Consider the following 115,343-nt stretch of genomic DNA (forward strand, 5'->3'; position numbering starts at 1 on the left):
CAATATCCTGCTCAAGGATCATATCAAGCTGTTTGACGACAACGTCATCGCTCCCTTCATCCGGGCCATGTACCGCTCTGCCTGTGGAGCGCATTCTTTACAGCAAGGAAGAGGCCCAGCGGCATCAGCAGGAAATGCAGATGGCCAGTGCCCAGGCCAACGTGCAGGCCCTCACGCAGGAACTGCAGAAACAAGGCCTGCCGCCGCAGGAGATACAGCGCCAAATGCTCATGCTGCTGGCCCAGCTGGGGAAACAGACGGGCCTGCCGGCCCCCGGCCTGTCCCGTCAGGAGGTGCAGGCGTTTATGGCCGGGTTTGCGAGGCGCCTGCCCCGCCCTCTTCGCCCCACGTGATGACGGGTTTGCGCTTGTGGGCAACGCAGTCGGCCAGGTAGGCATTGATCAGCGTCTGGTACGGCATGCTGGTTTCTTCAGACAGCTTCTTGAAGTAGTCCACAGTGCTCGTATCCAGGCGGATGGTGACCGTGGTCTTCTGCTGCCGGACATAGGGGTTCTTGATCCCTTCCGAAAAATCGTATTCGTCGCGCATGGCTATTTTCTGCTTGCGTAGGTGGCGGATTCTCGTGCCGTGGCCTTGCGGGCCGAGATAATCCTGATCTGTTCGTCATTTTCGCGGTAGCAGTGGCAGACAACAAGAATGCGCAGCTGGCTGCTCAGGCCAAGCAGCAGAAAGCGGTCCTCGTCTTCCGAGTGGTCCGGGTCGTAGATGCGCAGCGCGTCCACGTCCTGGAACACGGTCTGCGCCTCCTCGAACGAGACGCCGTGCTTGCGCCGGTTGATGGTGGCTTTTTGCGGATCCCAGACAACATCCATGGCATTTCCTTGGTATACCTTTTCTGTATGTACAAGGTAAATTATTGTCAATATCGACAGCCTATGGCCTTGTCACTTTGTCTGCTGATTTATAAAAAATTTTAATAAGTTCAATGAGAAAAGACTTGCCACCCCGTCGGGAAAGAGTGAACACACAACCAAGCCAGATGGCGAATTTCTCAATATTCCAAGAGGTTTTAAAATACTGTATCGCCTGAATCAGTGGTACGGTTTCTGGGGAACCATGGGCGACAAGGCCGAAACCCTGCCCGCATCGTGGCGGCCACGGGCTGCGAAGAGGACGAGGTGCGAGACGTTCTGGATAGCCGCCACTTTGCCGACACCGTCCGTTCCTATCAGGAACGCGACCATGCGCTCCATGAGGCCGTGACCGAGGGCATTGCCGAATGGCGCGGCTACCGTGTGGGCAAGGCTACCCGCCGGGGGTACGACATGCCCGAAGGGGCCGACTACCTCACCGGCATGGTGCTGGCTGGAGTTTGCTAAGTCTTCTTCAATGAAAAATTCGGCAGGATGGGTAATGCCTGCCGGGCCTACAGGTGTGATCCCAGTGGTCACGGAGGTTTTCTGCCATACAAAAGTCCCACCGGCTTTGCCGGTGGGTTCCTTTTTTATGGCGCATGAAACGGACGGCTTCTGCCCTTAGCGGAATGTTGCGGGACGGGTGAAGGCCCAGTCGTGCTGGCGGACTGCCGCATGGCAGTCGATGCATTCTTTTTCAAAGGAGGCGTCCTTGCCATAGGGCGTGCGGTCCGTGCCGACCCAGCGCGCCCAGCCCCAGCCGGTTCCGTTGGCAGCGAATTTCTTGCTGTCCTTGAACATGAATTCGGCGTTGAGGAGCTTGTGGGGGACCACAGCGGCAGGCCAGTCTTCTTCAGTGGTTTCTGACCAGGCGACCTTGGCAAGGATGGCGCCGTCAGGCCAGGGGGAGGTCTGGCCGCTGCGGGCCGCCTGGACGGCAATGTCATTGCCAAGAATAACGCGCATGCTTTCCCGATCCAGGCGGTGCGAAATGGAGATCACGGCCCAGTTTTCAAATCCTTCCGGGATGGCAAGACCATTGGGGGCGGGGGGCGTCGTGCTCTCCCCTGCCATGGTCGGAGCCGCACACAGACACAGCACGCACAGCGTGGACAAGAGGGAAACAAATTTCATGACAATCCTCCGTGACGTGGCGCTCATGCGCTGACCGGGCCTGTCCCGCAGGGCATGTCGCCAATTATTGATAATAAGAATTGTTATCTAAATATTTTTGCATGTCAAGTTACTTTTGTCACAAGAAGTCTGAAGCACTGACGAGGCTGGCCCGGTGCCGCATACGGGGACTGACCACGGAAAACCATGCGGCGAACGCGGCTGCGGTCCGGAATACTGCCCGAGAATGCCTTGGTGCGGTCGATTTGCGGTCGATGTGCGCTGAAAACGATCTTCATATTGCGGCCGGCGGACGCCCACAGCCAGCAATCGTTACAGCAACGGTGCTGATCGCCGGATTACCGGCGCGGGACAGTGGACGCCGGCAGGAATCCGGCATACGGCATGTCCGCTATGGCCTCGTTGCATCTGGATATTCGCGGTGCATGAGCACAAGCGGCAGCAGGCCGTCACCGGCGTCGCGTCGGCTGTAAGGACTTCTGTCGGATTCAGGCTTGAAAGTGTGGATGGCCTGCCGCAGGGGGAGAGGTGCCAAGCCGTCCGGCGGGGAGGACGGCTCGCCGCCATGAAGGGCGTGTCAGGTGTCATGTGGTCTGTCCTTGCTGTCTGCCACAGTGCTGCGAACACAGGCACGCGTGCCTGGTGAGGGACTTGCCGCTGGTCCCCGTCGTATAGTGCTGCCGGCTGCGTCGGGGGGGACAGGCATTCCCGCGTCATTGCGCAAAGGTCAGACGATGGCGATGGGCGGTAGCTGCAACGACAGTCAGGGGGACGCCGCAGGGCAGCGCGGCACGGCGGCCCTCCCCTGTGCTGCCTCTGCTCTGTCGGTACGGCATTAGTGGTGGATGCGGCACAGGTATCAGGCCGCTGTCTGCTCAGCGCTGGGGGGGCGGGATTTGTTGCTGTCCGCTTACGGCGGAAATGTGGTGCAGCCTGAGCCGGGGGGGCGTACCTGGGGGCGCGACAGAGCCGTTCGGGAGGACTGGCTGGTGTGCGTTTGTGGCGTTTTATGCGCCGGAGGGTTTCTGCGGAAAGCGCCTGCCATGGCACCACCGGCCATTCGCTGTCCTGTTCCTCAGGACTGGTTGGTTGCCTTGTTCACATCAGCGAGTATTGGCACTCCGGCTTTGCGGAACAGCTCGAAACGGTAGGTTTGGCGGGCGTCAGGATACTTGACCTTGTCCACTAGGGAAAAGAACATGCCCCGCGGGCGGGCAAAGAGGCGGCCTTCGCCGTAGAGCGCCCGGTAAATGACCAGGTTTTCTCCGGTTTCGGTATGTTCGGCAATGCCAACGATTTGATAGAGATAGGTTGTGCCAGGATTTTTCAGGGTATGCCGCTTGAAGTGCTGGACAATATCGCCGGGCTGGAAGGTACGCTCCTGCATGGGGCTTCTCCATGAAAGCGGTTTTGTGCCGTTGTGCTGGCTGATCCGGGCGGCGCTGCGGGGAGGCCGGGCTTTGCCCGGTCCTGCGCATGCGCCACGGTGCTCTGTAAAAAACGCCTTGCCGGGCCGTACCACGGTAGCGCGCAGTGTCGCCTTACAGGTAGTGCTTCATAAGGAAGGCCACAGCGCCAAGGAAGAGCGCAGTCAGCAGAACCGCATAGGCCCGGCGCACGCGCAGGGAGAGTACGCCGCCCAGCATGGCCGTGGCATACATCATGGGCCAGGTGATGACGAGCAGAAGCGGGCCGCGCCGGTGCGAATCCAGCCCTTCAAAGACAACGGCCAGCGCCACGAAGGACACCATGTACAGGGCCAGTTGCAGGATGGCCCGCAGAAGCGCCCCCAGCAGCAGCGCACTGCCCGGGGAAAGCCCCTTGCCGGTCAGGCAGTACTGCTCCACCGGCGGCATGAGGCCATTGAGAAAGACGCGCTCGCTCCGCTCCAGCAGGGCCGCGCCATAGGCGGCCAGAACTGCCAGCAGAATGGGCAGCAGCAGCGGCCCGGGCGCTGACCAGCCGTACAGGCGCGCCAGGGGAAAGAGCAGCAGATAGCTCAGGGTGCCCTGTGGCGGCACGACAGTACCCAGCGGGACAACATCCAGCCACAGCAGCTCCAGGGTTATGCCCAGGGGCAGGGCCAGCAGCCAGTCATCCGTCAGCAGGCCAACAATCAGGGCAACGCACAGGGGTCTGTCGAGCAGGCGGCTTACCAGCGTGGCGCGAAAGGTTCCCAGCAGGACAAAAAAAAAGCGTAGGGAAGCCCGGTCAGGGCTGTCTCATAAAAGCTGTTCAACGGCATCTCGGATTTTTTCGGAAGGAACACAGCGAAAATCCAGCTGCACCTCGCGTTTCTGGATGGCACGCAGGTCTTCACTGTCCTGTTCGGAAACAGCAACGTGCGGCAAGAGCTGCTTTTTGCCGGGGGCGTAGTGCAGGTTGCCGATATTGAGTGTTTTCATGTTGACGCCGGCATCACTGGCACAGCGGGCATCATGGCAGTCTTCAAAGAGAACCAGGGCACTGTCCCCGCACAGTCCCAGCACCCGGGGCAGGTCCTGCACGGTGACGAAATGGGTTTCCACCGTTTCCGGCACAGCCAGCAGGGTTATCTGCTGACGCAGCAGGTCCTCCGCCATGGCATCGTTGGCTACCACAAGGTGGCGGGCGGCAACATAGGGCAGCCAGCCCTCGATGACCTGCCCGTGCACAAGCCTGTTGTCAACGCGAAACCACGCCATGTCAGGCTCCAGGCTTTTCCGGCTTTTCACGGGTCTTGCTGCGCAGCATCTTGCCGGCCACCACGATGCCGCGGGTGCCTGCGTCGCCTGCCAGTTCGGCAAGCTCGGCCAGGGGCTTTTCGCGGCAGCTGAACACCTTGAGCAGCATGGGCAGATTGACGCCGGTGACCACTTCCACATTATGGCTGCCCAGCAGGGACAGGGCCAGATTGGTGGGGGTTCCGCCGAACATGTCCGTAAGAATGATGACGCCAGCTCCCTTGTCCAGGCGCTGGGCGGCATCATCCAGGCGGCGCACGGTTTCGGGCACTTCCTGGGCAACATCCACGCTGATGGAGGTACAGTCACTGAGCGTGCCGAGGATGAATTCCGCGGTCCGCAGCATGGCAGAGCCATAATCCGCATGTGCCACGACAATGATGCCGACGTGAACCGGCCTGCTCTGATCTTCTGTCATGATGACCTCGCACGTTATCCAGGGAAAAAGGATAAGAAAATAGTGCCAGCTTTTCTAGCCGAATTCAAGATGACGGTGCTCCACGGAGGTGGCATAGTCCGCCTGGCGCAGGGCCTGGGTCAGTTCTTCGGCCACAGCCACAGAGCGGTGCCGTCCGCCGGTACAGCCAATGGCAATGGCCACCCGGTAGCGCCCTTCTGCTTCCATGAGCGGCAGCATGTAGAATAGCAGGTCCTGCAGTTTCTGCAGGAATTCGCGGGCACCCGGCGAGTTCAGCACATAGTCCGACACGGCCTTGTCCAGCCCGCTCAGGGGGCGCAGCTGCGGATCAAAATAGGGATTGGGCAGGAATCGCATGTCAAAGACCATGTCCGATTCGCGGGGCACCCCGTATTTGTAGCCGAAAGACAGCACATTGACTCGTATGGCCCGCAGCTTTTCCCGGGACCGCCAGCGTTTTTGAATGGCCCGCCTGAGGTCATGGATGGAAAAGCGCGTGGTGTCCACCACCAGGTCCGCCGTTTCCCGCAGCGGCAGCAGTCGCTCCCTTTCCGTGCGCAGGGCCTCTTCCAGGCCTAGCCCTTCGCGCTCCAGCGGATGGGGACGCCGGGTGGTGGCATAGCGGCGCATGAGTTCCTGGGGGGTGGCTTCCAGAAAGAGCAGCATGGGCCGCACGCCGGCCTCGGCCATGCTGGTCAGAGCCAGATTGGTTTCTTCCACAAAGTTGCTCTGGCGGATGTCCATCCCCAGAGCCATGCCGCGGTAGCGGCTCATGGAGGGGCGGGACATCATGCCCGCCATATCGGGGGCCAGGCTGGCCGGCAGGCCGTCCACCGTAAAATAGCCAAGGTCTTCAAATACTTTCAGAGCCGTGCTTTTGCCTGCGCCGGAAAGGCCGGTCACAATGCAGACCTGGGAAGGCAGGCCGGCGGCAAGGCTGTGAGGGCGGGAAGGAGATGCTGCGGTCATGGCTGGGAAAAAAGGCCCCCTTGCGGGGGCCCTGGAGGTTAGAGAACCGGGTCGATGAGCGCAAAGCCGCTGGTCTTGCGCCGGTAGACCACGTTGACGCGGCTGCTTTCGGCGCTGATGAAGACCAGGAAGTCCCCGCCCACATTTTCCAGCTGCATGATGGCTTCATCCAGGTGCAGCGGCTTGGCGGCGAAGCGGTCCGTGCCCACCACGTCGGGCTGCTCTTCTTCACTTTCCAGGTTATAGGTGAAAACGTCCACATCCACATTGCGGGCCTGGCGGCGCTGTTCCTTGACACGCGAGACCTGCTTCTTGATCTGCGCCTCGATCTTGTCCGTGACCAGGTCAATGGCGGCATACATGTCAGAGGTCTGCTCCGAGGCGTTGATGTGCAGCCCTTCGCCCGTAACGGTCACTTCGCAGCGATGACGGAACTTGTCGACGGTAAGCACCACATCCACTTCCAGGCCGGCAGCCTTGCCAAAGAAGCGCCCCAGCTTTTCCATGCGGCGGCGGGCATACTTCTTGAGATGGTCGGACGCATCGAAATTCTTGAAAGCAAAAGAAATGTTCATGGAGCCTCCCGAGTGTTCACTGGGGTTAGAAATGTTCCCTTCGCTTGGAGGAGGAGGGAATATCCAGAGCCGTTCTGTACTTGGCAACAGTGCGGCGCGCAATGTTAACCTTAAAGTGTTCCTTTAACATTTCCCCCAGGCGTTCATCGCTGAGGGGGGCGTGGGGGTCCTCTTCGGCAATGAATTTCTTGAGCAGCGCCTTGACGCTTTCCGAACCGACCTGGCTGCCGTCATCCAGTTCCAGCGCACTGTTAAAGAAAAACTTTAACTCAAAGATACCGTGGGGGGTGGCCACATATTTGTTGGTGGTGATGCGGCTGACCGTGGATTCGTGCACGCCGATATCGTCGGCAATATCCTTGAGGATCAGCGGAGCCAGGTGTGTTACCCCCTTTTCAAAGAACGGGCGCTGATGACGGACAATGCTTTCCATGACCTTGTAGAGGGTCCGCTGGCGCTGGTACAGGCTGTTGATGAGCCAGATGGCCCCGCGCTTTTTTTCGTTGCAGTAGTCCTTCTGGGCGCTGTTTTCACAGTCCAGCGCCCACTGCCCCATATCCGAAAGTTGCAGCTGCGGCAGGCCGTCATCATTGAGCACAATGACGAAATCATCGCCTGCCTTGTACACGAAAACATCCGGGCTTACATAGGTCGGCTCGCCACCGCCGAAGCTGGCGCCGGGCATGGGGTCCAGGCTCTGGATGATGTCCAGGTATTCGCCCAGCTCCTCCTTGCTCAGCTTGAACTTGCGCAGCAGGGGCTTGTAGCGCTTGGCTTCCAGGTCTTCAAGGTGGCATTCGATGAGTTCCCGCAGGATGGGGTCCCGGTCGTAATTGAGATTGCGTATCTGGATGAGCAGGCATTCCCGCGCATCCCTGGCGGCCACGCCCACGGGGTCAAAAAGCTGTATGCGCTCCAGAACGGTCTGCACCTCGGCCGGTTCCACATGGCATTGGCTGGCAATTTCCTCAAGACTGGCCTGGAGATAGCCGGAAGAGGAAAGATTGCCGATGATTTCTTCGCCGATTTCCTTCTGGCGCTCGTCAAGGGTGGACAGACGCAGCTGCCACATGAGGTGGCTTTCAAGGGATGGCTTGACGGAATAACGGGCTTCCAGGGGAGTCATCTCCTCCGGCGTTTCGTAATCCCGGGGCTGAACAAGGCGTGGGCTACTGGAAAATTCCCCAAGGTAGTCTTCCCAGTCGGCATTCCGGGAAAGATCCGTATCATAGGCCACATCGTCGTCATGTGGCTTGCGGTCGTCCGGCGGTTCCTGCGTTTCCGTGGCCAGATGATTGTCCCGTTCTTCCAGAAAAGGATTTTCCAGCAGCTCCTGCTGCACCGTCTCCAGCAGTTCCACCCGGGAAAGTTGCAGAAGACGGATGGCCTGCTGCAACTGGGGCGTCATGACCAGTTGTTGCAGCGTCTTGAGCTGTTGTTGCAGTTCTATAGCCATAACTATCGAGAAACCTTTTAAATTTTTAGCCTGCCATCCTTCACAAATACCATGCCACAAGCACAGAAAACTTGCAAGCATGCGGAAAAGATGGTCTGACACAAAAGGAAATCCGTGTCGTTTTCCTCGAGCGCGCCCTTCCAGACAGCATGCTGCCGCAAAAAACGGGGACCCGGTGCGCCTGCCGCCCGGCGCGGGTACCGGGGCAGCTGCGGGCTTTTGCGGCAGCCTCCCCCTGCCGCCAGGACGGCCTGACGCAGGAAAATCCGCTTCCGGCTTGGGCAGAAGCGGATTTTCCTACAGAAGCGGGCAGCCAATGAGGCTGCCCCGCTGGTCAATAAAAGGCGAATGTGCCGTCCGTGCTGCGGCAGGCCGGGGCCGTCAGATACAGGTGGTCATCGGCCTTGTTCCAGTCCACATGCAGCGAGCTGCCGCCCTGCAGCTCCATTTCCACACTGCGATCCGTGCGCTGGCAGAGGATGCAGGCCACGGCACTGACGCAGGCGCCTCCGTCGCGTACGCGGATGGAATCGCCCTGCTTCCATGCGCAGAGCCGCACACGGGAGGACGAGAGCACTTCCACAAATTCCAGGACCACGCCCCGGGGGAAGAGGCCCAGTTCACCGATGCGCGCGGCAATGGCCGGGCAGTCGGTCTGTGCCAGATCAGGGGTCAGGATAATGCCGTGTGCCACCCCGTCGATGCCCACAGCGGTCAGGCTGTAGGTGATGCCCCCGACACTCAGGGGATAGTCGATGAGACGGCTGCCTTCCACCCCGCGGGGAAGCACAACGGGAATCTGGGCCGCCGACAGCACGGGTACTTCCCTGTCCACCATGATGGCCGACACATCGCCGCCTTCGAGCAGGATGCGCACCACCTTGATGCCCGCGGACGTTTCCACCCGGATGACCTCGCGGCGGCAGATGTCCTTTTCAAAAACATAGGAGCCTACGGCGCGCAGGGCATTGCCGTAGCGGTCGGTTTCGCTGCCATCGGCATTGTAGAGGCACATGCGCACGTCCGCCTTGTTGGAGGGCATGACCAGCGCTACCCCGTCGGCACCAATGCCGCAGTAGGGATTGCAGATGCGGCGGGCAAATTCGCTGCCGTCATGCACATGCTCCTGGAAACCGTTGACGCAGATAAAGGCGTTGCCGAAGCTCCGCATTTTCGTAAAGGCAATGATGTTTGTCATATTCATCTCTCGTTGCCGGAAGCCGGCAAGGGGTTTGGCGTATGGCGGCAAGGGACGGCCGGAAGGGGCTGCGCCGGCCCTGGTCTGTCAGGCCAGGCCGGGGCGCATTGGCCCTTCTCGACCACGTATAGCAAAAAACGGGCCTGGGGAAAAGGGCACACTGCCCTGCCGGGCGTCATTCCCTGCCCTGCCGGCACGAAAAAGCCGGAAGCAGAGCAACGCATCTTCCCCCCCGGGATAACATCGCTCTGCTTCCAGCAATTCCTGTCAAGCCGGCGTCGGCTTGTATATGGCACTGGCTGATTTGCGGGATCCCCGTAAGGATTCCAAAAACAAACAGCATTTCAATATGTTAAATTGACAAACTCTGCAAGTTTTTTTTGCCCTCCGCCTATGCCCGCCCGGGAGTGCTTCCGGGCGTCTGCGGGACAGGCGCGTCATGCCGTAGCCGGGGCCTGCTGCCGGGCTTAGCCCTTGGGGGCTGCCGGCGAGGACGTACCGGCGGGCAGCGGGCTGCCGGGGCGCAGCATGTGTTCCGGTGCCAGCAGATTTTCGAGCTGTTCGCGGCTGAGCAGGTTTCGTTCCAGGACCACATCAAAAAGCGAACGGCCGGATTGCAGGGCTTCCTTGGCAATGGAGGCCGAGGTTTCATAGCCCAGATAGGGATTGAGGGCGGTCACAATGCCGATGGAATGATAGACCAGATCCCGGCAGCGGGCTTCATTGGCCGTGATGCCGCGTATGCAGTAGTCCACCAGGCTGCGGCAACCGGCGCCCAGGCGCTTCATGCCCGAGAAGAGGGAATAGGCAATGACCGGCTCCATGACATTGAGTTCCAGCTGTCCCGCCTCGGCAGCCATGGTGATGGTGACATCCTTGCCGATGATGTCAAAGCATATCTGGTTCATGACTTCAGGCATGACGGGATTCACCTTGCCGGGCATGATGGAGGAACCGGGCTGGCGTGGCGGCAGATTGATTTCGTTGAGGCCGCAGCGCGGACCGGACGAGAGCAGGCGCAGGTCATTGCACATTTTGGAGATTTTGGTGGCACAGCGCTTGAGCACGCCCGAAAGCTGCACATAGGCGCCGGTATCGGAAGTGGCCTCCACCATATTGTCCGCCATTTCCACGGGTACGCCGGAAACTTCGCGCAGCTTGCGGGTGACCAGTTCGGCATAGCCGGCCGGGCTGTTGATGCCCGTGCCGATGGCCGTGGCGCCCATATTGATTTCGGCAATAAGATTGCGGGCTTCGCCCACGCGCATCATGTCTTCGCTCAGGGTATGGGCATAGGCGGCAAATTCCATGCCCAGAGTCATGGGCACGGCATCCTGCAACTGCGTCCGGCCCATTTTGATGATATGGGCAAACTCCCTGCCCTTTTCTTCCAGGGCTTCCCGCAGATAGTCCATATCGCCGATGAGCTGGGTCAGCTTGGCGTAGAGGGCAATGCGTATGGCCGTGGGGTAGGCGTCGTTGGTGGACTGGGAGCAGTTCACATCATTGTTGGGGTGACAGTACTGATACTCGCCCTTCTGGTGCCCCATGATTTCCAGGGCGCGGTTGGCAATGACTTCATTGGCGTTCATATTGCATGAGGTCCCTGCCCCGCCCTGGAAGACATCCAGCGGAAACTGGTCGTCAAATTTGCCGGCCACAATTTCGTCGCAGGCCTGGCAGATGGCCCTGCACTTGTCCTGCGACAGGACGCCAAGTTCGCCATTGGCCAGGGCCGCCGCCTTCTTGACGCAGGCCATGCCCTGAATGAATTTGGTCAGCGTGGAAATGGGAATGCCGGAAATACGGAAGTTTTCCAGCGCACGGCAGGTCTGGATGCCGTAGTAGATGTGGGCCGGGATTTCCATTTCGCCGAGAAAGTCGTGCTCCGTACGGGTTGCGTTCATTGCTGCGTCTCCAGACGGGAACGGGCTGCATCCTTCCGGCATGCAGCCCGCTGGGGTTACAGGATATACTGGCTCAGGTCCTCGTCATCGCGCACATCTTCCAGATGCTGGACAACATAGTCGCGGTTGACCATGATCTGCGCACCGGGCATGTCCGGCGCATCAAAGGAAATTTCCGCCAGAATCTTTTCCATGATGGTATAGAGGCGTCGCGCCCCGATATTTTCCGTGCGTCCGTTGATGATTTCGGCAAAGGAGGCAATCTCTTCCAGGCCGTCATCGGAAAAGCTCAGCTTCACCTGTTCCGTGCCCAGCAGCGCCTCGTACTGCCTGGTCAGGGCATTGTCCGGCTCCTTGAGAATGCGCAGGAATTCTTCCTTGCCCAGGGGTTGCAGCTCCACACGCAGCGGAAAACGCCCCTGCAGCTCGGGTATCATGTCCGACGGCTTGCTGAAGTGAAAGGCTCCGGCCGCAATGAAGAGGATGTGATCCGTGCGCACCATGCCATATTTGGTATTGACGGCACTGCCTTCCACAATGGGCAGCAGGTCGCGCTGCACGCCCTCGCGGGAAATGTCGGAGCTGCGGTTGCTGCCGGTGCTGGCAATCTTGTCAATTTCGTCAATGAAGATGATGCCCATCTGCTCCACGCGTTCGCGGGCGCGGTCGGCCAGCGCCTCCTGATCCACAAGTTTGCCCGACTCCTCCTGCACCAGCACGTTGAAGGCTTCGCGCACCTTCATCTTGCGGCGACGCTGACGGGGAGGAAAGGCCTTGCCGAACATGTCCTTCACCTGGCTGCCCATTTGCTCCATGCCGGGTATGGCAAAGATGTCGATGCCGCTGCCGCCCTGCTCCACCACATCCAGTTCCACTTCCCGGTCGTCCATGAAGCCCAGACGGAACTGCTGTCGCAGCTTTTCGCGTGTGGACTGGCGTTCTTCCCCGCCGAAGGAATTGGGCAGCAGCAGGTCCAGCAGGCGGGATTCCGCGGCGGCCTCCGCCGCCTGACGCACGCGGGCATTTTCCTCGTCACGCACCAGCTTGATGCCGATTTCCATGAGGTCCCGCACCATGGATTCCACGTCACGCCCCACATAGCCCACTTCCGTAAACTTGGTGGCTTCCACCTTGATGAAGGGGGCGCCGCTGAGCCGGGCCAGACGGCGGGCAATTTCGGTCTTGCCCACGCCGGTAGGCCCCATCATGATGATATTCTTGGGCGCAATCTCGTCGCGCAGTTCGGCGGGAAGGTGCTGGCGGCGCCAGCGGTTGCGCACGGCCACAGCCACCATGCGCTTGGCCTGTTCCTGACCCACCACATATTTGTCCAGTTCGGCCACGATTTCACGCGGTGTCAAAGCGCTCATATGTTCTCCTTGCTCTGCCCTTCCGGAGGGCATGTCAGCAAAGTATAGTCACTCGAAAGCGGACTGGCAATGCCGCCCGGCAGCGCAGCATAAAAAAGGGCCGGCAGAGCCGGCCCGTGCATGGCAAGAGGGGGTCAGGCGGCCGCCGCCGGGCGGGGACCGTCCGGCATAGTCTTCTGCAGGATATAGACCAGCACCATGAGCCCCAGACCGATGGCATCCGTGATGATGCCGGGGGTAATGAGGGTGATGGCGCCGGCCAGCAGCAGGAGGCGTTCCCAGATGTGCAGGTTGCGCAGCCAGAAGCCCACACTGGCAAAGGAAAGGGATACGATGCCCAGAATGGCCGTGACCACATAGCTGGCCACTTCCGTTCCGGTGGCATTAATCATGAGCAGACCGGGATTGTAGCAGAAGATGTACGGAATGAGGAAGCCTGCCAGTGCCAGCTTGACGGCCATGAAGCCCGTGGCATTGGGTTCTGCCCGGGCAATGCCGGCCGCGGCATAGGCGGCCAGGGCCACGGGGGGCGTCAGGTCGGCCAGAATGCCGAAGTACATGATGAAAAGATGCGCTGCCAGCGCGGGCACGCCAAAGTGCATGATGGCCGGGGCGGCAATGGTGGCCAGCACAATGTACTTGGCCGTGGTGGGCAGCCCCATGCCCAGCACGATGGACGCCAGCATGGTCAGCACCAGGGTCAGGGCAAAGCTGTCGCCGGAGACCACCAGAATGGCCTGTGCCAGCTTGAGGCCCAGGCCGGTCAGGGTCACCACCCCGATGACAAAGCCCGTGCAGGCGCAGGCCGCGGCCACACCCAGGGCCAGGCGGCCACCGTTTTCCATGGCGCTCAACACGTCCTTCACGTTCATGACGTTGGTGCGCCACAGTTCCTTTTCCACGCGCTGGCCGGCATAGCTGGCGCCATTGATGGCCTTCCAGTTATTGGCAATCCACGAGATGATGACCGTGGCCAGGATGCAGTAGTAGGCGGACTTGAGGGGGGTGTAGCCTTCTATCAGCAGATAGATGAGCACAATGATGGGCAGCAGCAGGTAGCCCCCCTGCCGCAGCACCACCCAGACCCGGGGCAGGCGCTCCTTGGGAATGCCCTTGAGTCCCATGCGCTTGGCTTCCATGTGCACCATGAGGCCCACGGCCAGATAGTAGAGCAGGGCCGGAATAAGGGCTGCCTTGGCGATTTCCACATAGCCGATGCCGAGGAACTGGGCCATGATGAAGGCGGCGGCCCCCATGATGGGCGGCATGATCTGTCCGCCGGTGGACGAGGCCGCTTCCACGGCGCCGGCAAAGGAGCCGCGGTAGCCTACGCTTTTCATGAGCGGGATAGTAAAGGTCCCGGTGGACACGGTATTGGCCACGGACGAGCCGGAAATGGTGCCGAAGAAGCCGCTGGCCAGCACGGCCACCTTGGCCGGGCCGCCTACGTAGCGGCCGGCAGCGGCCAGGGCGAGGTCAATGAAGAACTTGCCCAGCCCCGTGCTGTGCAGGAAGGCGCCGAACAGGATGAAAAGAAAGACAAAGGAGGCGGATACGCCCAGCGGCGTGCCGAACAGCCCCTCTGTGGTCAGATACATGTGCGAGACGATGCGCTGCACGCTGAAGCCGCGATGTCCCAGCATCCCGGGAATGAGATTGCCGAACTTGGCGTAGAGCAGAAAGACAATGGCTACCAGGGTGATGGGCAGCCCCACGATGCGGCGCGTTGCCTCAAGCACCAGGACAATGGCGGCGCAGCCGAAGATGAAGTCCAGCTCCGTGGCCGGGCCGGCATCCAGCACGATCACGTCGTAATTCCAGACGATGTAGGCGCACACAAGGGCGCCGGCCATGGCCAGGATAACGTCGTACCAGGCCAGTTTGTTGATTTTGGAGGCACGGGCCGGATACAGCAGATAGACCAGCGTCAGCACAAAGCCCAGATGGACGGCACGCTGTATCTGCGGCGGAAAGGCCCCCATGGCCGCCGTATACAGATGAAAGGCCGAAAAGGCGATGCAGAGGAAGCGGACAAGAATGTCCATCCCGCCCTTGAACGTGCGGTACACGGATTCCTTGTCGTACTTGGCGACGATTTCGGAAACATCCATGGTTTCCTGGCTGCGGGCCACGGCAACGTGGTCCACGTCATCCGTCTCTTTTTCCAGGGCAAAGCCCCCGGCTCCCTCTTTGTCGATAACCTTCATGCGTTCTTCATGACTCATCTGGACTTCCTACCTCCCACGAAAGACATGTGCACAAACGCGCACGCCCCGCACGGGGCGGGGCAGTTGTATCAGGCCTATGGGCACTCTTCAATAGAAAAGGTCAGTGCAGAACCCGGCGGCGCAATTTTCCGCAGGGGGATTTCCCGGCAGCTGCCGTCCGGCTGGGGCAGCAGAAGCGTATGCTGCGCAATGCGCCCCACGCGCAGGTCAAAGCGCGGCAGGCGCCGGTGAAAGCCGCTGATGACGATATGGCCCTTTTCGGTATACATGCGCTGCCCCTCCTGCGGCATGTGCGGCAGGCCGGCACCGAAGTCCTGATAGATGGTCTTTTCCAGATAGATGCAGCCGTCCGTGACCGAAAACCAGTCTTCCACAGGGCTGCGGGCCACGGAATGGAGATAGCGGATGCCGAAACACCGGCCCTCGGCCACAGGAAAGGCGGCAAGCGCGCTGCCGTCCTTGTCGGCCAGCCGCAGGCACAGCGTGCCCTGCCCCGCGGGGGCCGCGGCAGAGGGCACGGCCTGAAGGATGCCCGCCAGCAGCAGGCAGCACAGAAGAACCTTTTTCAGACCGTGCCATGCACGCATGCCGTTCTCCTTTCCCCTGACTTACTGGGGCAGCTTGATGCCCTTTTCCGCAAAGTATCTGGCAGCGCCGGGATGGAAGGGAATGGTGATGCCGTCAGCCGCATGTGCCACGGAAATTTCCGTTCCCTTGTTGTGGGCCTTGGCCACATCGTCAAGATTTTCATACAGGGCCTTGGTCATGGCATACACGTCATCATCGGACATGTTCTTGTTCACAATCAGAATGCACTGCACGGACAGGGTGGGCACGGGCTTGTCCTGTCCCTTGTAGGTGCCGGCCGGGATGGCATCCTTGACGAGGAAGGGGAACTTGCCCACCAGTTCGTCCACCTTTGCGCCTTCCACAGGAATGAACTGCACGCTCTGGGCCGTGGTGATGTCCTGAATGGCCGGGTTGGGGGTGCCGATGGTGAAGACAAAGCCGTCAAGCTGACGGTCCTTGAACTGGTCGGCGGTTTCGCCATAGGGCAGGAAGATGGGTTCCACATTCTTGTAGTCCAGGCCGAAGTACTGGAATATCTGGCGGCAGTTCACTTCATTGCCGCTGCCGCGGGCGCCCACGGAAACCTTCTTGCCCTTGAAGTCTTCCAGCTTCTTCACGCCGCTGTCGGTGCTGGCCACCACGTGCAGATATTCGGGATACAGACGGCCCATGGCCATCACATCGGTCATCTTGTTGTCGGGCCGGAAGGGGGGCGTGCCCTTGTAGGCGGCGTCGGCCACATCGTTCTGCACCATGGCAAAGTCCACGTCATTGGCCTGCACCAGGCGCATGTTTTCGCCGGAGGCCCCTGTGGCCTGCGCCGTCACCGAGAATTTGCCGTCACTCTTGGTGCTGATCACCTGGGCGATGGCCCCGCCCAGCGGAAAGTAGACGCCGGACGTGCCGCCGGTGGCCAGGGTCAGGCGCTTGCCGTCGGCAAGGGCGGCGGAGGCGGCCCCCAGCAGCAGACCGCAGGCCAGGAAGAGACTCATGATTTTTTTCATAACCGAGGACTCCTGAAGCGTTGAGGGTGAGTGGGTGCGGAAGCCCGTCTGCTTCCGGCATACGTAACATGGTCTCTAGCGCAGAACATGCTGAAGTGCAACGCACAGGATGGCCGCTTTTCCTCATGCAGTGCAAGAGCAGCCTGCGCCATTTGACATCCGCTATACCTTGGCCTAAAAATTGAAAAGAAGGTATAGCTCCGGCGACGGCTACGGCCGCCCTCTTGTTTCTTCTTCCAGCAAGGAGTGTCATCCATGCCGCGTCGTTTCTTCAGCCTGCTGCTCGTGCTCGTTTTTGCCGTTACGGTGCTTCCGGGCTGCCAGAGCAAGTATGGCGCCCAGAAAACCACTGTCAATTATTATCCCCAGTGCTATACGCCTGTGGCGCAGCTGCGCAAGGATGAAAACAGCGTGGCCCGGAGCACGGCCACCGGCGCTGCCGGGGGTGCCCTGCTGGGCGCGCTCATCGGCGGCCTGGCCACGGGCAAGGTGGAAGGTGCCCTGGCCGGTGCCGTGGCCGGTGGCGCTGCCGGTGCCGTGGGCGGGAATGTGTACGGCAAGTCGCAGGCCCGCCAGCGCGATGCCCAGTATGTGCGCGCCTATGTGCAGCAGCTGGGCAGCGAGGCTGCCGCCATGGATCGTGCCACGGCAGCGGCCACCGTGGCCATGAAGTGCTATGACAAGGAATTCAAGCTGGCCTCGCAGCAGTTCCGGGCCGGGCAGATCACCCGGGTGGAGTATGAGGCCCGCTACAAGGAAATCCGTTCCGGCCTGGAGGAAACCTCCTTCATTCTCAAGAGCACCATGGATACCATGCGCCAGCGCGATGCCGAATACCAGCGCACGCTGGCCGGTGAATTCAGCAATGCCCAGCCCAGAAAGGCACAGGCGACGCCCGTGGCCCGGCAGTCTTCCACCTGGAAGGCCTCTCGCCAGAAGATGGAAGACACCAACAGCCAGCTGGAAGGACGGCTGGTGGCCTATGAAAAGGTTTTTCAGGCCGACACCATCTGACGCGTTCCGGCCCCCGCAGCCCCTGCGGACGTTCTTCGCCTGTCCATGGCCTGAGGTGAACCCAGCATGAACAACCGTATCGCCACATCACAGCGACGGCAGATGCGTGCGCTGGCCGTGCAGGGCATTTTTGCCACAGACTGCCATGCCCAGCTGCACGAGCTGCTGCTGCGGCATCTGGGGCCTGCCCATGCCAGTCTGCTGGCCGAGCCGCAGCACGACGCCGCCACAGGCAGCATCGACTGGTATGCCGACTGTCCGGGAACGGCTGTGCCCTGCCGTGATCTTCCCCCCGACGAGGCAGCGGCCGTCAAGGCCCGTGCCGCAAGCCTTGCCGCCGATATCGGCAGCCTGGCCCGCCGCCTGGCCGACAGGCAGCAGGACGCGCATGCCCTGTCCGGCGGCCTGCTGGCCCTGACGTGCCTGCATCATGATGCGGATGATTTGTATGCCGTCAACGGACAGCCGGTACTCATCAACTGGGGCTTTGCCCCCGGAGGCGCCGGGGCCGAGCCGCAGGACCTTGCCCGCCTGGGCACGACTGCGCCAGCTCCGGCCGTGGTGCCCGTAACGCCGGCGCCTCCCCTGCCCCCGCAACGTGCGGGCTGCGCGGGCTGGCTGCTGCCCCTGCTGCTTTTGCTGCTTCTGCTCTGGCTGCTGCTGTCGGCTCTGGGCTGGCTGCCCCTGTGGCTGCCGGCCTCCTGCGTGCCGCAGCCGGATCGAAGCGCCCTGCAGGCAGAGCAGGAACGTGCCGGCCGCCTGGAAAGCGAGCTGGACAGCCTGCTGCGGCAGCTGCGGGAAAAGGCGGAGCTGTGCCGTCCTGCGCCGCCGCCTGCCCCTGACCCTGCGCCAGCGCCGGAGCCGCCGGCGGAACAGCCGCGGGCCGATGTGGTGGAACCCTTCTTTGGCGAAACGCCTGTGGAGCCTGATCCTGTTCCCGCGCCCAAACCGCAGCCTGCACCTGCGCCGAGCGTTCAGCAGCCCAAGCCGGCACCGAAGCCTGCCCCCCGGCCTGCGCCGCGCAAGGGCGAGGAAATGCAGATTCCCAAGGATGCCGCCCAAAAGAAGGATCTGAGTTTTCTGGAAGGCTGCTGGGTCAGCGAGACGGGACTGTTCTCACATCCGGCCAACAAGCCCGTCATCGCCGAATACTGCTTTGACAAGAACGGGCGTGGCCGCCGCTTTGTTCGCGAAGAGGGCGGGCGCGTCTGCAGCGGTCCGTCGCAGGCGCGCTTCACCAATGGCCAGTTGCAGTTTGATGCCGGGCCGGCCACCTGCCCGCGCGGAGGCCGCTTTGTCCCGCAACGGGTTGATTGCCGGGGTTCCCAGGACCGCACCCAGTGCAGGGGCCAGGAGCTGGACGGCAAGAAGAGTACCTGGAAGGCGCGCTTCCGGCGCAAGTAGCTGCCGCTGCGGGACGGGAGGCCCCTCTCGCTGCATGGCATGACGCGCCCCTGCCCGGCGCAGAAGGAGAGCAGAACATGACACAGAATCCGCAACCCGCCGATGCCGGAACCCCTGCCGATCCCTCCCGGGAGTCCACCGGGCAGGCATCCTCCGGGCAAAACACTGCCGCACCGGCAGCACAGGCGCCCCCCCTGCCCGTGTACAAGCGCCCTCTGTTCTGGAGCCTGCTGCTTCTGCTGCTTCTGCTGGCCCTGCTCGGCTGGCTCATCCATACGCAGATGGAAAAGGCACGGGAACGCGAGCAGGCGTACCAGGCCGAGCTGGATGCGGCCAAACAGCAGAACGCGGCCCGAGAAGCCTATCTGCAACAGCTGCGGGACCTGCTGCGGCAGGAACCGTGCGTCATCAAGGAACGTCTGGCCGTGCTGCCGCCGCCTCCGCCGGGGCTGAGCCTGCCTGATCCTCTGCTGCCCGGCACCGCCGGGGAGCAGCAGACGCCGCGCCCGCAGGCGGATGCACCCTCTCAGGAGCTTCCTGCCGCCTCTTCCCCTGATACGTCTGGTCCGGCGGTGCCGCCCGCTTCCGTGGCGCAGCTGCTGGAACAGGGCACGGTGCTGGTCCTGGCCATGCAGGGGCAGGGTCTGTCGCAGGGATCCGGCTTCTTCATTTCCCGGCAGCATGTGCTGACCAATGGGCACGTGGTGGGCGATGCCCGGGAGGCTGTCATCATCAACAAGGCGACGGCCAAGGTGGTCAGGGCCGCCATCCGGCATCGCGTGCAGAATGGCAGTCAGGATTTTGCCGTGCTGGAGCTGGCTGCTCCGGCCCCCATCACGCCGCTGCCCCTCTGCTTTTCCGTGCAGCGCACCGAAAAGGTAAGCGCCTGGGGTTTTCCCGGCGCCGTCACCCATGACGATCCCCAGTTCCGGGCGCTGCTGGAAGGCAATGCCTCCGCGGTTCCCGAAGTGGTCTACAGCGAGGGGGCCGTCAATGTGGTGCAGCAGCACAACCCGCCGCTCATCATCCATTCGGCCACGGTTTCCCAGGGCAGCAGCGGCGGTCCCCTGGTCAATGCCGCCGGCCAGGTGGTGGGGATCAATACCTTTATCAAGCTGGACGATGTGTCCTACCGCCAGTCAAGCATTGCCGTGGTCAGCACGGAGATAGCCCGGGTGCTGAAGCAGTGGGGCATTGCCTACGTGACCGCCACGAACACGCCGCCGGCCGCAGGAAGCGATGCTGCGGCAGAGAGCGCCCGGCCCGCCACCGCTCCGGCGCCGGAGGGGGCGCCTGCGGCGCCCGCTTCCGGCCTGTCCGAAGGATAGTCATGGCTGCCGCCCCTACCCTGCTCACCTCCTCGCCCCTGGCCGGCATGCAGCGTCTGGCCGTGCGCGGCATTTTTGTGGCGGATTGTCATGAGCAGCTGCGCGGCATCATCCTGCGCGGGCTGGGACCGCAGCAGGCCGCCCTGTTGGCGGAGCCGGCATGTGATCCCGTGTCCCGGCGGGTGGACTGGTACACGTCCCGCACGGGGCAGGCCGTTCCCCTTGCCGCCCTGCCGGAGGAGGAAGCCCGCGCTCTGCGGGAAAAGACGGCCCGCTATGTGGCGGAAATTCACAGCCTGGCCCGTCAGGAAGCGGCCCATGCCGCTGGTGGCGGCTCCCTTTCTGCCGACCTACTGTCGCTGGCGGTGAGCCAGACGGATGACGGCAATCTGTGGAGCGTGGGTGGCGAACCGGTACTGGTGAACTGGGGCTATGCCGCCGGCATGGACGGGGTTCTGCCACAGGACCTTGCCCGCCTGGGCACGACTGCGCCAGCTCCGGCCGTGGTGCCCGTAACGCCGGCGCCTCCCCTGCCCCCGCAACGTGCGGGCTGCGCGGGCTGGCTGCTGCCCCTGCTGCTTTTGCTGCTTCTGCTCTGGCTGCTGCTGTCGGCTCTGGGCTGGCTGCCCCTGTGGCTGCCGGCCTCCTGCGTGCCGCAGCCGGATCGAAGCGCCCTGCAGGCAGAGCAGGAACGTGCCGGCCGCCTGGAAAGCGAGCTGGACAGCCTGCTGCGGCAGCTGCGGGAAAAGGCGGAGCTGTGCCGTCCTGCGCCGCCGCCTGCCCCTGACCCTGCGCCAGCGCCGGAGCCGCCGGCGGAACAGCCGCGGGCCGATGTGGTGGAACCCTTCTTTGGCGAAACGCCTGTGGAGCCTGATCCCGTCCCCGCGCCCAAACCGAAACCCGCACCTGCGCCGAGCGTCCAGCCCAAGCCGGCACCGAAGCCTGCCCCCCGGCCTGCGCCGCGCAAGGGCGAGGCCATGCAGATTCCCAAGGATGCTGCCCAAAAGAAGGACCTGAGCTTTTTGGAAGGCTGTTGGTCCAGTGAAACCGGTCTCACCAGCTCCCGGACCGGTGGCCCCGTGGTGGTGGAATACTGCTTTGACAAGAACGGTAACGGCTCCCGCTTTGAGCGTGAAGAAGGCGGCGATGTCTGCCGTGGGCCGGGCAAGGCCCGCTTCAAGGGCAATCGGCTGTATATGGAATCGGAATATGCCCGTTGTCCCGGCGGACGGAACTATGTGCCGCACTGGATCGAATGTACCGGAACGGGCAATTCCACCCTGTGCAACGGGCGTGAAGGAGACCCCAAGAGGACGCGCTGGAAGGCTCGTTTCACACGCAAGTAGACGGCCGTAGCGGCGCCTGCCCTTCCCGATGGGGCAGTATGCCGCAGGCGGGCAGCACGGCACGGAAGACGGCCGGGTGCCGTTGGGCATGCGGCCATGCGTGCGCTGGGGGTACGGCGTGCTTGACGGCTGGGGCAAAAAGGCGTCACTTCCTCTGCTGACGACCGGCCTTTTCCGCCGCGGGCAGGCGCAGAACAACCGGCGGACGGCATCCGACAGACCGTGCCCGGTCTGCGCATGCGGGGCTGTCTGTTCCGGCACGCTGTCTGCGCACGCTGCTGACACAGTGCCCCCGGCCCGTTTCCGGCAGGGGCCATGCCGCTGCTCCGGGTACTGCCGGCAGGAGTTCTTCATCGAGAAACAGAGGATAGCAATGGAATCCCTTCCCCACTACCTTTCCCCCATCAGTCTGATTCCCGGCGGCTGCCCGCAGTTTCTGGACCTGAGCCTGCCGGTGGAAACCCTCAGGAAACTGCGCCGGCATTTTCGTGAGGAACGCAAGACCGCCACCGAAGAAGCGGGCCGCTACAAGCACTATCTGCGCTGTGTGGTGGAAAGCGGCGATGGCTATGTGGATCAGCTCACTGCCCAGCCCTGCGCCCCGGACTACGACATGACCGCCGAGCGCTGCCTGGAGGTCTGGGACGGTCAGTGGCTGCCCGTGCCCTTTCTGCGTACCCTGGACCAGCTTTGGCCCGACGGCAGCAAGCGCTTTGAATACGGTCCTTCCAACTGGGCCAGGGCCTATGTGACGCGCCGGGAAACGGCACCGGATCAGGTGCGCGTGGTCATCATCTTTGACACCCAGGTGGAGGATCGCCCTGCCGAAGGCGAGCGCTACTTTGCGCTTTCGCCGCAGGATGTGGCCGCGCACGGGCATTTTATGCTTGCCCACCATGTGCGTGACAATTCCTGGTTTCTCAATGAACCCTGGGTGGACGAGTGGCTGTCAGGCATTTACGGCGCCTATCGCCAGGCCCGGTACCGCGGGCATGGCTCGTGGCTGGATGACAGCCCCTACGTGCTGGAGCATCTGGCCTCGTACATGACCTGGCTGGATATTGTGCGCGAGGCCCTGCACGATCTGGCAGTGCAGGTCATCAATCCCGAACGGGACATCCCGGTGGATGTGGACTTCATTCTGGATATCGGCAATTCCCGTACCACGGGCATTCTGGTGGAAACCCTGCCGCAGCGCCCCACCAATCTCAATGACAGCTATCTGCTGGAGCTGCGTGATCTGGATGCCCCCCAGCATGTCTATGCCGAACCCTTTGAAACCCGTGTGGAATTTGTGGATGCCCAGTTCGGCAATGATGCCCTGAGCCGCCGTTCCGGCCGCCAGACGCCGGCCTTTGCCTGGCCTTCCTGCGTGCGCATCGGGCCGGAAGCCGCCCGCCTGGCCACACAGGCCGTCTGCGCCGAAGGCTGCACGGGCATGTCCAGTCCCAAGCGCTATCTGTGGGACGAGCGGGCCTGGCAACAGACCTGGCGCTTCAATACTGGCGGCAAGAGCGAACCCATGGTCAGCCGGGGGCTGTTTGCGCGCCAGCTCAACCCGGAGGGCACGCCCCTTGCCTGCTTTGACGACCCGCTGTTCAAGCTCAGCCCTGCCCTGAAAAAGCAGCAGCCGGAACCCATTTTCGAGTCGTTGTTCACGCGCTCCTCGCTCATGATGTTCATGATGGGCGAAATCCTCACCCAGGCGCTCATCACCATCAATTCGCCGGCCATCCGCGCCCGGCGCGAGCTGCCCAATGTGCCGCGCCGCCTGCGCCGCCTCATCTTCACGGTGCCCACGGCCATGCCCGTGGCCGAAAAGCGCATTTTCCGCCGCTGGGTGCTCTGGGCCGTGCGCGTTATCTGGGAAGGGCTGGGCTGGGAACGCTGGTATCAGCCCGGCAACCTCAAGGCGGTTCCTGCCAGCCGGGATTACCGCACCAGCCCGCAGGTGCGCTGCGACTGGGATGAGGCCAGCTGCTCGCAGCTTGTCTATCTGTACAACGAGCTGGCCGTCAAACAGCATGGTGACGCGCATCACCTTTTCCGCCTGCTGGGCAAGCCGCGCGCCATCTGCCAGAACCGGCCCTGCGTGCGCGTGGCCTCCATTGACATCGGCGGAGGCACCACGGACCTTTCCATCACCACCTATGAGCTGGCCAGCAGCGAGGGCGAGACCGCCCGCATTGTCCCCCACACGGCCTTTCGCGACGGCTTCAACGTAGCCGGGGACGAAGTGCTGCGGGAGGTGGTGGCCAATCATGTCATTCCTGCCATCAGCGATGCCCTGGTGCGCCAGGGGCTGCCGGAGCCGCGCCCGCTCATTGCCCAGCTTTTCGGACGGGATGCCATCGGCATTTCCCAGGAAGACCGCAATACGCGCATCCGGCTTGTCCGCCAGATTGCCGTGCCGGTGGCGCTGGGGCTGCTGGCCTCCTGCGAGTCCATCCACGAGCGCGATGTGGTGCACACCTGCACCCTGCGCGACTTTTTCCTGCATGCACCGCAGCCGGCCGGGGCGGTGGATGCGCGGTCCGCTGACGGGCCGGGCGAGGAGGAACGCTTTGTGCCCGCCTTCCGGGCGCCCTGTCCCCAGCCGGCCATTCTGGAGGCGGTGGCCCGCCTGGTGCGTCAGGCGGCCCCGCAGGTGGACCGGTTCGATCTGCTGGATGTGCCCATCACCATCCGTCCCTCGGCCGTGGACCATACCATCCGCTCCACCCTCGGCCCCGTTCTTTCGGCCCTGTGCGAGCTGGTGCACCTGTATGACTGCGACGTGCTCCTGCTGACGGGGCGGCCCAGCGCCTGGAACGGTGTGGTCTCGCAGGTGCTGGCCAAGCTGCCCGTGCCGCCGGATCGCATTCTGCCCATGCGTCAGTATCACGTGGGCAGCTGGTATCCCTTTGCCGATGCCCTGGGCCGCATTGTTGATCCCAAGACCACCGTAGTTGTGGGGGCCATTCTCTGCGCGCTGGCCGAGGGTCATCTGGAAGGCTTTTCCTTTGACTCCGGCGCCCTGCGCCTTACCTCCACGGCACGCTATATCGGCGAACTGGACATCAATAGCAAGCTCTCTGTCCCCAAGGTCTGGTTCAAGGTGGACGTGAACAGCCGGGAAGAGGTGGAGCGCACGCACCGCGTTTCCTTCAACGGTCCCCTGACCATTGGCTACCGGCAGCTGGCGGTGGAGCGCTGGCCCACCACACGCTACCATCTGCTGACCTTTGCCACCGAGGCAGCCCGCAATGCCGCGTCGGGCAAGCTGCCCTATACGGTGGAGCTGCGCCTGTTCGTGGCCGGCCAGTGGGACGACGACCCGCGCCCCGAAGACAGGGACAGACGCACCGAAGGGGAATTTGCCATTGACAGCGTGACCAATGCCCGGGGCGAAAGCGTCAATGTGCGCGACCTGGAAGTCCGCCTGCAAACCCTGCCGCTGGACGAGGGCTACTGGCTCGATACGGGAACGGTCATAGGCTAGCGGCAGGAAGGGACGCATGCACAGGCCGGGGCACACTCCCCGGCGGGCGCGGCCTGCGCCGAAGCCGCCGCGCCACAGCCATTTGTGAGGAAGATATGCAAGAGCAAGATAGGGAACTGGCCCAGCGCTGTCACAGCCTGGCCGAGCAGTGCCGCAGGGCCAGCGGCTGGATTGCCGACAATGCGGAACTGGTGGGCAGCGAAGGCGCCAGCCTGCAACGGGACATGCGCCATGCGGCCCGCTTTTTCGGCAAGTGCGAGGAAGCCGCCCGGCGCAAGATGTGCGCCGGTGTCTTCGGTCCCAGTCAGTCGGGCAAGTCCTACCTCATATCGGCCCTGGCCAGCGATGCCTCCGGCAGGCTGATGGCGGATTTTTGCGGCAAGGAATGCGATTTCATCACGGAAATCAATCCCGAGGGCGGCAAGGAATCCACCGGTCTGGTCACCCGCTTCACCACCACCCGCCCGGAAGGTTCTGACGCCGGCCACCCCATCCGCCTGCGTCTGCTGACGGAAATGGACGTGGTGCGCGTGCTGGCCAATACCTATTATGCGGACTGCGAGCACAAGGAAGCGCCGGAAATGGAGCCGCTGCTGGCAACGCTGGATGCGCTGGCCGCCCTGCCCCCGGACAGCCAGGCCGGCGGCGTGAGCAGCGACGATGTGGAAGAGCTGCGCGACTACATCAACAAGAACTTCATCTCCCGGCCGCGTGTGCAGATGCTGCAAAAGGGCTACTGGCTCCGGGCCATGGAGCTGGCCCCGCGTCTGAACCTGGAAAACCGGGCCACGCTGTTCAGCCTCATCTGGAACAGCGTGCCGCAGTTCCATCAGCTCTACCTCACGCTGTGCGGAGCGCTTCAGGCCCTGGGCAATCCGACCGAGGCCGACTGCCCGCTGGATGCCCTTATTCCGCGGGCGTCCAGCATCATTGATGTGGCCGTCCTGCAGGGCCTTGCCGGTCAGGACAGCGGGGATCATCTGAATATCCGCGGCGCCGGCGGCCGTACGGCGGACCTGTCGCGGGCCGTGGTGGCCGCGCTGACGGCCGAAATCAGCATCTATATGCGCGAAAAGCCGGATGTGCTTTTTGACTATACGGACCTGCTGGACTTTCCCGGCTATCGCTCCCGCCTCAAGCTGGAAGATCTGCGTCATGAACTGGAGCGCCAGGGCACGCTGGAAAATCTCTTTTTGCGCGGCAAGGTGGCCTATCTTTTCGAGCGCTACTGCGAAGAGCGCGAGCTGACCAGCATGCTGCTCTGCATTGGTCCCAGCAATCAGGAAGTGCAGGACCTGCCGCGGGCCGTCTATGAATGGATATGCTCCACGCATGGCGAAAATCCCGAACACCGCGCGGGCAAGGCCCCGTCCCTCTTCTTCATCCTGTCCAAGATGGACATGGAATTTGAAGAGAAGGCCGGCACCCCCTCGGTGGAAAAGCGCTGGACCACCCGCCTGCAATCCTCCCTGCTGGACTTCTTCGGCAAGCAGCATGACTGGCCCACCAACTGGGACGGCAGCCATCCCTTCAATAATGTTTTTCTGCTGCGCAACCCCAATTTCCGCTGCAAGGCCATTTTCAATTTTGACGCCGACGGACACGAAACGGAAGTGCGCCCCGAACAGCGCGCCTATGTGGAAGAAGTGCACCAGGCTTTTCTCCATTCGGAGCTGGTGCAGCGGCATGTGGCCCATCCCGAGGTGGTATGGAACGCGGCCATGCGGCTCAATGATGGCGGCGTGGGGCTGCTGCGCGAAAGCCTGCGCCCGCTGTGCAATCCCGAACTCAAGCGGCAGCAGATCGAAGTGGTGCTGGCCGAGAAGCGGGAACAGGTGCTGACACGTCTGGAACCCTTTTATCAGAGTGATGACAGGGAAGAGCTGCGCCGGCAGAAGGAACTGCTGTCGCGTCAGCTGGTCATGCTGGTGGGCAAGGTGACCAGCCGGCATCTTTTCGGAGAGCTGCTGCGCTGTTTGCAGGTTACGGATTATGACCTCTATGATCTCTGGCTGCGCGAACGCAGGGCTGCCGGCGATGCACCGTCTGCGCCTGTGCCCCTGAGCACATCGGATGATGTCTCGGTGGATGACATCTTTTCCGACATCTTCGGTGACAGCGCCGACAAGCCGGCCGTTCCTGCCGCCCAGACAGGTGGGGAAACGGTGCAGCGCGATGCCGCCGGCAGCCTTGCCGACATGGTGTTTGACTACTGGATAGAGCGCCTGCACAACGTATCGGACAGTCCCGAGGCCCGCAGCCGTTTCGGGCTGCCGCCGCGAGAATTCGGCCAGCTTGTGAGCGAGTTGCTGCTGGCCGCTCAGCGTACCGGCATGCGCAAGCGCCTGGAAGAACAGCTGCGCCAATGCGGCGCCTATGCCAATATGGCCCGCGAGCGGCTCATCTGGCGGCAGGTCAGCCTGGCCGCGGACAGCATTAATGCCTTTGTGGACTGGCTGGGCTTTGATCCCCGCAGCCATGATGCGCGCGCGCGGACCATTCTCATGGGCGGCAAGAGCTGCGAGCTGTTCACCCCTCCGGCCGAACCGCCGGACGAACCCATCATCGGCGAGCAGGAAGCGCCCTATGACCGGCAGTGGTATACCGACTGGATGCGTGCCCTGGCCTGGTCCGTCATGGCCAATGTGGATTTTGACGGCAAGCAGGTGCGCGACCCCGAACAAAATAACCGCCTGCGCGACATTCTTGCCGCATTTCGGGCGTAGTATGCGAGGAACGTCATGAAGGCCATCATCTCTTCCGACCCGCAGCGCGGTGCCGGGCATGCCCTGGTGCGGCTGGAAGGCTGCCCTGCCGTTGCCAGTACGGCGTTCAGTCTGCGTCGCGGCAGCGACATGAAATTTCTTTCGGCCGGCGGCTGGCAGGAAAGCGAAATGCTCCTGGCGCCCGATGGCAGCGACGTGCGCGACGGGCAGGTTTGTCTGCATATCGGGCCGGCTGTGGTGGATCAGCTGGATCCCCTGGCTGCCTATCTCCTGACAGTGGACGGCCGGCGCTTTGGTGTGGAAATGATGCCGCTGGAATACAGCAGCCTGGGCGGTCAGGCCGGGACCATGCCCGTATCCTGCCAGGTTGCCCCGGCGCAGGCAGAGGCGTCGTCCGGCGTACAGATGGCCTCCCCCGCAGAAGAAACCTCTGCACAGCAGGCCGAAGCCATCCCGCCGCAGGAAGAGCCGCAGCCTGAACCGCTGGAGCACTCCTCGCAGGAAGGCTTGCCCACTCTGCCCTTAGAGAAAACGCCGGAGCGGCGGCGTGCCGTCTGGCCTGTGGTGCTGGGCGTGCTTGTGGTGCTGGGCCTTGTGGCCGCAGCCGCGTATTTTTTCCTGGCCAATGACACGGAGGAAACGCCCCCCCTGCCCGCCGCGGAAGCCGCTGCGCCGGCTGCGCCCCAGGCGCCCGCCGGCAAGGACGCCCCTTCCGCCAGTGACGCGGATTCCCCGGCAGCGGCAGAACAGCCGGCCGAAGCGCCTGCCGGCAGCCTGTCGCCCATACAGCAGGCCAGGCAGCATTTGCGCGGTGAGGCGGATCCCGCGGCAAGCGTAGCGCTGGCCAAGCCCCTGCGCGTGCCCGGTGTGCAGCCGGAGGATGCCGATGCCGCCTTCCTGCTGCTGGAGGACGCAGCCCAGAAGGGCAATGCGGAAGCCATGTATCTGGCCGGCCAGTTCTACGATCCGGCCTGCACCCTGCCGCGCGGCAGCATTCCCACGGACATGGCCATGGCCAGAAAGCTGTACGAAGGCGCCCGCGCCGGCGGCATTGCCGAGGCCGGGGCAGCGCTGGCTACCCTGCGCCAGCATGTGGAGGCCGAGGCGGCAAAGGGCAATGCGGAGGCCAGGCGGCTTCTGCAGGACTGGAAGTAGGAGGATTGCCATGAAAAAGCATCTTTTCCTGTGTGTGCTCTGCCTGCTGGGGGCCGCTCTGCTCTGGGTGGCCCGGCCCGTGGCCGCCGGGGCGGCTCCTCTGCTGCAGGAAGGCAAGAAGAGCCTCTATCAGCGTGTCATCAGTCATCCCGGCGCCAAACTGGTGGCAGAGCCGGCCTCCGCGCAGGTGGTCAAGGAAACGGTGGTGCCGTTTACCGTTTTCTATGTCTACGCGCGCAGTAATGGCTGGGTGCAGGTGGGGGTGGGAACCAGCGAGCCGCAGGGCTGGCTGGAGGAAAGCAGGACCACGGCCTGGAATCAGGCCCTGACCCTGCTCTTCACGCCGCGTACCAGCCGTGACCCCGTGCTCTTCTTCAAGACGGACAAGGCCCTTTCCGCGCTCTGTTCGGCCAGCGACATGAGTGAGCAGGTCAAGAATCTGGTGCGGCAGGCCATGTCCGGCAGCATTCCTGCCGATTCTCCCCTGCTGGCCTGCGAATGCGACGAAAGCGAGGCCGCTGTTTCCGCCAGGCGTTTCTACATCATGCCCATTCTGGGCATGAGCGACCCCTTTGATGATGTGAAATTCCTCAATGTGGCCTCCATTGACCCCGGAACCGCCGGGAAAAAGGCTCCTGTGGGGCCACCTAAGACCGGCATTGCCCTGGTTATGGATACCTCCATTTCCATGAAGCCCTATATTGATCAGAGCCGCGATGTGGTGCGCCGCATCTACGATCAGCTGGAAAAGCAGAAAATGACCGACAACGTGGGCTTTGCCGTGGTGGCCTTTCGCAGCAGCACGGCGGCCACGCCCGGGCTGGGCTACACCAGCACGGTGGTCAGCGACTTTGCCACGGCAAAGGATCGCAAGGCCCTGGAAGACCGCCTGGCCGAAGTGCAGGAAGCCACCGTTTCCAGCCATGATTTCAATGAGGATTCCCTGGCGGGCATCTACAGCGCCGTGGAAAAGCTCAACTGGGCGGACTATTCTTCACGCCTGATTCTGCTCATCACGGATGCCGGGCCGCTGCGCAGTGATGACCGCTATGCGTCTGTCACCATGGGGCCGGTGGAAATGAATGACCTGGCCCGGCAGAAGGGCATCTGGATTACGGCCCTGCATATCAAGAGTCCCGGCGGTGCGCGTAACCATGCCTACGCGGAGCAGAGCTATCGCAGCCTCAGCCGCCTGTCCGGCAACAAGAGCAATTATCTGGCCATCAAGGCGCCGGATGCCGCCACAGGCGCCCGGCAGTTCGGCAGCGTGGCGGCCACGCTGGCTGAAGGCATGGTGGCCATGGTCAAGAGTACGGCCGAGGGCAAGACCATGACCCGCCCCCGGGACGAGGCCGCCCCGTCACAGAATCCGGCCGATCAGGCCCGCCAGATGGCGGCAGCGCTGGGTTATGCCATGCAGCTGCAATATCTTGGCGAAAGCATGCAGAAGCGTGCCCCCACGGTGGTGAACTCCTGGATTGCCGACATGGACCTCAATCGCCTGGCTTCGGCCGGGGAACAGGTGCCCACGGTGGAGGTGGCCGTACTGCTTACCAAGAATCAGCTCAATGACCTGAGCACCCAGCTCAAGATCATCATCGACAATGCGGAACGCACCAAGAAGACCGATTCCCGGGACTTCTTCCAGGGCATTCTTTCCGCCTCGGCACAGATGGCCAGGGACCCCAATATGCCTACCCAGGGCAAGAACCTGGCCCAGCTGGGCATCCTGTCCGAATTTCTGGATGGCCTGCCCTACAAGAGCGACATCATGCTGCTGCGTGAGGAGGACTGGTACCGCATGAGCATCGGCGAGCAGACGGCCTTCATCAACCGGCTCAAGTCCCGTCTGGCCCGTTACGAGGAATACGACAGGGATCGCGCCAACTGGGAAAGTTTCGGGCAGGCCAATGCCGGCGACTGGGTGTACCGCGTTCCCCTGAACATGCTGCCCTGATCTCCCGTCAAGCCTATTGTCATGAGCGGGGCGGAGGCCCGCTGCCTGCAGCCGCTGCTTCCGCCCCGCTGCTGTCTTCCGGCACGGACCGTGCCGGGCGTCCCTTAGCCAGAGGCCCGCGTCATACGCGGCCTTCAGGAACAACATGGCCGATACCCTGCTCTATTCCTTGCGCAATGTGGAAAAGGTCCGCCCCGGCAACGACGGCTTCCGGCTTGTGCTGGAAGCCCTGGATGTGGCGCGGGGGGACCTGCTGGCCCTGGTCGGTCCCAGCGGCTGCGGCAAAAGCACGGCCCTGGACCTGCTGGCCGGCATCCTGCGTCCCGACAGCGGCGATCGTTTTCTCTTCCGGCCGCAGGCCGGAGGAAGTCTTTTCAACATCTTGCAGCTGTGGCGCGAACGTCGCACGGATCTGCTGGCCGATCTGCGTCTGCATCACCTGGGCTATGTGCTCCAGGTGGGGGGGCTTCTGCCCTTTCTGACAGCCAGGGACAATATCCTGCTGCCCTGCCAGGCGCTGGGCGATGTGGCCTCCTTTCTGCCCCGCATACGGGATGTGGTGGAGCGTCTGGGCATCGGCCGTCTGCTGCGGCAGTGTCCGGCCACCCTTTCCGTGGGAGAACGGCAGCGGGTGGCCATTGCCCGCGCCCTGGCCAATGGCCCTTCCATCCTGCTGGCCGATGAACCCACGGCGGCGCTGGACCCCCGTCATGCCCGGCTGGTGCTGCATCTCATGGCCGATCTGGCCCGGCAGCAGGGCGTCACGGTCATCATGGTCACCCATGCGCAGGACATGGCGCTGGAGGCCGGCTTCCGGCTGGTCCCGGTTTGTCCGGAAGATGCGCCTGCGTCCGGGGCGGCCGCCTGTTCGCGCATCCTGCATCGCAGGGAGGTGGCCTGATGCGTCTTGCCTTGCAAATTATACGGCTGGCCCTTGGCGACTACCTGCATGAACGCCTGCTTTCCCTGTGTGCCGTGCTGGCGCTGGCCGCTGTGCTGACGCCGCTGCTGATCCTTTTCGGGGTCAAGTACGGGGTTGTCAGCACCCTGACGGAGCGTTTGGAACGGGCGCCGCAGACCCTGGAAATTTCGCCCGTGGGCAGCGGGCACTACACCCGGGACTATCTGGAGCAGCTTTCCCGCCATCCGGCCGTGGCCTTTGTGCTGCCGCGCACCCGTGCCATTGCCGCCACCCTTGATCTGGTGACGGAAGGCGGGCAGCGCTGCACCGTATCCCTGGAGCCGACGGCCGCCGGAGACCCCCTGCTGTTGCGCTATGGCGTGCCTGTGCCCGCCCTGGCCATGGACAGCGGACAGACCTCGGTGGCCGGGGCGCACGTGCTGTGGAGCGGCTGTGTGCTTTCCGCTCCGGTGGCGGAGCGGCTGGGCGTTGCCGTAGGGGATACGCTGGACGGTCGTGTGGAGCGGCGGTTTGCCGGCAGCGTGCAGCGGGCGCATCTTCCCCTGCGTGTTGTTGGCATACTGCCTGTGGCAGCGGAACAGCGCCCCCTGGCCTATGCCCCCCTGCCGCTGGTGGAGGGGGCGGAGGATTTTCGTGACGGCCGTGCGGTTCCCCTGCTGGGCGATGAACGCGGCTGGACCGGCGAGGACCGCCCGGAGGCGCCGCGTACCTACGCCGGCTTCCGCCTCTATGCCCGGACGCTGGAGGATGTCATGCGGCTGCGCGATGCCTTTGCGGCACAGCATATTGACGTGTATACCCAGGCCGAGAGCATCGAACAGATACAGAGCCTTTCCTTTTCGCTGAATCTGATTTTTACCCTCATCGGCAGCGCGGCGGCCGTGGGCTTTCTGGCGTCTACCACCAGCAGCATGCTGGCGGCTGTCAAACGCAAGGAACGCCTGCTGGGCCTGCTGCGCCTCACCGGCTTCAGCACCGGTTCCCTGCTGCTCTTTCCCCTGACCCAGAGCCTGGCAACGGCGCTGCTGGGTACGGCGGTTGCCTGCGGACTGTATGCGGCAACGGCCCGGGGCATTGACGTCCTGTTCGCCTCATCGCTGGCCGGAATGGAGAGTATCTGCCGCCTGCTGCCCGAACACTATGCCCTGGCTCTGGGCCTGGTCTGCGCCCTGTCCCTGGTGGCCGCCCTGGGGCCGGCCCTGCGGGCCAGTCGCATCGAACCTTCGGAGGTTATCCGTGAAATCTGAGTTTTTTCGCCCCATGGCCTCTCTTTGGCTGGCCGGGCTTGCCCTGCTGCTGAGCCTGTATGCCCTGCCCGGCGATGCCCAGGCTGCCCTTGTGCCCAAGGACAGTGTTTCCCTGGAAGCCGCCACCAATCCCCATCCAGACGCTGACGACATCATTCTGCCCATGCCTGGCGGAGTGACCATGGCCTTCAAGCTGGTGGCTGTCCTGGCCAGGGGGCTGCTCTGGGACATGCCCATGCGTCCCGGCCGCGATGACAGCAGCAATATGGAACGCGCCTTCTACGACCGGCGCTACAATGCGGCCCTGTCCGGTCCCTTTTCCAGCGAAGACCTGCCTGCTGCCTGGAAAAATCGTATGCCCAAGGGCAATCACTACTTTTATCTTGTGGCCAAATACGAAGTTTCGCAGTTGCAGTATCGTGCTGTCATGGATGATACGCCGCCGGATACCGCGCATCTGCGCAAGGATGACGCTCGCCCCGTGACCGACATCAGCTGGTATGACGCCGTGGCCTTTACGCAGCGCTATACGGACTGGCTGCTCAAGAATGCGCCCGACAGCCTGCCACACTTCAGCAATGACAACAAAAACGTGGGCTTTGTGCGTCTGCCCACGGAAACGGAATGGGAATACGCGGCCCGCGGGGGGCAGATGGCCGGTGCGCAGCAGCTCAGTCAGGAGGATTTTTTCCCTCTCCCGGCCGGTGCGTCCTATGCCGACTATGCTGTCTACCGGCCAGAAGGCGCCAGCCGCATCGAGGAACGCGCCGCCCGCATCGGTTCCCGCAAGCCCAATCCGCTGGGCCTGTATGATACGGCAGGCAATGTGGCGGAAATGGTGCTGGATGCGTTCCGCTTTTCCATTGCCGGCCGTCTGCACGGCTCAGCTGGCGGCTTTGTGCGCAAGGGCGGATCCTATCTGTCCGGCGAGGCGGAAATCATGCCAGGGCGTCGGGAGGAATATCCCTTCTTCATGCAGGACGGGCCTGCGCATGCGCGGGACCTGGGGTTTCGGCCCGTCATTTCCGGCATCAATACGCCGGGCGGGCACCGTCCTGATACCCTGCTGGCTGAATGGCAGAAAGCCGGCGAAGGTGTCCGCCAGGACCAGAAGGCCGGCCGTAACCCCCTGGAGGAGCTGGATAGCATGCTGGCCCAGGCGCCCAATGACGGCGTCAGGAAAAATCTGCTGGCCCTGCGTGATACCATCAAGGAAAACAATATCATGCAGGAGCGCCAGAAGCAGCTTGAGGCCCTTTCGCTGCTGCGCTCTGGTCTGTATATCATCGAAACCATCCGGAATTATTCCAGCCGCCAGAAGTCCATGGAAAATCAGCTGCCCCTCATGCGGGATGACCTCAAGAAGGCCACCGGCAAGGTCAGGACACGCCTGCAGGACCTGATCAACAAGACCAGCAATGCCCGCGACGAATACGGCGTGGCCATTGAGCGCTCGCTTTCCTTCTATCACAGCAAGCTGGAAGAGGCTGCGGATATTGACCCTGCCCTGTTTGACGAATGCATGCAGCAGCTGGGCAAGGACTTTGTGGGCAATGACATTTTCAATGCCAATATGCGCCGCAACATGGCCATCTTCACCAGTCAGACCCGGAAAGTGCGTGAAGGCAAGGCCGTCAACCGGCGTCGCCTGCTGCAGCAGATACTTGCCAAGTAAGTCTGCACAGGGCATAGAAAATACAACGCAAACCCGGGGATTTTCCCGCACGCTGCCACGGCAGAACCGCTCTGGCAGAAAGAAAGGAGAACGGTATGAGCAAGACATTGCGTGTCGGCTGGATTGGAACGGGCGTCATGGGGCATTCCATGGCCGGGCATATTCTCGCGGCGGGATTTCCGCTGACGGTCTACAGCCGCACGCGGTCCAAGGCCGAGGCGCTGCTGCATGCCGGTGCCCGCTGGGCTGACAGCCCGCTGGAGGTGGCCCGGCATGCCGATGTGGTCTTTTCCATCGTGGGCTATCCCGCTGATGTGGAAGACGTGATGCTGGGAGAACAGGGCGCTCTGGCCGGCCTGGCCGAGGGGGGGATTCTCTGCGACATGACCACATCCAGCCCGGCGCTTGCCCGGCGCATGGCGGAAGAGGCTGCCCGCAAGGGATGCTTTGCCCTGGATGCCCCTGTCACCGGCGGCGACATCGGCGCACGCGAAGCCCGTCTGTCCATCTTTGTGGGGGGGGATGCCGCTGCCTTTGAACGCATTCGCCCCTGCCTTTCCGTTATGGGAACGTCTCTCATGCACTGCGGCGAGGCCGGCAAGGGACAACAGGCCAAGCTGGCTAATCAGATTGCCGTGGCCGGGGTCATGTTCAGCGTCTGCGAATCTCTCCTCTATGCCCGTGAAGCCGGTCTGGCGGTGGACCAATGGCTGGAGCTGGTGGTTCCGGGCGCTGCCGGCAGCACGGCCATGAATACCCTGGGACGCCGTATCCTCACGGAGGATTTTGCGCCTGGCTTCTTTGTGGACCATTTTGTGAAGGACCTTGGCCTCTGCCTTGAGGAATGCCGCCGCATGGGGCTTGTTCTGCCCGGAACAGAGCGTGCCGAGGAATGCTACCGCCTGCTCCAGGCCCAGGGGTGCGGCAAGCTGGGCACCCAGAGCCTTATCTGCCTGCTGGCAAAAATGAGTGGCAAAGCCTGCTGACGCGGCGGCGTGTAACGCCGCTTATGGCTGATGAGGAATTTTTTCTGTCTCTACGGATTTTCTGTTGACACGGCGCGAGGTTTCCCGTAGATATCTCTTCGTCGAGCTGAGCGTCCCCATCGTCTAGCCGGCCCAGGACAACGGCCTTTCACGCCGTCGACAGGGGTTCAAATCCCCTTGGGGACGCCAAAAGAAATCAAGCCCTTGCGAGAAATCGTGAGGGCTTTTTCGTTATGGGGCAAATCTGCCCCACCAGATGCCCCACAGATTTTGGTGTGAGCTGTCAATAAGTTTGCGGCGCTATTGGCAGCAATTTGCGCGCGTATTGGCAGCAGAAAAGCGAAAGTCAAGGCGGGATTTCTCCCGCCTTTTTTCGTTAGTCCGGTTGCCGTTTGAATAAGTTTGCGGCGCTATTGGCAGCAATTTGCGCGTGTATTAGCAGCAGAAAAGTGAAAATCAAGGCGGGATTTCTCCCGTCTTTTTAAGTCCGACTGTCGTTTGGAGTATGCAGAATCGGCATGCGCAGGCGCGTGATCCAGTCCGTTTTCAGGAAGCGGATGGCCACAATGGTGGCTAAGCCAATTTTTAGGTGTTGCGGCAGATGGTCAGAGAGCCACCTTCCTCCAGCAGCATGTCGCGGGCGTCCACATCGCATCCTTGTCTGGAATGCTTCACCGGTCGAAATGCAGAGCCACACCGTACCTAGTGGGGCCGCCGGGGTCGCAGGGCGTTAGTACAGCTTGCTCCACCCTCCGCATCCATGCGGAAGCGAAAGGCCTGCATCAAGGAACTTTCTTTGAGTATGTTGGTCTCCTTGGGGGGGGCGGCCCTGAAAAAAGCAAGTCCCCGCGTCGCTACTCTGGGGCGACACGGGGTTGCAAAAACGGTTGAAGGTGTTCAGCGGTTCAGCGTAGCAAAGGCGTTTTTCGCGCGTCTATGGGCAGTTTATCAGGGAAACTGTCGCAAAAAAGGCGGCCCGAAGGCCGCCCTGCCGGTATGCCGTGCGGTGCTCCCGCTACTTTTTTTCGGCCCAAATGGTGTACACGCCGTCAATGATCACGGCCGTGAACTGGTATCCTTGGGCTGTGAATACGCATTTTTGGCCATCACGTAATGCCGTATTTTCAAAACTGATTGTTTTTTGAAATTGCTGTACCATATTTTTATCCCGGTCAAACTTCGGGATGCACAGTCCAGCCGCTGTCAGTGCGCTGGACGATATATCATTGATGTATTGTGCCAGTCGTCCTTCTTTGCTGGAAATGCGCTCATCACCTTTGACAAAAAACTGTATCTTGGTAATTTTTTCAGATTCGTATTCATATTCTGCAACAAACGTTACGGTTTTGCTAAGTGTAAACATTGTGGAGGTAGGCTTCTGTTCGACAATATGCGGGAGCCAGTCTCCCAGGTTAAGCCTATTATGGTAGTCAAGTGTGTCTTCAATATTGTCCATGGTCAGGCCGTTGATTTGCCCAGCAGCAAAGGCTGTCACTGTCCAGCACATTACCAGGGACAGGGTCAGGAAAAATTTTTTCATATTCTCCTCCAGAAAGTTTCAGGTGAGGCTAGCGAAAATCGGCAAAAAAGAACGTCCTGCAGTGCGCGGGACGCTTGTGCAGGTTACAGCAGGTCTTCCTCTGATGCGATGCTTCCCTTCCCGGCGGCGGCTTTTTGAAAGTAATCCGCACGTTCCGACAGGGCGCTGACGGTTAGCCAGCAGGGCCGGTTTGCAATTGGTCACATAAGGCGGCATTGCAGCGGCGTGCCTGGCCAATACGCCGGGCCAGGTCCTCCAGCAGGGCCTGCCTCAGTTTCCGTGCGCCACGGGCAGGCGCAGGGGCAAGCCGCCGAAGTCCTCCACCAGTTTCAGGAAGGCCGGCAGGCCGATGAGGCGCACAAGGCGCGCACGGTGCGGACAGCCTGGTTTCGTCCAGATGCCGCAGGGACGCCAGACCGTTTTCCGAAGCGCGCATAGTGGCAAAATAGTCCGCCATGCGCAAGGGCTATCAGGCATGATTTTCCTCCTTCTTTTCCCGTTCCTGCTGGCGCACCAGGGTATCACACAGGCTGTCACTGGGCGCGGCTGGCTGTGCGCAGGCAGGCGAGAGGTCTGGCGGCAGATGATGGCATAGGCATGGGGTAGAGACCGCTCCAGCGCAGTACACATGACCAAGATTTTGGCATGCAAGGGGCAGTTTCCGCGGGACGTTGCGCGGGCGGGGCCAGCCCTTTCAGCTGGGGCACTGCAGCGGGCAGCACATACTGCCCGGCAAGGTCTTCCCGAATAGTGCCAATCCGGCATATCTGCTGGACATCCGCGATCAGCAGCGCAACACTTTCTGCATTATTGTCCAGGTTCTCTGGAGTGATCGGGAAGACTGATAGAAAGCTGTTTGTCAGCTGCCAATAAACACGTAGAAAACGCGCGAACGTGCATCATTTTTGCATACGTTCGCGCGTTTTCGTTTTGGTAGTCTTTGCGCAAAAAATTCCTTTATCTTCGCTGTGTTACGTCAAAGTGTAGGCCCAGCTTCCCGCTGTAAATAGTAACGCTCCCCTTGTAGTGCCTCCTGCAAGCGCAGCAGGTGCCGTCGGTTGGCGATGTTCCAAACTAGAGCCAGCGCCAGCCCACCACCCGCGCAGACGGCAAGCAGAACGGTTCCCAGGCGCAGGTCTTCGCCCGCCACGCCACTGCCCTGCCGGACTGGCGATCGGCCTGATGGTGGCAGACCGGATTTGAGGATGGTGTGCACTTGCCGTGGTGGCCGTCCTGTAGAGGCGGCCTTCACGTTGGCAAACGGGCAAGGAAGGGGACAGCATAGACATGCCTCTGCTCTTATGCAGCTTTTCGCATGTCAGGAAATGCTGGCAATACTGGAAAAAATATCTATCTATTTGAATTTATTAATAAATATTTTTTATAAATATGTTGCTATGGCAATAAAAAATTATTATTTATATAAAAAAATAAATATTTAATGCAAACCTACAGCATTGTCCAAATCAGGAGGAATGTATGTCGTGCCAATCTCCTTCCGTCCAAGCTGTCATGCAGAAGACAGCAAAGGCCAAAAGTCAAATCGACGAACTCGAAAATCTTGTAAAAAAACAAGATAAGGCTCACAAGAAATTTTTTTCAGATACGATAAATTCTCATCTTTCCGAAGCAAAAATAAATGATTCGCGGGAAATATATTATGGTTTTGATATAAAAACAGAGTATACGAGTGAGTTTAGCCTTGATAAAATAGCTAGCGTCGTTACTTCTGTAATCAAGGCTGCTGGCAAGGCGATGGATCCTAATGTGAAGCAGCCAGCCACAAGTCCCGATGCCATCGCCGCGTATGTTGACGTTGTTAATGCCGTGGCAGAAGCCGCAAAATCATCTTCTACCGCTGCCGGGTCCTTGTCTTTTTCCATGAACCGGATGAGCCCAGGTTTGTATGGCTTCCTTTACGCATCATCTATGAGCATCAAGAGTGATGATACTTTTGGATCTGAGGCCGTAACAAGTACAATAATATATTATAAATTCATTGAAAGCATAGATGATATTAAAAATGAAGCAAAATATGGCGCGGCACTTATTGACTATAAAAATCTAATGAATATGAAAACGATTCAGGCTGCGCTGACAGATGATCTTGCAGCCGGGAAAATCGATATTGATACATGGACGAAAAAAGATGCTTCATTTGAAAAAGCTATTAAAACAATCGAAGATAGACTTAAAAATGCCGGATGGTATACCGTATCCCTGTATATGACCTCAGGAAATGCCATTGCTACTATGCCCATCGATATTGATGAAAAATCAATATCCGCCCGAAATAAAGAAATCGCCTTGTCTGCCGTACAGCTTCTTTCCCAAAAAGGAAGCCTTTATGAACCTGTAATTCATGTGACAACACGTCGTATAGAGAACGGCTATTTTTAATGGGAGATTGCAGATGTCGCAGATTAACGAGTTGATATCTTTCGATGTAAATAAGCTCTATGAGCATTGGGATCCACATCAAAAACAAGAAAATATATCTTCTGATAAAGTCGCATTCTATAGACATAAAATAGCACATGGAGAAACCCTTAAGCCGATCATTATCGACGGGTTATCTGACGAAACGGATCAAAATGGGATACCTTACATCAGGACTGCAGATGGAAGGCATAGGCTAACAGCATGCCATGAAATGGGCGTGAAGAGTATACAGGCTTTACGTACACCAGTATCTGTCGAGGCCAGCCATCTGCTGGAAATAGTCAATTGACACGACTGATAAAGCCGTTTCTATTAAGGATGGCAGAATAACGGTGCCCTTGCAGGAAGGATATTCCTACAAGGGCACTATGACAAAACTAGTCTCGGCACAGTTCGTTGCTGGCGGCAAGTATTAACAGCCAGGTCCGTTATCTCTTTTTCCCCTTGTCCAGGGACGGCCTGAAAATTGTCCTGCCCGAGCAAACGTGGCACATGGAAAAGCGCTCGCTACATCACCCTTTACCCGCAACGGGGCACTGCGTTTTGCAGCGTGAAGACGACGCATTCCCGGTTTGCAACGAGACTATTCTGCAAGTCGGAATCCTTCAGCTGGATGCGCTGGAACCTTTGCGCGTTCTGTCAATGCGGCATTGTATGATCCGGCCTTTGTTCTAGCTATCAGAAAAAGTGGGACGCAACGAGAGAATCCGGTCGGGAAACTTTTTTATGGGACAAAGCCTTCGCTGGAAGAAAAAGTCTACGCAGACGCTTTTGTGCAGTTTTTTCAGCTTCGGAACACCGCACCACGTGCACAATCCAATGCCTCCAATGGGTATTCCTTCGAAGCATTTGACGCGTCACTCGACACTCGGAGTGCTTAGCTCACCGGGCGGATGCAACCGCCGCTGCCGTTTTTTTTTCGCAGCTGCGTGCTCCGGCCTTGTCCAGCGGTACAGTTGCCATGCTGTATCCCAGAACCACGCAGTGCTCGTACAAGCTGAGGCATTCCGTTATGCCTTACCTCCCGAACCGGCCGGCAGTTGAGCCTCGTGCAGATTTTCTCCTTGTCGCACCGATACGGCACGGATTTCGTTTTCTCTTTCGGGCGTTTGAGCTGCCACACGTTGAGGATGTGCGCCAGCGCTCGGTTCATGGTCTCGCAGTCCCGGTAGTGGCTGGTTTATGGTGGGGGGGATCTGGTCTCGCTGGCGTATCGCATGGTATGTTCATTAGTTGCTGCCACCTTACCGACAACTCCGGCAGTTTTTACCGGCAGTGCCATGGCGCGGTATGGATTCGTATACAGATGCGGTATCGGGAAGCACACCACGCATACCACGCCATGAAAAAAACAATAATCTGTGCCGCACTCAGAAAGATTGGCTGGTAATACCTGGAAAAATGAATGTCTCCACTATGAAAATACCACAATATCCACTGCAGAAGTCTTGAAAAATCCCCGGGAGAAAGGTACATTGCCTTATCAGGATACGGACAAAGCTGTTCGTAACGGAAACAGATACCCGTGATGCAGAGGGCATATCTGCGCAAAAAAGGATGGTGCCACTGCCCCTGTGGAATTTGTGAGGCGGGAGAAATGCCCTGCTGCCATGGGGGCTGCCGCATGACATCGTCTCGAAAACGGCTATTTTATCAAGGAGGCGCAATGATGTCTCAAGCTCAAGCAACGATAACCCTAGACATGCAAAAATTTTATGCGCATTGGGATCCGCAGCAGAAAGAAACCGTGAATCGTGACAAAGTCGATAAATACAAGCTCTATATCGATGCCGGAAAGAGCCTTGATCCCATTGTTATTGATGGTGTCGCTGACGCATATATCAAAATTGCGGATGGGCAACACAGATTGCAGGCTTCGTATGAAAAAGGGAAAAAATATGTTGTTGCGCTCGATACCCCTGGGGCGCGCGAAGCCAAAAAACTTCTGGAAAATCTTGCCTGACATGCCGGCCGACGCTCGAGGCCGTAGCGGCATCCTGTGGGGAGTACGGCGCGCTGTTTCTGCTGGTCAGAAACAGCAACCAGCAGGCAACAGCCGCTGAACTTCCCTGGCCGTCGTGGTCCTCTTTGCGGCTTGGGCAGATGCTTTCTCCGGCGGCGGGTGCGTGCAGGGCCTGCCGCCATTTTCTTTCCGTGTCTGGGCGATGCCATGGAGACGCAGAAGTCCTCTGTACCAAGGGGAGCCGGTATCCTCCTTCGAAAAGTCTGCTCACCCAGGGCAGAAAGGAAGCCGCCAGGGCCTTGTTTCATCCGGTAAAGGGTGGAGCACCTGGGCGAACGCCTCCCCTTCCCTGCTTGATGGGGATATAGTCCATAGCGGGTACGCGCCTCTGCGTTACTGACGATATCAACCACGGGAGAAGACATATCCGGGCAGAGTCGCGTCCATCTGCTGGCAGAATGCCGGGACGGAGCATTGTCACTCCCGCATGCGACAGTTTCCCATCCGCATGGAAAGACAATGCAGCAGACAGCCCTGCCCGCGTGGCCTGTGGCACGGGTGGCAAAAAACGGGCGCGGCTGCACGGTCGGGAACATCCCCCGCCCCTACAGCCTCCACAAACAGATGCGCAAGGGCCGTCCGTTTCCCGACGGAAGCAGCGTGCGGGCAGCCAGGCGAAAGCAGTCAACGCTAAGCGGTTTGCACGGACAGGGCGACAGCGCAGACCGCATGTGATTGTGACACCTTTCCCTGTGCCAGCATATAAATGGCCTGAAAGCGTTCTCGCCCTCAGGCCATTGCGTGACGTGCCGTTACTTCAGATAGGTTCGGAAAAAGGTTTCCATGGTATCCCAGGGAATGATGTCCATCCTGTCATACAGGTCCACATGGCTTGCACCGGGAATAATCAGCAACTGCTTGTTGTCGCCGGTCAGTTTTTTGAAGGCATCCTCGCTGAAATAGCGGGAATGCGCCTTTTCGCCGTGAATGACCAGGACCGCATGGCGTATTTCGGACGAATACTGCAACAGGGGCATGGTCATGAACGACAGGGCCGATGTGGTGTTCCAGCCCGTGCCGCTGTTGAGGCAGCGGGGATGATAGCCGCGCGCCGTCTTGTAATAGGCATAATAATCCTTCACAAACTGCGGCTCATTGCCGGTGAGGGTATCCGGCAGGCCACCGGCAGATGCAATGCTGCCGGAGCGCGCATCCTTTGTGCGCTGTTCGTTCAACTGCGTGCGCAATGCATAACGCGCATCGGCATCCATGGCATCAAAGTAGCCATTGGCAATAACACGGCTCATATCATACATGGTGGATGTGACCGTTGCCTTGATGCGCGTGTCCATGGCGGCCGCATTGAGGCCCATGCCGCCGAAGCCGCAAATGCCGATGATGCCGATGCGCTCTGCGTCCACATCGCTGCGGGTGGTCAGATAATCCACCGCTGCGCAAAAATCTTCCGTATTGATGTCCGGCGATGCCACATGGCGCGGCTCTCCGCCGCTTTCCCCGGTGAATGACGGGTCAAAGGCCAGGGTTACAAAGCCCCGTTCGGCCATGGTCTGGGCATACAGGCCGGAGGCCTGTTCCTTGACAGCACCAAAGGGGCCGCTGACGGCAATGGCCGCCATTCTGCCCGTAGCCTGCACGGGAATATAAAGATCAGCCGCCAGCGTAATGCCATAGCGGTTCCGAAACGTTACCTTCTCATGCGTGACGCGGCTGCTCTGCGGGAAGGTCTTGTCCCATTTCTGTTCAAGATTCATGGTACTATCCTCCTTGGCTGGAGTGTTCTGGGAGGGACCGGCCACAGCCGGCCGGACCTGAACGGACAGGGCAAGCACACTGCCCAGCACCATGCCGAGCAGCCATTGCCAGCGAATACCTGTCTTCTGCATGTACACCTCCGTGATTGTCTGGCAGGAACGGAACCCGCCGGGGGGGGCCTCACCGTGTGCCCAGCATAGACGCCTGAACAGACAGAGCAAATACTTATTGTGCATGCGCTACCATAGCTTTTTTGCATGGTACGACCCCCTGTCCGGCCGGCACCGTGCCCATCCCATAACGCCTGCGCTACCCGCATTGCGGGCTGCGACCAAAGCGGCTATGCTTTGGGTATATGCCTGCCGACTGTCCAGGCGCGCTGCCGGGCCTCCGGCACGGTGTTACGCATTGTCCGCTTGTCCACCACGCGGAGGCGACGGCAGTCCCTGTGCCCGATCCGCTGGCATGGCAGGATAAAGACAACGCTGTTCTGGCACTCTTCTTGCTGATTCCCTGACAGATACCGTCGCGTATGCCAAAAATATTGGCACATTGCCCATGGCGCAGCACATCATAGTCCCGTGCGCACACGCGGGGCAGCCATCCGACAGGCCCCAAAGGAGGATACCGTGATAAGCCGCGAAACCGCCAATGCCCTTCTGGAAGAATTTGCCCGCCAGGAAGAGCTGGAAACGCTTCAGCTTGATGACGATAATACCTGCCTGCTGATTTCAGCAGATGACCATGTGGTGCATCTTCGTTTTGACGAGGCGGAGGGAACCTTTATCGCCTTTGGCAGCATGGGCATGCTGAGCGATGACGGCGAAGTGGCGCAGCGCGAAATGCGGGCGCTGCTGACGGCCAATCTCATGTGGCAGGAAACCATGGGGGCCACCATAACCCTTGCCCCGGAAAGCAATACGGTGCTGTTGCAGCAGATGTGGCTGCCGGAACAGGCCAGCATGGAAAAATTTACGGCCTTTTTGCAGTCCTTTGCCCTGCTGCTTGCCTTCTGGGAAAAACGCTTCCTCACCCTGGGCGAAGAGCTGATGGCAAATGAACAGCCGTTTTATATCACCTTTTAGGAGGGAAGACCTATGCCTGCCATCGTTTCCACGTCATCCCTCAGATCCTTGGCCTTTGTCCGGGATGGCTTTGTGCGTGTTGACCAGCAAAGCGGCACACTCACTGCATCGGGCACCCGGGCGCACTTCTGGCAGCTCCGGCAGCGCCACATGGAAAACGAGGCCAGCAGTAAGGCCGCCAGAATCATCCGTGACAGCGTATGCGCCCATTGCGGCAAGGCCCTGGGCACCAGGCTCTTCAACCAGTATCTCGGCAGCAAAAGCCTGAAGGGCCGGGCCTTTACCGGCGGGCAGGTGGCCAATCTCCTGCGGGCTGCCACAGAAAGGAACCTTGACCTGCTTGTGAGCCGGCATGTGGACAGCGTTGTCGCCAACGGCGCCTTGCGCCAGGAAATCCTGGCGGAACTGGGGCACATCCAGGGCCGGCCGGAGGATTTCATCAATCTGGTGGGGCGAAGCATAGACCTGCTGGAAGGGGATTTCTTCGGGCGGCAGAGCCATGCGGATGCTGCGGAAGAACACATCCTGGTTCACAATGAACTTTCGCGCATGCGCCTTGACCTCATGGCAACCACAGGAACGGACAATCTGCGGGCCTGCGTAGAGGACCTCATGGCGCAGCTGCGCAACATGGTCAGCGTGCTGGCTGTGCAGCAGACCAACAATCCCTTTACCGGCCAGAACGTGAGCATGGCCTTTACCCAGATGTATGAAGCCTATGAACAGGTCATCACGCAGCATCAGCAGGACACTACCCGCGCCCGGCAGCAGGTGACGGATGCGGCATCGCCGCAGGCCCGGCTGCTGGGGGAGAGAAGCGCGGCCCTTGCCGCGCTGCTGGCAAGCGTGCAGGCCGCCAAGGCCAGCCCCCCGGAAATGCAGGGCGTGGGAGCTGGCGACCAGGTTGCGCCCCAGCTGCTGGAACAATTTGTGAAACTGCCCGAAACGCTTGGCCGGAAGCTGCATGACATTCTGCCCGATCTCAAGGCCGGAGAGCTGGCCAAGGCCATCAAGGCCGCCTATGTGCAGGTGCTCAACAGGGGAAACTGGCCAGTCATTGACCGGACCATACAGTATTTTGGCAGTCATGGCGAAAGCGTCATCGCCCGTTCCATCATCACGCCCGCCCGGCATATTGGGAGTATTGGCCCGTCCATGGCGGCAGACGGCATCAATGGCGTGTCCTGCGAAGACCGGGGGCAGCAGCGCCATGCCCTCAATCTTGCCTGCACCTCCCTGGACGTGATGGGGCAGCCACTGTTCTGCGGCATCCGCCACGGCATCAACAGCGCCTATACGATAAAGGACCCTGCGGCGCGCCTGGCGGCCAATGCCGCCCGGGCCAGGGAAATCTTTACCGCAGCCCTGCAAAGCTCGCCGGAGCGGCTGCGTGCCGCCGAACAGGCTGGTCCCGACGATGTCATCGAACTGCCGCTGCTTTCCACCAGTCTGATCACGCCGGACAAACTGCGTGAAGTGGGGGGGCGACATTCGGAACGCACCTATCTTGCCGAGCAATGCGCTTCCTGGAAGGATGCCTGCACGCCTGCCGGCACCTGTCAGGTGGATATTGTCACCAGCAACGGCACCACCAAGACCGTTACCGTGCATCCCACGGTGCTTACCTTCAATTTCGGGGTCAATGCCGGGGCACAGCATTCCCTCATGCAGCTGGGCTGGCACGCCTCGCAGCGCTATAACGAAGAGGCCATGCGCCAGCTGTTCGGCCCCGACGACAGGAGCGGTCTGGTGGGAAATTTTCTGGCACAGCCTGCCATCAGCCAGCAGGTCAGGGATACGGTGAGTACCCTGCGTGACCAGATTCTGGATCTCTGGCATCACGGCACATACCGGCAGTCCGGTCAGGACCCCTACCGCCTGCCTGCCCGTCTGGCCATGCTGGGGCACTTCATGGGCATGATGCCCCTGTTCAACTGCAAGAGCGGCAAGGACCGCACCGGCCAGATGGACGTGGCCTGCAAGACGCTGGCCCTGCAGATGCACGAAAGCGGCGGCGCCGTGCCGGCCCTGGACGCCGACCGTAGCCGCGTGGATCAGCAGATTTTTCATCAGGTGGCCATCAATAGCGGCAACCTTGAAATGCAGCGCCTGAATACCGGCCTGGCCGGTTTCAAGACCTCCCATGTGGCCGGGCTGGATGCCCTCTTTTCTCCGGAAGCACGCGACATGCACCGGGGCCTCAGTCATTATGTGAAGGTCTGAAACAGCAAAAACAGGCGTGTCCGGGCCGGCGCATGCCGCGTAGGCACCGGCTGGCCCGGGCACACCTGTGATGGAGAGATCGCCATGCCTGTTCAGGCATCTGCCGTGTCTGCCCGTCATGCCCTCTGGCGGCGCTGCCTGCATCTGTGTGCCGGCGCGCTGGCCGGCGTTCTGCTTGTGGCCCTGCCTGTGCAGGGGCAGGACCAGCCGCGGCAGGAAGGGACCGGTCTGGAGCTGCGGATTCTGCACGTCAATGATACGCACGCCCATCTGGCAGGGACGGACAGCCGCATGAATGCCTGCCTTGATGCCACAGGCTGTCGTGGCGGCCTGGGCCGCATTGCCGCGGCCATCAGGACGGCTCGGCAGCGTCAGGACAATGTGCTTGCCCTGGATGCCGGAGACCAGTTTCAGGGGACGCTGTTCTACAGCGTCGGCAAATGGCCCGTCATTGCCGCAGTGGATCGTCTGCTGCCCTATGATGCCATGACCCTGGGCAATCATGAATTTGACGAGGGCTGTGCCGCGCTGGCCCAATTTCTGCGGGCACAGCCCCTTACCGTGCTGGCTGCCAATCTGGTGCCGGCACAGGGCTGTCCGCTTGCCGGCAGCCGCATTCTCCCCTTCTGCGTGCGGCGTGTACGCGGCATCAGGGTGGGCATCATCGGGCTGGCCAATGATACGGTGCGGGAACAGGCCGCCGCCTGCCCGCAGACCCGCTTTCTCCCTGCGGTGGAAGCGCTGCGCCGCTGCGTAACCACGCTGCGGGCACAGGGCATCCGGCATATTCTGGTGCTGAGTCATCTGGGACTGGAACGGGACAGGGAACTGGCGCGCAGCGTGGTCGGTGTGGATGTGGTGGTGGGAGGACACAGCCATGCCGTGCTTGGTCCCGGGGCGGAAGACGGACCGTATCCCGTTGTGGAACATGCCCTGGACGGCGCGCCGGTGCTGGTGGTTACCGCAGGCCGGGCAGCCCGCTACCTGGGGGACCTGACTCTTGTCTTTGATGCGGCGGGGGTTCCCGTGGCCTGGACCGGCGGACTTCGAGAGCTGGCACCCGCCCTGCCCCGGGATGTGCAGGTGGAACGGCTGGTGCGTGGCCAGGCCCGCGAGCTGCACCGCTATCGTACCCAGCGGGTGGGACAGCACAGTATTGTCATGGCGGATGGCATGGAAGCCTGCCGCAGGGGCGACTGCTTCAGCGGTCTGCTGACGGCGGATGCCTTTCTGGCATATGGCCGGTCTCTGGGGACCACCCTGGCTCTGGTCAATGGCGGCAGCCTGCGTGCCGCCCTGCCGCCCGGCATGCTTTCGCAGGGGGACCTGCTGGCCCTGCATCCCTTTGCGGGGCAGGTGCATGTCCGGGAATATACGGGCAGCACGCTTTGGGAGGCGCTGGAACATGCCGTTTCCGGTCCCGGCGGAAAGGGGCCGCAGCTGCTCCAGGTAGCGGGCATGCGCTACCGGGCGGATGTCAGCCGCCCTGCGGGACAGCGCCTGCTCGCCGTGGAGCTGGTGAATGCCCGTGGCGAGTCTCGGCCGCTGGACCCTGCGGCCCGCTACCGCGTGGTGCTCACACGTTTTCTGGCCAATGGCGGCGATGGCTTTTTCATGCTGCGTCAGGGCCGCCTGCTGGCTGTCTGCCCCCTGCGTGACCGGGACCTGCTGGAGCGTTACCTTGCCCGCCATTCCCCATTGCAGACGATAAGCACCGGACGTATCCTGCTGGAGGGCATGACGAATCAGGCGGCACCGTAAACGCCCGACCGGGCATGGGCCTGCCCTGTCTGCCCGGGCCTGTGCCATGGTCCGTCTGTTGTGATCGTCTGCCACAGAACGCCGCCCGCCCCTTGCGTGCCCGGCGCGTCTCCCTCAGGAAGCCCGCATGATCGCACAGCCCGACACCATGCCCACACTGGCCCCGCTCATCATTTCCGCCAGCCGGGCCACGGACATTCCCGCCTTTCACGGCACATGGTTCATGGCGCGCTTGCGGGCAGGCTTCTGCCGCTGGCGCAATCCCTTCAACCCCCGCCAGCAACGCCGCATTTCCTTTGAGCGGACCCGCCTTTTTGTGTTCTGGAGCAAGAACCCCGCCCCCTTTCAGCCGCATTTTGCGGAAATTTCGGCCGCGGGACGGCAATTCTACGTCCAGTATACCCTCAATGACTACGAGAAGGAGGGGCTGGAACCCCACCTGCCCGCCCTGCACCGCCGTCTGGACGACTTCCGGCGTCTGGCGGAGCACATTGGCCCGCAGCGCGTCATCTGGCGTGTTGATCCTCTCATTGTGGGAGGCGGCCTGACGCCGGAATGCCTTCTGGACCGGCTGGACCGCCTGGGGCGGGTGCTTTCCCCCTGGACGGAAAAGCTCGTCTTCAGCTTTGTGGACATGTACCGCAAGACAACCGTGGGCCTGCATCGCCTGAATCCTGCCTACCGCGCCCCCACGGAAGCGGAAATGCGGCATCTGGCCGCCGGCATTGCTCACCTGAACAACGGCTGGCCGCACCGGCTGGCGCTGGCCACCTGTGCCGAAGCCCTTGATCTGCGGGACATGGGTATCCACAAAAACGCCTGCATTGATGCCGACCTTATCCGCCGTCTCTGCCCGCAGGATGCCCTCATCCAGCAGGAACTGTCGCCATGCAGGCAGGCAAGCCTGCTGCCCGGCATGGTTCCCGCCCCTGCTCCCCGCCGGGACAGCGGACAGCGCCAGGCCTGCGGCTGCTTTCCCAGCAAGGATATCGGCGCTTACGGAACCTGCCCGCACGGTTGTGTCTATTGCTACGCCAATCCTTCACCATCCGTGGTGCGGCAGGCCATGCAGCGCTGCCGCCATCACCCCGAGACCCGGGAATTCCTGGACTGAACCGGCCGGAAGCGGCGGCAGTATGCGCCCCTCTGGCCGGTTACTCGTGCCAAACCCCTTGCGCTGCCAGGGCGCAGCGTCAGGGGCAGGATGTCGCAGGCATATATTCGCGGCGGGTTGCTTTGTGGCATGCGACGCGATGCCGGAAAAATGGGGAAGCTGTCTGGCACCCCACGGCTGCTTCCGGCAAACGCACCGCACAGCAAACGGCAGCCTTGACGCAGGCGAGATAGCGGGCGTGGGCTTAGGAGCGTGGCGTAGGCGCAGGCGGCAGCGTCCGCTTGTCGTCTGCCGGCAGGCTGCATTTCCAGTAGGCCAGAACTCGGCGCACAAATTCCTGTGTTTCGGCAAAGGGAGGAATGCCTCCGTAGCGTTCCACGCTTTCCGGACCGGCATTATAGGCCGCCAGGGCCAGCTCCACATTGCCGAAGCGCTGGAGCTGGTGCATGAGATACTCGGAACCGGCATAGACATTGGCGCGGGGATCAAAGGGATCGATGAGGCCCAGCTCCTCCTGCGTGCCGGGCATGATCTGCATGGCGCCCTGGGCACCGGCGGGAGACTGGGCTTCATGATTGAAGGAGGATTCTGCCCGGATGACTGCCAGAACCAGCGCCGCGTCCAGGCCGAAGATTTCCTCGGCCTCGCGGGCCAGCGTGCGCCATTCCTCCGGCGCCGGAGCGGCATTGACCTCCTGGGCGGCACGCACGGCGGCAAAGGCCGAGGCCCGCGTGTCTGAAACCGTCGCAGGGGCGCTGTCCGGTGTTACTTCCGGGGCTGCGGCCCCTGCCTCGACGATACGCCGCGGCCGGCCAGGAGCGCCGTGCGGCAGCGAGGCAACCCGCACCATGCGGGGCAGCACTTCCCGCTCCTCATATTCATGGGAAAGAATGCCCGTTCCGGGCACAAGAACTGCCGGCGGCGGGGGTGGCAGGGGCGTTCTGGCCTTTGGCGAACGCCCGCCACAGCCGGCGCACAAAAGCAGCGCCCCCAGCAGCATGACCGGCAGCCAGCCGCGGCGACACCTGCGGGCCGGGTCCGCACGAGTCAGCATGCGGCAGGGGCAAGGCTGAAGTAGAGTTCTATGGTATTGGTGCCGTCCTCGCCGCTGTAGCAGTGGTGGGCGGAAACGTTCTTGACCAGATGTACCCCCAGCCCGCCGATGGGGCGTTCGTCCACGCCCAGCGAGGTATCGGGTGCGGAGGATTCCACAAAGGGATCAAAGGGCCTGCCCCAGTCCCGGATCCAGACGCAGAGAAAGGGGGCGCTGTCCATGCTTACCCGGCGAAAGCCCAGCTCCAGCTGTCCCCAGTGATCGTCTTCCCCGCTCTGGGGCAGACGTTCTCCGGCGTAGGCATAGTTGACCACATTGACCAGCAGTTCTTCCACGGCCAGTTCCACAAAGCCGAGAATACTCTGGTAATCGCCGGCAAGATGGCTGCGTAAAAAATCCATGGCCGGTGCACAGCTCGAAAGATGGGCGGGCAGAAGAATCCGGGCCACAGGGCACCTCCTTGCGGTCTCAGCCGGCCAGGGCCGCCAGGGCCTCCTGCCGGCTGCCGCAGACAGTCAGTATGGCATTGAAACCGGAAATGCGGAACACCTCCGCCGTCATGGGCAGCAGGGAGCAGAAGGCGACCTTGCCGGACACGGACTTGAGGGCCTTCACAAGGCCCAGTATGCCCCGCAGGCCGGCGGAACTGATGTATTCCAGCCGGGCCATGTCAATGAGCAGGCGTGTCTTTCCCTCTGCCAGCAGGGCGCGCGTGGCATTTTCAAACTCTGCTGTGGTTGTGGCATCCATGCGCCCTGCCAGTTCCACGATGGTGGTACCGTCCTGTTCCGTTATGCTGACTTCCATAGAACCTCCGGGGCCGTTACTGATAGCTGAGCAGCAGCCCCTGACTGATTTTCAGCCAGCCGTCCAGCGTCACGAAAAGCAGCAGCTTGAACGGCAGCGAAATGGTCATGGGTGATACCATCATCATGCCCATGGCCAGCAGAATGTTGGAAATGATAAGGTCTATGGCCACGAAAGGCAAATACAGCAGAAAGCCCACCTGAAAGGCCTTGGTCAGCTCCGTGATGGTAAAGGCCGGGATGAGAATGAACATATTGTCGCGCGTGATGCTCTGGCGCTGGTGCTCTGGCCAGATGCGCTGCGCCGTGCCCATGAATTCCTGCAGAATAGCCGGACTGGTGTTTTTTTCCAAAAACTGGCGCAGGGGGGGCGATACGGCCTGCACGGCCTGAATCAGCTCCGTTGGCGCAGGATTGGCGCTGAAGCGCTGCTGTTCCAGCAGGGCCTTGGTATCCATGGCCACGGGCGCCATGATGAAGATGGTCAGGATGATGGCCAGCCCGTTCATGACCATGGCCGGCGGCACCTGCTGCACGCCAAGGGCGTTGCGCACCAGACTGGTGACCACCACAATCTTGACGTAGGAGGTGACCAGCATGAGCAGAAAGGGCGCCAGCCCCAGCAGGGCCAGACCGGCAATGAGATAGAGGGGATTAATCCCGGCCAGTTCCATCCCCGTCCTCCTGCGGCTCCTGTGCCGGAGCATCCGCCGGCTGCTGTGCGGGGGCCGTCTCCGGCGTGTCCGTCGCTTCCGCTGCGGGCGCCGCTCCCGGCTCCCCTGCTCCGTCGGGCTGCATGCGGGTGATCTGCACGCCGGGCATGCCGCCCACATCCACCAGACGCCCCCGGGCCAGCACACGGTCGCCCACGCGAATGTCCACCAGCGGCGACGACGCACTGCCGCCCAGGGCAAAGGTATAGCCCGGCGTCAGGGCTGCCAGTTCATCCAGGCGCAGGTGCAGGCTGCCCAGTTCAAAGACGACGGGCAGTTCCAGGCTGCCGATGGCTGTGGTGTCCCACAGCGGGGCAGCTGCGGCGTCCTGTGCCGTCGTTTCCGGAACCGGAGGCGTTGTCTGTTCATCGCTCATGGTTTCCTCGCTTTCTCGTTGGGCATGCGCTTCGCCGTCCTGGCCGGCATCCGGCCCCAGAATGGTCAGCAGACCGTCCTCCCGACGGCAGACCACGGCCCTGCCCCCGGGCAGCCGCAGGCGCGGCGTTTCCCCTGCCCAGGTTTCCGGCAGCAGGACATCCCCCACGCCCAGATCTGCCGCTTCCGCCACGCTGAGGCGCATGCTGCCCGCTTCCAGCCGGCAGGCAACTTTTTCAGCAGGGCGCGGCGGCACGGTATGCAGGGGCAGCTGTTCCAGCTGTTCCAGCAGCATGCGCGCTGCGGCATCATCAGCCCAGGAGAGGCGCAGGAAAATGGTCTCCCCCTGGGGCAGACGCAGCACAAAGGGCAGCGCACCCTGCCAGGCAATGTCTGCCGACGGCGCTGCCGTGCAGCGGACCTCACAGCCCAGCAGGGCTTCCAGCTGCGCCAGTGCCGGCGTCAGCAGCCGTTCCAGCACGGCAAGGCACAGTTCCTGCGGCAGAAAGACAAAGTCCTGCGCATTCACGGGACGGGCACAGCGCCAGGCGTCCAGTTCCGGGCGCAGGGCAAGGGCCTCCAGCGACGACCAGTCCAGACGCCACAGGGCCTCGCCGCTGCGCAGAAACAGGCTGGCCGCCGGCGCAGCGGGCGCTTCATGCGTCTGCGCGGCTGCCACGCCATTGAGGGACAGCTGGCAGACGGGCGGCGTTTCCGTACCGGCATCCAGCAGCACCTGGCAGGGCAGTGCCCGGCTGCTCAGGGCATTGAGCAGGCGCGCCCGCAACGGGGCAAGGGTGGGCAGCGCAAGGGGAGCTATGGGCGTAGTCATGACATACCTTTTTCAAAATATCCTTCCCATGACGCACGGCATGGGCTGTTGTCCGGCAGAACGCACGCATGGTGCGCGCGTCCCGGCGGAGCCGGGAGCGACGCGATCACGGCTGGTCGGGCATGTACTCCTGACGGCCGCGGGACTGCCGCCGGGCGTCCCCTTCCTGCCCGCCTTCCGTCTGCTGGGAAATTTCCACCCGCACGGTTTCTCCATTGCGTTCCAGCGCATGGCGCAGGGCATCCTGCGCGCCCACAGCCGTTTGAAATGAGGCGGCATCAGCGCAGGAAAGCCGAATGAAAAGCTGACCGTCCTGCGCGCGCGAAAGGCTCAGTTCCGCCCCGGCAAGACTGCCCTGCCCCAGCGTCAGGCGCACTTCGGGAGCACCCCGGCCCGGCTCGGAGACCAGAATGCGCTCCACCAGCTTTTCCACCAGGGCATCCACCTCACCTGTCCGGGCCATGGCGGCATCCGTCTGCACGGTCGGGGGCTGCAATCCCTGCATGCGGCTGCCAAACAGACTGTCCAGAAGTGCCTGTGGCGACGGGCTGCCCGACGCCTGCCGGTCTCCGCCCTCCGAGTCGCCCTGACCGCCCTGATTGCCCTGTTCCCCCGTATTTCGGCGTTCCATGGCCCTGTCAAAGTGTTCACGGTCCGCGTCATCTACATGCTGCTCCGGCGCGGCATGCCCGGATTGCACGCGGGAATCGGCCTCCTGCAAGCGACGAGAGCTGATCTCCATGCCCATAGTCACCTCCTTTCCGCCTGCGGTGGCACATGGTCCCCTGTTGCCCTGTTCCACCGGAGCGTTTACGTATCCTCACCGACCGGGGTCGGCACGGCAAATTCTTCCAGTTCCAGGTCTTCCTGACGCTCTCTTTCCTTTTTGTCTCTCTCCTGCCAGATGTCACGATGGCTTTCTATCTTGGCAGCTTCCCGGCGGGCATGCGCCACGGCCTGCCGGGCATGGTCCACCGCCTGTTCCTGCCGGGCAAGGGCCTGCCGGGCTTCCGTCACGGCCTGCACCCGTTGCGCTTCGGCCTCGCCCAGCGCTGCCAGCGAGGCCCGGAAGTCCGCCAGTTCATCGGGAGAAAGGCGCTTTCCCCAGATGCGCGCATAGCGTCGCTCCTCTTCCTCGGGACGCCAGCGCTGGAAGCGTTCCAGCTCTTCCTGGCAGCGGGCCACGTCCTCGCGCGCCTGTACCAGCAGGCGTTCCGCCACGCGCAGAGCGTTTCGGGCAGCGTCCTCGCGGTAGTGGCGCACGGAAAGCAGCGCCTGCAATGGATAGGTGGATACGGCCACCCTGCCCTCCCCCGGTGCCGTGCCACAGGCCGCCCGGCAGCACTAGTGTCTCAGCGCACCACCTTTTCCAGTGCGGCCAGAGTTTCCTCGAAGGTGCTCTTTTCATCAAGCCCCTGCCGCAAAAAGCCGTTGACGGCCTGGATATGATCCAGCGCGAAATCCGCCTCGGGATCAGCCCCCTTCTTGTATTCGCCAATCTGCACCAGCAGTTCCACTTCCGCATACTTGGCGAGAATTTTGCGCAGGGCCTGGGCTGCCGCCTTGTGTTCCTTGCTGACCACGGCATTCATGACACGGCTCACACTGGCCTGGACATCGATGGCCGGATAGTGATTGGCCGCAGCCAGCTTGCGCGAGAGCACAATATGCCCGTCAAGGATGGAGCGGGTTTCGTCCGCAATGGGTTCGGTCATGTCGTCCCCTTCCACCAGCACGGTATACAGGGCCGTGATGGATCCCTTGTCCGAATTGCCTGCCCGTTCCATGAGCTTGGGCAGCTCGGAAAAGACCGAGGGCGGAAAGCCCCGTCGGGTGGGCGGCTCGCCGGCGGCCAGGCCGATTTCGCGCTGGGCACGGCCAAAGCGGGTGACGGAATCCATCATGAGCAGCACGCTGCGCCCCTGATCGCGGAAATATTCGGCAATGGCCGTTGCCGTATAGGCAGCCTTGAGGCGTTCCATGGACGAGCGGTCCGACGTGGACACCACCAGTACCGCTTTTTTGCGCCCTTCCGGGCCGATGTCGCGCTCGATGAATTCCCGGACTTCGCGTCCGCGCTCCCCGATGAGGGCCAGCACGCAGACATCCGCCGTGCATCCCTTGAGAATGCTGGACAGCAGCGTGGACTTGCCGCCGCCGGCAGCCGCAAAAATGCCCATGCGCTGCCCCTCGCCGCAGGTCAGCACCCCGTCGATGACACGCAGCCCCAGCGAAATGGGCCGGCTGATGACCTTGCGGGTCATGGGATTGGGGGCCTCGGCCACCAGGGGATAGTGCGTACGCGTCTTGATGGGCGGCCCGCCGTCCATGGCCTGCCCCAGGCCGTCCACCACCCGGCCCAGCAGCTCGTAGCCCACGGGAATGGAAAGGATTTCTCCCGTGGGGATGACCTCCGTGGCCGGCGAAATGCCCTGCATATTGCCCAGGGGGGACAGCAGGGCCACATTCTTCACAAAGCCCACCACCTCGGCCTTGAGGCTCCAGTTTTCCCAGGGATTGCGCAGCACGCACAGCTCGCCCACCTTGACCCCGGGCACCACCGCCCGGATGATGGTGCCCACCACCTGTTCCACGCGCCCCCGTGTCTCCAGGGGGTTGACATCGCGCACGGCTTCTTCCAGCAGATCGCCGATGTATTCAAACGCCATGTCAGGACTCCCTGATCTTGCTCAGCAGGGCATGCTCGATGGCCTTGAGCTGTGTTTCCAGGCTGGCGTCCACCACGCCCAGTTCGCATTCCAGGATGCAGTCTCCGGGCTTCATGCGGGGATCGGCCGTCACGTCCAGAAAGGTGGCTGCGCCGGGCGATGCGGAAATCATGGCCGCAAGGGCCTGGCGAACGCTGTCCTTGTCATCGGGCGAAACCCGGATGAGCACCCGCTGCTGGCTGCGCACGGCGGCCAGGGCATTGCGCACCACCCGTACCGTGCATTCCCTGTCGTCCAGCTCGCCGATGATCTTGCGCACGGCAGAGGTCACCACATCCACCAGCTTGCCTTCCACGCCTTCAATATATTCCACGGCCTGCATGGCCGTTTCCAGCATTTTTTCCGACTGCTCCATGCGGCCTTCCATGAGGCCGTCCTCGTAGCCCTGCCGCCGGCGTTCTTCATAGGCCTTTTCCGCATCGGAGGCCATGGCAGCCGCCCGCTGCTCCGCCATGGCCAGCAGCCGGTTGGCCTCGACAAGACTGGCGTAGTCCACTGCCCGCAGCACGCGAACGCCGGGTGCCGGCAGCACATGGTTGCCTGTCAGCTGAAACAGGGTGCCCATGACGGAGCCACCTCCTTGAGCAGCAGTTTTTTCAGGCTGCGCCACAGCTCGTGGCGCTCCTCTTCCCCAAGGTCGGGCAGGCTCGCCTGCGCCGGCAGCGAAGGCAGATGCGGCAGGCCACGCCGCAGAAGCGCCTGCGGCCAGAGGTCAGCCACCAGCCTGAGCGCCATATGCCCGTGCAGCAGGCAGCGTTCCGGCAGGGGAAGGCCCCTGTCCCGCCACAGGAAAAAACGGCGCACCGCCCCCAGCTCATAGCGCCCCCGGTACAGGGCATACTGATACAGCGCTTCCCCCAGGGCCTCGCGCAGGGCCAGCACCTCATCCCGCAGCAGCACGGCCGCAATTTCCGGTGCATGCAGTGCCACGCCGCTCATGTTGCCCAGCGCGGCCAGCGCCGCGTCATCCAGCAGGGCCAGACGCCGTGATTCCTCGTCATAGTCCCAGAAGGGGGAAGGCTCCGTGTCTTCCGGGCAGGTGTCGGACGGCAGGCTGTGCAGCGGGCGCCGCAGCAGCCAGGCGCCCAGACTGTCCGCCCTGTAGCCCAGCGCATTGTCCCAGTCTGCGGGAATAAGGCGCAGCGGCTGTTGATCGGCCTGGAGCATGGCCTGCCAGAGCATGGGACGGCGGGCCAGCGTATCAGCAAAAAAGCCCTTGTGCATCAGACGGTGCCCTGCCTGTCGTCACCCGTATGGGCACTGTCGGGCAGCGCGGCCTGCGCCGCGCGCCGGCGGGCCAGCAGGCGGCGGACAGCCACATATGCCCCCCCGCCAAGAGCCAGCAGTCCCGCAGCCATGGCCAGCATCTGCAAGAGCAGCGCCGGCGTATGCGCGCCGGGCGACAGCAGCGGCGACGCGGGCCGGGAATCCGGCACGGTGACGCTTTCGCGCACCGGAACCAGCATGACGCTCACATTGTCATACTTGAGCGAGGCCACGGCGCCGGCCACCAGCTCCCGGATTTCGGGCACCAGATTGACTACGGGCGAATCCGGCGTATGGCGCAGAAAAACCGCCGCCGAAGGCACAATGGTAATATTGTTCACCTTGTCGTTGACACCCAGCACCACATGCACCCGCGCGGTAAGAACGCCGTCAATGCGTGACAGGGTATCGGCCAGCTCCTGCGACAGCGCGTAGGACATGCGGGCCTGCACCTCGGAGCCGGACGATATCATGCCGTCTCCGGCAAAGACTTCCCCCAGATTCTTGAAGGATTCCCGCGGCAGGCTGTTTTCCTTGAGCACCTGCAAGGCAAGCACCAGCTGATCGTCATCCACCGACAGGGTATAGCCATTTTTGCCGGCAGCCGTCTTTTCCGCCCCGATGCCCCGGCGCAGCAGGGTTGACAGCATCTGGTTGGCCTGGTCTTCGGACAGGCCCGAATACATCTCCACCTTGCAGCCGGCAAGCAGAACAAGCAGGGGCAGCAACAGCAGCACACGCAGGGGACGCAGCATGGACAACCTCAACAAATGCAAAATATCAGCCGGACTGACGCAGCAGGCTTTCCATGCCCTGCGTCGTCTGCTGTGATGTCTGGACACCCGCCTTGGCCTGAGCATTGAGCATGCCCACAAGATACTGCACGCGAAACAGCTCCTGCGGGCCGATGACGGCATGCGGCTGGGAGGTCTGCTCCAGCAGCCGGGCCAGCTCATTGAGCATATCGGTTTGGTGGGGCGCTTCCACACGGGAAGCCGCCTGCGCTGCGGGGGGCGCCTTTTCGCCGGCAGCGACCTGGGGCGACTCCCCTGCTTCCGTCACGGACGAGACATGGTGCTGCCGCGCTACCGTGTCATCCGCGTCCGCCGCAGGCATGCTTGCAGCGGTCTGCGGAGTGTCCGGGACCTGCGGCCCGTTCAGGGACGGCAGCTCCTGAGCCGGCCCGGGCAGCACGTCACCCGCAGCGGCCGGAGACATATCCGCGGCTCCCGGCGCGCCGGCGCCTGCTGCTTCTGCGGCTCCTCCTGGCGCCGGGGACGCGGCAAGGGCATCTTCAAAGGCCTGAACAAGCTCGCGGGAAGGCGCACCGGAAGGACCGCTGCCCGGCATGTCTCCAGCCCAGGCAGACAGTTTTTCCAGTGCCTCCAGCAGCTTGCTTGCTCCCTGTGCCGATACCTCGATCATGGCTCAGCCTCTGGCCGGATGCCCGCCCGTCAGTATCAGGCCACTTCCATGACGGCCCGGGCCATGGCTGCCGCCGCGCAGTCCTGGGGAATGCCGGCAAAGGCCTGTTCTGCCTCTTCCCTGCGGCCGGCCAGCATGCAGGCAAGCCCGCGCATGGCCAGCGCATCCGCATCGGCGGCATTGGCGGCAAGCACCTTGTCCAGAAGGGTCAGGGCGCCATCGAAATCATCCACCACAATATGGGAAAAAGCCAGCCCTACCAGCGCTGGCGCAAAGCCCGGCCGGATGGCCAGCACTGCCTGAAAGATGCTTCGGCCTTCACCGATCATTCCTTTCTGGCAGGCCAGATTGGCCAGGTCCAGCAACCGGGCGATCTGCCGTTCAGTCAACATGCGTTTTTCTCCCTGTTTTCAGGCCGGCAAGCCGGCCCGCAGCTGTGTTACCACCCCGTGCAGACATCCGTCATGCTAGCCCGTTCTCTGGGCGAGCGACTTGAGCATGTCCTGAATGCTCTTGGTTACCGACGAAATGGTCTCCAGCTTGGCATTGTACTGCCCCATGGCAAACTGCAAGTTCAGAAGGTCCATCTGGTCCACTTCACCGGAGGCGCTGATATCGTTCATCATGGTCTGCAGGGCTTCACCGTCCTTGCTCAGTCCGTTGGTGGCATTCTGAAAAAGCTGCCCCACGTCGATGCCGCCCGAGTTTCCTACGATATTCATGTTATGCTCCTGACTGTCCCCTGCTCTGCCTGTGGCAAAGCGTGGGAAAAATTTTTGAAGGCAAGCGCCGTACGACGGCTACCGGTTCAGGACATCATACGCGCGGCCGGCCACCGCGTCGGCATTATCCACGGCAGTCATCACCTGGCGGGCAACGGCCATTTCCTCGGCCGTCATGCCGGCATCCATGGCCTGCTTCACCTGGGCGCGCATGGCAAAAAGCTCTTCCCGGATGCTTTTGAGTCCCTGGCCGGAGGGATCCTCGGACAACATGTCAAACGCTGATTCCATTTCCATCACTTACCTCGCAATTTGTGACTGACGACCTGATTGCCATTGCGCAGCATGAGAACCTTGGTGTCAATGCTTTCCAGTGTCCAGCCGCCAGGAAGCACCGCCCCCTCGAACAGACGCCTGCCATCGGCCGTGGTGACAAAGCGCATGGGGGACATGGTAACCCCGGTAACCCGCAGCCCGCCCAGCGGATCGGCAGTACCGGAAGCCGTGGGCCGGGGTGCTTCGCCGGGCGCGGCGGGGGCCTCGCGGGAAGGCGTCAGCGCCTGCTCGGCGGCAGCAAGCGCGCCCGATGCCGACGAGGTTCCGTGCAGCTGGATGCCGAACAGTTCCCCGGCGTCCTTGCGGATGTCGTCCAGCTTCCGGCTGTCTTCCGGACGGATATCCCCCGTAAAATCCACTCGCCCCGGCAGGTAGACGGCACGCACCGCAGACAGGCCGGCCTGCTTCAGCGCCGTTTCCAGCACGGGAGCCAGGTCCTCTTCATGCACGATATGCCTGTCCATTTCCGGCAGTCCCCTGACCTCATCCTTGAGCGCCGCAAAGGCGGCGGTTTCCAGAAGGCCGTCCTTCATGTAGGCGGCTATCCGCAGGCGGGGGGTCCCCTTGGTGTTCCACAGAGTCACGTCGGGATAAAAGCCACGGATGCCCAGCGAGCTGCGCACGGCGCGAAGCATATCCGCCTGCACGGCCACTTCCAGATAGACAGGTATTTGCAATCCGCGTGCCATGTTTCGCAGTTTTACCATGGTAGCCTCATCGGCAACCGTGCCGCGCACTTCCACGCCCGGGCTGCGCGGCATGACCTGAAGGCCGCGAATGCCGGCATTTTCCAGATATTCCTGTACCAGCGCCGGATATTGCTGCGGATCCGCCCCGGCCGGCGTAAGCACCAGCGAAAGCGCAATGAGACCGGCAGCCACCAGGCCCAGCAGCACGGCCCGCCGCAGCGGACGGGGAGGATGCGGCGGCGACAACGGCTCCTCTGGCAGGGGGATGAGAACATCGTTCCCGTTCTCGGCCGGAACCGGCGGGCTGGCAGTGGCAACGCTGCTGTCGCCCGACGGCACGGCGGAAGACGCCGGCGCGGGAGCCTCTGCCTCCGGGGCAGACGGGGCCTGGGCAGCTGGCGCCTGTGGCGCCACGGCCATTTCCGGCACCAGGACCGGCTGGGGAATGCCCGGCCGGTTCCAGGCCAGACAGACCTGACCAAGGTACCATGCCGTTCCCGCCGAGGGTCTGACGGAGCCTTCCTGAATCGCTTCCTGCGCATCCGCGAGGCGCACGGTACCATCCAGGGCCGAAACATCCAGGGCAGGCGCGCCGTCCTCCGCCACAGACACGTCCAGCACGGCATGCCGGGCAGCCAGGCCGGCGAGGATGATGTCGCAGGCATCGTCCGCCCCCACTACCCAGGTTCCGGCGGGCAGATCAATGCGCGCCCCAAGATGCGGCCCAGAAAAGACATACAGACAGAGAACACTGGCTCTGACGTCGGTCACTGCTGCCCTCCTGCCGGAAGTGCAGGGCTGCGCACAGGCATCACCGCGGGATTCCCCGCCATGGCAGGTGTGGAACTGCGCACGGGGGTAATCACCGGCTGCACCGTGGCGCTGGTCTGCATCTGGCCGGCCGGCGTCGTAGTGGGAGCCAGCGGAGCGGGAACCGTGCGTGGCACAGCGGGCTGTACATCCGGCGCCAGCTCCCGCCGGCGGGCACAGCCGCCCACTGGGGGCTTCTGGGGCAGGCGGTCCTCGTAGTCGGTCTGCGTGGGCGTGCGGCTGAAACGCGGATCATCCACCCTGGCCGGCACATTGGAGGGCGAATCCATGCGTACGATGCGCGGCGAAATGAGAATGAGCCGCTCCATACGCTGATGCTTCTTGCCGGTGGAACCAAACAGGCCGCCCAGAATGGGAATATTCTTCAGGCCGGGAATGCCGGATTCGGCATCACTCTGGATTTCGTAATAATGGCCGCCGATGAGCAGGCTCTGCCCTTCCCCCACAATGGCCTGGGTATTGATCTTTGTCTGTTTGATGGGCGAAAGGTTCTGCGGGTCCACGGAAAACGAGCCGGAGCCGTCATCCCTGTCATCCTGCACGCTGACCATGAGCTTGATGCTGTCCGGCTGCCCCGGCACCTCGCTGGGGATGATGTGCGGCGTAACCTTCAGCACGGTGCCGGAGTCGATCTTGAACAGGTCGGAAGACTCGTTGCCCGACACCGGCACATAGTAGGAGCTGGTATTTTCCAGCGAAGCCTGCACATTGTCCATGGTCAGTACAGAGGGCTTGCCCAGCACGCGGGCCTGCCCGTCCTCTTCCAGTGCGCTGACCCGCGCCAGAAAGTAGTCCGAACCATGCGTATAGAGTGTGGAATAGGAAAGACCTGCCGCGCTGGATGCCCCTGCCATGGGAAAGATGCCGCTGCCCGATGCGCCGCCGCCGCTGCCGCCGCCCGTCCAGTTTTTGCCGTAGGCGCCGGTACCGGACCAGTTGACGCCGAAGTCGCGGGAAAAATCGCTGTCAATGTCCACAATGGCCGCATGAATTTCCACCAGTTCCACGGGCCGGTCCAGATCGGCAATGACCTTGGAATAGTAGCTCATGCGGAATTCGGCATCCGTGACCACCACGGCATTGACGCGGGGGTCGGCAATGATATTGGGGCCGGGAGGGGTGGCTCCGCCCTGTCCGGCATCGCCTTCTGCCGGTGTGCCCGTCGTTTCCTTGGCTGGCGTGGCCGTGCTCATGGCGGCCAGGCCTTTGCCGCGCAGGCCGCTCTGTGCCGACGGCAGGACGGAAACCTTGGAACTGGTCATGGATTTGCCCGCGGCCATGGCTGCCAGAATGCTGGCCACACCGGGGATGGTCACCGTGGCATCCATACTGCTGACCTGCATATCCTCTGCCCAGGCATGCTTGAGGGGAAAGACCCGCATGACCATGCGGCTGCCCTGGGCCTCTTCAAAGGCCGCCATGGCGGCCTTGAGCTGGTCCACATAAATGGGCGGTCCGCTGACGGACAGCAGATTCTGCGCAGGAATGAGATGCACCGGCAGCTGTGGCGAAATCATGCCCGCGCTGCGCAGCATGTTCCGCAGTTCAGCGGCGGACACGGTGGTGGGGGCAAGAAAGGCGCTGGTTTTTTCGGCATCGTGCCAGAAGGTGACGGTGCGTCCCTGGGTATACCAGCGTACCCCGAAGGCCGAACGCATGCCATCCAGAAAGGTTCGTGGCATCAGCTGCTCAAAGCGCCCGCTCATCTGCCCGCTCAGCCCCGAGCTGCAAACAGAGCCGTAGCCCTCGGCACGGGCAAAGGCCGAGAGCACCGTGCAGATATTTTCATTATCCGCATAGTAGGAAAAGGCCGACCGGAAGGGCAGCGATGCGCGGGAAGACGCGCAAAGGCCTTCTGTTGCCAGCAGGCAGCAGAAGACCAGAAGCAGGGCAGAAAGCACAAGCGCACGGCACTTCAATAGACGCCTCCGAAAAAGCGGTCCGGCATGGCAAAGGGTGATTCCCCCCCCGTGGCTTTCCCGGGGGTGGCATGAAGGACACGCTTCCACCATGACAGATCATTGAGAAAGTCCCGCACGGCTTCGTCAAACTGCCGTTGCGGCACATCAAGTTCCAGCAGCGACTGGAGAATGAGGCAGTCCCCGGACGTGCCGGACGTGAGCAGGCTGTCTCCCGGCCGCTCCAGGGCCACCACCGACGCCCGGACAGCGCAGATGCCGGCCTGCTGGCGCAGAACGCTGCGCAGCAGCTCCTCGCGGTCCGGCCCTGCGGGCGGCAGGGAAAGCAGCTCCGCCCGCAGGACGCACCGGCGCCCATCCGGCGAAAGCAGGGTCACGCTCAGGTCATTTTCCAGGGCAAAACGGTAGGATCCGTCCTTTTCCGGTCGGGGGGTCTTCCAGTGGGCCATTGCGGCAAGGGCGCTTGCCCTGTCATCCAGTAGAGCCATGGTCTGTCCTGCACAGGTAACTAACGTGTTTGGGAGCAAGGGTATGCAAAAACGGCCGGCCTCGTCAAATGCTTTTGCCCTGCCGGTTTTCTCAGCCAAGAATCTTTGTGCGCGTCTGATTCATGTTGGCCTGCATGGCATTCATGAAGTCCAGAGACTTGCTCACAAGGTCCTTCATGGCGTCGTTGGTCTGCTTGGTCTGCTCCATCATGGTGCGAATCTGTTCCTGCTGGGCTTCCAAGCGCTTGGCCTCGGCATTGCGCAGCCCTTCGGCATATTCCCCGCCGCTGGTGATTATGCTGCCGGCAGAGGAAATCATGGTGTTCATGGACTGCGCCACGGCTGCCGTAAGCTGGGCATCCGCATTGGAACCGGCCCTGAAGTTCAGCTTGCCCGAATCCGAACGGCCCACACCAGTGGCGGCCAGGCCCATGCTGGCCGCCCCGGCAGCCATATTCACCACGGCGCCGGCCACGGCGCAGGCAAACTTCTGCATGGCGCCCTTTTCCATCTTGTCGGCCTGCTGCTCCATCAGCCCCACAATCTGCATGCCCTGCGACTGGATGAGGCTGCGGTTGATGCGCCGCTGCTCCGCGGCATCCTGCGTGATGACACCGGCAAGCAGGGCCGCCGGACTGGGCAGGGCCACCCAGTCGTCGGGATTGACGGCAGCGGAGGTCTTGGGTTCCGCCAGATCAGGCAGCGCATTGGCGACATGCTTCAGGGCAGCGGAAAAGTCCTTGCCCTCCTGGATGGCCTGGAGCATGGCCTCTTCCACCTTGGCGGAGGAAACGCCATGGCTCTGCGCCTGTTCCAGCAAGAGGTTATACTGGGTGGCATTATAGCCTGTTACGTTCTCTATGCTCATGACACGTTCCTTTCTGGTCGTGGTCAGCGTCTATGTCATCAGGCCATGGCGGGATTGCCGGCGAGGATGGCGGCATTGGTCTGGGCACCTTCCTGTACAATGTCGGACACGGTTTGCAGCGTCTGTTCGGAGCGCTGCATCATTTCCTTGAGATGTTCGATGTCCAGATCATTGGCCATGGCGATTCGCTCAAGAATGGCCTGCAACCGCTTCTGCTGGGCTTGCAGGAAGCTGATATCCTTCTGATTCGAGGCAGAGGCAATGCTTGTGGCGCTCTGGGCAATGGTATTGGCCCCGCCCAGCCCCGTGGCCACGCGGGCCGTGATGGAAGCCGCCTTTTCAAAGGTTTCCACACTCTTGGAAGCGGCCTTTACTGCCGTTCCCACCGCCTTGCTGGCCGTTCCGGCCGCGCCCGTACCGAAACTGAGGGCAATGAGGGCCGCCGAGGTCAGCAGGTCCACCGCCATCTTGGTCCAGGTGGTGGCCGATTCGCTTGCCCCGCAGGCATCCATGATCTTGCCGATGATGAAGGCCGGACTGAATCCCGCCTTGCCGCCTGTGGCCTCCTCCGTGATGGAGCTGGCCAGCAGCGCCATGGAGGCGACCCCCACCGCGATGAGCGCCACGCCGCTCCCCCCGGCAGCCACACCCACGGCGCCCGCAGCAATCATGGCCACGGAAGCCACGGCGGCCAGCGCCAGACCGATATACTTGAATGCCTTGAGCAGGCCGTCCAGAAAACTCTGGCTCTTGGCCTTTTCCAGCTGTTCCTGGATGGACTTGAGCTTTTCCTCGTTGGCCTGGGCACGTTCCTGCGCATGGGCTTCCAGGCTGGCAATGCCCGCCTTGGTCTCGGTGCGGCGCTGCTCAAAGCCCACGGCGTCCAGCAGCGTTTCCAGTGAAAGTCCTCCCATGGTCAGGCCGCCTGTCACGAACGTGCTGCCCTCCCCCGTTTTTCCGCTGGTGCCGCTGGAGGCTCCCAGCCTGGGCTGCTCCAGCACGGGCAGGGAGTTTCCGGTGGCAGCCATCAGGCTGTCCAGCATCTTGCGGGCACTTTCCTGCGAACCGGGAACCGTGACCTTGCCCTGTGTCTGCAACTGCTGCGCGGCAAGCTGGGTCAGGGCAGAAAAATCCAGGGTCTGTGAACCCTGCGTATTCTGAATGGAAGTGGGCATAGGGTTACTCCTTGGCCAGTGCTGCCAGCAGGGCGCGGATACGGTCATGGCAGGCCTTGTGGGCGGGAATGGATTCGTCGCCCAGGCCGAGGGCGGCGCGGAAGGAATTGGCCGCATTCTCGCCGTCACCCAGCTTCAGATAGCACAGGCCGCCGTGATAGAAGGGCGTGGGGTCCTTGAGGGCGCCGACAGCCCCGGCCATGCCGTAGGTATCAATGGCCAGCTGATAGGCTTCGCGGGCCTGAAGGCAGCCGGCCAGCCCCATCCAGTAGCGGGGATCATTGCCGTCATAGAGACAAAGACCGCGGAACATGCTTTCGGCATCCTTGTAATTGCCCATATTGTACAGATTATACGCATAGGCATAGGCGGATTCCATGGCCTCCTTGCTGATATTGAAGACATCGGCAAGGGTTGCGCCCTTTTCCAGGGCCGACTGCATGGTCGCAAACTCTTCTTCCGTAAGTCCCGCCGCCTTGGCCATTTCCTTCAGGGCGGACTGAACTTCCTGTTCCTGGTCGACATTGGGGGTCATAACAAGCTCCTTCAAAGGTTGGACTGCGTGTGGCGGGCGGGGACTGCACGAAGCACCGCCACACACGAATGATGCCGTCCCTGCCCTGCGGGCCGCGCGGGCTACTGGCCCCTGGCCAGACTGGTAAGAGTCTGGTTGGCGTTGGCTATCTGGGTATTGGCGCCCTGCAGGTAGGAATTGTACTGGCCCATGTAATCCTGGATATAGACCATCTCCTGCTGGGTATTGGTGCCCAGTTCTTCCAGACGGCTTTCCAGCGAGGTAATGGCCACGTCCCATTCGTCCGCACTGTGCGAATAGTTGTTGGCTGTCCGGTCCATGGCCAGACCGTGCAGCTCCATGTAATCCACCATTTCCTGACTCATGAACGTGGCGTTGTTTCCCTTGGGCACGGTTTCCGTACGGCTTGTTTCATAGATGATGTTGCCAGAGTCATCAACCATGACATTCCCGTCGGCATCCTTCTTGGGCACATTGAAGGTGGCCGTCTTGTCGGCATCGTTGCCCACGCCGGCCTTGGCATCGGCCTGGGCCTGCCGGGCCTCGTTGAGCAGCTGGGAGACCAGCTTCTGTTCGTCCTGGGCCTCGGAGATAGCCTCCATCTTGCCCATGGCCTGGCTCTTGGCGGTTTCTGCCAGTTCCAGCTGCAACTGGGCAAACATGAGCTGCAAGCTCGTGGTGGGACCAAGTTCTCCAAGGGAAACCGACGAGGTGGAAGAAAAGGTAACCTGACTCATACCGCCTCCCTACAGACGCTATTGTCCGCGTGCCAGATTAGTAAGGGTCTGGTTGGCATTGGATATCTGGGTATTGGCGCCCTGCAAGTAGGAGTTGTACTGGCCCATGTAGTCCTGAATGTAGACCATCTCCTGCTGGGTATTGGTGCCCAGTTCTTCCAGACGGCTTTCCAGCGAGGTGATGGCCACGTCCCATTCGTCCGCAAGCTGGAGGTGGTCGCCATTGGACTTGTCATAGGCCAGGCCGTGGGCATCCATATAGTCCACCATTTCCTGGGACATGGGGATGGCGCTGTCCGTGCTTGTTTCCGTTTGCGTATACGTGCTCCCGTCTTCTCGCGTAAACGTATAGGTGTACGACTGTTTGCTGTTCACGCCGGCCTTGGCATCGGCCTGGGCCTGCCGGGCCTCGTTGAGCAGCTGGGAGACCAGCTGCTGTTCGTCCTGGGCCTCGGAGATGGCCTCCATCTTGCCCATGGCCTGGGTCTTGGCCGTTTCCGCCAGTTCCAGCTGCAATTGGGCAAACATGAGCTGCAGGCTGGTGGTGGGACCAAGTTCCCCAAGCGAAACCGAGGAAGTGGTATTGAGATTGACCTGATTCATATGCACAATTCCTTGTAAAGCCTGTCCTACTGTCCGCGAGCCAGACTGGTAAGGGTCTGGTTGGCATTGGATATCTGGGTATTGGCGCCCTGCAAGTAGGAGTTGTACTGGCCCATGTAGTCCTGAATATAGACCATCTCCTGCTGGGTATTGGTGCCCAGTTCTTCCAGGCGCCCCTCAAGGGCTGTAATGGCCACGTCCCATTCATCCGAACTATGGTTGTAGTCATTGCCGGTCTTGTCGTAGGCCAGACCGTGGGCATCCATATAGTCCACCATTTCCTTGGACATCAGGGTGCAGTTCTTGGTATTTTTTTCCGTTGTTCCGTTGGAATAGGTCTCGCTCTGCGTGCCGGCGGAAATGCCCGAATTGGCGTCAGCCTTGGACTGCCGGGCCTCGTTGAGCAGCTGAGAAACGAACTTCTGCTCCTCCTGGGCCTCGGAGATGGCCTCCATCTTGTCCATGGCCTGGGTCTTGGCGGTTTCCGCCAGTTCCAGCTGCAACTGGGCAAACATGAGCTGCAGGCTCGTGGTGGGACCAAGCTCTCCCAGGGAAACCGAGGAGGTGGAGGAAAAATTGACCTGACTCATAGAGAAATCCTTTACTCGTCTTACCCTGTCATGATGAAAAGGTACACGTCAGCCGGATAACAGCGTCAGCACCGGCGCTGCCCGCATGCCTACAGGCGGACAATGTTCCGGCGCCCGCCTCCGGGAATGCCCCCAGCAGCCGGACGGGCAGCGGCACGAGCCTGAGCGGCGCGGGCTTCACCGGCACGGCGGGCTTCGGCCTCGGCGTTTTCGAGCATCCGGCGCAGTTCTGGCGACAGCGACGCCGTATCCGTCTTTTCCTGCCCCTGCTCCGGCAGACCGAGCTGCTTGCGCATGGCTTTTTCCTGATTTTCCAGGCGGGAGAATTCTTCACGGAGAGCGGCGAACTCTTCCATCTGCTTCTTCATATCCTGTTCAGTAAACGACATGGGGAACTCCTTTGTGGGTTGCGTGGTTGCTCTCTAATGTAGCATAAAGCGTGCCAGACAGGTATTTTGCTGAAAACACAGAAAAATCATCTGTCATTTCATGAAGATGAAAACATCGTTGGCATTGCACGCCGCATGTGCCAACAACTTTGTTTCCATGGACAGGCCGTTGCGGGCAGCGGTCTTCCCCTGCCCCCCGCTTCCCGGCTTCCGGCCTTGCTGTCACGGCAGGCTCATGATACCAGAAACATATGGCATGATTCTGGCATATGGCCTACCATGTTGCCAACAACTTTTTGCCCGGTCGGGAGACATTTGCCATGAGCATCGATTTTTCCATCCAGCAGCAGGCCGTGCACAGTCCTGCTTCTGGAGCAGGCGCAGCTGCTGCTCCGCTCACGGGGTCTCTGCTCGGCCGTACGGCCACGGTGGTGGAGTCTCCGCTGTCGCTGCTGGCCGACGCGGCCGAGGAACTGACCTTTGCCGCCGATACCACCGACGATTTCGAGCTTGAGGAACGCAAGGAACGCGACGAAATCAGCGAGGCCATGGAAGAGCGCGTCAAGAAGTACCAGGAGCTGATGCGCGAAGCGGGCGAAACCGCCCGGATGGACCGTCTGAAAAGCTTTCTTCAGGCCAGGGCAGACAAGGAACAGGTGCTGCGCCAGGCGCGCCAGCTCTTTCCCGATCCTTCCGATGCCTGGGCAGCGCTGTGCGAGGCCCGCGATCAGCTGGGCAGCGACAGCGATACGCCGCCGGAAACCCTGAAGGCCCTGAACGAAGCCCTGAGCGAACTGGAGCAGCAGGAAGGCCCCGCCATACGGGCCGGCATCAACGGCGCCCTCAATGCCCGCGGCTTCCCGGACCTGGGCGATGCGGCCTCCCTGCGTTCGCTGTACCGGGAGGCCGTCTGTCAGTTTACCGATGTCAACACCCTCTATGCCCATATCCAGAAAAATTACGGCAAGGATTTTGACGCGGCCCTGGACTTTCTCTACAAGGCGCTGGCCAGCGATCTGGCCGCCGATGTGCCCAGCATGGAAACGCGGCACCTGGAATACATCAATACCGGCCTGGGGGAACTGCGGCAGCTCCAGAGCGCCCGCAGCCTCTGCGCCCGCATGCTGGAGCGCTGGGACAGGGTGCACGGCATGCACCAGTGCCCGCTGGATGACATGGCCCTGCTGGGCAGGATTCTTGACCTGCGCAAGGAACGCTTTGTCAGCGGACGCCACATCGAACGCCTGGCCGACGAGGCCGGCGCCACGGGCGTGGAGCACAAGGTGCTTTTTCTGCAAGAACTGCTGAATACCGCACGCGCGTTTTCGCCCACGCTCTTTGACGGCAACGAAGGGCGAGCCAAGGTGCTGGATGCCGTGCAGGATGCCGTGGATGCCGCCATTGCGGCCGAAGACGCCTGGCTGGCCTCGCAGGCATAGCCGCTGCCGCCCAGACAGGGAGAATGCAATGCTGGATCATGAACTGAACGAACTGGGAAAGCGCATGGGCCTGCCGGGCCTGTCCTTTTCGGCACAGGGAATGGTGGCGCTGGATGTGAGCGGCATGGGCCGCCTGTGCCTTGAAAAGCGGCAGCGCCGCCAGACCGGCGAGCTGCTGGTCTATCTGGTCCGGCCCTGTCCGCCGCACGACAGCGGCCTGCCAGAACGCGCCCTGGCCTTCTGCCACTACCATCACGGCCACGCCTTTCCCCTCATGGCAGGCATGCAGGGCGACAACCTGCTCTTGCTGGTCCGTCTGGAAGAGCGGCAGGTCACTGCCGCCACCCTGGAAGCGGTCATCCAGACACTGGATACGGCCATGAATACTCTGCAGGGAGCCTGATATGCCATCCTCTCCCGTCAATCTGCTTGATCCCAACCTGGGCATCCAGCGCATTCTGGACCCCGGCAGCCAGGCCAGCCATCTGCCCCAGGCCCGCCCGCTGGCATCCAGCGCCACGCGGGAAGCCGGCCTGGACGAACTTTACAACAACCGGCGGGCAGAACGTCAGCTGGAAGCGGTGCTCTGCCCCGTTACCGGTGACGGTTCCCTCTTGCAGCCGGAAACCTTTCAGGCCGAGCTGCGCGGCAGCCTCGAGGCCCTTCGCGGCAGTGACAAGGCCGCTGTGCGCGCCTTTGTGCGGGACGAGCTGGCGCCCCTGCTGGACAATACGGAACTGCTCAAGGCCTACATGGGCCTGATGGTGGGAGGCTAGCATGGCGGACACCCCGTCTGTGCTCACGGACGAACAGCAGAACGCCCTGCACGTGCTGGGCTATCTGTATGTGCGCATGGGCCAGTACCGGCGCGTCAAAAAGCTGGCGCAGGCCCTGCTGGCCCTGGATGCCGGCGATACCTGGGCACGGCGCTATCTTGCCGTGGCCTGTCTGGAATCCGGCGAGGCTGAGCGCGCCCTTGAGGAACTGGACCGCATCCTGGCCGGCGGCAACCTGCCCTCCCGGCATGCCGTCCTGCATCTGCTGCGGGCACGCGCCCTGTGGCAGATGGGGCGCAGCGGCGAGGCCCGCAATGCCCTCAACGCCTATCTGGCCTCCGGGGGTGGGCAGCCGTGAGTCTTCTTTCCGATGCGCGGAACATTGTTTCCCTGACCACACGGCACAGCGACCTGGCCCTGGTGGGCCTGCTGGTGGCGGTCATCGCCCTGATGATCATGCCCATGCCCACCGCCCTGGTGGATACGCTCATCGGCGCCAACATGGCCCTGTCCTTCGCCATCATGATGATGACCATGTATGTGCGGACGCCGCTGGAATTTTCCTCCTTTCCCACCATGCTGCTGTTCACCACCCTTTTTCGCGTGGGCCTGAACATCACCACCACCCGCCTCATCCTGCTCAATGCCGATGCCGGCGAAATCATCCAGACCTTTGGCGAATTTGCCCTTGGCGGCAATTTTGTGGTGGGCGCCGTGGTCTTTCTTATCCTGACCATCGTGCAGTTTCTGGTCATTGCCAAAGGGGCCGAGCGCGTGGCGGAAGTGGGCGCCCGCTTTACCCTTGATGCCATGCCCGGCAAGCAGATGTCCATTGATGCCGACATGCGCGCCGGCGTCATTGACATGGAGGAGGCCCAGCGCCGCCGCGAAGTCATCAGCCAGGAAAGCAAGATGTTCGGCGCCATGGACGGCGCCATGAAGTTCGTCAAGGGCGACAGCATTGCCGGCATGGTGGTGGCCGTGGTCAACATTGTGGGCGGTACCATCATCGGCATTACCCAGCATGGCATCTCGGCAGGGGAGGCCCTGGAAATCTACGGCATCCTCACCATCGGCGACGGCCTTGTCTCCCAGATTCCCTCGCTCATCATTGCCATTTCCGCAGGCATTCTCATCACCCGTTCCGGCGACAGCCAGGAAGATGTGGGGGCGCAGATAGGTGGCCAGTTCTTTGCCCAGCCCAAGGCCCTGCTCATGGCCGGCGGCCTCATCTTTCTGTTTGCGCTCATTCCCGGCTTCCCCAAGCCGCAGCTCTTTGCTCTGGCCCTTGCCATCGGCGGTCTGGGCTATCTGCTCGATAGGCTCCGCAGCGCGCCTGCCCCGCGGGATGCCCGCTCGGAGCTGAACCAGTCCCTCCAGTCCGCCACCCGCCAGGAAAAGAAGCGCCGCCCCACAGGTCCCCAGGACGACTTTGCCCCCACGGTGCCCATCATTCTGGACATTTCCCAGGGCCTGGCCGCCTCGCTGGACTACGATTCGCTCAACGACGAACTCTCCGCCCTGCGCCGCGCCCTGTATTTTGACCTGGGTGTGCCCTTCCCGGGCATCAATCTGCGTATTTCTCCCCTGCTGCCCGACCTGTCCTACGAATTGCAGGTCAACGAAATTCCCATGTCCCGCGGTACGCTGGAAGCGGGCATGGTGCTGGCCCGCGAAAGCGAGGATACCCTGCGCATGCTGGGGGTGGAGGTCCGGCGCGGGGAAAACTTCCTGCCGGATGTGGAAAGCCTGTGGGTTCCGGCCGATCGCCAGGCCCTGCTGGAACAGGCCGGCCTTTCCTGCATGAGTCATTCCCGCATTCTGGCCTATCATCTCTCGCTCATTCTGGCGCGCCATGCCTCCAGCTTCATCGGCATGCAGGAAACCAAGTATCTGCTGGACCGCATGGAGGAACGCGCGCCGGACCTGGTGCGCGAGGCCACCCGCCTGCTGCCGGTGCAGCGCATTGCGGAAATATTCCAGCGGCTGGCCCAGGAGCAGGTCTCCATCCGCGACCTGCGCAACATTCTGGAAGCCATCATCGAATGGAGTCCCAAGGAAAAGGATACCGTCATGCTGACGGAGTATGTGCGCAGCGCCCTCAAGCGCCAGATAAGCTATATGTACTCGCGCGGGCAGAACATGCTGCCGGCCATTCTCATGGATCCTTCGGTAGAAGAAACCATCCGCAAGGCCATCCGCCAGACCTCTGCCGGCGCCTTTCTGGCCCTGGACCCGGACACGTCGCGCCGCTTCATCGCGGCAGTGGGCGCCGCTGCGGGAGACTACCGCAAGCATCCCCAGATGCCCGTGCTGCTGGCCAGCATGGACATACGGCGCTATGTGCGCCGCCTCATCGAGGGCGAACACTACCGTCTGCCCGTGGTTTCCTATCAGGAAATCACCCCGGAAATCAGCGTACAGCCCATCAACAGGATTCGCCTGTAGGAGCATCGCATGGAACTTGCCATCGACTACGCGGCCAAGGCCCTGTATCTGGTCATGATTCTTTCCCTGCCGCCCATTGTGGTGGCTTCGGCGGTGGGCATCGTGCTCAGCCTCATTCAGGCCATCACGCAGCTGCAGGAACAGACCCTGACCTTCGGCGTCAAGCTGCTGGCCGTCGGTCTGACGCTCTTCCTCATGGCCGGATGGCTCGGCGGAGAAATTCTGCGCTACAGCGAGGATATTTTCAGCCGCTTCTATCTGCTCTGAGCCTCCCCGCCGGGGGGTGACACGGAACCCACATGGATTTTTCGGGACTTCTCCAGGAACTGGGTGTCTATGCCCACATGACAGCCCTGCTGCTGGGCATGCCCAGGCTCTTTGCGCTGGTGATGGTGGCGCCCTTTTTCGGGGCATCGGTGGTGACAGGGCAGATACGGCTGCTGCTGGTCCTGGCCCTGTACATGCCCCTGCATCCGGTCATCGTAAACAGCCTCACCGACGACATCACCCTGTCTGCCGCCCTGAGTCTGGCCACGGGCGGACGCCTGGCCCTGCTGCTGCTCAAGGAGACCCTGCTGGGTCTCATGATCGGCTTTCTGGCGGGCATGGTCTTCTGGGCCGTGCAGAGCGCCGGTTTTTTCATGGACAATCAGCGCGGCGCCACCATGGCCGAAGGGGCCGACATCCTGTCCGGCGATCAGAGCAGCCCCCTGGGGCAGCTGCTGTTCCAGAGCCTGGTCTATCTTTTCTATACATCCGGGGCCTTTCTTGCCTTTGTGGGCCTGATCTATGCCAGCTATGACATCTGGCCGGTTACCCGGGGATTTCCGGGGGACTTCAGCCCGGACGCGCCCCTGTACTTTGCCAGACAGGTGGGCTGGCTCATGGGGCATATGCTGCTGCTGGCCGGTCCCATTGCCGTGGCCTGCCTGCTGACGGATATTTCCCTTGGTCTGGTCAACCGCTTTGCCTCGCAGCTCAACGTCTACGTGCTGGCCATGCCCATCAAGTGCGGCATCGCGGCCTTTCTGCTCTGTTTCTACTTTGGTCTGCTGCTGTCGCACGCGCCGGACCTGTTCCAGCACACGCGCGAATCCATCCTCAAACTTTCCAACCTCCTGCCCTGACCGGCCGCCAGGTTCACAGGACGCAGCCACACGCAGTTTTGCCCCATGAGCAGTGAAAAGACAGAACAACCAACGCCAAAACGCCTGCGCGACATTCGTGAGCGCGGCCAGGTGGCCAAGAGTCAGGATGTGCCCTCCGCCCTGACGGTCATGGCTGTGGCGGTCTATCTGCTGGCCATGTCCGGCGAAATGCTCAAGGGCATCCTGAGCATGGGTGAAGTACCCATGCTGCTCATGAACCGCCCCTTTGACGAGGCCCTGGAACTGGCCGTCACCAGCACCATTGTTTCCTCGCTGCGGGTGGCCGGCCCGCTCATCGGCATGGTCCTGGGCGTGGCGCTGTGCGCCAATCTCATGCAGGTTGGGGTGCTCTTTTCCGTGCAGGCCGCGCTGCCCAAGATGGAAAACCTGAACATGAGTAAATGGTTCAAGCAGGTTTTTTCGCTGAAGAACCTTGTGGAATTTCTGAAAAATATCCTCAAGGTCACGGTGCTTGGCCTGAGCGTCTATCTTATTTTCAAGAGTTACCTGCCGCGCCTCTTCCGCATTCCCCAGGGCAACATCGGCGACATGTGGCTTCTGCTGGGGGCGGCAGGCTGGGACCTGGTCTTTACGGCGGCGGGCATTTTCTGCGTCATTGCCGCGGCGGACTGGTTTTTCCAGCGCTGGCAGTTCAACAAGCAGAACATGATGAGCAAGGAAGAAGTCAAGCGGGAATACAAGGAAAGCGAAGGCGACCCGCTGATCAAGGGCAAGCGCCGGCAGCTGCATCAGGAAATGATTGCCCAGAACCAGATTGCCAATGTTCGCAAAGCGAAGGTACTCGTGACCAATCCCACCCATTTTGCCGTGGCCCTGGACTACGAAAAGGAACGAACCCCCCTGCCCGTCATTCTGGCCAAGGGGCAGGGTGTGCTGGCCCAGCGGATGATAGAAGTGGCCCGGGAAGAGGGCATCCCCGTCATGCGCAATGTGCCGCTGGCACGCAGCCTCTACGAGCAGGGAACGGAAAATGCCTACATTCCCAAGGACCTCATCGGTCCTGTGGCCGAAGTGCTGCGCTGGGTGCAGTCCCTGCGCTGACAAGGACAGAGCATGAACGAAAACGCCTCCCGCATCTTTGCCACGCTCATACGCCTGTGCGATGACCTGGCCTGGGGCCGTCCGGCCGATGAGGACGCGCTCTTTTCCCTGACCCGCAACGGCAGCTCCACGCCGGAGCTGGAGCGGCTGGCCGAAGCCTTCGGCATGATGCTTGTCAAGGTGGAGGCCAGGGAGCTTCACCGGGCGGAACTGCTGGAAAAGGTGGATCAGCTCACCCAGGAGCTGGAGCATCAGCGCCTCCGCCAGCATGAGGAAAACCAGCGCCTGGTGGAACACCTGCAACGGGAATACAATGTGCGCCGCATCATCGGGCGCTGCCCTGCCATGCGCGAGGTGGTAACCCAGGCCCTGGCCATTGCCCGGCGCCCCATCAATACCCTGATTCTCGGCCCGTCCGGCACAGGCAAGGAAATCTTTGCCAAGACCATTCACTATCATTCTCCCCGGCGCAATGCCCGCTTTGTGGCCGTCAACTGCACGGCCATTCCCGATTCCCTCTTTGAAAGCGAGATGTTCGGCATCGAAAAGGGCGTGGCCACGGGGGTAAGCGCACGGCGCGGCCTGGTGGAGGAAGCCTCCGGCGGTACCCTCTTTCTTGACGAACTGGCGGACATGTCCCTGCCCAATCAGGCCAAGCTGCTGCGCGTGCTGGAAGAACGGGAGGTGCTGCGCGTGGGCAGTACCCGGCCTGTGCCCGTGGACATCAAGATCATTGCCGCCACCAATGTAAATCTGAAGCAGGCCGTGGACGAGGGGCGCTTTCGCCAGGACCTGTACTACCGCCTCAACGTGGCCGAACTGACCCTGCCCCCCCTGCGCGAACGGGGGGACGACATCCTTCTGCTGGCCCGGCATCTGCTGGCGCAGCATGCCCGCAGCATGGAACGGGAAGCCCTCACCCTGGCGCCGGCCACGCAGCAGTGCCTGCTGGCCTATGACTGGCCCGGCAACGTGCGGGAACTGGGCAACGAAATGGAACGGGCCGCCGCGCTGACGGTGGACTCGGTCATCCGCCCTTCCGACCTTTCGCCCAAGCTCCTCGCGGCCCTGGCCGGCGGGGGCAGCATCAGCGTGGCCGCTCCGTCTCCGGCGGTGGCCGCCGCGCCGGAGGCGTCGCCCCCGTCCTTCAATCTGGAGCAGGCCGAATACCGCCTCATCGGGCAGGCGCTGGAAGCCTGCCGCGGCAACAAGAGCCGGGCGGCCGAACTGCTGGGCATCACCCGCGAGGGCCTGCGCAAGAAATTGCAGCGCCGCGAACGCACCCCCATTCATGAAGGCAGGAACAACGCATGAACGCAAGTCTTCGTCTGCGCCTGGCGCTGCTGGTCCTGGCTTCCATAGCCCTGTCCGTGGCTCTGGTGCTCTATCTCACCTGGCAGCGGGTGGGCGATGCCATGGTGGCCATGGAAGAAAAGAATTTTGCCACCCTGCTGCTGGTGGAAGAGGAGCGCCTCAATACCGCCTCGCTCACCTACCTTGCCAGCAAGGTACGCAACGTCCTCTTGCGCAAGGGGCAGCTGCGTGACGCCTCGGCGCGTGTGCAGGCTCTGGTGCAGGCCCTGCACACGCCGGCCGCAGGCAAAAACGCCTCACGGCAGCCGCAGGAGCTGCTGGACCGCATGGATGCCGCCAGTCTGGAACTGGCGGACAGCATCGACAGCATCCGCATGGAAATTCTGCCCACACGCCGCCTGCTGGCCGGGGAAACGAGCCGCCTGGGCCTGACCGCCGAGCTGCGGGATGCCAAGCAGCGCCCCATGCGTCAGATATTCGGCCGTCTGCCTGCCTACGGGGACTTTGCGGTGCTGGACCTGCCCCGCCTTGTGGCCACCGCCGGCAAGACAGAACCTGCCCGGACGGCACCCTACCGGCCTGTTCTGGCCTATTTCCTGCCGTTGGACGACGGCCCCCGGCCGGCCGGCCAGCTGCCGCAGAGCGTGCTGGTCAGCATGATTCCCCTGGATGATCTGGAAAAGATGGATGCCCAGGCCAGGGAAGCCCTGTTGCAACGCACCCGGGAAAAATTCCGGGACATGCAGCTCTATGACGGGGGCGCCATTGCCCTGCTGGATGCCGACGGTACCCTGCTGGCCTCCGGCGGCACAGGCACCCTGCCGCCGGGACTGGCCGCGGCCCGCGCCGAAGCCGGCCGCACCGGCATGAGCAGGGTCATTCTGCCTTCGGCACAGGGCGAGATGCTCTGCCTGCTGGGCAGTATCCGGACCTTTGACTGGCAGCTGGTCATGGTGGCGCCTCTTTCGGAAATCACACGGCCTTCCGATACCCTGCTGATGCTGCTGCTCGGCATCTGCCTGCCCATTGTGCTGCTGGCCGCGCTGCTGGCCCTGTACATGCTGATCCGCACGCTGCGCCCCCTGCAACTGCTGACCCGCAAGACCAGGGAGCTGGCGGAAGTGGACTTTTCCGCCCCGGATGCGCTGGACCGTCTTGAACCCCTGGTCAGCGAGGGCCTGCCCCTGGACCGCCGCGACGAGCTTGGCCAGCTGGCCCGTGCCTATGCCCGCATGGGCGGCGCCCTGGCCGTCAATATCCGCCGCCTCATGGAGACCACAGCCACCAAGGAACGCATGGAAGGGGAACTGTCCGCCGCCCGCGAAATCCAGATGGGCATTCTGCCCCCGCCTGACGGCGCGCCGGAAGTCTGCGGTTTCCGGGCATCGGCCTTTCTGGACCCGGCCAAGGAAGTGGGGGGAGACCTGTATGACTTCTTTACCACCCGTGACGGCCGCCGCGCCCTGGTGCTGGGCGATGTGTCCGGCAAGGGGGTGCCCGCGGCCCTGTTCATGTCCATGACCGTCACCCTGGTCCGCTACGCGCTGGATTCGGGGCTGGACCCGGCGGCGGCCCTGAGCCGGGTTAATGCCATGCTGGAAGCCCACAATCCCGGCAATATGTTTGTTACCCTCTTTCTGGCCCTGTACACGCCGGAAACCGGCGAACTGTGCTATGCCAACGGCGGGCACTGCCCGCCCTGCATTGTGGACGGGGCATCCGGCAAGCCGCCGCGTGTGCTGGACAAGCTGAGCGGTCCGCTGGTGGGCGTCATGCCCGACATGACATACACCCTGTTTACGGACAGGCTCGACGAGCACGAAACCTGCCTCATCTTTACCGATGGCGTGACAGAGGCCATGAACAGCCAGAAGGAACTGTTCGGCGAAGCCCGCCTCATGGACGTGCTGGCCCGGCATCGCAACGCCTCGCCGCGGGAGCTGCTGGCCTGCGTCTTTGCCGAGATTGTCCGCTTCCGTGGCAGCGAACCCCAGTCCGATGACATTACCATGCTGGCCTTCTGCCGCTCGGGACAGGAGGCGGCCCGTCCTGGCGCCTGCCCGCCTTCCCAGGAGATTGCCGTATCATGAACCATTCGTCCCTGCCCCTGGGCCGCATTGTGGCCGGCTGGCTGGCCATTCTGCTTGCCAGCCTGCTGCTCTATGACGCCCTGCTCTATTCCTCCCTGCGCAGCGAAACCCGGCACAATGCCGTGGCATCGGCTTCCGTGGCCGCGGCCAGTCTCAAAAGCAGAATGACCATGGGCGTCCGCTTCGGGAAAAAGCTGGAAACCTACCGCGGCGTGGACCGCCTGCTGGCCAGTGTGGGACGGGCAGCCGACATGCCCCTGGCCGTGCTGGACACAGAGGGGCGGGTACTGCATCGCTGGGGGGACTTTCCCGCACAGCTGCCCCCGGATGCCCGCTTCCGGCAGCCTGCCGACATGCAGAGCCTGCGGCAGGACCAGGGCGAACTGCTGCTCACCACGGTTTTTGACCGCAGCGGCAACGCGGCCGGCCATATCGGCGTCTGGATTGCCGAGGAACGGCTGGACAGGGCACTGCACGACATCTTCTTCCGGCAGCTGCTGGTCCAGGGCGTGCTGCTCCTTGCCGGCACGCTGCTGCTGTGGCTCTGTCTGCGGGGGCAGCATGCCGGAAGCACCCGGCTGCGCAATCTCTGCCTTGGCATTTTTCTGCTGCTCATGCTGGGCAACGGCGCTCTGGCCCTGTACACCACCAGCAGCCAGTATACCCGGGGGCTGCGGCAGGATGCCGCCCATACGGGCAGCATCCTGACCGAAGACCTCAACCGTCTGCTGCTGGTGGGGGTATCTCTGGACAGCACCTCCCGGCTCAATGCCTATCTTGCCCGCGTGGCCGGCGCCCATGCCGACAGCATGGTGCTGGAAATTCTCGATCCGCAGGGGACGGTCTATGCCTCAAGCCATGGCGCCCCGCGCCGCATGCCGGCGGTACTGTCCGACGGCCAGGAATTTTCCCTGCTGGGGCTGACGTCGGGCCTGTCCCTGTCCGGCGAGGCTCCCGTGCAGGGCTGGAAGCTGCGCGTGTCCCTGGTACGCGAACCCTGGCTGGAACGCCTGGTGAGCACCGGTCTGGACATTCTTACCCTGGTGGTCATTGCCCTTATCTTCATGGTGGAAATGTTCCTGCTGCTCTCCCGCAGTCTGGAGGCCCGCCTGCACGGCACGCTGCACAGCCATGCCCATCGCAGCGCCCTGTTCCGTCCGCTCATGTTCGTCTTTGTGCTGGCCATGGACATGACCATTTCCTTCATCCCCCTGCGCATGGCGGAACTCACGCCTGACGGCGCGCTCTCACGGGATGTGCTGCTGGGGCTGCCCATCTCAGCCGAAATGGGCATGACGGGCCTCAGCGTCCTCATTGCCGGCACCTGGATGAAACGCCGGGGCGCGCGCCCGCCGCTTGTAGCCGGCATCCTGTGCATGGCGCTGGGCTATCTGGCCTCCATGCTGGCGTGGAATCCCTGGCTGTTCGTCGGTGCCCGCGCCCTGGTGGGCCTGGGCTACGGTCTTTCCCTGCTCACGGCCCAGGCCTATACGGTACGGGATGGCAGACTGGCGGACATGTTTGCCGGGGTCTATGCCGGTTCCCTGTGCGGCAGCGCACTGGGCGCCATGCTGGCGGAGCGCCTGGGCTACGGCCCGGTTTTTGCCCTGTCCGCCCTCATTCTGGCCTGTCTGATCGTGGTGCCCTTCCGTCTGCTGCGTCCCTCTGGCGAACAGGAACAGACCGCTCCTGATCCCGAACCGTCCCGGCTCTCGCTGGCGCAGCTCCGCCGCCTGCTGTCCGACCGCCGTCTGCTGGCCTTCATCCTGCTGGCGCTGCTGCCGTCCGCGCTGCTGTGCGTGGGCTTTCTCAACTACTTCCTGCCGGTCTTTCTCAAGCAGGCGCAGGTTTCCCAGTCCAATATCGGGCGCGTCTACATGCTCAACTGTCTTGTTGTCATCTACAGCGGCCCGCTGTTTGCCGGTCTGGTGTCCCGAAGCCGGCACAAGGACAGGCTGCTGTTCTGGGCCGGCGCCCTTTCCGCCCTGTCCGTGGCCTGCTTCACGCTGCTGCCGCCGCTGCCGGCCTCTGTCTGCGGGTCCGTCCTGCTGGGACTGGCCACCGGGCTGAATATTCCTGCCCAGAGCGAATTTCTGCTGGAGCTGGAAATCGCCCGGGCCATCGGCGTGGATCAGACCATGAGCCTGCTGGATGCCCTGCAACGGGTGGGGCAGGTCATCGGCCCGGTCTGTGTGGGCGGCGTGCTCACTGTCATGAGCGTGGACAGTGCCGCCCGCTGGGCCGGCCTGAGCCTGCTGGGCATTTCGCTGCTCTTTCTGCTGCTGGCCCGCCCGTCCGTGCGGCATGACGCGGGGCAGGCATGAGTACGGCCCGTCAATGGCTGCGCAGCCTGCTGCCGGATGCCCTGCGGCATTTCGAGCAGGCGGCTTCCCTTTCCCTGGCCGACTACGCAGCGGGATTGACCGCGCCTGCGGGTCTGCCCCGCCCGCCCCAGGACGGCAATGATCTGCTGGACCTGGCCGTGGACGCCTGCCGGCAGCTGTATGCGCCCTCCGTGGCTCTGGCGCTGCGCAGGGAGCTGGAGGAAAATTTTCATGCCCTGACGGCCAATCACCACGGCGTGGACTTTCACCCGGAATTCTTTCAGGGCAATCTGCTCTTTGCCATGAGCTGCCGCCATGCCGTGCCCCTGTTCAGCTGTGGCGTGGTACCCGGCAATAATGTGGCCTATCCGCGCGGCATGCTGCTGGGCAAAGGCAGCTGCCGGCAGTCCGCGGCCCAGTTTGTGCGCCTGCCCCTGCTGCCGGGACGCTACCGGCATACCCTGGTGAGCGTCCAGCCGCCCTTTACGGCAGACACGGTGCGCGCGGCCCTTGCCGCCCTGTCCCGCCAGCTGGACCCGGCGACCCATGCTGCCCTGTCCCGCCTGGTACAGCGCACCTATCTTCAGCCTGCGGTACTGCACCAGCGCAGCTTCCGCCAGCAGGCCAGCGTGGCAAACAGCCTGCTCTGGCAGGAGGTGCTGCACAGGGACTGCCACATTCCTCCGCTGGTGGCACTGGACATGCAGTACCTCTGCGGACGCCTGATCATGGCCGATCTGCGTCAGCCGCACACGCTGGTAAGCCGTCTTCTTCTCCAGCCGGAACTGGCGGCCGCCGTCTGGCAGGAACTGAACGGGCAGCGGGCCTGCTGGTCCGCCGAGGCACAACAGCTGCGCCGGGGCACCTTTCTTTTCTGGGGTGTGGATGCCGGGGGGCGGGCGCTGGCGCTTGCCCCTGCCGAAGATTTCCGGGAACTGGTCGCCACGGGCAATCCCGCCTGGCGTCTGGCCCTTGCGCCTGAGGCCATTGCCGCGGCGTTGCAGGAGCAACGTCTGCTGCCGTCTCTTTTTCTCTATTTTGTGACAGTGGCGGCGGCCCGTGGCCTGCGCTGCGCGGGAGGGATTTTTCAGACCTCCTACCTGCCCCGCATGCTGGGGGGACTTGTCACTTCCCTGCGCCGCTGCGGCGAAACGAGCCTGGCCCACCGCCTTGCCGCCGCTTTTGCTCCCTGCCCGGCCTGCACGGGACTGCTCCCCCTGCGCCTGCCCTGCCCGGATGCGCCTGAGGAACCGGACGACACCATGGGCCGGGGAGCCGGCGCGGCCGATGTCTGGCTGGCCGGCGGCCTGTCTGCCCGGCTGTGGGAGACCATGCGCCGGACGCGAGTGGAACAGGCCCTGGCCGTTTCCCTGCCCTATCACTATGCCGATCTGGCCGGCAGCGAGGCACGGCCGGAACTGTATGCGGAACTGCGGCAAGCAGCCCGGTCCGCCGGTCCGCTGCCTGTTCTTGCTGCCACCGAAACGGAGACTGCCCATGCCTGAGCTGCTCATGAACATGGATGCCCTGGTGCATAACCTGCACTGTATCAACCAGCTGGAACAGACCTGGGGATTTTCCTTTCTGCCGGTGCTGAAAATGGTGGCCTCACATCCGGCTGTGGTTTCCTGCCTGCGGCAGCACGGCTATACCCGCTACGGGGTTGCTGACCTGACGGAGCAATGCTGCCTTGGCGAAAAAAAGCCGGCACGGGACGAGCGGGTGCTCATCAACCTGCCTGCGCCCGGCAAGGCCGACGAGGTGGTACGCCATTTTGCCCGCAGTCCCTTTTCCTGCGAGGAAACCTTCCGTGCGCTGGATGTTGCCGCCCGTCAGGCCGGCCTGTGCCATGAGGCGCTGCTCATGGTGGACCTGGGCGACATGCGCGAGGGCGTTCCCCTGTCCGCAGCGCCGGCCCTGCTGCGCCGGGTGGCCGCGGCATCACGCCGGGCAGGCAGTGCTCCCGGCGCCCACGTGGCAGGGCTGGGGGTCAATATGGGCTGTCTCTACGGCGCCTGCCCGGATGCCCTGAACATGCGCCAGCTGGAAGAGCTGGCAGCCCAAGCCGAAAGTCTGCTGGGGCATGCCCTGCACCGGGTCAGCCTGGGCGGCAGCATCTTCTGGAACTGGTTTGCCCGGCAGGAGACGTACAGACCCACCCTGCCGCCGGGCTGTGTGCTGGAATTCCGCATGGGCGATCCCCTGCTTCTCGGCCACGACATCTACCGGGAATGTCCCCTGCTGGGAGCAGACTTCCGGCAGGATATCTTCAGCCTGAGCGCCACGGTGCTTGAAGTGATAGAGCGGGATATCCGCCCGCCGCGCCTCTGCGTGCGCAACGGACGCGGCCTTGTGGTCTCCTGCCATCATCGCGGCAGGCGCCTGCGTGCCCTGGTGGACTGCGGCAGCCTGCATACCGACGTTTCCGGCCTGTCCCTGGACCTGCCCGGCGGCAGCGTAGTGGACTACAGCGGCAATTATACCATTCTTGACCTGACCGACTGCCCGCACATTCCGGCGGTGGGACAGGCGCTGCACTTCACCCCCTCCTACTGGGCCGTTGCGCGCGCCTGCCGCACGCCGCAGGTCCCCATCCGCCTCATCAGCGACCGGCACGAACCAGTTCCCCTTTCCCGCTTCCAGCCGGATGCCGGGCACGCCTAACCGGCATCCGTTTTTTCAGGAGATTCTCTCATGACGAGCCTTTTTCCCGTTCTGCGAATCCTGGCCCTGGCCCTGCCGCTCTGTCTCTACGCCCTTTGCGCCGCTGCCCGCCCGGCTGCCACACCGGCAGCGACGGATAACGAACGGGTCTGGCGGGTCATTTATGTGGAAGGCGGCCCCTTTTCCGATTATCAGCGCATCTTTCACGGTCTGGCCCTGGGTCTGCAACAGCGCGGCCTCATCGAAAACGGGCACGTGCCCATTCCGTCCGACAGCGAAGACGCCCAGAGCATGTGGAACTGGATGGCTGCCCACGCCGGGGGCAAACGTCTGGTCTTTCTGCCAGACGGCTTCTATTCCGCCGGCTGGGATGCCGGCCGCCGCAAGACCATACAGCGGGAAATCCTGCAACGCATCACGACCCGGGGGGATGTGGACCTGATTCTGGCCTTCGGTACCTGGGCCGGGCAGGACTGTGCCGCCCTGGACATTCAGGTGCCGGTGGTGGTGTCGTCCGTAACCAATGCCGTGGCGGCCGGCATCATTCCCTCCATCAGCGATTCCGGACGAGACAATCTGGTTGCGCCCATTGAACCGGACCGTTTCAAGCGGCAGGTGCTGCTGTTCCATGACATCTTCGGCTTCAAAAAACTGGGCATCGCCTATGAGGACACCCCGTCGGGGCGCAGCAGCATTGCGCTCAACGAAATCGAGGACGCGGCACAGGAACTGGGCATTACCCTGCTGCGCTGCACGGATACCTTTGACGTACAGGAGGCGTCCCTGGCCTCGGACCGGCTGGAAGCCTGCCACAGGAATCTGGTGGAACAGGGGGCCGACGCCGTCTACCTGACCTATAATGTGGGCCTCCAGGCCAGTGCCATGCGCCGTGTGCTGCAACCTCTGGCCGATGCCCACATTCCCACCTTCTCCCAGCTCGGCGTGCCGGATGTGATACACGGGGCCCTGCTCAGCGTGGCCCAGTCCAACGCCGATGAAGAAGGCAAGTTCAGCGCCGAACTGGTGGATGCCATCATCCATGGCGCCCTGCCGCGGGACCTTTCGCCCATTTTCGAAAGCCCCGTGAGCATGGCCCTCAATCTGTTCATGGCGACGCTCATCGGCTGGAACCCGCCCCTGGAAGTGCTGGCCGCCGTGGATGAATTCTATCAGGACATGAAGTAGGCCTGCCCTCCCGGCAGGGACGGGAACCGCTCCGGCAGCGCAGGCCGCCTGTGCCATGCGCAGCCGGGAAGCGCCCTGCGTGGCTCCCCCTGCCGCACGGGCTGGCATACCGTATGCAAACGATGTAGCATACGTCTGTCAGACGGCAGACGCTTTCCCCGTTATTCAACGCAAGGAGTCATCCATGTCTTCCCGCATTCATGCCGATCCTGTGCTGCAACAGCAGCTGGCACAGCGCGGCATTACGGAAAAAACCGGTATATTTGGCCAACACAAGGTTCAGCTGGGCACAGCCTCACCCATCAGACTGGATTCCATCAAGGGCAACTCCGTTCCCTTTCAGGGCTTTCGCACTGCCACAAAAGTTGCCAGAGGGCATGACGGGCTGATGGCGTCTTCCCGCGATGTTTTGCAGGCGCTGACGGCCCCGGGAGACCTGCGGGCAGACAAGCTGCTTGCGGCCCTCAAGACCACCGCAGAATACCGGACCCTCCTGGACCGGCTGGGCCAGCTTTCCGATGCCCAGAAGGAGAACAGCCTCTGGCATTTCGCGCCTGCCGTGGAAGCGCTGAGCAATACCGAGCTTGCCACCGTGTATCAGCTCTTCACCTCGGCGGAAATGGACCTTCTGCAGGCCGCGCTCCGTCGCGAGGGCAGCATCAATGCCCGCGCCAAGGATGCGCGCGCGGCAGCAGCCCAGCTGTTTGACCTGGAAGCGCTGGTGCTCAAGGAAATGAGCAACCGCGTTTCCAACGGGCGCCTGGACGATCTCATTGCCACGGCGGAAGATGCCGACACGCGTGCCGGCTACGAGGCCATGCGTCCTCTTCCGCTGAGCCGGCAGTATGCGGGGCTTCCCCCGCAGGCGGCGCCCGTGCATGAGCATGACATCACGGCAGCCAATCTGCATACCCTGGCCAATGTGGCCGCCCAGAGTGCCACCCGGCGCGAACGGGAAAGCGCGGCAAGCCTGCAAAAAATGGCCGGCCGCGGCATGTCCGCCACGCCCCGCGAAATCGGCGACCTGCTGCGGCAAAGCCCGCTCACCATCAATCTGCCTGCCCATCGTCTGCTGCGCGATACGTCCTTTATTCTCACGCCGGACCAGCCCATGCCCAACCTGTTCCATATTCAACAGCAGCAGGGTGTGCACAGCAAGGGGGAATCTTACCTGCGCCAGCGCCTGGAAACTGAAAGCCTGGTCTTTCCCGAGCTGGACGGCCACGAGGCCATTGCCGATGAACGGCCGACCTACGGCGCGCTCAATACCACCAACAGCTACAACGGCGCTGCTGCCACGGGCTATGGTTCCTGCAGCATTGTGCTCAAGCCCGAGGTGGCCCGGCGCGCCACCTTCATTGCGGAGGATACCTTTTTCTCCCCTGCCCTGCGCATCACCCCGGAACGCCGGACCCAGTTCTATGATCTGCTCGGCACGTCCGGCCTCCCTGCGGAAGCCGTGGTGGCCATGCGCGATCCCCAGTCCGCAGCTCATGCCGCGCTGGAAAAATGGCTGGATCAGGGCGCTGAACTGCCCAACCTCACGGCCCTTTTCCTGAAAAATCCTCCTGCCGAAATCAATATGGATACAGAGGAAGAGCGGGAACTCTTTGCGGCGCTGGCCCTCAGAACCTTCGGCGATCCGGAAGGTACCCGCGCCAAGATGGCCTCCTACGACAATCTGGAAAGTCTGCTCTTCGGCCTTGATGACATCAATGGCGCCCTGCTGGCCGACGCTGCCGAGCGCCGCGCCAGAGGCGAGGATGCCTCCGTGCGGCTGGCCATGAACTATATCGAGGCCCAGATTCAGGGACCCATCATCCCCAGCCGCGACTTTCAGGAAATCCGCGTGCGCCTGGATGAGGCGTCCCCCGCCCAGCGGGACAGGCTCATTGCCCGCATGGAAGCCTTCAGCAAGGCCACCGGCGTCAAGGTGGTCTATCTTGTGGAACGCAACAACGAGATTGACCCTGCACAGGTGCAGAACCCCGTGACCAAGGTCAATGACATGCGCGAAACCGATCGCATCGGCCGTCTCCATACGGCCGGCATTGCCTATTACACCCAGCATATCCGTACAGAAGCGGAAACCCTGTTCGGCAACGCGCTTGAGCACATCCAGGAGCACCTGCATGCGCTGGTGAAGCAGCGCAACCTTGACGACGTGTTTCCCGCTGACGGCGAGGTGCTGCGCGGCACTATTCTCGAACAGCTGGCCGACAATGCCCGCAGGCATCTTCATCAGGCACTGGATAAGGGCATCGGTCTGGAACCCACCACGGAAGCCCTTGTCATGCAGGCCATCACCACGACGGCGCTGCCCATTCTCGAGCGCAAGGCGCCCCTGCTGCGCGAACTGCAAAACATGACCCTGCCGCCCAATGCCACCCCGCTGACGCCGGGGCAGCAGGCCGGCATTTCCCGCTGGATACGCAGTTCCAAGGTCCGCACCATAGACGAACTGCACATGGTCATCCAGAATGCCGCGGAACAGGCCTCGGCCCTGCGCACCATTGCCCGGGCGCAGCCGGCCATGTCCACGGCCGCAGTCTTCCAGACCCTGGCCCAATCCATCGGCAGAACCGATCAGTCCATGGCCGCCTATATGGCCGGCCTGCCGACCGACCAGGAATACGGCGCCGAAAACAAGCTGGCGGATATGGGCCGCTCCATATCCCTGGCCTATACTCTGCTGCATAATGAGGTGCCGCCCATGACGGATGCGGAGGAAGGCCGTCTCCAGCAGCAGCTCTCGGCGCCGGCCATGCAACATCTGCTGGCACAGCTGGAGCAGGTCTGCCGGCAGGGGATTCTGCACCAGTCGCCTGATTTCGGCCGCCTGAATGTTACCCGCTCCATGACCATGCTCCACGTTGAGCATGTGCTCCGGGCAATGCGGCAGAATACGGCCCTGCCGGAATTCACGGCAGAGCTTTCGCTGCTGCCGGAGAGCACGCGCGCCCTGTTCCGGGCCGTGGCGCCGCAGTCCATGGAACGTCTTGACGCCGCGCATCCGGCCTATACCCCCTTCCCGGCAGCGGCCAATCCGGCAGCGCTGCCGACCACCCATGGAGAACGGCGCGATTTTCTTGTCCGGCATCTGGATGCCTACAAGCATCACGAGGAAACCTTTGACAGGGGAACCTTCTATCATGGGCGCGGGCACGTGGCGCGGGCATACATCTTTGCCTCGGCCATGTGCAGCATTCTGGAAGAACAGGGGATTCCCGTGGACCGCAATGCCGTGCTCTGCGGCATCACCGGGCACGACATGGGCCGGCAGAACAACGGTACGGACTACTGGGAAGCAGACAGCGCCGCCCAGACCGTTGACGCCATGCGCACGGACTTTGGCAACGGCAGCCTGGGGGACGAGTATGCAACAGCCCTGCAACAGTGCCTCACCAAGCAGAGCGGTTCGCTGGAAGGCATGATCATCAAGGCGGCTGATTCCCTGGACTACGGCCGTGTGGCTCCCCTTGATCTCAGCCACATGCCCTTTTTGCGCGGCAAGAATGGCGAGAGCATTTCAGAGGCAGCCCAAAAAATACGCAAGGAACTGGGCAAGGAGGCCGACCGGCTGCAAAGCCTGAGCAATCCGCTGTGCCGCATCCGCCCGGAACTGGAACAGCTTGATGAACAGCTTTGGCGGCATCATGACAATCCCGACATGCGGGAACAGATACGGCAGCGGAAGGCGGAACTCATTGCCAAAGCCGGCCGCACCTTTGAAAGCGAATGGGCTATGAACGGGGCACAGTTCATGGCCGATATGGAAAACAAGATACGGGAGAGTGCCAAACAATTCCCCCTGCTGTCCCAATACTACCGCTAATGCAGCGCAACCTGCGGGGGGGCCTGCGGCTCCCCCTGTTCATTCCCCACGAAGGAGACCCACATGGAACTTGCCGCACTGCTGGCCGAACTGGGCAATGCACTGGGCATCGACGACCTTGGCCTTGATGCCGACGGACAGTGCGCCCTGCTTTTTGACGGAGAGCATACCATCACCTTCACCCCTGACAGCGAGGACCATTCCCTCATCCTGCACAGCGAGGTGGGCAAACTCTCTCCCCAGGACGACGCGCTCTGCCGCACCCTGCTGGAAGCCTCCCTGCTGGGCGCCCAGACAGGCGGAGCGGCCTTTGCCATTCATCCAGAACTGGATGCCATCATCCTCTGGAAACGCCATGATGCGCAGTTTGCCGATATGAACAGCCTGCAACAGGCCCTGCAGGCCTTTCTGGCGCAGGTTATCCACTGGAAGCAGCGCCTTGCCCGGCAGGAACCTGCCCCATCTTCCGGCAGCACCACGGACGCGGGGCTGCCGTCCTTCGGCCTGATGGTGTAACACCCCCAGGGGCAGACGCATGCTCCGGCTCTCCGCGCTGCGGTGAGCCGCGGCGTGCCTGCGCCCTGTCGCGCTTTTGCCCCCTGGCATGGCCCGGCGCACGCAATGGCGCACCTTCCCGGCGAGGGCACGCATGCCAACGGCGGCAGAAACATGCCGGAAGGCTTTTTCACGGCTGCGCGTTCTGGCCCGTGTCTGTTACGGGCTGGCAGAAGGACCTGCCGCCGGTGCTGTGCGTCATGACGACATCCGGCAGCCAGGCACCACACGACACCGCACGCGCTGCTGTCCGCCCTGTCAGCCGTTCTGCTCCCGGGGCGTTTTCTGGCCCTTCCTGACGGCCGGGATATGCGCGCCCTGAACCGCTCCCTGAACAGGCCGAGCGCTGGCCAGACGGGCGCAGTGCGGGCAGTTTCCTGCCGTGTCCAGCGATTTCAGAATGCCGCAATTTTCCCCCTGCCCCCCCTCGCAGCTGTGCAGCAGGGTCTGAAGGTGTTCCTTGAGGTGTTGCAGCGCGGCAATCTGCTCGTCCACCCTGGCAATATGCTCCGCCACCAGACCGTTGATCCAGCTGCAATTGGCCACGGGCTTGTCCCGAAAGGCCAGCAGGGCGCGTATTTCGTCCAGCTCCATGCCGTGCTGGCGGCAGTGCCGTATGAAGCGCAGGCGTTCCAGGTCCTTTTCGCCATACTGCCGGTAATTGCCCGCCGTGCGCTCTGGCGCCGGCAGCAGCCCTTCCCGTTCGTAATAGCGGATGGTTACCGGCTTGCAGCCGGTTATTCTGGCAAGCTCGCCAATTTTATAGTTCATGACATTTCCTCCGCAGAGACGCCCGCATGACCCGTCATGCTGTCCCGGAACCGTTCCGGCCTTGCGGCAGATGCTGCCGCGACGGTCTGTTTTCTGCATCATGCTCTCTTTACCTTGAGGATTTCCACAGGAAGGTCAAGCCTGCCTGGCGTGTCCATCCGCCCTGCCATCTTGTCTCTCGTGCCGGCTTGCCGTATGACATATTCATGACTACGGATTCTCACACTGCCACGGATACTGTCCGGCACAGCGGCGATGAAGGCCGCCTTGCCGCCGAAGACCAGCTGAGTCTGCTGCTGGAACTTACCCGCCTGCTCGGCGACACCCAGAACATACGCCAGGCCCTGGACAAGGCACTGGAGCTGATGTCGCGCCAGCTGCATCTCATGCGGGGCAGCATCACCCTGGTTTCGCCCGTCACCGGTGAAATCCGCATCGAGGCCGCGGTGGGCCTGAAGGCCTCGGAACGTTCGCGCGGGCGCTATGTTCCCGGCGAAGGCATCACCGGGCGCGTCATCCAGAGCGGCGAACCCATGTATATTTCCAATGTGTCCCAGGAGCCGCTTTTTCTGAACCGCACGCGCTCCCGCGATCTGAACAAGGAAGCCATCTCCTTCATCTGCGTGCCCATCAAGCTCAATACCCAGGTGGTGGGCGCCCTGTCGGTGGATCATCTGCTGACTGATACGGCCAGCCTGGAAGAAGAAGTGCGCCTGCTGGATATCGTGGCGGCCCTGCTGGCTCATGTGGCCCTGGAAAATCAGCGGCACATGGATGATGAGGAAGGCGTAGCCCGGCGTATTCCCGGCATTGTGGGCAATACGGCAATCATGCAGCACATCTATTCGCAGATCGAGCAGGTGGCCCCCTCGTCCACCACCGTGGTGCTGTACGGCGAATCCGGCACAGGCAAGGAACTGGCCGCCCGCGCCATCCATGCCGCCAGCGGCCGGGCGGGGAGGCCCTTTGTTTCCCTGAACTGTGCCGCCCTGCCGGAAAATCTCATTGAAAGCGAGATGTTCGGCCATGAAAAGGGCGCCTTCACCGGTGCCAACTCCACACGCAAGGGGCGCTTTGAACTGGCCGACGGCGGAACCCTCTTTCTGGATGAAGTGGGAGAGCTGAGCCTGGTCACCCAGGCAAAGCTGCTGCGCGTCTTGCAGGAACGCAGCTTTGAGCGCCTGGGCGGCACCGAAACCCTGCATGTGGACACGCGCATCGTGGCGGCCACCAATCGCGATCTGGAAAAAATGGTGGCCGCGGGGCAGTTCCGTCGCGACCTTTTCTACCGCCTCAATGTCTTTCCCATCATCCTGCCTCCCCTGCGGGAGCGCCGCGAGGATATTCTGCCCCTGGCCCAGCATTTCATCCGCAAGTTTGCCCGCCTGAACGGACACGAGGATGTGCGGCTCTCGCTGGCGGTCATGGACATGCTGCAACGCTATGACTGGCCCGGCAATATCCGCGAGCTAGAAAACACCATGGAGCGTGCCGTCCTGCTGCTGGGGCATTCCGACCTGATCCTGCCGCAGCATCTGCCCGCGGCCCTGCACAGCGAGCACTGTGCCGTGCATGCCGGCAGCCGCCTGGATGCACCGGCATGCCCTGTGCTTTCCGTTTCCCTGCAGGATCGCCTCAACGAGCTGGAACGGGCCTGCATTGTGGAAGCCATGCGGGCCACCGGCGGGCAGATGGGCAAGGCCGCTGCCCGGCTGGGACTGACCGAGCGCATCATGGGCCTGCGCCTCAAGAAGTATGGCCTGAGCTACAAGGATTTTCGGATGCCACATGGCGAATCCGACACTTCCACGGAATCGTAGATTTTTTATATCAAAAATATTTCAGTATGTTATTGCTGTATTCAAGCAAATTCCCCATGTCGCGGCCTGTTCTCTCGGCCAAAAAATGACATTTTTGTACTTTTGCTGCATGCGGCTGTTTTTCCCTGTGCATACCCGCAAAATGTGCCCAAACGTCCGGGACAGGGTGCTGTTTCCGGCATGAAGCAGGATTTTTTCCCATCAGAATGCCGTGCCAACAGATGCGGGCAGGGAGCTGCCGGCGTTTACCCCCTCGTGTGCGGCCATGGCAGGCTTTTCCTGGTTGTTCGGGCAAACAAGGAAAGCCTTTTTTCTACAAAATGGTGTAAAATTGTCAGACAATTCCCTATATCATACATAGGTTTTATATATATCTAACTAAAATTACAAAATTTTTTAATTTTGGCACGTGTGATGCAGATAAAGAGACAACAACGCGTTCTTCACGCAGACTGTTTCCATCTGGAGGATCACATGAGCGAATCTCGCAGCACAGCCGTCCTTTCCGCCCTGGCCGCCACCATTCCCGCGGAACAGGGCAATCTGCCTGAATTCGGCAGTAATGTTTTCGGCTTGGAAGCCATGCGCAAACGTCTTCCCCGCGATGTCTTCCAAAAGCTGGCCGACATCATCCGCAGCGGCGGGCGTCTTGATCCCGCCATTGCCGATGTGGTGGCCAATGCCATGAAGGATTGGGCCATCGAACAGGGGGCCACCCACTATACCCACTGGTTCCAGCCCATGACCGGTCAGACGGCGGAAAAGCATGATGCCTTTCTGTCGCCCCTGTCCGATGGTCATGTGCTGAGCGAATTTTCTGGCAAGATGCTCATCAGCGGCGAGCCCGATGCCTCTTCCTTCCCCTCTGGCGGGCTGCGTTCCACCTTTGAGGCCCGCGGCTATACCGCCTGGGACCCCTCGGTGCCGGTGTTCATCATCCGCGGCCCCTATTCGGCCACCCTGCACATCCCCACCTTTTTCTATTCCTACTCCGGTGAAGCGCTGGACCGCAAAATTCCGCTGATGCGCTCCCTGGAAGCCCTGTCGCGTCAGGCCGTGCGCATGCTGCGCCTCTTCGGCAATACCAATGTGACTGCCGTGCGGGCCATGGTGGGGCCGGAACAGGAATACTTCCTCGTTGACAGCCGCCTGGCTGCCCTGCGCCCGGACATCATGCTCACGGGCCGTACGCTGCTGGGTTCTCCCTCCCCCAAGGGGCAGGAAATGGAGGACCACTATTTCGGCGCCATTCCGGCCAGGGTCATGAGCTTCATGCAGGATGTGGAACGCGAACTGCTGGCCCTGGGCATTCCCGTCAAGACCCGTCACAATGAAGTGGCCCCCGGTCAGTTTGAACTGGCTCCCATTTACGAAGAAGCCAACCTGGCCTGCGACCACAACATGCTGACCATGAATATGCTGCGGCATCTGGCCGCGCGCCATGGCTTTGTGTGCCTGCTGCATGAAAAGCCCTTTGCCGGCGTCAACGGCAGCGGCAAGCATAACAACTGGTCCCTGTGTTCCTCCGACGGGCAGAATCTGCTCAACCCCGGCTCCACCCCGCAGGACAACGCCCAGTTCCTCGTCTTCCTGGTGGCGACCATCCGCGCCGTCCATCAGCATGCCACGGCGCTGCGCCTGGGAACCATCGGCGCCGGCAATGACCATCGTCTGGGCGCCAACGAAGCGCCGCCGGCCATTCTGTCCGTCTACCTGGGCGATGAGCTGACGGCCGTACTGGAAAGCATGGCCAACGGCACCCCCCTGAAGACGCATGGCGGCGGCTTCATGGAAATCGGCGTGTCCAGCCTGCCGCCCCTGCCCCGCGACAGCACCGACCGTAACCGCACCAGCCCCTTTGCCTTCACGGGCAACAAGTTTGAATTCCGGGCCACGGGGTCCTCGCAGTCGGTGGCTCCTGTCAACATCGCCCTCAACGCGGCCGTTGCCTGCGTGCTGGACGATATGGCCACGGAAATGGAAAACCGCATGGCGCAGGGCGAAACCCTCAATGCTGTCCTGCAGGATATGCTGCCCCGCCTCATCCGTGAAGACATGCCCGTTGTTTTCAATGGCAACGGCTACTCCGCCGACTGGCCGGAAGAAGCTGCCCGCCGCGGTCTGCCCAACCATACCGACACGGTGGCCGCGCTGGAACACTACAGCGATCCTGCGGTGATGGATGTCTTCCGTCGGCACGGCATCCTCAATGAACGGGAAATGCTTGCCCGCCAGGAAATCCTGCTGGAACACTACGTTCATGCCATCACCATCGAGGCCCGTACCCTGCGTGACATGGTGAACCGCCAGGTTCTGCCGGTGGCGCGTCAGGCCCAGAAGGATGCCGCCGTGCTGGTGCGTGAAACCCAGGCCCTGGTGCAGGATTGCGAATCGGAAATGGCCCTCTTCCGCACCCTGCGCAAGCACGTTACGGGTCTTGCCGAAGGGGTCTCCACCCTGGAAGCCGCGCTGGAAATGGCCATGGGTGGTCAGACGGCCCACGAACAGGCCGTGCGCGCCCGGGACAGCATCATCCCGGCCATGCTGCTCTGCCGTGAGCATGCCGATGCGCTGGAACAGCTGGTCAACGATGTCGACTGGCCCCTTCCGCGCTATGCGGAACTGCTCTGGGTTCATTAGGAAAACCGGCTGCCCGGCCATGGAAGCGGCCGGGCAGCCGTAAAGGAAATCTTCATCCATGTCTTCAGCCATCGCCTTTACCAAAATGCACGGCCTGGGCAACGATTACGTGTATATCAACGGATTTGACGAACAAATTCCCGATCCCGGGGCGCTGGCCGTGCGCCTCAGTGAACGGCATCGCGGCATCGGTTCCGATGGGCTGGTGCTGGTACTGCCCTCGTCCAAAGCGGATGTGCGTATGCGTATGTTCAATCCTGATGGAAGCGAAGCGGAAATGTGCGGCAATGCCATTCGCTGCGTGGGCAAGTACGCTGCCGAGCATGGGCTGGTAAAGGGTGACAGCATCCTCGTTGAAACTGCTGCCGGCCTGCGCACGGTCAGCCTGCTGCGCAAGGACGGACACATCGAGGGGGCCACGGTGGACATGGGTGCCCCCGTGCTCACTCCGGCGGATATTCCGGTCCTGCTTCCCCAGGGCATGGAAAATGCTCAACGCTTCCTGCGTGTTCCCCTGGACATTGCGGGACAGACGTTCGAGGTAACCGCCGTTTCCATGGGCAACCCGCATGCCGTGGTCATTCTGCCCACGCTCGACGGGCTGGAACTCTCCCTTCTGGGTCCGGCGCTGGAATGTCACCCTCTCTTCCCGCGCCGGACCAACGCCGAATTCGTGGAGGTTCTTTCACCCACCCATGTACGCATGCGCGTGTGGGAACGTGGCACAGGGGAAACACAGGCCTGCGGCACCGGCGCCTGTGCCGTTGCCGCAGCCTGTGTACTCAACGGCCGCACCGGACGTGAAGTGGATGTGGACCTGCCGGGAGGTACCCTGCACATCCGCTGGGATGAAGAAACAGACCATATTTTCATGACCGGGCCGGCTCAACGTGTCTTTGACGGTGTGTACTACTGCCAGGAGTCTCTTGCATGATCTGCATTAATCCCAATCTTCCCCTGCTGCCGGGAAGTTATCTGTTCACGGACATTGCCCACCGTGTGGCAGCCTATCGTGCCGCGCATCCTGATGTGCGCGTCATCAGTCTGGGCATCGGCGATGTAACCCGCCCCCTGGCTCCTTCCGTCATCGCCGCCCTGCACAAGGCCACCGATGAAATGGCCCAGCAGTCCACCTTCCATGGCTACGGCCCTGAACGCGGCTACCCCTTCCTGCGCAAGGCCATTGTGGAAACGGAATTTGCGCCGCGCGGCGTGCACCTGGACATGGACGAAATTTTCATCAGTGATGGCTCCAAGTGCGATCTGGCCAATTTCCAGGAGCTGTTTGCCGCGGACAGCCGTATCGCCGTAAGCGATCCCGTCTATCCCGTGGGGGTGGACAGCAATGCCATGGCCGGACGTGCCGGAACCTTTGACGGCCAGCGCTGGAGCAAGCTCCTCTACCTGCCCTGCACCCGTGACAACGGCTTTATTCCCGAACCTCCCCGGGAACAGGCCGATGTCATCTACCTGTGCTCGCCCAACAATCCCACGGGCACGGCCATGAGCCGCGAGGCCCTGACCCGCTGGGTCGAGTATGCGCATACGCATGGCAGCCTGCTGCTCTTTGATGCGGCCTATGAGGCCTTCATCACCGATCCCGAGGTGCCCCACTCCATCTATGAGGTGGACGGCGCCCGCGAAGTGGCCGTGGAAATGCGCAGCTTTTCCAAGAGTGCCGGCTTTACGGGGCTGCGCTGCGCCTATGTGGTGGTCCCTCGTGAACTCTGCATCGGCGATGGCAAGGAAGGCAAGGTTGCGCTCAATGCCTTCTGGAACCGGCGCCAGACCACCAAATACAACGGCTGCCCCTATATCGTGCAGCGGGCTGCCGAAGCTGCCTGCACCCCCCAGGGCCGGGAAGAAGGCATGCAGGCCATCCGGGTCTATCAGCGCAATGCCCGCCTGCTGTCCCAGGCCATGCGCGACAGGGGCCTGGATGTGTACGGTGGCCAGAACGCCCCCTATCTGTGGGTATCGGTGCCTGCGGGCAGCACGTCGTGGCAGTTTTTTGATATGCTTCTGGAAAAGGCGGGGCTGGTCTGCACGCCCGGCGTCGGCTTCGGCGCCTGTGGCGAAGGTTTTATCCGCCTTACATCTTTTGGTACACCTGAAGATACGGATGAAGCCATCCGCCGGCTGAGCACACTCTGATCTCCCAGAGCGGAGATTTTACAGGACAGGCGTGTCTCGCGGACATGCCGCAGATTCAGGGCACCGGCTCTCTTGCCGTCGGTGCCCATTCCGGCGCAAAGCGCAAAACTCCAACGGAGAATACCATGTGCAGAATAGGATCCATCAAAAGTACAACGCCCGTGCCACCGTCCACGGCCTTGCATCTCATGCTGCCACAGCAGGAAGGGCACGATAATTCGGGCTTTGCCATGGTCATGCAGGACCTGGAAGGCGTGTTTGCCCATTACAAGGACAAGCCGCTGCTTTCCATGGCCTGTACGCCGCGCGGCGTGCAGCTGGTCAACGAATACATGGAACACAAGGGCTTTGTGCAGGCTGCCCAGTGGGTGCCGGAAGTGGACCGCCGCCCCGGCCTGAGCATCAGCGCCATGCCCCGTTACGTCTTCCGCAACTACGACTATCCCGAAGTCTATCGCTACCGTTCCCAGGAAGAACGGGAAGAACTGCTGGTGGATACGCGGCTGGCCCTGCGCGCCCTGCTGGAAGAGGACAACAACGGCTTTGTGTACTCCTTCTGGCCTGATGTGCTGACGCTCAAGGAAATCGGTGATCCGGCCGACATTGCCACCTATTTTGGCCTCTGGAATGACGATGGCCGCCTTATGGCGCGCAATATTGTGGCCCAGTGCCGCCAGAACACCAACTACGAAATCGTGCGCTATGCCGCCCATCCCTTCTTCCTGCAGGGCTACACGCTCTGTGCCAACGGCGAAAATACCTTCTTCACCAAGAACAAGGAATTTCAGCGCTCCCTGCACCGCGGCTACATCGGCTTTGAATCCGACTCGCAGAACTTCCTCTACACGCTGCATTATGTGCTGCATGAGCTGAAGTGGCCTCTGCCCTACTACAAGCACGTCATTACGCCCCTGCCCTTTGCCGAAGCCGAGCAGCGCCCTGACCATGAGGTGCTGGCCCTGCTGCGCCAGACCCTGTGCCATCTGGAAATCAATGGCCCCAACGCCATCATTGCTCTGCTGCCTGACGGCCGCATGATCACCTGCTGCGATGCCAAGAAGCTGCGGCCCGTGGTGGTGGGCCGGCAGGATGACATGCTGGCCATTGCTTCCGAAGTGTGCGGCCTCAATGCCGTGCTGCCGAACCGGGACAGCACGCGGGACATCTACCCCGGCGAACGGGAAATGGTCATCATCGACAATGATCTGGAGGTGCAGCAATGGAAGCAGTAAAGACACAGGACCTGGGCCTCAATGACCTGCGCTGGAAAATAGAGTACCAGCCGGAGCGCTGCACCCTGTGCGGCTCCTGCGTTGCCGCCTGTACCTTCGGTGCCATTGAGGTGGGCATGCGCCGCCAGCGCAGCGTCACCACCCATGAAGTCTTTCCCACGCCTGTGGAACATTACGAAGCCCGTCCGGTCATTCGCCAGAAGGCCAAGCTCTCCAATGCCTGCACCGGCTGCGGCATGTGCGAAAAAATCTGCCCCAATCAGGCCATCCGCCCGGTACGCAATGTGGACCAACGTGTGTCCCTGCTGGCACGCACGCATGGTCCCCAGAAGCGCGGCGGGCGCAACGGTCTTGACACCCAGCGCAGCCTGGATGCCATCGTGGTGGGGCGCATCAGCCAGATGACCGACCCTGCCCTGGATGCCGAACGGCACACCTTTGATATCCGTGCCCCTCTGGGGCGTGTGGTGCTGGCCAAGGACCTGCCCCTCACGGTCCAGGGCAATCAGCTGACCCTTTCCGGCCATACCCCGCCCGTGCGCTGGATATACCCGCTCATCTTCAGCGACATGAGCATCGGCGCCCTTTCCACCCGTGCCTGGGAAGCCATTGCCCTGGCCACGGCCTACCTTAACGAAGTCTGCGGCATGCCGGTGCGCATGTGTTCCGGCGAAGGCGGCCTGCCGGTACGCCTGCTGGAATCGGATCAGCTGCGCTACATGATTCTGCAGATCGCCTCCGGGCACTTCGGCTGGAACCGCATCATCCGGGCCATGCCGCACATGAAGTGCGATCCGGCCGGTGTGCTCATCAAGATCGGCCAGGGCGCCAAGCCCGGCGACGGCGGCCTGCTGCCCGCCGCCAAGGTGGCGCCGCACATTCAGGCCATCCGCGGGGTACCCAAGACCACCCTGCATTCCCCGCCGAACCATCAGGGCCTTTATTCCATCGAAGAATCCGTGCAGAAGATGCACCTTTCGCTCAATGCGGCCTTCGGCTTCCGTGTTCCCGTGGCCATCAAGTGTGCGGCTTCGGCCACCTCGGTTTCGGTATACAACAACCTTCTGCGCGACCCCTACAAAATCTGCGGTGGGTTCTTCATCGACGGTCTGCAGGGGGGCACGGGCGCGGCCAACGAAATCTCCCTGGATCACACCGGGCATCCCGTGGTCTCCAAGCTGCGCGACTGCTACCTGGCCGCCGTGCGCCAGGGCCTGCAGGGACAGATTCCGCTCTGGGCCGGCGGCGGCATGGGCATGAGCGGCAATGCCGCAGCCGATGCCTTCAAGATGATCTGCCTGGGGGCCAACGGCGTCTTCATGGGCAAGATGATCATCCAGCTGCTGGGCTGTGTGGGCAATGAGCAGGGCCGCTGCAACGGCTGTTCCTCCGGGCGCTGCCCCACGGGCATCTGCACGCAGGATGCGCGCCTCATGCGCCGTCTGGATGTGGACAAGGGCGCACAGAGCATTGTGGACTACATGCTCACCTTCGACAACGAACTGCGCATGCTCATGGCGCCTGTGGGGAACAGCTCCCTGCCGGTGGGCCGTTCCGACGCCCTGGTTTCCCTGGACAAGGCCGTGGCCGATACCCTGCAAATTCCCTACGCCTGCTGATTCTGGAGGAAGACCATGCTCTATATATCGACCCTGCAGGAACACGACCGCCTCTCCACCCAGAACCTGCTGCTGCAAATCGAGCAGGCCGTGCGGAACGGCGAGACGGATTTTCATATTGATGCCACCGGCCAGCACGATATCGGCGGTCCGCTCTGGAATGCGGACGGCAAGCCCTTGCACTTTCTTGTCAGCAATCCTGGCCAGCGCGTGGGCTCCATGTGCATGCCGGGAACGGAAGTCGTTGTGGAAGGGCCGGCGCCTGCCGACGTGGGCTGGCTCAATGCCGGCGGCCAGATCACCGTGCGCGGTGATGCCGGTGATACGGCCGGCCATTGCGCTGCCAGCGGCTGTATCTATATTGGCGGGCGCGCGGGAACGCGTTCCGGATCGCTCATGAAGCATGACCCGCAGTATCCGGCACCGGAACTGTGGATCCTGAAAAGCGTGGGCAGTTTCTCCTTTGAATTCATGGGTGGCGGTACGGCCGTCATCTGCGGCTATGACTGTGATGCCCTGGACAGCGTGCTGGGCGAACGTCCCTGCGTCGGCATGGTGGGCGGCGTGGTCTACGTGCGCGGCCATGTGCCCGTTCTTCCCCCGGATGTGACCCTGAAGGAACTGGAAGAAAGCGACAAGGACTTTCTGGCTCAGGGCCTGCCCCGCTTTCTTGACGCCGTCCGGCACAGCGACCTGCGCGCCTCCCTGGAAGACTGGAGCCACTGGCACAAGATTGTGCCTGTGCCCCATGTAGACCATCATGCCAACATGCCCGCCATGGAAACCTTCCGTCGGGAAAAGTGGGTGCCGGGCGGCATCTTTGGCGACGTCTTCCCGGATGATCTGGGGGTGCAGGGCCTGGTGGCCCATGCCGAAGGGCGCCTGCGCGTCCCGCACTGGGACAATGCCCGGCACGCCTCTCCCTGCGAGGATGCCTGCCCGGCGCATATTCCCAGCCAGCAGCGCTTCAATCTGCTGCGGAAGGGACGCACCAACGAGGCGCTGGAACTGATCCTGCGCTACAGCCCCTTCCCCTCCAGCGTCTGCGGCCGGGTCTGCCCCAATCTCTGCATGCAGTCCTGCTCCCGCTGCCAGCTGGACGAAGCCGTCCAGATCGGCCCGCTGGGGCTGGAATCCCTGGACCTGCCGGCGCCCAAGCCGGCACCGTCCACCGGCAAGCATGTTGCGGTCATCGGCGGCGGTGTGGGCGGCCTCAGTGCAGCCTGGCAGCTGGCGCTGCGTGGCCATGATGTCACGGTCTATGAAGCGGACCAGCGCATGGGCGGCAAGCTGGAACAGGTCATTCCCCGCGAACGCCTGGAACACAGCCTGCTGGAACGGGAACTGGCCCGCATCGAGTCCCTTGGTGTGCATTTCCGTCCTGGTGTGCGGGTGGATGCCGATCTCTTTGCCCGCCTGCGGAAGGAAAATGATGCCGTTATCGTGGCCGTGGGGGGACACAAGCCGCGCATCTTCCCCTGGCCGGGCTGTGAACGCATCGTTCCCGGCATTGACTTTCTCAAGGCCATCAACCGCGGGGAACATCCTGCCGTGCCGGAACGTGTCATTATCATTGGTTGCGGCAACGCGGGCATGGATGCCGCGGCCGGCGCCTATGCCATGGGCGCACGGGAAGTCACCTGCGTGGACGTGCAGAAGCCCGCGGCCTTTGCCGCGGAAATGGACCACATCCGCAGCCTAGGCGGACGCCTGCTCTGGCCGGTCAGGACCACTGCCGTTACGGAAAAGGGTCTTGTGACCGACGATGGCACGCTCATCGAAGGAGATATGGTCATCATCACCGTGGGCGAAAGCCCGGATACCTCCTTCCTGCCTGACGATGCTCCCCGCTTCCGCGACTGGCTCAAGCCGGCGGCCGACGGGCGCATCATGGAAGGGGTCTATGCCGTGGGGGACGTGGTGCGTCCCGGCCTGCTGGTGCAGGCCATCGGTTCCGGGGCTGACGTGGCCCAGCATGTGGATGCCTATCTGCGGCAGGAAGAAGAGCCGGCTGCCGCGCCCCGCACGCGCCAGCCGCTGCAGGGGCTGCACCTGGAAGCCTTTGCCCCCTTCCGGCATGAAGATCTGCCCGCGGCGCGGCAGGACGCTCTCCGCTGCATCAGCTGCGGCACGTGCCGGGATTGCAGCATGTGCCTGCATGCCTGTCCGGAAGGCGCCATCAGCCGCACAGAAGAAAATGGTCAGATTGTCTACGCCTCCGATCCGCAACGCTGTATCGGCTGCGGCATCTGCGCCGGCGTCTGCCCCTGCGGTATCTGGTATATGACAGACAATACGCCCTACCCGGCGCCGGGAGAACAGGGCTAACCGCCCCCGCTCCCGTATGCTCCTCCTTCAGCCCCTGCGTGCAGGGGCTTTTTTTGTGGCCGCGTCCCTCCGTCCCGCTGGTGGCGCCAGTCACCTCTGTCCTCCCCAAAAGAGCTTTCTCTACCCGACGTGCCCCGCACGGCAACGTGCGCTCAGGCGTGCAGCGTGCCCATGCCGGGGCTGGCAGCGGAGAACGCGGTCCTTCGGGCATGTTGGGGCGGGCGCATGCCCTGCGGGGGCCGTGCAGCGCCCTTTGCAAGACAATGACGTGCGGTACCGCCTGTCCACAAAAGGCGCCGCTTCTGTTTTACGCACGTCACCATATGCAAAAAGCCCCCGCAGCAGCGGGGGCTTTTGTACAGCGGGAAAAGCGGACAGCCTTACTTGCAGAAGGGCTGCTTTTCAAAGTCTTCCAGCGCCTTGCTCACGACCTTGGCAAGACCGATAAGGGCAATAAGGTTGGGGAAGGCCATAAGACCATTGAACAGGTCTGCCAGTTCCCACACCAGATTCACCTTGAGCAGCGCCCCCATGACGATGAAGATCATGACCACGAAGCGGTACGGCGTCACCGCCCTGGTGCCAAAGAGATACTTGACGTTCTGCTCGGCAAAGAAGTACCAGCCCACAATGGTGGAGAAGGCAAAGAACAGCAGGCAGATGGCCACGAACTTGACGCCAAAGCTGCCAAGACCGGAGGCAAAGGCCTTCTGAGTCAGGGCAATGCCCGTGGTCTGTCCATCGATGGAGCCGGTGACAAAGATGACCATGGCGGTCATGTTCAGCACGATGAAGGTATCGATGAACACGCTGACAATACCCATAAGGCCCTGCTGGGCGGGGAACTGCACCTTGGCCACAGCATGGGCATGGGGGGTGGAACCCATACCGGCTTCGTTGGAGAACAGGCCGCGGGCCACACCGTAGCGGATGGCTTCCTTGACACTGGCGCCGATGATGCCGCCCGTGGCCGCCGCAGGATCAAAGGCCCCCACAAAGATCATCTTGAAGGCCGGAATAATCTGGTCGGCAAAGCTGATGACCACCACCAGGCCGCCCACCACATAGAGCAGGGCCATGAGCGGTACGATCTTTTCCGTCACAGAAGCGATGCGGCCAATGCCGCCAAAGAAGACAAAGGCGCCACAGGCGGCAATGATCACGCCCATGAGCAGCGGCGGTACATCAAAGGCCGTGTTGAAGGCATCCGCAATGGAATTGGACTGCACCATATTGCCGATGCAGCCCAGGGCAATGATGATGGATACCGAGAAGAAGACCGCCAGCTTGTGGCTGCCGAGACCCTGGGAGATATAGTAGGCCGGGCCGCCGGTAATGTGGCCGGCATCGTCCCGGGTGCGGTAAATCTGGGCCAGAACGGCTTCGGCAAAAATGGTGGCCATACCGAAGAAGGCGGCAAGCCACATCCAGAAGATGGCGCCCGGTCCCCCCATGGCAATGGCCGTGGCCGCACCGGCCAGGTTACCCGTGCCCACCTGTGCGGCAATGGCCGTAGCCACGGACTGGAAGGAACTCATGCCATGCTTGTCGGCGCGTTCCCCCCGCAGAGAAAGCCCGCCGAACAGCATGCGCACGGCCATGCCGAAACGACGGATCTGAACGAATCTCAGCCGGATGGTAAAATAGATACCCACACCGCACAGCAGCGGTATCAGGCAGTACATACCCCACACAAAGCTGTTGATGTTGGCAACAAATTTGGTCAGTTCTTCCATTGTATCCCCCTAGAAACCACTCGCGCACCGGCTTTTCGGCAAGAGAACCCTGTGCTCATCCGTCGTCTGGCAGGATGCGGCGAAAATGCTTCCGGCAGCCACACTATCTTCCCGTCCGTGCACCGCACAGCGCCCGGAACGGGACATATCCCCTATGGTTGTCAGAAATTTATTTGTACGTTTTTCCTAGTAAACCGTATCACGGAAAAAGTCTACGGGGTAAAGGGGTTGAGAAATATTTCTCTGCCGTACTGTCTGGTCGCGGACGTTGCGCCGGATGCGCCGGCGCTCCCCGCTACCTGGAAAAACAAAGGGGCATGCACCCACATGGCACATGCCCCTTTGCCGCAAAACAACAGCGCTGGCGAACGACTTAGACTTCGCGCCGGCGTTCGTCCTCGTCACGATACAGCTTGTACACCACCGAATCCGCCAGCGCCTGCCAGCTGGCCTCAATGATGTCATGCGAAACGCCCACCGTCACCCAGGTGCGCTTGGCATCCCCGGATTCGATGAGCACGCGCACCACAGAGGCCGTGCCCCCGGCGCTGTCTGCCGTCAGCACGCGCACCTTGAAGTCCAGAAGACGCATTTCTTCCAGACGGGGATAAAAGGGCAGCAGCGCCTTGCGCAGGGCAATATCCAGCGCATTGACCGGGCCATTGCCCGTGGCGGCGCGATGCTCCACCGAGCCTTCCACTTCCACCATGACGGTGGCCTCATCCATGTTCTGTTCAACATTGGCGCCGCGCAGGGAACTGACGTGGTAGCGGACCAGGCGGAAGAAATCCCGCACCCCGCGTCGGGCCAGCTTGCGCAGGATGAGCAGCTCCACGCTGGCTTCCGCCGTGGCATAGTCATAGCCCAGGCTGGTACGTTTTTTCAGCTCGTTGAACAGGCCCTTGACCACCGGTTCGTCCTTGTCCAGATGGAAGCCGAAGCGCTTGGCCATGGACACGATATTGCTGCGTCCGGCCAGCTCCGTAATGAGAATGCGCTGATGGTTGCCCACACTTTCCGGCTGGATATGCTCATACAGCGAGGAGCAGCGGTTGACCGCGCTGGCATGCACCCCGCCCTTGTGCGCAAAGGCAGAACGCCCCACAAAGGGCTGCCGGCGGAAGGGCTTGAGATTGGCCACCTCGTAAAACCAGGCGGACAGGGCGCACAGCTGGGTCAGGCGTTCATCGGCCGGTTCGGGCAGGCAGCGCAGGCCGCTCTTGAGCTGTAGAACCGGGATGATGGAACACAGGTTGGCATTGCCACAGCGTTCGCCCACGCCATTGAGCGTTCCCTGCACCATTTCCGCCCCGGCCTGCACGGCTGCCAGCGTATTGGCCACGGCCATTTCGCAGTCATTGTGTGCATGGATGCCCAGGCGGACATCCGGCAGCGCCGCATGCAGTGCCGTAACAATGCTGTGTACTTCCTGGGGCAGCGTGCCGCCATTGGTATCGCACAGGGTGCTCACCAGGGCGCCGGCCTCGTGCGCCGTACGAATGATGGCCGTGGCGTAGTCGGGATTGCGCTTGTAGCCGTCAAAGAAATGTTCCGCATCAAAGTGGACTTCGGGCATGAACTTGCAGAGATAGGCAATGGAATCCCTGATGATTTCCAGGTTCCTCTCCGGCGAGACATTGAGCGCCTCACGGGCATGCCGCTCACAGGATTTGCCGAAAAGTGTCGCCACCGTTACCCCGGAATGAATCAGCGCATTGAGGTTGGCGTCGGTTTCCGGCGTTCTGTTGGGATGATGCGTGCTGCCAAAGGCGGTAATACGGGAGGTTTTCAGGTGATAGCTGGCAATCTCCCGGAAAAATTCCTCATCCACCGGATTGGACCCCGGCCAGCCTCCCTCGATATAGGCAATGCCGAATTCGTCCAGGCGCAGTGCAATCTTGATCTTGTCAGCCGTGGAGAGGCTGACATCCTCTGCCTGTGTGCCGTCCCGGAGCGTCGTATCGTAGAGTATGATGTCTCGTGCCATGCTGCCCTGTTTCCCCATGGGTTTCGGCTGGCAGTGTGCGCAACCTGCGCACAAGCAACGTCCGCCACCCGGCGCCAGCCTTCTGCCGGTGGCGGAACGCTTTTCTTTTTTTCACGGTCAGCCCGCCTGGTCAAGACCTGTGCCCGGCCGCGGCGCTGCCAATGAAAAAGGGGTCACGCTTTCGCATGACCCCTGAATTCTCTGGTCGGGATGGCGCGATTTGAACGCGCGGCCTCAGCGTCCCGAACGCTGCGCTCTAGCCAAACTGAGCCACATCCCGTTGCGAAGAAGACAGTATACCAGCTGCCGGCGACAGGCAAGCACTTTTTTGCTTCTTCAGGACTTTTTCTCGTCGGCGTCATGGCGCGCGGCAGAGCTGCCGGCGTCCGCCGCCCGTTCCAGGGCACGGCGCACCTGACGGCACATGCCCATGAGGGCATCATATTCGTGCCGCCGCAGGCGGGCACGCCCCAGCAGACGGCGCCAGGGCATGAGAAAATACTCGGGATTATCGCCGTGCAGATAATCGATGCGCAGCAGCATGTCGCGCAGGGAAGCCATGAGGCGTTCCTGATCTTCGGCCGAGGCCAGCTGCCCCTGGCTGCCATCTTCCCGGGGCCGTGCCGCATGCTCCTGCCGCCGCACAGCCGAGGCGCATTCATAAAGCAGAAGCAGTACAGCCTGCGCCAGATTGAGGGAGCTGGCCTCCTGCGCCGTGGGAATGGTCACCAGACGGTGACAGTGGGTAATGGCCGCATTGTCCAGCCCTCTGTCTTCCGGGCCGAACACCAGGCTCACCCGCCCCCCTGCCGCCAGGCAGGCCGCCACCTCGCGGGCGCAGTCCTCCGGCGTGAGCATGGCCTGCCGCCAGCCGCCCCGCCGGGCCGTTGTGCCCACCACCAGCGCGGCCTGCGCCACGGCATCTTCCACGCTGGGGCATACGCTGATGCTGTCCAGCAGGGGCTGGCCCTTGGGCGTGGCCAGAGGTTCGGCCTTCTGGCGAATCCAGCGCTCCGGCGTCACCAGCGTAATGTGGTCGCAGCCCATGTTGGCACAGGCCCTGGCCGCCATGCCGATGTTTTCCGGAAAGCGGGTATTGACCAGCACCACATCCAATCCCTGCAAGATAGCCATGCGTTCCCCGAAATGCACCGGCGCACACGCCGGCACAGCGATCTGTCATTTGGAAAGGCGGGAGTCGTTTCCCGCCAGCATGAGGAGAGCGTCCCCCCCTCCTCCGTCATCCACGGGTCAGCAGAAGAACTGCCCCAGCCACAGCACCAGCTGTTCCGGACCAGGCGGTACAGGCAGGCCGTCGGGGCGCACAGGCAGCACATCGGGGCAGATGCGTCGTGCCGTCAGGGCCACGATGGCGCCCCCCACACCGCATTTGCAGACCGTTCCCAGAAAGCGGCCCATCATGGTGCCAAAGGCTGCGTCCAGAGCGTCCTGCAGCGGACGCCCGCGCAGGAATTCCACCAGAAAGCAGCCCAGCCAGGCACCCAGCAGCGCCCCCAGCAGCGCCCCCAGGCCGAAAAAGAGCGGCGCAAGCAGGATGGCCCCGGCAAAGGCCCCGATCATACCGGCCAGGGTGCCTCCCCGTGTGGAGCCGTGCCGCCGGGCATTGATGACCTGCACCCCCATTTCCAGCGCTTCCCCCAGCAGGGCCAGACCAATGGCCATGGCCCAGAACCAGATGTCAAGATCGCCTGCCTGCGGATGCAGGAACTGCCACAGGCCCACCAGCGCCAGAATGAGCCAGTTGGCCGGCAGGCCGGGCAGATTGAGCAGCAGCAGCAGACCCAGCAGGGCCACAAAGGCATAGGCCAGACCTACGGAAAAGAGCGCAAGAAAGGCTTCCATGCCCGCTACTTCTTCTGGCGCAGGTCCTGCACGCGCACGGCCTTGCCGCCATCGGCCGAGGGCAGGCTGTTGCTCTGCACCAGTTCCACCCGCGGCGTCACGAGGATTTCGTCGCGCAGGCGGTTGGCAATGTTCTTTTGCAGGCCCTGCAGGCAGCGCATGTCTTCCACAAAATATTCATCGCGGATTTCCACCTGCACGCGCATCACATCGCCAAGGCCGTCGTTTTCCAGCACGATGAGGTAGTTCTGGCCCACCTGCGGGAAGGCCATGATGACCTGTTCGATCTGCATGGGATAGACGTTGACGCCCTTGATGATGAACATGTCGTCCGCCCGGCCCACAATGCGGTCCAGACGGCGATGCAGCCGGCCGCAGGCACACTGCCCGGGCAAAAAGCGGGTCAGGTCGCGGGTGCGGTAGCGCAGAATGGGCATCCCCTGCCGGCAGAGACAGGTCATGACCAGTTCCCCCACCTCACCTTCAGCCACATGTTCGCCGGTTTCGGGATTGATGATTTCGGGAATATAGGCATCTTCCCACACGTGCATGCCGTGCTGATTCTGGCATTCAAAGGCCACGCCGGGGCCGTTCATTTCCGACAGGCCGTAGGAATTGAAGGCCTTCATGTCAAAAAGGTCTTCGATGCGGCGGCGGAATTCTTCCGTGTACGGTTCCGCCCCCACCACGGCAATGCGCAGGGGAAACTGGCGCGGGTCTTCCCCCATGTTGCGCAGGTGCTCGCCCAGAATCAGGGCATAGGAGGGAAGAATATGGGCCACCGAGGTCTTGAAATCCCTGGCCAGCTTGATCTGACGGCGGGAATTGCCCGGCCCGGCGGGAATGGTCATGCAGCCGATGCGCTCCGCCCCGAAGTGAATGCCCAGGCCACCGGTGAACAGGCCGTAACCGGACATGTTCTGAAACACGTCCTCCTTGCGTACGCCCACGGAATACAGGCTGCGCGCCATGAGGTCCGCCCAGGAGTTGATGTCGTTCTGCGTATGGCAGATGGCCACAGGGCTGCCCGTGGTACCGCTGGAACAGTGCATGCGCACGATTTCCGACTGGGGTACGCACAGCAGGCCCGTGGGATACTGATCACGCAGGTCCTGCTTGGTGGTAAAGGGAATGCGCTTCAGGTCATCCAGGCTGGTGATGGTATCGGGGGTGACACCGGCCTCATCCAGACGGCGACGATAAAAGTCGCATTTGCGTGCCTGGGCAACCGTTGCCCGCAGGCGCACCAGCTGCGTATGCTCTATCTGGTCGCGGCTCCACAATTCCGCAGGATCAAAAACGTCCATCATCGCTACTCCTCACTCGTGCATATCAGCATTGCGCCTGACGGCGCGCCCAACCCCACAGCAGCCCCAGGCTCCCCGCCTGCATCATGTCGCCGCAAGGGTCCAGAAATTTGCCCTGCCCTGCCAGAATATCCCGCTGCGGCCCCAGCAGATAAGTGGGTTCGTAGCCTCCGGCTTCCTCGCACGGGGGCGCAAAGGCCGTGCCATGTCCCCCTGATGCCCGCACCACCTCGGCCGGAAGCCATGTCTTGCGGAACTGGTCCAGGTCCGCCAGCAGTTCCTCGCGGGTACGCATGCCCGTGTGATGCTCGTACAGCCCGCGCACGCAGCCCTGATAGACCAGGGCCGCCACCGTGTGCCCGTTGCCCACATTGACAATGGTAATGCCCTGGCGGTAGCTGCGGTCCATCACTTCCGGCTCGCTGAGCGCCCCCAGCAGCACGCTGGTGCCGGTGTCCGCCACAGGCCCGCCCGTGCGGTCCTGCAGGGCACGCAGGCGCGTCAGCGGCTGCGGCACGGTGGTCAGCAGCCAGTCTTCCGGCTTGCCGGACTGCTCCAGCAGACGTGTCCAGTGCTGCATGCGGCCGATACGGTTGCCCTGGGCGCTTTCGCCGTGGTCCTGCGCCGCCGCCAGAACCAGATGCGGCAGCGGCAGCCCGGCATGACGCAGCAGGGATGCCCAGAATTCCGGCGCATAATCCCCCAGAAACAGCGGCACATGACCGGGCGGGCACTGCTCGCTCAGGGTAACGCCCATCTTGCGCACCACCTCTTCCCTGTCATGCAGGGCGCGCGATGCCGCCAGCGTGGACGCCAGGGGCAGCCCGGCCGCCACATGTTCGCGCACGGCCTGCCCGAAGCCGCCGCCCATATTGCCGCCATACAACCAGACGGGACGACGCAGCAGGGTCAGCTCGCGAATACGCTGGGCAACCATGCGGGCAGGAGCCGGCAGCACAAAGCGCGGCCAGTTGTGGCTTTCCAGCCCGGGGCGGGCCAGCAGGGCATCCTGCGTGCCGCTGCCGATGTCCACACACAGCGTCGGACCATGCTGACGCAAAAAATCCTGTACAAAGGCTTCCATGTTTTCCTCACGTTGCATTGGTGTACCCGCAAGGCCCGACAAGCGCAAGCCCTGCTGCCGGCATGGACGTCTTCTTTGCCCGCAGCAAAAAAAAAGTGGATTCCTCACAAAAAAAAGACTTGCCAAAGGGCGCTTGTGTGTCTATAGTGCATTTCGTTGCCGAGGTGGTGGAACTGGTAGACACGCTATCTTGAGGTGGTAGTGGCGAATGCTGTGCGGGTTCGAGTCCCGCCCTCGGCACCAGTCAGAAAACAAGGGTTGTGGCAAGTAGCTGCAACCCTTTCTTTTTTTCTTGTTTCGAGCAGCGCTGCAAGCCCAGCCTGTCCCCTGTTTTCCTGCCTTGACGAATTTGGGGCAAACAGGTGGTACAAAAGGTGCCTCAAATGCCATCCGCTGCCGCTGCTTCTGCCACCGCTGCTCACCCGCACAGCATGTGTCACTTCGGCATGTCCTGATGCGCCAAGCGCCTGCTGTGTTTGCATACCCTGCGGAATGTTTGGCGTTATTGATAACAACGTTGGCAGATGGCATATGTTCCAGTCGGGGAAACAGGCAGAGACCGCATCACTTCTACATGGCCTCAGCCTCCGGCATGACGACAGACAGCCCCGGGGACGGCATTCCCGGGGCTGTCTGGTTTTCACATCGTCGCTCGCTGTATGTCACTGCATGTCAGCATTGCCACATCGGCGGCGTGACTACGATGCGCTGCTGTCAGGATGCTGCCCGTGCGCGCCGCTATCCGCATCATCAAGGATTTCTGCTACCGGATTGAACGCCACGCCACGCCGTGAGGGGCCGGATGGTGCGTCAGTGGCCTGTTCGGGGCGTGCAGCAACGTCCTCGTCAGCATCTTTTTGCGCTGCTTCCCCTGCGGGGCGCAAGTAGGCGGCCAGGGTTTCGTTTACCTCAGTCTGTACATTCTCGAGCACTTCGTTCTTCTGGAGGCGTTCCCAGAGTGCCTTCCTGAGGTCGAGCTTTTGCTCATCATTCAGGGCGTCAAAGGTACTGTCCCGTTTCAGATGCTGTACGCCAATGTCAAACGCAATCCGCCTTCCGGCATCAATGATCCGTTGCGAAAGATTTTTCCGTTCTTTGTATGCTACCGACTTGGCGCCTTCATATTCGCTAACGATTCTGTCCTTTACAGCTGTCCATGTTTCCATGTGCTGGGGGCTGCGAGAAATCATTGCCATGCTGGAGAGGATTTTTTCTTTCTCCTCATGCGGAAGCGCTTTATACAGCATGGTATCTTGGATATGCCGCGACAGATCGTCAGCGATTGTCTGCCGTTCCGCGGCAACATGATCGAGAAATTCCTGCTGGAATTGCTTCACTTCTGACAGCATGGCAGGATGCTCACGTTCTATCATCGAAAGATACGTATTCCATGTCTTTCGTGGCTGATCGCCTTCCCTGGCAAGCAAGGCAAGCGCTCTGACGAATCCGTCCCGGCAAAAGCGTACTTCAGGAAGGTCCTTGTACCCCGGCATTTTGCTCAGCTGAGGGATGACATCATAATATATGCTTCCCCGTTCCTTGGGCGACGCAACATATAATTGCTCGCCCACAGCGTCCAGATATGCCGACAGCTCCGCATCAATGTTACGAAATTCCGTGACCATGGATTGATAGGCATCAAATGCCGCTCTGCTGTTTTTTTCATACAGGTCTTTGAGCGCCGTTTTTATTCGGCTTTTTGACGCATCTGTTTCTTCTGGAAGTGCCTTGTAAAAATCCGCTGCATCAAGTTTGTGCGCAATGGTTTCAGACTGCACCGGGTCTTCGGCCTGCTCGATGATGGTCTGGAGGGCATCATCAATCTCCTGCATCAGCGTATTGTGCATCAAGGATTTCAGCTCAGCCGGGCTTTTCCTGTAGTTTGCCGCCAGGCTCATCAGATCACTCTGCCAGTGCGCAGGATCCCCCTGCACAATATCGTTCAGGTGGTCGCGCAGAGCATTTTTCTGCTCCTTTGACAGTGCTGCATACGCACTATCCTTTTTCAGGGCATTCAGTACTGATTTTCGTGCATCATCGGCACTGATATCATCCTGCCCTATTTCCTTGAGCAGCCTGCCCATGGTTTCCAGCACGGCCGCCTGCTGCCTTCTGGATGGCTCCACATGCCCGGTAAGCGCATCCGTTGCCGCTTCTCCCATGGCTGCCATGATTTTTTCAAATCGCGATGCGATTTCCGCACGCCCGCTTTGCGTGCGCATGCGAAAGGCATTGGCAATTCGTGAGCACAGGGCAGAGAGCGGATTTCGCTTCACCACCTCGCCCAGCGTGGTGAGCTTTACCTCATGCAGCCGGCTGACACCGAGGATATCCTGATATCTGTTGACGGGTGACATGCAGCACTCCCTTGTTTTCATCTGGATGTTTCAGCCCTGCCTCCTGCTGCGGGGCATCGACAGCCGCAACGGACAGCAGGGGAAGGATCAGGCGCCACGGAGATACTTCCGTTTTAGCAAGATGTGTGCCGTTCGCTCAAGGGCAGCAGGAAACAGCTGAAAATATCACACACGAATCACGTCTTTCCCCATGCACGTGGCGTCTTCAGCCGTTGCCGTGGCGTCAGGGACAGACCGGACATGCGCGACCAGACTGTCAAAACCTTCCAGCATGGCGGCAATCGCTTCAAGAAAGGTGGCCGCCTGGGCCGCAAAGGAGGCATCGTCCACACCATCAATGGGAATGCCATATTGCAAGGTAACCGCATCCCCTTCAAGGCCGAGCGTTGCGCCGTGCGTCCCCTTGAACAGGGAATTCATGCGCAGCAGTTCCGCATAGAGCGCCTCGCGCCCTGTGCCGGGGACAATGCCCACAATGCCTTGCAGCACGATGGTCCGCATGGATTCAAACAGCCCGATGTTGAATCTGAAATCGCCCACCGGGACAGAAATCACATGATCACCAGGAGCAACGATGCAGTCGATGTGAGCTTCCGAAAGAAAATGGCTGACCAGCTCGATGAATCGCTTTTGCATACACGCACCCCCCAAAAAGGTATTATGGGAAAATGTCGCCTTCCCGATGCAACGCCCGGCAGACAGCGGCGTTCTCCCCTGACAGGAGGGAGGGCCTGCCGACGGGCAGATATGGTCGCGCTGAATCCCTGCCGCACCTTTTCCGTGCTGATTGCACCGCACCGAGCAGCAAAAAACGGGGAAACGGGTCGCCCCCTCCCGCAGGGATACCCATATCGTCAGTGTACGTGAGTTATCCTGAGCTGTCATCCCCGGCAGCGTCGAGGACATGCCGCTGTTCGCGGCATATTCCGACATGTGCCACGCATCACAGGGGATGCCTTGGGAAACGCCGGGCACAGCCATGGGGTATCAGACAAACGGGAACGAAGGGGAAAAGGGGGATGTTTGCCATCTCCGCGCTGTCTCGGTGCGCGTGTGTGGCGTGCGCGTTGCGGCAATGGCCATGACCGGTCCCCATCATGGCAGGCCGCGTAAAACAACGTTTATGTATATTCAAAAATGAACAGCCCGGGACTGTGGTGAAAACATTTGGCGGGATCCACCTTGACAAAAAGTATACCATCGGATAACATGAAAATATTATTGATTTATTTTTTTGCAGAGGAACTATGTACCCACAACGCAAGGATGACGACCGGCTTTTTCGGTCCTGCATGCCCTTCACCTGACCGTCAGGTCTTGGTGAGGTGTATCCTTGCGTATGCTGATTGCTCAGCCTATCCGTTTTGCTGTTTCTGTTCCCGGCTGCTGACGTGGAACAGAATGCCGCCAGCCATGGAACAGCCGGCGGAGGTCCCATACCATACAGGTTCTCCTCACCAAGACTCGGAACGCCGTGGCGGATCGTCCGCTACGGCTATTTTTGGGTCTTCAAACATTTAACACGAGGAGAACTGCCATGCGCAAACTTTTCCTGGCCGTTGTTGCCCTGTGCTGCCTTTGCATCGGGCAGCCGGCCCTGTCCGCTGATGCGGCCCCCAAGTCCGGTGTTATCACCTACAACGTCGCCCTGAACGTGGCGCCGGAAAGCAAAACGGCCACGCTCTACCTTCCCTACCCCCTTTCCGACCGCAATCAGGACATTTCCGACGTCAAGGTGTCGGGGAATTTTGATGCGCAAGGCGTGTATCACGATCCCAAGACAGGTTCCATGTATCTGAAGGCACAGTGGAGTCGAATCACGGAAAAGCCCGTGCTGACCTTCAGTTTTCATGTGAATTCCCACTATACCAAGGGAGCAGCCCTCAAGGACGGCGGCAACGCGCTGCCTGTGGACGTAACGCCCTACCTGGCTGCCAACGACTATCTGCCCGTGGACCATCCCAAGGTCAAGGAACTGGCTGCCCAGGCCACCAGGGATCGCACGACCTATCTGGACCGCGCCCGCGGCGTGTATGAATGGACCATCGCCAATACGCATCGTGACCCTGATGTAAAGGGCTGCGGCCTGGGCCAGGCCATCCGTACCCTGACCGAGGCGAACGGTGGTGGCAAATGCGCTGACATCAGCTCCGTGTTCATCACCGTGGCCCGCGCTGCGGGCATCCCTGCCCGTGACGTATTCGGCCTGCGCACCTCGGGCAAGTCCGGCGACATCACCGGCGATTTCCACTGCTGGGCCGAATTTTACCTGCCCGGCACGGGCTGGGTCATGGTGGACCCTGCGGATGTCCGCAAGGCCATGCTGCTGGAAAAGCTGGAACTGAAGGACGCCGCAACCAGGGAACGCACGGAATTCTTCTGGAATGGCGACGCCCTGTTCCGCATTGCGCTGAATCGCGGGGAACATGGCGTGGAATTCCCCGGCATGCAGGGCGCTCCTGTGGGGTACTTCATGTATCCGTATGCTGAAGTGGATGGCGAAGCGCTGGATTACTTTGATCCCAAGGACTTCTCCTTCTCCGTGACCCTGAAGGCTGACTAGGCCAATCCGAGAAACAGGCAAGGGGCGGTCCGGGGATGGACCGCCCGCCTGCATGCAAGAGGAGAGATACGTGGAAAAGAGGGAAAACAGCGTAAAATCGCGGCGTCATTTTTTACAGGGGGGCCTGCTGGCGGCAGCAGGTGCCCTGCTGCCCCGGACGAGCTGCGCGGAAGAGGCGCCGCAGTGGGTAATGCTCATAGATCTGAACCGTTGTCTGGGCTGCCAGGCCTGCGTCATGGCCTGCAAAGCGGTGCATGATGTTCCGGGACAGTTCAGGACGCGCATCAGCGTGGGCGAAGACAGCGCACGCCGGGCCGCGACGTTTCGCCCTGTCCTGTGCAGCCAGTGCGGCGAGGCGGCCTGCATCCCGGCCTGTCCTGCCGGGGCCATG

Annotated in this window: 98 protein-coding genes and 3 tRNA genes (1 of these 101 running past the window's edge); 47 read left to right on the top strand and 54 right to left on the bottom strand. The window is 62.0% G+C overall.

The window, feature by feature from the left end:
• Window positions 1-303: 303 nt before the first annotated feature.
• Together Q0J57_RS07325 and Q0J57_RS07330 are read right to left on the bottom strand one after the other, a co-directional pair.
• Window positions 304-549, bottom strand: coding sequence for a BrnA antitoxin family protein (locus tag Q0J57_RS07325; protein WP_297218789.1), 246 nt, complete (start codon window positions 547-549; stop codon window positions 304-306).
• 2 nt (window positions 550-551) lie between these two features.
• The gene (locus tag Q0J57_RS07330) at window positions 552-833 is read right to left on the bottom strand and encodes a BrnT family toxin (protein ID WP_297218791.1); all 282 of its coding nucleotides are present in this window, start codon (window positions 831-833) and stop codon (window positions 552-554) included.
• A gap of 306 nt (window positions 834-1,139) precedes the next feature.
• On the opposite strand from Q0J57_RS07330, the gene Q0J57_RS07335 reads away from it, so the two are divergent.
• Window positions 1,140-1,340 carry a hypothetical protein gene (locus Q0J57_RS07335; RefSeq protein ID WP_297218793.1) on the top strand — a complete coding sequence of 67 codons (201 nt, stop codon included), beginning with the start codon at window positions 1,140-1,142 and terminating at the stop codon, window positions 1,338-1,340.
• A gap of 156 nt (window positions 1,341-1,496) precedes the next feature.
• Here the strand turns inward: Q0J57_RS07335 and Q0J57_RS07340 are convergent, their stop codons facing one another.
• The 14 genes from Q0J57_RS07340 to Q0J57_RS07405 form a co-directional block, all read right to left on the bottom strand.
• Entirely contained in the window at window positions 1,497-2,009 is a 513-nt protein-coding gene (locus Q0J57_RS07340; RefSeq protein WP_297218796.1) for a cytochrome P460 family protein, read from the bottom strand.
• A gap of 1,075 nt (window positions 2,010-3,084) precedes the next feature.
• Window positions 3,085-3,396: a DUF1653 domain-containing protein gene (locus Q0J57_RS07345; RefSeq protein ID WP_297218798.1), complete on the bottom strand. Its 312-nt coding sequence runs from the start codon at window positions 3,394-3,396 to the stop codon at window positions 3,085-3,087.
• 154 nt (window positions 3,397-3,550) lie between these two features.
• Window positions 3,551-4,030, bottom strand: coding sequence for a hypothetical protein (locus Q0J57_RS07350; RefSeq protein ID WP_363315469.1), 480 nt, complete (start codon window positions 4,028-4,030; stop codon window positions 3,551-3,553).
• Window positions 4,031-4,231: 201 nt separating this feature from the next.
• The gene (locus Q0J57_RS07355; protein WP_297218800.1) at window positions 4,232-4,693 is read right to left on the bottom strand and encodes a PTS sugar transporter subunit IIB; all 462 of its coding nucleotides are present in this window, start codon (window positions 4,691-4,693) and stop codon (window positions 4,232-4,234) included.
• A 1-nt stretch (window position 4,694) separates the two neighbouring features.
• Window positions 4,695-5,150, bottom strand: coding sequence for a PTS sugar transporter subunit IIA (locus Q0J57_RS07360; RefSeq protein WP_297218802.1), 456 nt, complete (start codon window positions 5,148-5,150; stop codon window positions 4,695-4,697).
• 54 nt (window positions 5,151-5,204) lie between these two features.
• The gene (gene rapZ, locus Q0J57_RS07365; protein WP_297218804.1) at window positions 5,205-6,119 is read right to left on the bottom strand and encodes an RNase adapter RapZ; all 915 of its coding nucleotides are present in this window, start codon (window positions 6,117-6,119) and stop codon (window positions 5,205-5,207) included.
• Between the two features lie 38 nt (window positions 6,120-6,157).
• Window positions 6,158-6,694: a ribosome-associated translation inhibitor RaiA gene (gene raiA / locus Q0J57_RS07370; RefSeq protein WP_297218806.1), complete on the bottom strand. Its 537-nt coding sequence runs from the start codon at window positions 6,692-6,694 to the stop codon at window positions 6,158-6,160.
• Window positions 6,695-6,719: 25 nt separating this feature from the next.
• Window positions 6,720-8,150, bottom strand: coding sequence for an RNA polymerase factor sigma-54 (gene rpoN, locus Q0J57_RS07375; protein WP_297218808.1), 1,431 nt, complete (start codon window positions 8,148-8,150; stop codon window positions 6,720-6,722).
• A 334-nt stretch (window positions 8,151-8,484) separates the two neighbouring features.
• Window positions 8,485-9,348: a diaminopimelate epimerase gene (dapF, locus tag Q0J57_RS07380; protein ID WP_297218810.1), complete on the bottom strand. Its 864-nt coding sequence runs from the start codon at window positions 9,346-9,348 to the stop codon at window positions 8,485-8,487.
• 467 nt (window positions 9,349-9,815) lie between these two features.
• Complete coding sequence (gene aspA / locus Q0J57_RS07385) at window positions 9,816-11,255, bottom strand: aspartate ammonia-lyase (RefSeq protein WP_297218812.1); 1,440 nt, start codon at window positions 11,253-11,255, stop codon at window positions 9,816-9,818.
• A 56-nt stretch (window positions 11,256-11,311) separates the two neighbouring features.
• Entirely contained in the window at window positions 11,312-12,625 is a 1,314-nt protein-coding gene (gene hslU, locus Q0J57_RS07390) for an ATP-dependent protease ATPase subunit HslU (RefSeq protein WP_297218813.1), read from the bottom strand.
• A 134-nt stretch (window positions 12,626-12,759) separates the two neighbouring features.
• Window positions 12,760-14,850 carry a TRAP transporter permease gene (locus Q0J57_RS07395; protein ID WP_297218815.1) on the bottom strand — a complete coding sequence of 697 codons (2,091 nt, stop codon included), beginning with the start codon at window positions 14,848-14,850 and terminating at the stop codon, window positions 12,760-12,762.
• Window positions 14,851-14,927: 77 nt separating this feature from the next.
• A complete protein-coding gene (locus tag Q0J57_RS07400) occupies window positions 14,928-15,440 on the bottom strand; it encodes a DUF1850 domain-containing protein (RefSeq protein ID WP_297218817.1) in 513 nt (170 codons plus the stop codon).
• A gap of 21 nt (window positions 15,441-15,461) precedes the next feature.
• On the bottom strand, window positions 15,462-16,427 hold the full coding sequence (locus tag Q0J57_RS07405) for a TAXI family TRAP transporter solute-binding subunit (protein WP_297218819.1): 966 nt from the start codon (window positions 16,425-16,427) through the stop codon (window positions 15,462-15,464).
• A 255-nt stretch (window positions 16,428-16,682) separates the two neighbouring features.
• Here Q0J57_RS07405 and Q0J57_RS07410 point away from each other — a divergent pair, with 255 nt between their 5' ends.
• The 13 genes from Q0J57_RS07410 (at window position 16,683) to Q0J57_RS07470 (ending at window position 35,857) form a co-directional block, all read left to right on the top strand.
• On the top strand, window positions 16,683-17,441 hold the full coding sequence (locus Q0J57_RS07410) for a glycine zipper domain-containing protein (protein WP_297218821.1): 759 nt from the start codon (window positions 16,683-16,685) through the stop codon (window positions 17,439-17,441).
• A 66-nt stretch (window positions 17,442-17,507) separates the two neighbouring features.
• Window positions 17,508-18,845 (top strand): SrfA family protein, encoded by a 1,338-nt coding sequence (locus tag Q0J57_RS07415; RefSeq protein WP_297218823.1) that lies wholly within the window; start codon window positions 17,508-17,510, stop codon window positions 18,843-18,845.
• Between the two features lie 77 nt (window positions 18,846-18,922).
• A complete protein-coding gene (locus Q0J57_RS07420; protein ID WP_297218825.1) occupies window positions 18,923-20,173 on the top strand; it encodes a serine protease in 1,251 nt (416 codons plus the stop codon).
• Window positions 20,174-20,175: 2 nt separating this feature from the next.
• On the top strand, window positions 20,176-21,519 hold the full coding sequence (locus Q0J57_RS07425) for an SrfA family protein (protein ID WP_297218827.1): 1,344 nt from the start codon (window positions 20,176-20,178) through the stop codon (window positions 21,517-21,519).
• Between the two features lie 373 nt (window positions 21,520-21,892).
• Window positions 21,893-25,000 (top strand): virulence factor SrfB, encoded by a 3,108-nt coding sequence (locus Q0J57_RS07430; RefSeq protein WP_297218830.1) that lies wholly within the window; start codon window positions 21,893-21,895, stop codon window positions 24,998-25,000.
• A 95-nt stretch (window positions 25,001-25,095) separates the two neighbouring features.
• Window positions 25,096-27,726, top strand: a complete 2,631-nt coding sequence (locus Q0J57_RS07435; RefSeq protein WP_297218832.1) for a virulence factor SrfC family protein — start codon at window positions 25,096-25,098, stop codon at window positions 27,724-27,726.
• 15 nt (window positions 27,727-27,741) lie between these two features.
• Window positions 27,742-28,881: a sel1 repeat family protein gene (locus tag Q0J57_RS07440; RefSeq protein WP_297218833.1), complete on the top strand. Its 1,140-nt coding sequence runs from the start codon at window positions 27,742-27,744 to the stop codon at window positions 28,879-28,881.
• A 10-nt stretch (window positions 28,882-28,891) separates the two neighbouring features.
• The gene (locus Q0J57_RS07445) at window positions 28,892-30,838 is read left to right on the top strand and encodes a vWA domain-containing protein (RefSeq protein WP_297218835.1); all 1,947 of its coding nucleotides are present in this window, start codon (window positions 28,892-28,894) and stop codon (window positions 30,836-30,838) included.
• Window positions 30,839-30,983: 145 nt separating this feature from the next.
• On the top strand, window positions 30,984-31,739 hold the full coding sequence (locus Q0J57_RS07450) for an ATP-binding cassette domain-containing protein (RefSeq protein ID WP_297218837.1): 756 nt from the start codon (window positions 30,984-30,986) through the stop codon (window positions 31,737-31,739).
• Window positions 31,739-33,007 (top strand): FtsX-like permease family protein, encoded by a 1,269-nt coding sequence (locus Q0J57_RS07455; RefSeq protein ID WP_297218838.1) that lies wholly within the window; start codon window positions 31,739-31,741, stop codon window positions 33,005-33,007. Before Q0J57_RS07450 ends, Q0J57_RS07455 begins: the two co-directional genes overlap by 1 nt.
• Complete coding sequence (locus Q0J57_RS07460) at window positions 32,997-34,682, top strand: SUMF1/EgtB/PvdO family nonheme iron enzyme (RefSeq protein ID WP_297218840.1); 1,686 nt, start codon at window positions 32,997-32,999, stop codon at window positions 34,680-34,682. Before Q0J57_RS07455 ends, Q0J57_RS07460 begins: the two co-directional genes overlap by 11 nt.
• Before the next feature lie 95 nt (window positions 34,683-34,777).
• On the top strand, window positions 34,778-35,668 hold the full coding sequence (locus Q0J57_RS07465; protein WP_297218842.1) for an NAD(P)-dependent oxidoreductase: 891 nt from the start codon (window positions 34,778-34,780) through the stop codon (window positions 35,666-35,668).
• 112 nt (window positions 35,669-35,780) lie between these two features.
• Window positions 35,781-35,857 (top strand) — tRNA-Glu (locus tag Q0J57_RS07470).
• 826 nt (window positions 35,858-36,683) lie between these two features.
• Here Q0J57_RS07470 and Q0J57_RS07475 read toward each other — a convergent pair.
• A complete protein-coding gene (locus Q0J57_RS07475) occupies window positions 36,684-37,208 on the bottom strand; it encodes a hypothetical protein (protein ID WP_297218844.1) in 525 nt (174 codons plus the stop codon).
• Between the two features lie 270 nt (window positions 37,209-37,478).
• Entirely contained in the window at window positions 37,479-37,685 is a 207-nt protein-coding gene (locus Q0J57_RS07480; protein WP_297218846.1) for a hypothetical protein, read from the bottom strand.
• 1,002 nt (window positions 37,686-38,687) lie between these two features.
• Here Q0J57_RS07480 and Q0J57_RS07485 point away from each other — a divergent pair.
• The 3 genes from Q0J57_RS07485 to Q0J57_RS07495 all read left to right on the top strand — a co-directional run bounded on the left by Q0J57_RS07485 (window position 38,688) and on the right by Q0J57_RS07495 (window position 41,613).
• Window positions 38,688-39,608, top strand: coding sequence for a hypothetical protein (locus Q0J57_RS07485; RefSeq protein WP_297218849.1), 921 nt, complete (start codon window positions 38,688-38,690; stop codon window positions 39,606-39,608).
• 13 nt (window positions 39,609-39,621) lie between these two features.
• Window positions 39,622-39,939, top strand: a complete 318-nt coding sequence (locus Q0J57_RS07490; RefSeq protein WP_297218851.1) for a ParB N-terminal domain-containing protein — start codon at window positions 39,622-39,624, stop codon at window positions 39,937-39,939.
• 1,377 nt (window positions 39,940-41,316) lie between these two features.
• Window positions 41,317-41,613, top strand: coding sequence for a ParB N-terminal domain-containing protein (locus Q0J57_RS07495; RefSeq protein ID WP_297218853.1), 297 nt, complete (start codon window positions 41,317-41,319; stop codon window positions 41,611-41,613).
• Window positions 41,614-42,425: 812 nt separating this feature from the next.
• Here the strand turns inward: Q0J57_RS07495 and Q0J57_RS07500 are convergent.
• Window positions 42,426-43,517, bottom strand: coding sequence for an alpha/beta hydrolase (locus Q0J57_RS07500; protein WP_297218855.1), 1,092 nt, complete (start codon window positions 43,515-43,517; stop codon window positions 42,426-42,428).
• Window positions 43,518-44,015: 498 nt separating this feature from the next.
• Here Q0J57_RS07500 and Q0J57_RS07505 point away from each other — a divergent pair, with 498 nt between their 5' ends.
• The 4 genes from Q0J57_RS07505 (at window position 44,016) to Q0J57_RS07520 (ending at window position 49,569) form a co-directional block, all read left to right on the top strand.
• Entirely contained in the window at window positions 44,016-44,471 is a 456-nt protein-coding gene (locus Q0J57_RS07505; RefSeq protein WP_297218857.1) for a type III secretion system chaperone, read from the top strand.
• 12 nt (window positions 44,472-44,483) lie between these two features.
• Window positions 44,484-46,694, top strand: coding sequence for an inositol phosphate phosphatase SopB (locus Q0J57_RS07510; protein WP_297218859.1), 2,211 nt, complete (start codon window positions 44,484-44,486; stop codon window positions 46,692-46,694).
• A gap of 84 nt (window positions 46,695-46,778) precedes the next feature.
• The gene (locus tag Q0J57_RS07515) at window positions 46,779-48,455 is read left to right on the top strand and encodes a bifunctional metallophosphatase/5'-nucleotidase (RefSeq protein ID WP_297218861.1); all 1,677 of its coding nucleotides are present in this window, start codon (window positions 46,779-46,781) and stop codon (window positions 48,453-48,455) included.
• Window positions 48,456-48,582: 127 nt separating this feature from the next.
• Window positions 48,583-49,569, top strand: coding sequence for a DUF1848 domain-containing protein (locus tag Q0J57_RS07520; protein ID WP_297218863.1), 987 nt, complete (start codon window positions 48,583-48,585; stop codon window positions 49,567-49,569).
• A gap of 244 nt (window positions 49,570-49,813) precedes the next feature.
• On the opposite strand, the gene Q0J57_RS07525 is transcribed toward Q0J57_RS07520, so the two are convergent.
• The 25 genes from Q0J57_RS07525 to Q0J57_RS07645 all read right to left on the bottom strand — a co-directional run bounded on the left by Q0J57_RS07525 (window position 49,814) and on the right by Q0J57_RS07645 (window position 68,651).
• Complete coding sequence (locus Q0J57_RS07525) at window positions 49,814-50,623, bottom strand: lytic transglycosylase domain-containing protein (protein ID WP_297218865.1); 810 nt, start codon at window positions 50,621-50,623, stop codon at window positions 49,814-49,816.
• Window positions 50,617-51,072, bottom strand: a complete 456-nt coding sequence (locus Q0J57_RS07530; protein ID WP_297218867.1) for an ATP-binding protein — start codon at window positions 51,070-51,072, stop codon at window positions 50,617-50,619. Before Q0J57_RS07530 ends, Q0J57_RS07525 begins: the two co-directional genes overlap by 7 nt.
• A gap of 19 nt (window positions 51,073-51,091) precedes the next feature.
• Window positions 51,092-51,430: an STAS domain-containing protein gene (locus tag Q0J57_RS07535; RefSeq protein ID WP_297218869.1), complete on the bottom strand. Its 339-nt coding sequence runs from the start codon at window positions 51,428-51,430 to the stop codon at window positions 51,092-51,094.
• Window positions 51,431-51,446: 16 nt separating this feature from the next.
• The gene (gene sctR, locus Q0J57_RS07540) at window positions 51,447-52,097 is read right to left on the bottom strand and encodes a type III secretion system export apparatus subunit SctR (protein WP_363315471.1); all 651 of its coding nucleotides are present in this window, start codon (window positions 52,095-52,097) and stop codon (window positions 51,447-51,449) included.
• Entirely contained in the window at window positions 52,084-53,349 is a 1,266-nt protein-coding gene (gene sctQ / locus Q0J57_RS07545) for a type III secretion system cytoplasmic ring protein SctQ (protein ID WP_297218873.1), read from the bottom strand. Before sctQ ends, sctR begins: the two co-directional genes overlap by 14 nt.
• A gap of 106 nt (window positions 53,350-53,455) precedes the next feature.
• Entirely contained in the window at window positions 53,456-54,097 is a 642-nt protein-coding gene (locus tag Q0J57_RS07550) for a hypothetical protein (RefSeq protein WP_297218876.1), read from the bottom strand.
• A gap of 62 nt (window positions 54,098-54,159) precedes the next feature.
• Window positions 54,160-54,651 carry a YscO family type III secretion system apparatus protein gene (locus Q0J57_RS07555; protein ID WP_297218878.1) on the bottom strand — a complete coding sequence of 164 codons (492 nt, stop codon included), beginning with the start codon at window positions 54,649-54,651 and terminating at the stop codon, window positions 54,160-54,162.
• Window positions 54,652-54,701: 50 nt separating this feature from the next.
• Window positions 54,702-56,018 (bottom strand): type III secretion system ATPase SctN, encoded by a 1,317-nt coding sequence (gene sctN, locus Q0J57_RS07560; protein WP_297218880.1) that lies wholly within the window; start codon window positions 56,016-56,018, stop codon window positions 54,702-54,704.
• A 1-nt stretch (window position 56,019) separates the two neighbouring features.
• A complete protein-coding gene (locus tag Q0J57_RS07565; RefSeq protein ID WP_297218882.1) occupies window positions 56,020-56,643 on the bottom strand; it encodes an HrpE/YscL family type III secretion apparatus protein in 624 nt (207 codons plus the stop codon).
• On the bottom strand, window positions 56,622-57,302 hold the full coding sequence (locus Q0J57_RS07570; RefSeq protein ID WP_297218884.1) for a SctK family type III secretion system sorting platform protein: 681 nt from the start codon (window positions 57,300-57,302) through the stop codon (window positions 56,622-56,624). The genes Q0J57_RS07565 and Q0J57_RS07570 overlap by 22 nt, the downstream gene beginning before the upstream one ends.
• The gene (sctJ, locus tag Q0J57_RS07575) at window positions 57,302-58,099 is read right to left on the bottom strand and encodes a type III secretion system inner membrane ring lipoprotein SctJ (RefSeq protein ID WP_297218886.1); all 798 of its coding nucleotides are present in this window, start codon (window positions 58,097-58,099) and stop codon (window positions 57,302-57,304) included. The genes Q0J57_RS07570 and sctJ overlap by 1 nt, the downstream gene beginning before the upstream one ends.
• Window positions 58,100-58,124: 25 nt before the next feature.
• Window positions 58,125-58,769: a hypothetical protein gene (locus Q0J57_RS07580; RefSeq protein ID WP_297218888.1), complete on the bottom strand. Its 645-nt coding sequence runs from the start codon at window positions 58,767-58,769 to the stop codon at window positions 58,125-58,127.
• A gap of 35 nt (window positions 58,770-58,804) precedes the next feature.
• Window positions 58,805-59,161 (bottom strand): tetratricopeptide repeat protein, encoded by a 357-nt coding sequence (locus Q0J57_RS07585; RefSeq protein ID WP_297218890.1) that lies wholly within the window; start codon window positions 59,159-59,161, stop codon window positions 58,805-58,807.
• 75 nt (window positions 59,162-59,236) lie between these two features.
• Complete coding sequence (locus Q0J57_RS07590; protein WP_297218893.1) at window positions 59,237-59,491, bottom strand: EscF/YscF/HrpA family type III secretion system needle major subunit; 255 nt, start codon at window positions 59,489-59,491, stop codon at window positions 59,237-59,239.
• 78 nt (window positions 59,492-59,569) lie between these two features.
• Entirely contained in the window at window positions 59,570-59,764 is a 195-nt protein-coding gene (locus tag Q0J57_RS07595; RefSeq protein WP_297218895.1) for a hypothetical protein, read from the bottom strand.
• Between the two features lie 23 nt (window positions 59,765-59,787).
• A complete protein-coding gene (gene sctD, locus Q0J57_RS07600) occupies window positions 59,788-61,287 on the bottom strand; it encodes a type III secretion system inner membrane ring subunit SctD (protein WP_297218897.1) in 1,500 nt (499 codons plus the stop codon).
• Window positions 61,284-63,266, bottom strand: coding sequence for a type III secretion system outer membrane ring subunit SctC (gene sctC, locus Q0J57_RS07605; RefSeq protein WP_297218899.1), 1,983 nt, complete (start codon window positions 63,264-63,266; stop codon window positions 61,284-61,286). The genes sctD and sctC overlap by 4 nt, the downstream gene beginning before the upstream one ends.
• Window positions 63,263-63,754: a hypothetical protein gene (locus tag Q0J57_RS07610; protein WP_297218901.1), complete on the bottom strand. Its 492-nt coding sequence runs from the start codon at window positions 63,752-63,754 to the stop codon at window positions 63,263-63,265. Before Q0J57_RS07610 ends, sctC begins: the two co-directional genes overlap by 4 nt.
• Window positions 63,755-63,845: 91 nt before the next feature.
• Window positions 63,846-64,622 (bottom strand): hypothetical protein, encoded by a 777-nt coding sequence (locus tag Q0J57_RS07615; protein ID WP_297218903.1) that lies wholly within the window; start codon window positions 64,620-64,622, stop codon window positions 63,846-63,848.
• Between the two features lie 38 nt (window positions 64,623-64,660).
• Window positions 64,661-65,797, bottom strand: coding sequence for a type III secretion system translocon subunit SctE (gene sctE, locus Q0J57_RS07620; RefSeq protein WP_297218905.1), 1,137 nt, complete (start codon window positions 65,795-65,797; stop codon window positions 64,661-64,663).
• Between the two features lie 4 nt (window positions 65,798-65,801).
• Entirely contained in the window at window positions 65,802-66,332 is a 531-nt protein-coding gene (locus tag Q0J57_RS07625) for a SycD/LcrH family type III secretion system chaperone (protein WP_297218907.1), read from the bottom strand.
• A 101-nt stretch (window positions 66,333-66,433) separates the two neighbouring features.
• Complete coding sequence (locus Q0J57_RS07630) at window positions 66,434-67,069, bottom strand: USH1C-binding protein 1 (RefSeq protein WP_297218909.1); 636 nt, start codon at window positions 67,067-67,069, stop codon at window positions 66,434-66,436.
• A gap of 18 nt (window positions 67,070-67,087) precedes the next feature.
• Window positions 67,088-67,672, bottom strand: a complete 585-nt coding sequence (locus Q0J57_RS07635; protein ID WP_297218911.1) for a USH1C-binding protein 1 — start codon at window positions 67,670-67,672, stop codon at window positions 67,088-67,090.
• 26 nt (window positions 67,673-67,698) lie between these two features.
• The gene (locus Q0J57_RS07640) at window positions 67,699-68,262 is read right to left on the bottom strand and encodes a USH1C-binding protein 1 (protein ID WP_297218913.1); all 564 of its coding nucleotides are present in this window, start codon (window positions 68,260-68,262) and stop codon (window positions 67,699-67,701) included.
• An 89-nt stretch (window positions 68,263-68,351) separates the two neighbouring features.
• On the bottom strand, window positions 68,352-68,651 hold the full coding sequence (locus Q0J57_RS07645; RefSeq protein WP_297218916.1) for a hypothetical protein: 300 nt from the start codon (window positions 68,649-68,651) through the stop codon (window positions 68,352-68,354).
• Between the two features lie 320 nt (window positions 68,652-68,971).
• On the opposite strand from Q0J57_RS07645, the gene sctW reads away from it, so the two are divergent.
• The 16 genes from sctW to Q0J57_RS07725 all read left to right on the top strand — a co-directional run bounded on the left by sctW (window position 68,972) and on the right by Q0J57_RS07725 (window position 89,452).
• Window positions 68,972-70,090 carry a type III secretion system gatekeeper subunit SctW gene (sctW, locus tag Q0J57_RS07650; RefSeq protein WP_297218918.1) on the top strand — a complete coding sequence of 373 codons (1,119 nt, stop codon included), beginning with the start codon at window positions 68,972-68,974 and terminating at the stop codon, window positions 70,088-70,090.
• Window positions 70,091-70,118: 28 nt separating this feature from the next.
• Window positions 70,119-70,493: a type III secretion chaperone SycN gene (gene sycN, locus Q0J57_RS07655; protein WP_297218920.1), complete on the top strand. Its 375-nt coding sequence runs from the start codon at window positions 70,119-70,121 to the stop codon at window positions 70,491-70,493.
• 1 nt (window position 70,494) lies between these two features.
• Window positions 70,495-70,866: a type III secretion protein gene (locus tag Q0J57_RS07660; protein ID WP_297218922.1), complete on the top strand. Its 372-nt coding sequence runs from the start codon at window positions 70,495-70,497 to the stop codon at window positions 70,864-70,866.
• A gap of 1 nt (window position 70,867) precedes the next feature.
• Complete coding sequence (locus tag Q0J57_RS07665) at window positions 70,868-71,224, top strand: tetratricopeptide repeat protein (protein WP_297218924.1); 357 nt, start codon at window positions 70,868-70,870, stop codon at window positions 71,222-71,224.
• Window positions 71,221-73,314, top strand: a complete 2,094-nt coding sequence (sctV, locus tag Q0J57_RS07670; RefSeq protein ID WP_297218926.1) for a type III secretion system export apparatus subunit SctV — start codon at window positions 71,221-71,223, stop codon at window positions 73,312-73,314. The genes Q0J57_RS07665 and sctV overlap by 4 nt, the downstream gene beginning before the upstream one ends.
• Before the next feature lie 9 nt (window positions 73,315-73,323).
• Window positions 73,324-73,581: a type III secretion system export apparatus subunit SctS gene (gene sctS, locus Q0J57_RS07675; protein WP_297218928.1), complete on the top strand. Its 258-nt coding sequence runs from the start codon at window positions 73,324-73,326 to the stop codon at window positions 73,579-73,581.
• A gap of 32 nt (window positions 73,582-73,613) precedes the next feature.
• Window positions 73,614-74,441, top strand: coding sequence for a type III secretion system export apparatus subunit SctT (gene sctT / locus Q0J57_RS07680; RefSeq protein WP_297218931.1), 828 nt, complete (start codon window positions 73,614-73,616; stop codon window positions 74,439-74,441).
• Between the two features lie 45 nt (window positions 74,442-74,486).
• Entirely contained in the window at window positions 74,487-75,524 is a 1,038-nt protein-coding gene (gene sctU, locus Q0J57_RS07685) for a type III secretion system export apparatus subunit SctU (RefSeq protein WP_297218933.1), read from the top strand.
• A 12-nt stretch (window positions 75,525-75,536) separates the two neighbouring features.
• Window positions 75,537-76,838, top strand: a complete 1,302-nt coding sequence (locus Q0J57_RS07690; RefSeq protein WP_297218935.1) for a sigma-54 dependent transcriptional regulator — start codon at window positions 75,537-75,539, stop codon at window positions 76,836-76,838.
• The gene (locus tag Q0J57_RS07695) at window positions 76,835-78,928 is read left to right on the top strand and encodes a SpoIIE family protein phosphatase (protein ID WP_297218937.1); all 2,094 of its coding nucleotides are present in this window, start codon (window positions 76,835-76,837) and stop codon (window positions 78,926-78,928) included. The genes Q0J57_RS07690 and Q0J57_RS07695 overlap by 4 nt, the downstream gene beginning before the upstream one ends.
• On the top strand, window positions 78,925-81,252 hold the full coding sequence (locus Q0J57_RS07700) for an MFS transporter (RefSeq protein WP_297218939.1): 2,328 nt from the start codon (window positions 78,925-78,927) through the stop codon (window positions 81,250-81,252). The genes Q0J57_RS07695 and Q0J57_RS07700 overlap by 4 nt, the downstream gene beginning before the upstream one ends.
• The gene (locus tag Q0J57_RS07705; protein ID WP_297218941.1) at window positions 81,249-82,757 is read left to right on the top strand and encodes a hypothetical protein; all 1,509 of its coding nucleotides are present in this window, start codon (window positions 81,249-81,251) and stop codon (window positions 82,755-82,757) included. Before Q0J57_RS07700 ends, Q0J57_RS07705 begins: the two co-directional genes overlap by 4 nt.
• The gene (locus Q0J57_RS07710; protein ID WP_297218943.1) at window positions 82,750-83,916 is read left to right on the top strand and encodes an alanine racemase; all 1,167 of its coding nucleotides are present in this window, start codon (window positions 82,750-82,752) and stop codon (window positions 83,914-83,916) included. Before Q0J57_RS07705 ends, Q0J57_RS07710 begins: the two co-directional genes overlap by 8 nt.
• 30 nt (window positions 83,917-83,946) lie before the next feature.
• A complete protein-coding gene (locus Q0J57_RS07715; RefSeq protein ID WP_297218945.1) occupies window positions 83,947-85,101 on the top strand; it encodes an ABC transporter substrate binding protein in 1,155 nt (384 codons plus the stop codon).
• Window positions 85,102-85,285: 184 nt separating this feature from the next.
• Window positions 85,286-88,936, top strand: coding sequence for a DUF3626 domain-containing protein (locus Q0J57_RS07720; protein ID WP_297218947.1), 3,651 nt, complete (start codon window positions 85,286-85,288; stop codon window positions 88,934-88,936).
• Between the two features lie 63 nt (window positions 88,937-88,999).
• Entirely contained in the window at window positions 89,000-89,452 is a 453-nt protein-coding gene (locus Q0J57_RS07725) for a type III secretion system chaperone (protein WP_297218949.1), read from the top strand.
• A gap of 297 nt (window positions 89,453-89,749) precedes the next feature.
• On the opposite strand, the gene Q0J57_RS07730 is transcribed toward Q0J57_RS07725, so the two are convergent.
• Complete coding sequence (locus Q0J57_RS07730) at window positions 89,750-90,262, bottom strand: Cd(II)/Pb(II)-responsive transcriptional regulator (RefSeq protein ID WP_297218951.1); 513 nt, start codon at window positions 90,260-90,262, stop codon at window positions 89,750-89,752.
• Window positions 90,263-90,468: 206 nt separating this feature from the next.
• Between Q0J57_RS07730 and Q0J57_RS07735 the strand changes: the two genes are divergently transcribed.
• From Q0J57_RS07735 to Q0J57_RS07765, 7 genes are all read left to right on the top strand, one after another.
• Entirely contained in the window at window positions 90,469-92,082 is a 1,614-nt protein-coding gene (locus tag Q0J57_RS07735; RefSeq protein ID WP_297218953.1) for a sigma 54-interacting transcriptional regulator, read from the top strand.
• 474 nt (window positions 92,083-92,556) lie between these two features.
• Entirely contained in the window at window positions 92,557-94,722 is a 2,166-nt protein-coding gene (locus tag Q0J57_RS07740) for a glutamine synthetase III (RefSeq protein ID WP_297218955.1), read from the top strand.
• A gap of 58 nt (window positions 94,723-94,780) precedes the next feature.
• The gene (gene dapF / locus Q0J57_RS07745; RefSeq protein ID WP_297218957.1) at window positions 94,781-95,656 is read left to right on the top strand and encodes a diaminopimelate epimerase; all 876 of its coding nucleotides are present in this window, start codon (window positions 94,781-94,783) and stop codon (window positions 95,654-95,656) included.
• On the top strand, window positions 95,653-96,876 hold the full coding sequence (locus Q0J57_RS07750; protein WP_297218959.1) for an LL-diaminopimelate aminotransferase: 1,224 nt from the start codon (window positions 95,653-95,655) through the stop codon (window positions 96,874-96,876). Before dapF (Q0J57_RS07745) ends, Q0J57_RS07750 begins: the two co-directional genes overlap by 4 nt.
• Before the next feature lie 125 nt (window positions 96,877-97,001).
• Window positions 97,002-98,108 carry a glutamate synthase gene (locus Q0J57_RS07755; protein WP_297218961.1) on the top strand — a complete coding sequence of 369 codons (1,107 nt, stop codon included), beginning with the start codon at window positions 97,002-97,004 and terminating at the stop codon, window positions 98,106-98,108.
• Window positions 98,096-99,727, top strand: coding sequence for a glutamate synthase-related protein (locus tag Q0J57_RS07760; RefSeq protein ID WP_297218963.1), 1,632 nt, complete (start codon window positions 98,096-98,098; stop codon window positions 99,725-99,727). Before Q0J57_RS07755 ends, Q0J57_RS07760 begins: the two co-directional genes overlap by 13 nt.
• Window positions 99,728-99,742: 15 nt before the next feature.
• On the top strand, window positions 99,743-102,055 hold the full coding sequence (locus Q0J57_RS07765) for an FAD-dependent oxidoreductase (protein ID WP_297218965.1): 2,313 nt from the start codon (window positions 99,743-99,745) through the stop codon (window positions 102,053-102,055).
• A gap of 380 nt (window positions 102,056-102,435) precedes the next feature.
• Here the strand turns inward: Q0J57_RS07765 and Q0J57_RS07770 are convergent, their stop codons facing one another.
• The 7 genes from Q0J57_RS07770 to Q0J57_RS07800 form a co-directional block, all read right to left on the bottom strand.
• Window positions 102,436-103,791: a sodium:alanine symporter family protein gene (locus Q0J57_RS07770; RefSeq protein ID WP_297218967.1), complete on the bottom strand. Its 1,356-nt coding sequence runs from the start codon at window positions 103,789-103,791 to the stop codon at window positions 102,436-102,438.
• 373 nt (window positions 103,792-104,164) lie between these two features.
• The gene (gene cimA / locus Q0J57_RS07775) at window positions 104,165-105,778 is read right to left on the bottom strand and encodes a citramalate synthase (protein ID WP_297218969.1); all 1,614 of its coding nucleotides are present in this window, start codon (window positions 105,776-105,778) and stop codon (window positions 104,165-104,167) included.
• Window positions 105,779-105,980: 202 nt separating this feature from the next.
• Window positions 105,981-106,058, bottom strand: a tRNA-Pro gene (locus Q0J57_RS07780).
• 56 nt (window positions 106,059-106,114) lie between these two features.
• Window positions 106,115-106,912 (bottom strand): RNA methyltransferase, encoded by a 798-nt coding sequence (locus Q0J57_RS07785; protein WP_297218971.1) that lies wholly within the window; start codon window positions 106,910-106,912, stop codon window positions 106,115-106,117.
• 117 nt (window positions 106,913-107,029) lie between these two features.
• Window positions 107,030-107,641 carry a DUF456 domain-containing protein gene (locus Q0J57_RS07790; protein WP_297218973.1) on the bottom strand — a complete coding sequence of 204 codons (612 nt, stop codon included), beginning with the start codon at window positions 107,639-107,641 and terminating at the stop codon, window positions 107,030-107,032.
• A 5-nt stretch (window positions 107,642-107,646) separates the two neighbouring features.
• The gene (locus Q0J57_RS07795) at window positions 107,647-108,948 is read right to left on the bottom strand and encodes a phenylacetate--CoA ligase (protein WP_297219034.1); all 1,302 of its coding nucleotides are present in this window, start codon (window positions 108,946-108,948) and stop codon (window positions 107,647-107,649) included.
• A gap of 25 nt (window positions 108,949-108,973) precedes the next feature.
• Entirely contained in the window at window positions 108,974-110,032 is a 1,059-nt protein-coding gene (locus Q0J57_RS07800) for a DUF1786 domain-containing protein (RefSeq protein ID WP_297218975.1), read from the bottom strand.
• A 158-nt stretch (window positions 110,033-110,190) separates the two neighbouring features.
• Between Q0J57_RS07800 and Q0J57_RS07805 the strand changes: the two genes are divergently transcribed.
• Window positions 110,191-110,275: transfer RNA gene (locus tag Q0J57_RS07805), tRNA-Leu, on the top strand.
• A gap of 455 nt (window positions 110,276-110,730) precedes the next feature.
• Here the strand turns inward: Q0J57_RS07805 and Q0J57_RS07810 are convergent.
• Window positions 110,731-112,389 carry a hypothetical protein gene (locus Q0J57_RS07810; RefSeq protein WP_297218977.1) on the bottom strand — a complete coding sequence of 553 codons (1,659 nt, stop codon included), beginning with the start codon at window positions 112,387-112,389 and terminating at the stop codon, window positions 110,731-110,733.
• A gap of 165 nt (window positions 112,390-112,554) precedes the next feature.
• Window positions 112,555-113,322 carry a type III secretion system chaperone gene (locus Q0J57_RS07815; protein WP_297218979.1) on the bottom strand — a complete coding sequence of 256 codons (768 nt, stop codon included), beginning with the start codon at window positions 113,320-113,322 and terminating at the stop codon, window positions 112,555-112,557.
• Between the two features lie 604 nt (window positions 113,323-113,926).
• Here Q0J57_RS07815 and Q0J57_RS07820 point away from each other — a divergent pair.
• Window positions 113,927-114,952 (top strand): transglutaminase family protein, encoded by a 1,026-nt coding sequence (locus tag Q0J57_RS07820; protein WP_297218981.1) that lies wholly within the window; start codon window positions 113,927-113,929, stop codon window positions 114,950-114,952.
• 190 nt (window positions 114,953-115,142) lie between these two features.
• Window positions 115,143-115,343 carry the 5' end (the start) of a 4Fe-4S dicluster domain-containing protein gene (locus Q0J57_RS07825; RefSeq protein ID WP_297218983.1) on the top strand. It continues 327 nt past the right edge of the window, so the window shows 201 of its 528 coding nt (coding positions 1-201); it begins with the start codon at window positions 115,143-115,145; the stop codon falls past the right edge of the window.

It is taken from the genome of uncultured Desulfovibrio sp. (assembly GCF_944324505.1).
Classification (GTDB): domain Bacteria; phylum Desulfobacterota; class Desulfovibrionia; order Desulfovibrionales; family Desulfovibrionaceae; genus Desulfovibrio.

What these genes read in the sequence shown, in the direction of transcription:
- Q0J57_RS07325 (WP_297218789.1), bottom strand. Translation starts at nt 549, where the DNA reads ATGCGCGACGAATACGATTTTTCGGAAGGGATCAAGAACCCCTATGTC.
- Q0J57_RS07330 (WP_297218791.1), bottom strand. Translation starts at nt 833, where the DNA reads ATGGATGTTGTCTGGGATCCGCAAAAAGCCACCATCAACCGGCGCAAG.
- Q0J57_RS07340 (WP_297218796.1), bottom strand. Translation starts at nt 2,009, where the DNA reads ATGAAATTTGTTTCCCTCTTGTCCACGCTGTGCGTGCTGTGTCTGTGT.
- Q0J57_RS07345 (WP_297218798.1), bottom strand. Translation starts at nt 3,396, where the DNA reads ATGCAGGAGCGTACCTTCCAGCCCGGCGATATTGTCCAGCACTTCAAG.
- Q0J57_RS07355 (WP_297218800.1), bottom strand. Translation starts at nt 4,693, where the DNA reads ATGGCGTGGTTTCGCGTTGACAACAGGCTTGTGCACGGGCAGGTCATC.
- Q0J57_RS07360 (WP_297218802.1), bottom strand. Translation starts at nt 5,150, where the DNA reads ATGACAGAAGATCAGAGCAGGCCGGTTCACGTCGGCATCATTGTCGTG.
- rapZ (WP_297218804.1), bottom strand. Translation starts at nt 6,119, where the DNA reads ATGACCGCAGCATCTCCTTCCCGCCCTCACAGCCTTGCCGCCGGCCTG.
- raiA (WP_297218806.1), bottom strand. Translation starts at nt 6,694, where the DNA reads ATGAACATTTCTTTTGCTTTCAAGAATTTCGATGCGTCCGACCATCTC.
- rpoN (WP_297218808.1), bottom strand. Translation starts at nt 8,150, where the DNA reads ATGGCTATAGAACTGCAACAACAGCTCAAGACGCTGCAACAACTGGTC.
- dapF (WP_297218810.1), bottom strand. Translation starts at nt 9,348, where the DNA reads ATGACAAACATCATTGCCTTTACGAAAATGCGGAGCTTCGGCAACGCC.
- aspA (WP_297218812.1), bottom strand. Translation starts at nt 11,255, where the DNA reads ATGAACGCAACCCGTACGGAGCACGACTTTCTCGGCGAAATGGAAATC.
- hslU (WP_297218813.1), bottom strand. Translation starts at nt 12,625, where the DNA reads ATGAGCGCTTTGACACCGCGTGAAATCGTGGCCGAACTGGACAAATAT.
- Q0J57_RS07395 (WP_297218815.1), bottom strand. Translation starts at nt 14,850, where the DNA reads ATGAGTCATGAAGAACGCATGAAGGTTATCGACAAAGAGGGAGCCGGG.
- Q0J57_RS07400 (WP_297218817.1), bottom strand. Translation starts at nt 15,440, where the DNA reads ATGCGTGCATGGCACGGTCTGAAAAAGGTTCTTCTGTGCTGCCTGCTG.
- Q0J57_RS07405 (WP_297218819.1), bottom strand. Translation starts at nt 16,427, where the DNA reads ATGAAAAAAATCATGAGTCTCTTCCTGGCCTGCGGTCTGCTGCTGGGG.
- Q0J57_RS07410 (WP_297218821.1), top strand. Translation starts at nt 16,683, where the DNA reads ATGCCGCGTCGTTTCTTCAGCCTGCTGCTCGTGCTCGTTTTTGCCGTT.
- Q0J57_RS07415 (WP_297218823.1), top strand. Translation starts at nt 17,508, where the DNA reads ATGAACAACCGTATCGCCACATCACAGCGACGGCAGATGCGTGCGCTG.
- Q0J57_RS07420 (WP_297218825.1), top strand. Translation starts at nt 18,923, where the DNA reads ATGACACAGAATCCGCAACCCGCCGATGCCGGAACCCCTGCCGATCCC.
- Q0J57_RS07425 (WP_297218827.1), top strand. Translation starts at nt 20,176, where the DNA reads ATGGCTGCCGCCCCTACCCTGCTCACCTCCTCGCCCCTGGCCGGCATG.
- Q0J57_RS07430 (WP_297218830.1), top strand. Translation starts at nt 21,893, where the DNA reads ATGGAATCCCTTCCCCACTACCTTTCCCCCATCAGTCTGATTCCCGGC.
- Q0J57_RS07435 (WP_297218832.1), top strand. Translation starts at nt 25,096, where the DNA reads ATGCAAGAGCAAGATAGGGAACTGGCCCAGCGCTGTCACAGCCTGGCC.
- Q0J57_RS07440 (WP_297218833.1), top strand. Translation starts at nt 27,742, where the DNA reads ATGAAGGCCATCATCTCTTCCGACCCGCAGCGCGGTGCCGGGCATGCC.
- Q0J57_RS07445 (WP_297218835.1), top strand. Translation starts at nt 28,892, where the DNA reads ATGAAAAAGCATCTTTTCCTGTGTGTGCTCTGCCTGCTGGGGGCCGCT.
- Q0J57_RS07450 (WP_297218837.1), top strand. Translation starts at nt 30,984, where the DNA reads ATGGCCGATACCCTGCTCTATTCCTTGCGCAATGTGGAAAAGGTCCGC.
- Q0J57_RS07455 (WP_297218838.1), top strand. Translation starts at nt 31,739, where the DNA reads ATGCGTCTTGCCTTGCAAATTATACGGCTGGCCCTTGGCGACTACCTG.
- Q0J57_RS07465 (WP_297218842.1), top strand. Translation starts at nt 34,778, where the DNA reads ATGAGCAAGACATTGCGTGTCGGCTGGATTGGAACGGGCGTCATGGGG.
- Q0J57_RS07475 (WP_297218844.1), bottom strand. Translation starts at nt 37,208, where the DNA reads ATGAAAAAATTTTTCCTGACCCTGTCCCTGGTAATGTGCTGGACAGTG.
- Q0J57_RS07480 (WP_297218846.1), bottom strand. Translation starts at nt 37,685, where the DNA reads ATGCCTGATAGCCCTTGCGCATGGCGGACTATTTTGCCACTATGCGCG.
- Q0J57_RS07485 (WP_297218849.1), top strand. Translation starts at nt 38,688, where the DNA reads ATGTCGTGCCAATCTCCTTCCGTCCAAGCTGTCATGCAGAAGACAGCA.
- Q0J57_RS07490 (WP_297218851.1), top strand. Translation starts at nt 39,622, where the DNA reads ATGTCGCAGATTAACGAGTTGATATCTTTCGATGTAAATAAGCTCTAT.
- Q0J57_RS07495 (WP_297218853.1), top strand. Translation starts at nt 41,317, where the DNA reads ATGATGTCTCAAGCTCAAGCAACGATAACCCTAGACATGCAAAAATTT.
- Q0J57_RS07500 (WP_297218855.1), bottom strand. Translation starts at nt 43,517, where the DNA reads ATGCAGAAGACAGGTATTCGCTGGCAATGGCTGCTCGGCATGGTGCTG.
- Q0J57_RS07510 (WP_297218859.1), top strand. Translation starts at nt 44,484, where the DNA reads ATGCCTGCCATCGTTTCCACGTCATCCCTCAGATCCTTGGCCTTTGTC.
- Q0J57_RS07515 (WP_297218861.1), top strand. Translation starts at nt 46,779, where the DNA reads ATGCCTGTTCAGGCATCTGCCGTGTCTGCCCGTCATGCCCTCTGGCGG.
- Q0J57_RS07520 (WP_297218863.1), top strand. Translation starts at nt 48,583, where the DNA reads ATGATCGCACAGCCCGACACCATGCCCACACTGGCCCCGCTCATCATT.
- Q0J57_RS07525 (WP_297218865.1), bottom strand. Translation starts at nt 50,623, where the DNA reads ATGCTGACTCGTGCGGACCCGGCCCGCAGGTGTCGCCGCGGCTGGCTG.
- Q0J57_RS07535 (WP_297218869.1), bottom strand. Translation starts at nt 51,430, where the DNA reads ATGGAAGTCAGCATAACGGAACAGGACGGTACCACCATCGTGGAACTG.
- sctQ (WP_297218873.1), bottom strand. Translation starts at nt 53,349, where the DNA reads ATGACTACGCCCATAGCTCCCCTTGCGCTGCCCACCCTTGCCCCGTTG.
- Q0J57_RS07550 (WP_297218876.1), bottom strand. Translation starts at nt 54,097, where the DNA reads ATGGGCATGGAGATCAGCTCTCGTCGCTTGCAGGAGGCCGATTCCCGC.
- sctN (WP_297218880.1), bottom strand. Translation starts at nt 56,018, where the DNA reads ATGGCGTTTGAATACATCGGCGATCTGCTGGAAGAAGCCGTGCGCGAT.
- Q0J57_RS07565 (WP_297218882.1), bottom strand. Translation starts at nt 56,643, where the DNA reads ATGGGCACCCTGTTTCAGCTGACAGGCAACCATGTGCTGCCGGCACCC.
- Q0J57_RS07570 (WP_297218884.1), bottom strand. Translation starts at nt 57,302, where the DNA reads ATGCACAAGGGCTTTTTTGCTGATACGCTGGCCCGCCGTCCCATGCTC.
- sctJ (WP_297218886.1), bottom strand. Translation starts at nt 58,099, where the DNA reads ATGCTGCGTCCCCTGCGTGTGCTGCTGTTGCTGCCCCTGCTTGTTCTG.
- Q0J57_RS07580 (WP_297218888.1), bottom strand. Translation starts at nt 58,769, where the DNA reads ATGATCGAGGTATCGGCACAGGGAGCAAGCAAGCTGCTGGAGGCACTG.
- Q0J57_RS07585 (WP_297218890.1), bottom strand. Translation starts at nt 59,161, where the DNA reads ATGTTGACTGAACGGCAGATCGCCCGGTTGCTGGACCTGGCCAATCTG.
- Q0J57_RS07590 (WP_297218893.1), bottom strand. Translation starts at nt 59,491, where the DNA reads ATGAATATCGTAGGAAACTCGGGCGGCATCGACGTGGGGCAGCTTTTT.
- Q0J57_RS07595 (WP_297218895.1), bottom strand. Translation starts at nt 59,764, where the DNA reads ATGTTGTCCGAGGATCCCTCCGGCCAGGGACTCAAAAGCATCCGGGAA.
- Q0J57_RS07610 (WP_297218901.1), bottom strand. Translation starts at nt 63,754, where the DNA reads ATGGCTCTACTGGATGACAGGGCAAGCGCCCTTGCCGCAATGGCCCAC.
- Q0J57_RS07615 (WP_297218903.1), bottom strand. Translation starts at nt 64,622, where the DNA reads ATGAGCATAGAGAACGTAACAGGCTATAATGCCACCCAGTATAACCTC.
- sctE (WP_297218905.1), bottom strand. Translation starts at nt 65,797, where the DNA reads ATGCCCACTTCCATTCAGAATACGCAGGGTTCACAGACCCTGGATTTT.
- Q0J57_RS07625 (WP_297218907.1), bottom strand. Translation starts at nt 66,332, where the DNA reads ATGACCCCCAATGTCGACCAGGAACAGGAAGTTCAGTCCGCCCTGAAG.
- Q0J57_RS07630 (WP_297218909.1), bottom strand. Translation starts at nt 67,069, where the DNA reads ATGAGTCAGGTTACCTTTTCTTCCACCTCGTCGGTTTCCCTTGGAGAA.
- Q0J57_RS07635 (WP_297218911.1), bottom strand. Translation starts at nt 67,672, where the DNA reads ATGAATCAGGTCAATCTCAATACCACTTCCTCGGTTTCGCTTGGGGAA.
- Q0J57_RS07640 (WP_297218913.1), bottom strand. Translation starts at nt 68,262, where the DNA reads ATGAGTCAGGTCAATTTTTCCTCCACCTCCTCGGTTTCCCTGGGAGAG.
- Q0J57_RS07645 (WP_297218916.1), bottom strand. Translation starts at nt 68,651, where the DNA reads ATGTCGTTTACTGAACAGGATATGAAGAAGCAGATGGAAGAGTTCGCC.
- sctW (WP_297218918.1), top strand. Translation starts at nt 68,972, where the DNA reads ATGAGCATCGATTTTTCCATCCAGCAGCAGGCCGTGCACAGTCCTGCT.
- sycN (WP_297218920.1), top strand. Translation starts at nt 70,119, where the DNA reads ATGCTGGATCATGAACTGAACGAACTGGGAAAGCGCATGGGCCTGCCG.
- Q0J57_RS07660 (WP_297218922.1), top strand. Translation starts at nt 70,495, where the DNA reads ATGCCATCCTCTCCCGTCAATCTGCTTGATCCCAACCTGGGCATCCAG.
- Q0J57_RS07665 (WP_297218924.1), top strand. Translation starts at nt 70,868, where the DNA reads ATGGCGGACACCCCGTCTGTGCTCACGGACGAACAGCAGAACGCCCTG.
- sctS (WP_297218928.1), top strand. Translation starts at nt 73,324, where the DNA reads ATGGAACTTGCCATCGACTACGCGGCCAAGGCCCTGTATCTGGTCATG.
- sctT (WP_297218931.1), top strand. Translation starts at nt 73,614, where the DNA reads ATGGATTTTTCGGGACTTCTCCAGGAACTGGGTGTCTATGCCCACATG.
- sctU (WP_297218933.1), top strand. Translation starts at nt 74,487, where the DNA reads ATGAGCAGTGAAAAGACAGAACAACCAACGCCAAAACGCCTGCGCGAC.
- Q0J57_RS07690 (WP_297218935.1), top strand. Translation starts at nt 75,537, where the DNA reads ATGAACGAAAACGCCTCCCGCATCTTTGCCACGCTCATACGCCTGTGC.
- Q0J57_RS07695 (WP_297218937.1), top strand. Translation starts at nt 76,835, where the DNA reads ATGAACGCAAGTCTTCGTCTGCGCCTGGCGCTGCTGGTCCTGGCTTCC.
- Q0J57_RS07700 (WP_297218939.1), top strand. Translation starts at nt 78,925, where the DNA reads ATGAACCATTCGTCCCTGCCCCTGGGCCGCATTGTGGCCGGCTGGCTG.
- Q0J57_RS07705 (WP_297218941.1), top strand. Translation starts at nt 81,249, where the DNA reads ATGAGTACGGCCCGTCAATGGCTGCGCAGCCTGCTGCCGGATGCCCTG.
- Q0J57_RS07710 (WP_297218943.1), top strand. Translation starts at nt 82,750, where the DNA reads ATGCCTGAGCTGCTCATGAACATGGATGCCCTGGTGCATAACCTGCAC.
- Q0J57_RS07715 (WP_297218945.1), top strand. Translation starts at nt 83,947, where the DNA reads ATGACGAGCCTTTTTCCCGTTCTGCGAATCCTGGCCCTGGCCCTGCCG.
- Q0J57_RS07720 (WP_297218947.1), top strand. Translation starts at nt 85,286, where the DNA reads ATGTCTTCCCGCATTCATGCCGATCCTGTGCTGCAACAGCAGCTGGCA.
- Q0J57_RS07725 (WP_297218949.1), top strand. Translation starts at nt 89,000, where the DNA reads ATGGAACTTGCCGCACTGCTGGCCGAACTGGGCAATGCACTGGGCATC.
- Q0J57_RS07730 (WP_297218951.1), bottom strand. Translation starts at nt 90,262, where the DNA reads ATGAACTATAAAATTGGCGAGCTTGCCAGAATAACCGGCTGCAAGCCG.
- Q0J57_RS07735 (WP_297218953.1), top strand. Translation starts at nt 90,469, where the DNA reads ATGACTACGGATTCTCACACTGCCACGGATACTGTCCGGCACAGCGGC.
- Q0J57_RS07740 (WP_297218955.1), top strand. Translation starts at nt 92,557, where the DNA reads ATGAGCGAATCTCGCAGCACAGCCGTCCTTTCCGCCCTGGCCGCCACC.
- dapF (WP_297218957.1), top strand. Translation starts at nt 94,781, where the DNA reads ATGTCTTCAGCCATCGCCTTTACCAAAATGCACGGCCTGGGCAACGAT.
- Q0J57_RS07750 (WP_297218959.1), top strand. Translation starts at nt 95,653, where the DNA reads ATGATCTGCATTAATCCCAATCTTCCCCTGCTGCCGGGAAGTTATCTG.
- Q0J57_RS07755 (WP_297218961.1), top strand. Translation starts at nt 97,002, where the DNA reads ATGTGCAGAATAGGATCCATCAAAAGTACAACGCCCGTGCCACCGTCC.
- Q0J57_RS07760 (WP_297218963.1), top strand. Translation starts at nt 98,096, where the DNA reads ATGGAAGCAGTAAAGACACAGGACCTGGGCCTCAATGACCTGCGCTGG.
- Q0J57_RS07765 (WP_297218965.1), top strand. Translation starts at nt 99,743, where the DNA reads ATGCTCTATATATCGACCCTGCAGGAACACGACCGCCTCTCCACCCAG.
- Q0J57_RS07770 (WP_297218967.1), bottom strand. Translation starts at nt 103,791, where the DNA reads ATGGAAGAACTGACCAAATTTGTTGCCAACATCAACAGCTTTGTGTGG.
- cimA (WP_297218969.1), bottom strand. Translation starts at nt 105,778, where the DNA reads ATGGCACGAGACATCATACTCTACGATACGACGCTCCGGGACGGCACA.
- Q0J57_RS07785 (WP_297218971.1), bottom strand. Translation starts at nt 106,912, where the DNA reads ATGGCTATCTTGCAGGGATTGGATGTGGTGCTGGTCAATACCCGCTTT.
- Q0J57_RS07790 (WP_297218973.1), bottom strand. Translation starts at nt 107,641, where the DNA reads ATGGAAGCCTTTCTTGCGCTCTTTTCCGTAGGTCTGGCCTATGCCTTT.
- Q0J57_RS07795 (WP_297219034.1), bottom strand. Translation starts at nt 108,948, where the DNA reads ATGGACGTTTTTGATCCTGCGGAATTGTGGAGCCGCGACCAGATAGAG.
- Q0J57_RS07800 (WP_297218975.1), bottom strand. Translation starts at nt 110,032, where the DNA reads ATGGAAGCCTTTGTACAGGATTTTTTGCGTCAGCATGGTCCGACGCTG.
- Q0J57_RS07810 (WP_297218977.1), bottom strand. Translation starts at nt 112,389, where the DNA reads ATGTCACCCGTCAACAGATATCAGGATATCCTCGGTGTCAGCCGGCTG.
- Q0J57_RS07815 (WP_297218979.1), bottom strand. Translation starts at nt 113,322, where the DNA reads ATGTCGGAATATGCCGCGAACAGCGGCATGTCCTCGACGCTGCCGGGG.
- Q0J57_RS07820 (WP_297218981.1), top strand. Translation starts at nt 113,927, where the DNA reads ATGCGCAAACTTTTCCTGGCCGTTGTTGCCCTGTGCTGCCTTTGCATC.